An 89485-nucleotide genomic window follows, 5' to 3' on the forward strand; every position below is an offset into this window, starting at 1 on the left:
TTGCAGCGGTACTCAAAGTGACAGGATTAAACATCCTGAGGGCAACTGCGTTCAGAAATCGCCTCAAAAGGGTAAAAAGGGGAGGTGAGGGGGCAAACACCCTTAAATTTGCCCTTCATAAGGTTGTCAAAGAGCGCATTTTACATCTACCAGACTCGATTCATCAATTTGTAAGGATATTTTTGTCCCGGAACAATCTTTTCAACTTTTCCTCACAAAATATGGCTTGAGACTTTTTGCGAGTGCATCACAGTTAGTTCACCTATTATTTCATAACCAAGGGCTTCAAGTGGTTTTTTCATAGCCTCTATAGTAAAGCCCATATCTTCAATGGATTCTTGTTCACATATTGCAGCAACGATGGCTTTTCTATTCTGATTATCCAACTGGCTTGACCAACTTCTCGGACGATCATTTTCAAAATTATAGAAACAATAAAGCCGATCGATAAAGGCTTTCATCCAAGACGTGATATTATAATTATGGGTGGGTGATACCAGCACTAAGCCCTTTGAGGAAAACAGTTTTGGATAAATCTGTGACATATCATCAACTAACCCGGTGCATATCTTGGTTTTTCTACATTTTTCACATCCGATACACCCCTTAAACTCCATATCTGTTAAATTGTAACAATCAGAAGGAGATCCTGCTTGATTAACCCCTGACATTATACTTTTAAGCAATATGTCAGAGTTCCCATTCTTCCTGGGGCTTCCACTAAATCCAACTACTTTATTCTCTGGTATTTTATTTGTCAGAGTAATTAGTGATGATGACATGATTTTATTTTCCTGTAGCTACTAAAAAGCTCATTTCCCGCTCGACGTAGATAAAAACACCTGAACCTTGTTATAAGATCTCAAGCAGCGGATTCTTTCTTGAGTGGTGTTTCGGTTTTATTAGTAACGCTACGCTCTGCGGCAAAATTGGAGCGCAACGGAAAATTTGTCCGACAGCAGCGTCTTGTTAGTATTTATTTATACGCCAAAAAACTTTTCATCTTCGTCAAGCAAAAGCACAATATCTTTCGATATTTTTCTATAAGTATCAATACCTATCTTGTCTGAGAGCATTGACAATATTTGTTGACCAGGAAGCCTTTGGGAGATTTCGAATATTTCGTCGATCTGATTCTTATCAATATCTTCGATGCTGTCATGAAAAACAAAACGAGGCCTACTAAGTGATAGCTCAGAGACGGTATTAATATAAGCAAAATCAAACGCAATAACTTCGGCTTTCTTCTTTCCGCCCTCAGGATTCGTCACGGAATTCTTCATTTCGATAGTGCACATTCCGCTATCTTTATTAAAAGATAGGTCGACTTCATATTCATCGTCGTGAAGCCTCTTAGTGATTATTTTGAAGTGTCTATTGAACGTCTTTTCGAAAAAATAGACATTATCAATCTCTTTTAATATGGAATCTAATATCCGACTTAGATCATTTTCTGCTGACTGAAGATCAGATTTGGCTTTGGACTGTTGCTCCAATAACCCTTCCAACTTTCCAAGTTCAACTTTTAATTCACCTAACCGCTTCAAGTTTCTCGTTACATTCTCCAGGCTTTCTTTCGAACGCATATCTGAGAAAACCTTAACTTTATCTCTTCTTATAGCATTAAGCTCAGCGACAAGTTCTTCCTTTTCTTTAAGGAGGTTAGGTATGTCGACTCCTAGAAATTGCTTCTTTTTTTCCACAAGATTATTGTGAAATTGAACAACATCCTCAAGGTCCCTTAATGCACCATCAATCGCGATTGCAGAAAACTCATAAATTGCTCTTAATTGATTAATTAAATATCCATCTTTATCTTTAGACAGTAGCTCAATTGTACGGTAGATGTTGTCAATCTTTCGCTCTGTTGATAAGAGGGCATTAGCAAATTTGTCTTCTTCCGCCTGTAGTTCGGAGAGCCTCTCAATAGGATTTGAATATTCCGGTGAATACTCAAATTTTAAAAGATTATCTTCCAACTCTTTTGCATCTACTCTGTATTTTTTGATTTCATTTGATGGTTTTTGCTCTTTGACCATCGCATTTATAGACTGAGAATTTCTTTTTCTTCTGTTAACTAAGTTTGTAGCATCTCTCTTTTCTGTCAGGAGACCAGTGTCGTTGAACCCAAATAAATAAAGAAACAACTCACTGTAATCTTTTCCTCCAGAGTTTTTATCCAAAAACTTTGTCGTGCTTAGCATTCTGTGGCTGCTATTTCTTATAAATTTCGGCGTAACAGAACGAACAGAAGGTCTCCTTGTCAGGATGTGGAAAATTTTGTCTTGTATGAAAATTTCATATTCTTTAGGTTCTGCCTTGACCCCGTCAATGAAATATACTTGATTCTCATCGTTGCCGATCGACAAGGACCTAGATATTTGATGAATTGTTCCTTTGCTGTCCAAAAATGAAAGTGACGCTACAACAGCGTTATTTGTGAATAAAGACTCAATTTCGTGATTTGGCTTCTTGAATTCCTCATCAATATAGATGCTTGATATGCTTCCCAGCATCAAAAAATCCACCACTCGGGATAGTGTTGATTTGCCGACGCTATTTCCCGTCCTCCCAGAATTAGGCTTATTGGTAACTAGATTAAGTCCGTCGTGAAACTTTACTAATCTTTTAACTTTGCCATTTATTGTTACTTCAAGGTTGAGTAACTTCATTAATATAGACCTCGTTACCATCAAAATTTATTGCATTAATAGCGAACAGCCAGTCAAGAGACAGGATGATGTGATCAAGTGATATCTCAAATTCAAGAGGGTAGGAAAAGAAAATGTATTCGATGCTCACATTTTCTCTCATTAAGTTTTCGAGGATTTTTGCGCCAATAGTAACGACATTTATCTCTGGGTCACATCCCTTAATCGGAATCATTTTACGGGTTCTCCATTATGATGCATTCTATAAATGCATGTGCTACAACAACGTTGACGCCTAATTCAATATGTTCTTTATACTTTGGAGTATTATTTGATTCGAACGCAGTATTTTTCAGTTTTTGTATAATAAAATCTAAGATGAACTCAGAGTTTTCGCGTACCTTTTCAAGTTCGATATCGCACGATAGGTATTCAATTTTCAGTGAATCCAAGGCAAGATAATAGAGATCGTTTAAATTTTGCAAGATTGTATCTTTTCCAAAAGCAATCAAACTATCAATTTCTTTATAAGCCTCTTCAATTTTGGAAGAGTAATCAAGATACTGCTTTATTATGTGGCTTTTAGAGATCAAATTATTGTATTTAATCTTTACGATAGTCTCTGACGACGGACGTCGCCTTATTAGTTTAAATTCAAAAGGCTTATTTGCTAGACTTTCTAGCAACTGATTAATGACTGAACTAACTTCATATTCTGGTGAACTTCCAATATATATGTTCCCAGCATTTTTTTCAACATTGATAGTCTTATTAGCAGACGAAGAACTTTTACTATTATCAGTGCTCAATACTTTGCCCTCACATGTTAATGTTCATGCCGCCAGAGTTGTGTTTTGTATACAGACTCTTTTCTCCATATTGCGCAACAGTATCTTGGCCATTATCAATACTAACTATATTTTCAAGCTTCTGCATCTTTAGCTTTAGTGACTTGTTTTCTCTTCTTTTTATAATTGAATATGCGGTGCTACCGACAGTGCAAAGCCAAGCAATACCTACACCAATATCTGATTTTAAAAAGTCTAGTAATATATCCATTTGGTTACCTTAAGTTATGAAATATGCATAGTTTTATAAAGCTAACGGGCCGGGGCTGACGTGGGAAATCGTGGTGCTGACCGGCGCCGAGCGCCGATCAAGCAGACGCAGTCTGGTTTATCGGTGTGAGGTGTCCGGTCGAGTACCTTGTTCAGGCGCGTAGCGCCGGGGCAAGGTATTCGACGTAGTCAGCACCACGATTCACGGCGGCGCAGCCGCCGTGAACGCCAGCCATCAGCGGCGCGCACCTTTGGCGCGTCCGCTGGATGGTTTTGTTATGTGCTTATCTTTAGTTTTTCCGCCAAATCTTCTGGCGAGATTAACCGAAAACCATAATTGCTTTTTAGCCAGCCTAGATTTGACTCGCTAAATACCGATGTATCACCTGCCTTATGAGCATTGTCTCTAGAACAAAAGTAGTCGCCATTTACAGCAATATGACAAGCTACTGAATCACCGTCAGCCCATTCGGCAATGGCTTTAGCAATATTTCCATTTTCGTGTTCTGGAGCTTTTTCAATGCCTCTTGTCCATTGGGAATCATATTTCTTTCCTAATGCCTGTATACGCGAGATGCCAGCCCCGTTTGACTCTATTTCCCTGGCAACCTTGAAAACCATATCTTGATATGCTTTCAGGTCATTATGCTGGTAAAAATTTGATTCAATATCTGGATTTACTATGCCCCCAATCCTTGGCAGTTTAATTATTTGGAACCCAATGGCTATAGCATCGTTTAGATGTTTTTCTAAGTAACTATTATTTCCCGGATGAGCAGACTTATCTGGTCCAATGGAAAAAGATACATTTATACCTTCTCCCTGATCTTGCTCTGAGATGTTTACTTTAGGTTTGTATTCAGAAAAAAACTCCTTCCGATCTTTTCTTTTTATGGCCTCAAGGGTAAACACTGTTTCACACAAAAATGGTGTACTTCTATTTTCGTCAATTGCTTTCCTAATTTGCTTAAAGCTCTCTATAGATGATTCATTAGGAAAAGTGTCTGGTGAGGCAATTATTCGCCACACATTTGAATCGAACGTTATTTTCATGGAGTACACCTTTTCCTTTTCACACATAATCGTGGTGCTGACCGGCGCCGAGCGCCGATCAAGCAGACGCAGTCTGGTTTATCGGTGTGAGGTGTCCGGTCGAGTACCTTGTTCAGGCGCGTAGCGCCGGGGCAAGGTATTCGACGTAGTCAGCACCACGATTCACGGCGGCGCAGCCGCCGTGAACAAGTTATTGTGCAGATCTGTATAATCACCACTATTTTTAAAAATAAAGAGAATAAAAAATCACCTAAAAATAATTTTTCTAACCACAGAATCCGCAATTTATCATGATAAGCAGAAAACCTGATATCTTCGATTTTTCAGTCCCCGCCTGAGTCCTTTTAAAAAATACTCACACCCAAGGCAACCAGAAATCATTCAATTTTTTTAAACCAGCTTTTCTTTCATGACAAGTATTTCTTTACCTCAAGGCAGACTGCCAGCCATTTGACTTATTAAATCCTTTTTTCTGTCTGGTTTCTGAACAATCACCTGTGAAACAGTCATGGAGTTGAAAAATATGCATAAAAACAAAGTGCTGATCTGAAGTTTTCAGTTTTTTTCTTCTCAGTAATGCACGGCCAGCCAGATGGTTTCCACATCCGGAGCCGTCCACTCCACCCTGTGTTCGGATCGGGCGGGAATAACCAGATAGTCCCCCGGCTCTAAAATCACCGTGGCTTCGGGATTTCTGAAACGTATCCCGGCCCGGCCCTGCACCACAAGAACAAATTCATTTTTTTCCTGATCATACCAGAAGCCCTCGGGCGAGGCATGACCCTTGGACAGAATACGTTCAATCACAAGTCCCTGATGCCGGACAAGGGGCTCAAAAACTTCTTTTTCCAGCTTATCAGGCAGATTGGCAAAGAGGGATTGTTTCATGGGTTTTTCCTTTTACAGATCATGGTCCAGCCGTATTCTAAGAAAAAAGGCAGCTTTTGGGATGCCGGATTAGGTCACGGTCAAACAGTCTGGGTCTTGCACTGGAACGAGGCCGCTGAAATTACAATGCTGGAATTTAAGGGTAAATAATGCTGAATAATTACAGATCTTATTTTATAATATCTTCCCGGTCCGCACCATGCTTCCCTTATCCATGTGCACAAGAAAGTCCAGCCAGTCAAGCCCTTCCAGATGGTGGGTGGCAAGGATCAGGGTTTTTCCGCTGCTGATCCTGCCAAGTTCCATGCGCACGGCCTTTGCGGTTTCAGGGTCCAGATGGGCTCCCGGCTCATCCAGAATCCAGAGGGGCGCATCCTGAAGAATGGCCCTTGCCAGAGCCAGACGCTGAAGCTGCCCGCCGGAAAATCCCAGACCGCCTTCACCCATGGGACTGTTCAAGCCCATGGGCAGGGCTTTTACAAAATCAAGGGCTCCGGCTTCACCTAAGACCCGCAGAAGTTCGGTATCCGGTGCATCGGGTCGGCCAAGGCGCAGGTTTTCCCCAAGGGTTCCGGAAAACCATTCCGGCTTCTGACCCAGCCAGGCAATCTTTTTTCGGAAGGTATCCGCATCCAGAGTCTCAAGGGGCTTGTCATCCACAAAAATCTGTCCCTGGGAAGGTCTGTCAAAGCCGAGAAGAAGGGTCAGTATGCTGCTTTTTCCTGCTCCGCTGGGCCCCACCAGACCCACCCGCTGGCCTGCCTGAATGTGGAGATCCACATCCTTTATTACGGCATTTCTTCCATCGGGACGCCAGCTCAGTTTTTCCATGCGGATGGAAGGTGCTACTTCTGGCTGCCATTCAAGCTTACCGGAAACAGGGTGAAGGCTTGCGGTCTTCACAAGGGGAAGCAGGGAAGAAGCCGCTGCCATGGCCTGGGCCTTTGCATGGTAATCTGCCCCCAGACGGCGCAGGGCCATATAGTATTCCGGAATAAGCAGCAGAATGAAAAGGCCGGAGAGCAGAGGAACCGGAACCGTCCCCCTGGCCCATGGCACATGGCCTAAGAGTCCCATGCCCAGATACACGGCCACCAGTGCGATGGACAAAGAGGCAAAAAGTTCCAGAACAGCAGAAGAAAGAAAGGCCAGCTTCAGTACGGAAAGGGTTTTCTTTTTGTAGCCTTCTGCAGCCAGACTCAGCTTTTCACGGGCCGGTTCCACGGCATTGAGCTGGCGCAGAACCGGGAGTCCCCGCAGAAGATCCCGTATGCGGCCTGCCAGAAGGGATAGGGCCTGAAACTGTTTTCGTCCGGCCCGGGCTGCCTCATTGCCCACCAGCACCATGAAAAAAGGAATGAGGGGGGCTGTCACCAGAAGGAGCAGGGCCACAAGGCGGCTGTGGGGCCATATTGCAAGAACAATGACAAGGGGAGTGACCACGGCCAGAATTTTCTGGGGCAGATAGCGCACAATATAGTCATCCATGGCATCCACCTGCTCAAGAACCATGGCGGAAAGAACACCGTCTCCCGCAATACGGCTTCTGTGGGGACCTGCATCAGTAATTTTTTCCAGAAGTTCCCTTCGCAGACGGCGGCGAAGGTAAAGGCCTGCACGGAGTCCGAAGCCATCCTTTGCCGCAAGTAAAAGGGGCCTCAGTAGAAGGCAGAGTCCCAATAGCCAGAAGGACGTCTTGTCAAACCGGTTTTCTAAGGCCAGCCCCACCAGAAGATCCGCCAGAAAAAAACACTGGAACACCATGGCAAGGGCGGCCATGCTTCCCGCAAGGGCTGATATGAAAAGCAGGCCCTGTACCCGTTTCACCTGAGCTTTCAGCCAGACCTCTGCATTGGCTTCCGTATCTTTGCTTATTTCCTTCAAAAAAAGAGATCCTTTATTTTTTTATCTGAAAGTGCCTGTTCTTCAGCTTGATAATGCCGCCGGAGAATCCCCTCCCTTTTTTAAGGGCAGGCGGATATTCACGGAAAAACCCTTTTCATGGTTGACGGCACGGATGCTTCCGCCATGACGACGTATGGCCTGTCCTGTGATGGCAAGGCCAAGGCCCACGCCGCCGGTGCGCCTGTCCCTGTCATCGTGAACCCTGTAAAAGGGCTCAAAAATCCGGGGAAGATCCTTTTCCGGCACACCCGGTCCGGGGTCCGAGACCCGGAGTACAGCCTCATTTTCTTCCTCAATGGCCAGAAATACCTCTACTTCACCTTCCTCCGGTGTATATCTCAGGGCATTGCGGATTACATTCTCCACAGCCCTGTGCAGAAGGGTGGGCGATCCTTCCAGCAGGATCTCTTCTGTTCCGGAAAATATGACGGAGCGTCTCTGGCCCTGGGCCTCAAAATCCGCATCCGCCACCACATCCATGACAAGGCGGGAAAAATTTATTTTCTCAAAGGGAAGATCTTCCCCGTTTCCTGAGCTTAGGCGGGCAAGGGTAAGGATTTCTCCTATCATGGTATTGAGGCGTTCCATCTCCATTTCCATGCGTCCCAGAGCCGCCGTATCCCCGCCGCCCTTGCGGGCCAGCTCCAGAGCCACTGCCATGCGGGCCAGAGGGGAGCGCAGTTCATGGGAAATATCCCTCAGCAGTCTGTCCCTTGAGTTCAGCAGATCTGCCATGCGGCCTGTCATGGCATCAAAGTCTCTGGCAAGAAGTCCCAGTTCGTCCTTTCGGTTTCCCATATGCGGAGCCACCCTTACCGCAAGATTACCCGCAGCCACATTGCGGGTGGCGGAGCGCAGTCTTGCTATGGGACCTGTGATATGTCGGGCAATGGCCCAGCAGAGAATGACCGCAAGAAAAATGGAGCTCCAGAAGCGGATGCCCAGATCTTTGGGAAAGCGGAACATGAGACGCTCGGCGTGGGGAGGGAGGGGAACAAGGGCCACCATGATCCAGATTTCTTCCCTGTGGGAAAAGCCGGTAAGTATGAGGAGTTCGCTGCCCAGAACATCCACCCTTGCTGCCTTTTCTCCGGAAAGTTCCTGCAGAATATTCTGCACCTGCTCCGGCAGGGGATCTCCTGACACGGAAAGATGGTCCGGATAAAGAAGCCAGGTTCTGGTACGCATTCTTTCCAGAAAGCGCTGCCTGTAGGAGAGATATCCCTCCATACCTTCATCCTTGAGCACGGCAGCGGCACCGTATCCGTAAAGTTCAACGGACTGCCTGAACATTTCCTGCCTTTCATGGCGCACCCTCTGGCGGTGTTCACTCCATGGTCCCTTGGATGCGGTGAAGGCCAGAATCACGGACAGTGCCATGCTGGCAAGGGTAAAGGCCAGAAATCCGAAGAAAAGTTTAATGAAAAGCCGGTGCATAAAAATTCCTGATCTTTATTCAGTGTAAAGATAACCCACTCCCCGTATGGCCCTGATACGCTCAACTCCGTCCGGTCTGGGGCCCAGCTTGCGCCGAAGGCTGCTGACATGGACATCCACACTGCGGTCGTAGTTGCCAAGGGGTCTTCCCAGTACTTCCTCGGAGAGCTGTTCCCGTTCCATGGTTTTGCCTGCATGGCTGAGAAAAAGGGTTAGAAAGTCAAATTCCACCATGGTCAGGCTGACGGGCTCGTCTCCCCGCAGTACCCGCCTGCTGCCCGGATACAGGCGTACATCTCCCAGTTCCAGAGGGCGGCTTTCTTCCCCGGTACCTGCTCCCTCGGACTCACGGTCGCTCCGGCGCAGCACCGCCCGGATTCTTGCCACAAGCTCTCTGGGGTTGAAGGGTTTTCCCAGATAATCATCCGCACCGATTTCAAGACCTATGATGCGATCCACCTCTTCGCCTCTGGCCGTGAGCATGATGACGGGAATAAGGCTTTTTTCCCTCAGTCTGCGCAGTACCTCCAGACCTCCCATGCCCGGCATCATCACATCCAGTACCACAAGATCCGCCTTGCCGCTCAGGGCTTTTTCCAGTCCTTTGGCCCCATCCTGTATTCCTTCCACGGAAAAACCTTCCGGCTCCATAAATTCGGCCAGAAGTGCCGTCAGCTCCCTGTCATCATCAATTACCAGAACATGCAGCATTATTTCCTCCTTTTTCATCATCATGCCAGAGCTTTGGCAATCTGCCCGTAAAAATTTGTAAAGATCTGATTTGTAGAGGGTCTGGTTCCTGTGTCTCTGTCCGGAAGAGATGGCTGTTGTCAGGCAAAAATGACATTGAAGAGGTACTGTTTTTTTAAAGAAAAAAGGGAAAAACCGGAAATTCCGGTATTTCCCCGAATAAATCAGGCAGCAGCATTTTTTTCAGGGTAAAAGCCCCTTCAGATCTTCCTGGGAGAAGGGATAGATGGAGCCGCAGTTATGGCAGGTGATTTCCAGGGGAAAGGGACCCTTTGCAAGGATATCCTTTTTGTCTTCTTCGGGCAGGCCCTTCAGGTAGAGACCCAGCTGATCCGCATTGCAGCGGCAGAAAAATTCCACCCTCCTATGGTCAATAATTTTGGGATTCAGGGTGGCGAAGGTGTTCATGATCATATCTTCGGCTTTTTCTTTTCCGGAGAATGCCTCGCCGATGCCGGGCATGGAAGCCACAAGGGATTCAAGGGTGACAATTTCTTCTTCCGTGGCTCCGGGCATGGCCTGAAGCAGCAGGCCTCCTGCGCCTGTGACTTCTCCTTTGGCGTCAAAGTGAACACTTAAGGAGAGGGCCGTGGGTGTCTGTTCCGAGGTGGCGTAGTAATGGGCCACGTCCTGGGCAATATTGCCATAGGCAAGGGCCACCTGACCGGTGAAGGGGTGGCGTGCCGTCTGGGTGTGGCGGGTGAGGGTCAGAAAACCTGCCCCGAAAAAAGGGGAAAGGTTAAAACTTTCCGGAGCTTTTTCTACGGGAATGGGATTTTTATGCAGGTAGCCCCGGATTTCGCCCAGGGCATTGGCTTCTGCGGACAGGCCGCCAATGGGTCCGGAGCAGGATATTTTAAGCTGTATGCGGTCTTCACCCTTAAGGGGCATGGCCATGAGGCCTGCGGCTATGTAAGCATGGCCTAAAGTCAGGGTTTCCAGAATACCCAGTTCATGGTTGGCCCGCATTTCATTGACAAGGCGGGTGGCATGGATGAGGCTGCCGCGGATGTGGCCATTGGCAAGTATAAAGATATGGGCCTTGTCCAGGGCGCTGGCACGGAGCTGTTCTTTGATGTCTGAACCAAAGGGCTTTTTTTTGATCATGGTAAAAAACGGCTTTCAGGCTTGTCCCGGATTCTGGGACGCCGTGCTGGCAAGTTCCATCAGTTTCCGGGAGAGGTTTTCAGGTACAGGCCGGGTTCCCACCCGCTTACAGATGCGGACGCTCTGGGAAAGGGTGGTGAGGCAGACCCGGCACTTGGGACAGTTCTGCAGATGGTCTTCCAGCTCCCTGCGTTCATCTCCTTTCAGCTCTCCATCCACATAGGCGGAAAGGCGGTCAAACAGGGCAAGGCAGTGGGCGGGAATATCCGGAATTTCAGGAAGGCTCATGGCTGAAGTATCCTTTCAGGGTTTCCCGGATGGAAAAACGGGCTCTGTGCAGCCGGACCTTGACATTGGCCTGGGAAATATCAAGAATCCGGGCAGTTTCTTCCGTGGAGAAATCCTCCATGTCCCGAAGGACCACCACAAGGCGGTATGTGGGAGGCAGTTCATCAATGGCTGCCTTGATCCTTGCCCCCAGCTCTTCGTTAAGAAGCCTGTCCACGGGTTCTTTGGCCCACTGGGGCAGTTCTTCGGGTGCTTCGGCTGCATCACCGGGAATCACATCTTCCAGGGAAAGTTCCCTTTCCGGCGCATATTTGGAACGCCGCCGCATCTTGATACAGACACTGACGGCGATTCTGTATACCCAGTTACGGAAAAGGCTTTCATGACGGAACCCGGACATATATCTGAAGATGTTTATAAAGGTTTCCTGAACCAGATCCTCTGCGTCCCGGCTGTCTTTGCAGATCCTCAGGCCGAAGTTGTACAGGCGGTCCTGATAGCGTAGCACCAGTTCCTCAAACAGCTCTTCACGGCCCTGATTGATGGCCTGCACCAGATCAAGGTCCGGATCCTGTTTCCGGGGGGTGTTTTTCGTGTTCGTTCCGATGGTTTTCTCCCGTTCTTGTCAACTGACAAGAATCTTTCAGTCAGGTGGAAACGCCCAGTTTCGGCAGTATCCATGCCTGCAGAAGGTACCAGACGCCAATGATGGCCAGCAGAAAAAGAAGCTCTTTCATCTTGTTCTCCTTTTAAAGAATTGTATTTTTAAAGTCCATGTTTTTTCATTATGGACATCCAGTAGAAAGGAGCCCCCATGCACCCTTCAGGTTACACAGCCCCTGTCTCAGGCAGGGGAGAGCAGATGCTGAATTTTCTGAAACTCTATTTTCAGACGCCCCGGGCACTTGGCTCTGAAGTGGAAGCCTTTGCCGCAGACACCCTTGGATACGGGGATGCGGGCGCTGTTTCTTTGATCATGACTTCTGCCGGAGACGGAGATTCTGCCATGCTGAAGGATCTCTGGATCTTCCCGGACAAGACCCTCAGGCAGCAGCTTGCGGATGTATGGAGGGGCAGGGGCTGGCAGGCTTCCGATATCCGCAATCTCCGTACTGTCCTCTGGCAGGAACAGCCTTTTGCCCGGCTGGAGACCAGTGAAGGGCAGGTTCTGGATATCCCTCTGAGTGTTGAAGAAATAGGATATTTTGTGGAAAGATTGTATCTTCACCGGAATATTGATCCGGAACTATGGGGAGAGATCCGTTCCCTGCATCCGGAATCCTTTGCCATGGAGGCTGTGCTGACCCTCTGGACTTCAGGTATGGATATCCTGCAAGGGCGGGCTGAGGCCCTGAAGAGACTGGTGGAAAAGGAAAAGGGCAGCCAGCATTTTTCTGAATTTTTTAATCTCATGGTGAAGGTTATGGCCGAAGCTCCCATGGATGCTTCCTGGCCTCTGCCCCTGCTCCATGCCCGGCGCAGGCTGGAGCAGAGGTTTTCCGGAGCAAAGCGTGTGGCTGCTGCGCTGGAGCGGGGAACCATTGAAACCCTGCTTCTTTCCGGAGACCGGGTGCTGGATGCGGATCCTGAAAAGGCGGCGCAGGAACTGAATCTTGCGGAAATGCTTCTCCACAGGCTCTGGCCCGGTGCCCTTCCATGGGATTCGGGCGTGCAGAGCAGGGAGTTTGATTATGGGAACATTTGAAAAGGAGGCTTCGGTGCTGTTTCCGGACGTCCCCGTTTTCCGCTGCGCTGGACAATGATTTCTTCAAAGGTATCCTTTTTGCCGGAACGTTTGAGGGCTTCCTGAATCATGCGGGAGAGACCGGCACAGCAGGGTACTTCCATAATAGCCGCTGTGATGGAGCCTATGTCCCCATGGGAAAAAATGGCAGCAAGTCTTTCTATGGTTTCCTCGGCATTGTCCAGCTTGGGACAGGTCATGAGAAGGGCTTTTCCCGGCAGCAGATCCCTGTGCAGATTCGGATCTGCAACGGCTGTGCAGTCTGCAAGAATTAGAAGGTCTGCATTCCGCAGGAAAGGCGCTGTGGGCGGAATGAGACGCAGCTGCAAAGGCCACTGGGCAAGGGCTGAAGGAGACGGTTCACAGGAAGCCGTTGGCCGGGGGGGCAGGGCCATTACCTGAGTGGATGGGCAGCCCCGGCTTTTGAGGTGCTGGTGAACGGCCTCTTCGTCAAAGGGCTCGGTTTCTTTTTTAACAATGCGCAGGGCATCCTGGGGGCAGGCACCGATGCATGCGCCCAGTCCGTCACAGAGGGGATCCTGGATTACCTTTGCCTTGCCGTCCACTAGGGCAAGGGCACCTTCGGCGCAGGATGGAATGCAGAGGCCGCAGCCAACGCATTTTTCTTCATCTATTTCTATCATGTCCCGTAAAATTTTCATTTTTGTACTCCTTTACTCCTTAAGGGCTGATGCTTTTCAGGGGTATGCCACTTTGGGCACCCTTTCTATATTTTATGATTAAGGATAAGGCAGAGGATAAAAAAATACATTGATATGAATCAAGGAATAAAAAAATGCAGACAGAAGATGTTTTAAAAAGTTTAAGGGATGCATCTCTTTTTTCAGATCTGGATGCTCCGAGTCTTGCCTCTCTGGCAGATATAGGAAGGTTGCGGGAAAGCCTTCGCGGGGAAATGCTGTTTCAGGAAGGGGATGGGGCTGAAGGTTTTTTTGTGCTGCTTTCCGGCAGGGTCAAGGTGTTTAAATCCACGGCCGAAGGCAAGGAAAAAATTCTGCATATTCTGGGGCAGGGAGAACCCGTGGGAGAGGTGCCCATGTTTGCAGGTATCCCCTATCCAGCCAGTGCCCAGACCCTGGAGCAGAGCCAGCTTATTTTTCTGCCCAAAAAGGCTTTTGTGGAAAAGCTCGCAGACACGCCGGATCTGGCCCTTTCCATGCTGGCCGTGCTTTCCCGGCGGCTCAGGCTGTTTACCACCCAGATAGAACATCTGACCCTAAAGGAGGTTCCTGCCAGATTTGCGGCCTATCTCCAGACCCTTAGGGAGGAATCCGCAGGCAATGAGGCTTCTCTGGTTCTGCCCGTATCCAAGGCCCAGCTGGCCAGCCTGCTGGGAACCAGTCCGGAAACCCTTTCCAGAATTCTCTCCCGAATGGCTGCTGCTGGATATCTTGAGGTAAGGGGCAGCAGCATTGAAATCTGTGATCCCGAAGGGCTTGCCATGGTTGCTGAAGAGGGAAAGATGGAGTGAGGTCTTAAAGATTCTTTTTAAAAAAAAGTAATTGTTCAGCACAGTTTTATTCCAAAATGCCAACACTGTAATTTCTTGGCTCAGCTCTATTGCAAGGCACACTGGCTGTTTGCAGGTGACGTTGCAATCGTTTCGGATCAAAGCTTTGCAGGCCTGTGCGAAAGAAGCGGCAAACTGTCTGAGCCGACACAAAGGCAGCGTGTCCAAGCCTGCTATGGTAATAAAAAAGCTTATCCTGCCTGTGGCGGCGAGTTTTTGCCGGTTCCGCACAGGGCAAAAAGCTTCCGAATAAGATTGCGTCACGGGCAAACAGCTTGGGTGCCTGTGCATCTGTCTGACAGGTATGATACTTATAAAATTGTGCTGAACAATCACAAAAAATAATAAGGTGCAGAGGGATAAACCCGCCTGCACCTTATTTGTTTATACTATCGGGTCAGAACCGGATTACGGTCCTGACCCTTTTAAATCAATAAAGCTTAGGATTAACCCACAAAGGCTTCTTCGGGGATTTCCATGATGGCTCCGGTAAGGTTTTTAACGGAGTCCATTTTACCTATGGCGGTGGGCAGAAGCTGCTCATAGAAGTACTTGGCAGTAGCAAGCTGACCTTCGTAGAAGGGTACGTCTTTTTTCTTGGCACCTTCAACGGCTTTTTTGGCAACGGTTGCACGCTCGGCCCATGCCCATGCCATAACAAGGTCGCCAGCCACTTCAAGGAAGGGAGTAGCGGAAGCAAAGGCATCCAGTGCTTTTTCGCTCATGGCTGCGGCACCGATGGTCATGGTAACTTCACCCAGCTTGTTTATGGCAGCCTGCAGGCTGTCAGCAATTTTTTCAAGACCGGCTTCACGGGCTTTTGCAACGGTTGCATTGACTTCACCCATGAGATCCATGATGGGCTTGCCTTTGCGCATACCGAGTTTACGACCAAGGAGGTCCATGGCCTGGATGCCGTTGGTGCCTTCATAGATGGCGGTGATTTTGGCATCACGGTAGTGCTGAGCCTGGGGATATTCTTCGATGAAGCCGTAACCACCGTAAATCTGAACACCGGTGGAAGCTACTTCAACGGCCTTGTCGGTGCAGTAGGACTTGGCAATGGGGGTCAGGATTTCAATGAGACCTTCCCACTTGGTTTTTTCTGCATCATCTGCCGTGGTGTGGGCTTTGTCAAAGCAGCTGTTCAGGTAGTATACAAGGAAGCGGCAGCCTTCCACATAGGCTTTCATGGACATAAGCATACGGCGTACATCGGGGTGCTGAATGATGGGTACACCGGTAAGGTCGCCTTCAAGAACGGCTTTCATCAGGTTGGGTCCCTGAATACGCTCTTTGGCATACTGGATGGCGTTGCAGTAGGAGGCGGTGGCAAAACCAAGGCCCTGCATGGCCACACCCTGACGGGCTTCGTTCATCATGAGGAACATGTACTTCATGCCCTTGTTGGGCTCACCGATCAGCTCACCGATGCAGTTGTCCTTGGAACCGAAGGCCAGGGTACAGGTGGCGTTGCCATGGATACCCATTTTTTCTTCGATACCAACGGTATCAACGTCGTTGAATTCACCCATGGAGCCGTCATCGTTCACTCTGTACTTGGGAACAAGGAAGAGGGAAATACCCTTGGTGCCTGCGGGAGCGCCTTCGATGCGTGCAAGAACGGGGTGTACCATGTTTTCCACAAGGTCAGAGTCACCGCCTGAGATGAAGATCTTGTTGCCTTTGATCTTGTAGGTGCCGTCTCCCTGGGGAATGGCTACGGTTTCAAGGGCACCAACGTCGGAACCAGCTACGGCTTCTGTGAGGCACATGGTGCCGCCCCATTTACCGGAGAAGATGTTTTTTACATAAAGCTGCTTCTGCTTTTCCGTACCAAAGGTGGCAAGGATGTTGCCGCAGCCGTGGGTCAGGCCGGGGTACATCATGAAAGAGCAGTTGGCTGAGGTGAAGTATTCACCAGCAGCCATGGCCAGAAGGTGGGGCATGCCCTGACCACCGAATTCGGGATCATCGCACATGGCCAGCCACTGACCGTCGCAGAAGAGCTTGTAGGGCTTGTGGAATGAGGGCGGAACCTTTACCTGACCGTCTATCAGTTTTACGGCTTCGGGATGTCCATTTTCCTTGTCCGCCAGTTTGTTGGTGGGCAGGATTTCTTTGATGGCCAGATTTCTGGCTTCGGTAATGATCATGTCGCAGGTTTTTTTGTTGAAATCTGCAAACTTCTCATGCTTGCTGAAATCGCTTACACTGAAAACTTCGTGCAACAGAAAATCCTGATCTCTGCGTTCAATAAGTGGCATTTCCCATCTCTCCTTATTAAATGTTTTGGTGAATCCTGAACCTTAATCCTTAATACAAAGTGGAAAAAAACATAAATGCGGACACAGCTGAAGCTGTGGTGAAAACATGATAAAAAAGTCTTGAGGCATGGAGCCTGAAAATCTTTTCTGTTTAAAGAGCAATCTCTGATCCTTACAGCTACAGGAACCTTTTGCCTTGTTCTTATACCCGGACACTAAAACATTCACAATCCGGATGATTCTCAAATTCTGATCTTTTGCACGCATACTTTTAAATGCACAGGATGTCAATGGCATATGGGGAAAATTTGCATCCTTATCCAGTATGGAATCTTCTTTTTTCATTTTTTTTAAAAAAATTCAATCCTTGATTTTTAAAGCTTTTTCTTTTTTTCCAGGGCAGCAGGAAAAGGGTGTTCTTTCACAGCGCTTGTTTTTTGCTGCGAGTCCTGTTTTCTTTTGTGCTTTATGTTTTTTGCGGTTTTTATTCAGCGTCTTTTTTGTTTTCCTGCTCGAGCTTTGTTTCGGAAAGGTTGTCCTTGCTGGAAGCCTGCTTGAAATTCTGTATGGCTTTGCCAAGTCCGGAGCCGATTTCCGGAAGCTTGGATGCTCCGAAGACTACGAGCACAATTACAAGGATGATAATCAGTTCCGGTATGCCGATGCCAAACATGGCAACTCCTCAAGTCTATGGTTTTAAAACAGGATATTTTATTTTATCAAGGATAGGCAAATACCACCAAGTGCCGCGGTATGTCAATTGACAAATGGTATTGTCAGCACAGGAAGGTCTTGACGGATGGCAGGGCTTTGCCCATTGTGGGGCGTATAAAAATGTTTTCCTCTGATGCGGACAGTGTTTTGTGTTTGCATCTGTCCGGGTACTGTGAAAAAAACGCAGGAGATTTTTTTTGATCAGAAAGTTTTTGAACTTTTCCCTGAAACGGGATGAAAAGCAAGGTAACGCCATAAGGAGATTCGGTATGACGACAAATTCCGGTGTACAGTTTACCGGTGCCAAGCGCTATGTGCTGGATGATGAGCTGGCAAGTATTGTAAATATTTCCATGGCTCTGGAGATGCCTCTTCTGCTGAAGGGAGAGCCGGGAACGGGCAAGACCATGCTGGCCCATGCCATTGCGGAAAGCCTTGGAATGCCCCTTACCATCCTCAATGTGAAGTCCAGCATGAAGCTCATTGAGGCTTTGTACCAGTATGATACCCTGACCCGTCTCAATGACAGCCGTTTTGGTGATTCCAGCCGGAATGTGAGCAATATCAGGGAATATATCCGCATGGGCAAGATTGGTCAGGCCTTTACTGCGGATAAAAGGGTAGTGCTCCTCATTGATGAGATAGACAAGGCAGATACGGATTTTCAGGATGACATGCTGGATGTTCTGGACCAGATGCAGTTTGACATCATTGAAGTGGATGAGACGGTGCAGGCAAAGCACAGGCCTGTTATTATCATTACATCCAATGCTAAAAAGGATCTTTCCGATCCCTTCCTCGGCCGCTGTAATTTTCATCATATTGCCTTTCCCGACCCTAAAATGATGCGCAGAATTATTGATGTGCATTTTCCCGTTATTGATAAAAAACTGGCGGAAAGTGCCATTGATACCTTTTATAAGCTCAGGGAGCTGGATGGTATAGAAAAACGTCCTGCCACCCGTGAGCTGATCAACTGGATGCGTGCTCTGGATGCGGACCCGGATTTCAAGGCTGCGGATCTTGTGAAGGGGCAGGTGCCTTTTCTGGGGGTTCTGTTCAAAAAAAGCCCGGACTATGAGCGGGTCACCCGCCTTGTCACCCGTCGCCGGGGGCTGTGATCATCTGATGGTAACTGTTCAGCATAGTTTATTCTGAACTGCCAATGCTGTAATTGCAACAGCTTTGTACTGTTGCAAGGCTCCGTGGCTATTTGTAAGTGACATTGCAATCGTTTCGGATCAGAGCTTTGCAGGCCTGTGCGAAAGAAGCGGCAAACTGTCTGAGCCGCCACAAAGGCAGCGCACCAAGGCCTGCCATGGTAATCAAAAAGCTTATCCTGCCTGTGGCGGCGAGTTTTTGCCGCTTCCGCACAGGGCAAGAAGCTCCCGAATAAGATTGCGTCACTGGCAAATAGCCTGGGGCCTCTGCGCATCTGTCTTGCAGGTATGGTATTTGGAAAACTGTGCTGAATAATTACCTCTGATGGAAGAATCTCCATAATTCCTGAAGGGAAATTTTCATGTTTGTTGCGTTTTTTTATCTCTTGAAAAATATCGGAATCCCCGTGAGTCCCACGGCTTTTCTGACCCTTCACAGGGCCATGACCATGGGGCTGATCCGTTCTCTGGATGATTTTTACATGGCTTCCCGGAGTATCCTCATAAAAAGTGAACGCTACTTTGATCTTTTTGATCAGGCCTTTGCCCATCATTTTGAAGGTGTGGAACTTTCCGTGGAAGAGGGCTTTGATATGGATGAAATCGCCAGAGCCCTGCTGGATGAATGGCTCAAGGATCCTAAGGAGATAGCTAAAGCCCTTGGAATTGATGAAAAAAAGCTTGCAAATCTTTCGCCGGATGAACTCATCGAATATTTCAAGGAAAGGCTGAAGGATCAGACGGAACGCCATGACGGGGGCAACCGCTGGATTGGTACAGGGGGAACATCGCCGGTGGGACATTCGGGGTATCATCCCGAAGGTATGCGTGTGGGTGGTGTTTCCCGGAACAAGTCTGCGGTGAAGGTGGCGGGTGAGCGCCGTTATAAGGATTATTCCGCCAGTGGTCCCCTGACCCAGTCCCAGGTGGGGGAAGCTTTGAAGCGGCTTCGGAACATGGTGCCCGAAGGGCCGAGGGATCAGGTGAATATCGATGCCACCCTGCGCCAGACCCTGAAGAACGGCGGTGAGATAGAGATTCAGTTTGACCGCAGCCTCAGGGACCGGCTTAAGATCATGCTCTTTATTGATAATGGCGGCTGGTCCATGGATCCTTACGTGGATGTGGTGCAGACCCTTTTTGATTATGCCAGATCCCAGTTCAAGGAGGTCCGCACCTTTTTTTTCCACAATACCATTTATGATACGGTCTGGGAGGATCCTTCCCGGTATAAAAAACCCGTCAACCTTATTGATTTTGCCAGAAAAGATCCGGAAACAAGGCTCATTTTTGTGGGTGATGCCAGCATGGCCCCCTATGAGCTGATGGCCAGAAACGGGGCCATCCACATGCAGTACCGCAGCGGCAGACCCAGCGTGGAAAATCTGCAGTTTCTTGCGGAAACCTTCTCCCGCAGTGTCTGGCTCAATCCTGTGAATCCACGCATGTGGGGGTATACGGCGACCATCAATCTTATCAGTCAGGTCTTTCCCATGTTTCCCCTTTCTCTGGATGGCCTTGAAGAAGCTGTGACGGTTCTGATGCGGAAAAACTAAGGTGACTGTCCGACAGCGCACGCCTTGTTCTGGCGCTTTTCTCCCCCTGGACAAGAATTTTTTTATGGAACCCTCACCCCAGGGCAGGCCCCCGTGCCTGCCCTGGTTTTGGGCAACCATAGGAGGTTGCCCCTACAGAAAACCCATTAATGTTTCACGGTTGACCGCTTGGAGTATAACAGGCTTGATAAAAATTGTGAGTAAAGCCCAGCCCTTCGGGAGAGGGGCTCCGGCACGCAGACTATCAACCGGATTTGATTCAGGCAGAGGGGCATTCTGCCTGTTTCCCACTTCTCACTCTTTAAGATCAGGGATTTCATCGGGTTTTACCCGGAAAAGCTCGCAGGTATTCTGAAAAACCGTTTCCGCCAGTTCTTCTTCGGAGGTTCTCCTTATGGCGGCAAGGGTTTTCAGAACCGTCGGCACAAAGGCGGGTTCGTTGCGTTTGTGCCGGTTGCGTTCCGGAGACGGGGTGAGGTAGGGGGCATCGGTTTCAATGAGGATGCCGTCATCGGGAAGCATGCGTACCATGCTCCTCAGCTCTTCTCCCCTCTGTTTGTGGGTAAGAATACCCGTAATGCCGATGTGAAGCCCCAGGTCCAGATAGCCTTTCATCTCTTCCAGATTTCCAGAAAAGCAGTGAACCACTCCGGAAAGACCGGAGGGAGCCATGTGTCTGAGCATGGAAAGAAGCTTGCCCCTGGAATCCCTTTCATGGAAAATAATGGGCAGTTTCAGGGCCAGTGCCGCATCAATCTGGGCTTCCAGCCATCTTTCCTGAACATCCATGGGGGCATGCATGCGGTTAAAGTCCAGACCGCACTCTCCCCAGGCCCGGACTTTGGGATTGCGGGCCAGGGAAGCCAGAACGCTGATGATACTGCCATTGCAGCTTTCGCTGTCGTGGGGGTGGATACCCACGCTGGCAAAAAGCCCGGGGTTGGCTTCGCTCAGGGCTACGGCGGCTCTGGATCTTTCAAGGCTGATGCCTGCAATCATCATGCACAGCACTCCGGACTCTCTGGCCCTCCGGAGCATGTCATCCCTGTCCTTTCCAAAGGCCCTTTCATCTTCTATATGGCAATGGCTGTCAAAAAAACGCATAGTATCCTCACTCTGTTCATAGGCTGGCACAGCTCAGGCGTGTGCCGTTTGGTCCATGGTTTTGTATCATTGCTTTGAAAGGAGATCAAATGCCTGTTTGCGGATGGTTTGAAAGCCATTTTTTATGGTGAGGGGTCTGCAACAGATGATTGGTTCTTCTTTCCTTAAGCTTGCTTTCCAAGGATTCTACGTTTATGTAGTAATCGGTCAAAAAAATATATAAGGAGGAAGCATGTTCAAGATAGTAAAACGGGAAGAACTTGTGGCATCTTCGGTAACTCTCCATGAGATCCATGCGCCAAGGGTTGCCCGCAAAGCAAAGCCCGGTCAGTTTCTTATTCTAAAAGCTACGGAAACCGGTGAACGTATCCCTCTGACCATGGCGGATACGGATGCCGAAGCAGGTACGGTTACGGTTATTTTCATGGTGGTGGGTAAATCCACAGCCCTTTTTGCTTCTTTGAAGGAAGGGGATGCATACGCAGATCTCATCGGTCCTCTGGGCCGTGCCACGGATATTGAAAAAGTTGGGCATGTGGTCTGTATTGGCGGCGGAACAGGCATTGCCGTTTTGCATCCCATTGCCAGAGCCATGAAGCAGGCGGGTAATCGCCTCACCACCATCCTTGGTGCCAGAAGTGCGGATTTCATGATCCTTAAAGATCGGATGTCAGCCCTTGCGGATACCTTCCTGCCCATGAGTGATGATGGATCTGTGGGGAAAAAAGGCTTTGTTACCGAGGCACTGAAGGAAGTGCTGGAGCAGGATAAGCCGGATATGGTTGTGGCCATTGGCCCTGTGCCCATGATGAAGGCCGTAAGTGAAATGACCCGTCCCTATGGAATCCATACTCTGGTCAGCCTCAATCCCATCATGATAGATGGCACGGGTATGTGCGGTGGGTGCAGGGTGAGTGTTGGAGACAAGGTGAAGTTCGCCTGTGTGGATGGTCCTGAGTTTGACGGCCATGCCGTTGATTTTGATGGCCTTGCCCAGCGTCTAAATGCTTACAGGGAAGAGGAAAATGCCGCCATGGAGGATCATAAATGTCGCATGGAGACGGCCCCATAGCTGATTGAAATACTAACGCTGTAATGTCAGTAGCTTCGTACGCATGCACAAGGTACCTTGGCTGTTTGCAAGTGACATTGCAATCGTTTCGGATCAGAGTTTTGAAGGCCTGTGCGAAAGAAGCGGCAAACTGTCTGAGCCGCCACAAAGGCAGCGTGTCCAAGCCTGCTATGGTAATCAAAAAGCGTATCCTGCCTGTGGTGGTGAGTTTTTGCCGCTTCCGCACAGGGCAAGAAGCTCCCGAAAAAGATTGCGTCACGGGCAAACAGCCTGGGTGCCTGTGCATCAGCCTGAGTGATATGGGCTTTAGCAAGCGAAAATGGAACTTACAGCTACCTTCACTGGAAGAATTTACTTTACGTCATCATACCGCAAGGCGGTTCACAGGCTTTTGGCATCTGCTATGATGATGCAAAAAAAAGCCGGAGGAGAATCATGCAGGAAAAGGATAAGAAAAAAAAGGAAAGACTTCCCATGCCGGAGCAGGCAGCGGATGTCCGCCGTCATAATTTTCTTGAAGTACCTCTGGGATACACGGAAGAGATGGCAAGGGAAGAGGCCTCCCGTTGTATTCAGTGTAAAAATCCTCAGTGTGTTCAGGGATGCCCCGTGGCCGTACCCATTCCCGAATTCATCAAAGCCATAGCAGAGGATCGTTTTGCCGAAGGTATTCGTACCATCTGGGAGAAAAATGCCCTTCCTGCGGTCTGTGGCAGGGTGTGCCCCCAGGAAAGCCAGTGTGAGGGCTTGTGTATCCTTGCCAAAAAAGGCAGCCCTGTGGCCATAGGTAACCTTGAGAGGTTTCTGGCGGATTGGGAGCGGCAGAATGGCGATGGTTCCCTGCCTGAAAAAACGGCATCCACGGGGAAAAAGGTGGCTGTGGTGGGCAGTGGCCCTGCAGGCCTTACCGTGGCAGGCGATCTGGTTCTTAAAGGTCATGATGTTACCCTTTTTGAAGCCTTTCATAAGCCCGGCGGCGTTCTGATTTATGGTATTCCTGAGTTCCGCCTGCCCAAGGCCATTGTGGAGTCTGAAGTGCAGACTCTGGAAAAGCTCGGCGTCAATCTTGTCTGCAATACCGTTGTCGGGCGGGCTGTGGATGTGAAGGAACTCTTTGAAGAGGGCTTTGATGCGGTTTTTGTGGGTGTGGGAGCAGGTCTGCCCAGCTTCATGAACATCCCCGGAGAAAATCTCATCGGAGTTTATTCGGCCAATGAATATCTGACCCGTGCCAATCTCATGAAAGCCTATGATCCTGCCTATGATACCCCCATGGTTGTGGGCCGTAATGTGGTGGTGGTCGGTGGCGGCAATGTGGCCATGGATGCGGCCCGCACTGCCCTGCGCATGGGTGCAGAGTCCGTAAAAATCGTTTATCGCAGATCCAGAGAGGAAATGCCCGCCCGTCTTGAGGAATCCCACCATGCGGAGGAAGAGGGTGTGGAATTCATGCTCCTCACCAACCCCCTTCGTTTTGACGGGGATGAGAAAGGGAAACTTAAAACCGTTACCTGCAAGCGCATGGAGCTTGGTGAACCCGATGCCTCGGGCCGCAGAAGGCCGGTGCCCGTTGAGGGCTCGGATTTCACCATGGACTGTGACCTTGCCATCATTGCCGTAGGCTCAGGGGCCAACCCTCTGCTCACCAGCTCGGAACCGGAGATTCTCCTGAACCGCTGGGGAAACATTGATGCGGATCCTGAAAACGGCAAGACCACTATGCGGGGTGTATGGGCTGGTGGAGATATAGTCACCGGTGCAGCTACAGTGATCCTTGCCATGGGGGCGGGCAGAAAAGCGGCAGACAGCATGCATGATTACCTGATGCGAGGCTGGTGAAGGTGATGGAACAGGCTTTCAGGGAAATTGTTTTTGAAACAGTTCTGGGGCCTGTTGCTCTTTTTTGTGACTCCGAAGAAAAATGGCTGAAAAAACTTGTTTTTGTGGCAGAAGAAGGGGGCAGGATGTTTTCTTTTTCATCAAAAGTCCCTCTGCTGAAGGAGGCAAAAAAACAGCTTCTGGATTATCTTGCAGGCAAATGCACTCATTTTGACCTGCCTCTTCTGCCGGAAGGAAGCCCTTTTCAGCAGAGGGTATGGGAAGCGCTTTTGACCATTCCTTACGGAGAAACACGGTCTTATAAAGATATTGCTCTGGCTCTGGGGCAGCCCGGAGCTTCCCGTGCAGTGGGCAATGCCAATGGCAGAAACCCTTTGCCCCTTTTTATTCCATGTCACAGGGTCATTGCCTCAGATGGCAGCCCCGGGGGTTATAGGAGCGGACTTTTTAGAAAAGGTTTTCTTCTGGATCTGGAAGCCGGATCAAGGAGCCTGAGGACGGTAGGTATTGCCACAGTTGAGAGGAAAACAAGAGCGGGCTATGCGGTTTAATGCATAGCCCGCTCTTTGTTACAGAGCAAAGTTCAGGCCTGTTCTTTAGGGGGAAGAATCTTCTTTCTGCAGGGCATAAATATCCGGATGGGTGGCTATGGATCTTATAAACTGCTGGGTTCGCTGGGCAAGTCGGTCCTGAATAATGGTCACAGTGGCCCGCATCATTTTATAGCCTATGGTATTGTCCTTTTCAAAAAGATTCATGAGGCCTGCGCCATTTATCATAATGAGCTCTGTACTGCCGGCACTTACGGCATCAAGGCTGTAGCCTGTATTTCCCAGTATGGCGGTGAGGCCGAAGGCAGCCCCCGGTTTCAGTGTTCCGACGGTAACGGTCATGGATTTATGAAGATATTCCTCCATAAGAACGAGGCCGGATTGAACCATAAAAAAGGTTTCAGCAGTATCTTCTTTTTTGTAAATGGTTTGGCCTTCTTCAAAGTGTACTTCATGACATAGGGGTATTATTTTTTCCAGTTCTTCGTGGGTCAGCTTTTCCAGTATGGGGTAATTTTTTAGGATTTCACTTGTAATCATTCAAGGCTTCCTTTCGTGGAAGGTAAATTCCGTTGCCAGTTTGCTGCAGCCTTTCTTCAGCTGGAAGGGCGGCTTGCAGCAAGGGTGGATCAGCCTGCGAAAAAGAAAAGGATTATAAGTAAAAAAACCACAGCAGCAGCGCCCAGGCCAAGGGGTGTTGTGCCAGTGCTGTACATTGATTTGACTTTTTTTTCTGTTTTTTTATCCGTAAAGGGCCGCAGCGGGGCCAAGGTCAGTATCAGGGGGATGTTTTTGGCAAAAGCCGCCAGTTTAGGTGTCAGTTTTTCAGCAACCAGCTTTTCAGTGTTTTCATTGAGCCTGTTAAGGCTGTGGTCCATTATTGTATAAAATGCGCTGCTGCCTGCAATGAAGGCGATATCTGTATCTGCTGGTTTGATTGCTGGTTTTTCCGTGGATTTGTCTTTTTTCTTAGCAGCCTTCACCATGAGAACAAAAAGCCATACCCCCACAGCCATTACGAGGAGCTGTTTGCCAAGATGTTTGAGGGTATAGGGGGTGTAGTCCATTGTATGGGGAAGTATGCGGTAAAGGGCATCGGGGAAAAAACCCAGATAAAAGGACATTAGAGCTGTGAGACCCATGGCAATGAGCATACAGGCAGGGGCTTCTTTTGCAGATGGTTCACTGGGCGTGTCTTTGCCTCCAAACCAGATGTAGTAAGGAAGTTTCAGTCCTACGGAAATCCAGGTGCCAAGACTGGACAGAAGAAGCATGATCCAGAGAATGTTTCTTCCTGAATAGTCTGCTGCTGAAAGGATGATATCTTTGGAAATGAATCCTGAGGTCAGGGGCGCTGCGGATATGGAAATGCCTCCCACAATTGTGAATGCAAGAGTCAGCGGCATGAGTTTGCTTAGGCCGCCCAGCTCCTTGATTTTTACACTGCCTGCCATCTGGAGTACAGCTCCTGCCCCCATAAACAGCAGAGTTTTGTATATGACATTGGTATAGGCGTGGGCTACGGCACCGTTGATGGCAAGGGTGGTGCCAATGCCTACGGCGCAAACCATATATCCTATCTGGCAGACAATGTGATAGGCCAGAATCCGTCGTGCATCCGTAGTTATCAGGGCGTATATGACACCATATACGGCCATGAAGGCGCCGATGATGGCAAGAATGTCAAATCCGGGAAAGGCCCGACAGAGAACATATACAGCAGTTTTTGTTGTAAAGGCACTTAAGAATACCGCCCCTGTAACCGTTGCTTCAGGGTATGCATCCGGAAGCCAGGCATGGAGGGGAGGAGCGGCGGCATTGACTAGAAATCCTGCCATTATGAGATATTCGGCAAGTCCTGCCTGATCCGGATGAAAACGGGTAAAGGAAAGATCTCCACCCGTGGCCTGGTAGTGGATAATAATGCCAGCCAGAAGAATAAGCCCACCTGCAACGTGCATGAGTATGTAGTGAAAAGCTGCATCATAGGCTGTTTTGTTTTTTCTGGCAAGGATGAGAAAGGTAGAGGCGACAGCCATTATTTCCCAGAAGATGTAAAGGGAAAGCAGATCACCGGCAAAGGTGACCCCCAGCGCACCACCTGCATAGAAAAGGGCTGATATATGCTGCACATTATCCTGCAGCTTAAGTGCATACATGACGCTTAAAAAGCATATAATGGCAAAGATGATTCCAAAGGGTCTGGCAAGACTGTCCATGCGACCGAAAATAAGGTCAAAATCCATGAACTTAAGTGTCCAGTGTATGCCATCGGGCGTATTGAGAATAACGGCAAGGGCAAGCAGGGGCAGAAGCAGCATCCAGAAAGATCTGACACTTCTGGACATGAGCGGGATGAACAGAGCACCACCGATTAGAATAAGCGCAGGGGGAATGCCGCTGCCGAATAGGGTCTGGTACATGGGAGAACTCCTGTGCTTTATGTCATTGACATGGACTCATGATAGAATAAGTTTCATCCATTGCTAGCCGCCCATTATCTGCGTGACGGCAAGCTGGGTCAGCCTGAAAAAAGGCTGTGGATAAAAGAACAGGACAATGCAGCCTATGGCTGTGATGCTCAGCGGATAAAGACACCAGGGAGGTGACTCCTTGATACCTTCATCTTTGTATAAATCCTCTTCCGGTGGGCAGAAAAAGGCATTGTAGACAATGGGCAGAAAATAGGCTGCATTGAGAATGGAGCTTACCAGCAGCACCACTAAAAATGCGATCTGTCCGGATTCCAGGGTACCGATGACCAGATACCACTTGGAAAGAAAGCCACCTGTGGGTGGCAGGCCTATTACGGAAAGGGCTCCGATGAAAAAGGCTGCCATGGTAATGGGCATGCGCCTGCCTATACCCTTCATCTGGCTTATGTATTTTTTTCCTGAGGCAACAAAAATAGCACCTGCACAGAAAAAGAGGGTTATTTTTCCAAATGCATGCATGGTGATATGCATCATGGCACCTTGAAGGGCTGCAGGGGTTAGCAGGGCTACGCCTAATATAATGTAGGAGAGCTGGCCCACCGTGGAAAAGGCCAGTCGTCTTTTAAGCTCATTCTGGCTCAAGGCCATCAGTGAGGAAACCAGTATGGTTATGCTGGCAAGTATAGCAATTATGGTGCCAATGCCAGCATCGGAAAGGGGGCTGGTGCCAAGGGTCCCGGTGAGAGCCCGGAATACGCAGAAAACCCCCACCTTTACAACAGCAACTGCGTGGAGCAGTGCGCTGACAGGCGTGGGTGCCACCATGGCTACGGGGAGCCAGGAGTGAAGGGGCATGATACCTGCCTTGGCAAAGCCGAAGGTAAGCATCAGGGCCAGTACCAGCAGGGTGCTTTTGCCGGTCTCAGGGGAAAGAACTCCCCCTGCGGTGAAGTCCAGAGTTCCGGCCTGGACATAGACATAAAGCATCGCCGGGAATGCCAGAAGTACAGATGCGCCGAGAAGATAGGCTATATATTTTCTGCCTGATACCCTTCCTTCATGATCCTGGTTATGGGCAACAAGGGGGTAGGTGGCAAAGCTCAGCATCTCATAGAAAAGATACATGGTTAAGAGGTTGGCTGAGAAGGCAACACCTATGGTGGCGGAAAGAGAGATGGCAAAAAAGCTGAAGTAACGGGTCTGGCTGTGTTCGTCAAGGCCCCTCATATAACCAATGGAGTAAGCGGAGGTTACTATCCAGAGGGAAGATGAGACCAGAGCGAAAAGCATACCAAAGGCATCCACCCTGAGGGCTATGGGTACGCCGGGAATTACTTCGGCAATGGTGAAATGTATGGTTCCACCCTGAAGGATGAAGGGAGCCATGGAAATAACGAGGCCAAATTTTATAAAGGCGGCTGCAAAAGTCCAGGCCTCTCTGGCATTTATATTTTTGCTGGATACAATGGCCGGGACGACTGCCAGCGACACCAGAAGTGCAAGGAGAGGCGTTATGCTGTATAAGGTTTCCATATTCAGAGTACCTGTCCGGGAATCGTCGGGTTAATAAAAAGGTTTACAATGCCTCCTGTTAAAAAGCCCAGTGCCAGGAGGGTCAGTGCCACAATAATAAGGGGGATTACCATGGATAAACGAGCTTCAGCCATTGCAAGGACGGGAGGTCCGTGGTGACCATGATCCCTGTTGTCATGTTCTTTGGAGTAGTGGTCGCAGGTGTCGTCCGGTGTTTCAAAGAAAGCAATTTCAAAAACTTTGAAAAATAGAATGGCGTTGATTATGCTGGCGGAAAGCAGGGCGACTACAAAACCCCAGTGCCCGGCTTCGATACCGCCTGATATGAGATACCATTTGCTGAAAAAACCGCAGGTGGGTGGAATGCCTATGATTGCAAGGCCGGCAATGACCAGTGCTCCCATGGAAAAGGGCATGGTCTGGAAGAGCCCCTTGAGATCTGAGAAGGCATCTGCACCTTTTTTTGCACGTATGTTGGCGGCTACCATGAATACGCAGAGGGTCATGGCGGCATCATTGACAATGTGGAGCATGGCTCCTGTCATGCCAGCCCTGTTACCCAGCCAGAAGCCACCCACCATATAAGCGACTTCAACAATAATGATGTAGGTGAGCATTCTTTTGAAGCTTTTCTGGGCAAGGGCCATGAAGGCACCCGCAAAGATACCGATGGTGGCAAGCCAGACCATGGCGTCGGCAATTATTCCCGTTTCAAAGGCCAGAGAAAGCGGGAAAACTGACAGAACAAGCCTGATCATGATGTAGATGCTGACCTTGGTTGTCAGGGCTGCCATAACATTGGTGGTGGCATCCGGAGCGTAGGTGTAGGCATTGGGAAGCCAGCCATGAACCGGGAATGCTGCCATTTTAGCCAAAACACCTGTGATGCAGAGGGCAAAGGCCATGGTGATGGTTGGGTTGGGTCCCATATCCTGAAGGATGATGGCAATATCCGTCATGTTCAGGGAACCTGTGGCAATGTAGATGTAGGCTACACCCATGAGGTAAAAACTTGCCCCTATGGTGCCCATCAGGAGATAGTTCAGTGCAGCAAAGGGTGCCCGGTTGTGTCCCATACCTATAAGTGCATAGGCAGAAAGGGATGCAATTTCCAGAAGAACATAAAGATTGAATAAATCCTCTGTTGCAACCATGCCTGCAAGGCCGGATACAAAGAACACATAAAGTGCATACCAGGCAGGGGTCTTTTCGGCAAAATCCTTTTCAGCCTTTGTCTTTGATGCCACAAGATTGATAAGGGCTACGGCCATTATGGTTACAAGGATAATGGCACTGAAGGTGTCGATGCGGTAGGCGATACCAAAGGGGGGTATCCATCCTGCCATATGATAAACCAGAATTTCGCCCTTTGCCGTTGTGATGAGCATATGCACTGCGGCAGCAAGACCTGAAACAAGGCCAATGAGGGCAAGGGGAAAGGCCCATTTACGGTTGGCCCATCCGGCGGCAGCCGAGGCCATACCCCAGAGAAAGGGGGCCATGACAACAAGGACGGGAGAATGTTGACTGAATTCCATCATAATCGGATCCATATGCGCTGAAAAGCGCTTTTAAGGTGCCGCTTCAGTGGGACTGAATGACACGGTTAATTTCATCTTCCTCGAGGGTACCGTATATTCTATAGACCTTTACAGTCAGAGTCAGGGCTACGCCCAGGGTTGCCACGGCAACTACAATGGCCGTAAGCATGAGAACATGGGGCAGGGGGTTCAGGTACATTACAGGGTCAATGGCTCCCTTGCTTTCCTCCATAAGAATGGGCAGGGTGGCATCATGCTTGAAGGATGCGGATATAAAAAAAAGGATGATGGATGTTTGAAAAATAAACAGTCCGATAATCTTTTTCACAAGGTTTGTTTTGGAAATCATGGCGTACATTCCAAGAAAGAAAAGGAAGATACAGCCCCAGTAGTTGTATTTTCCGACAAAATAGGCAACAGCGTCCATTTTCAGAGTCCCTCGTCCTGCTGTCCTGCGGAAGACAGGTTGTAGTAGATCCAGACCATAACGGCCATGACTGCCATAGTCACTCCGATTTCCACAATAAGAATGCTGTGGGACCGTGCCATGACTGCATCGCTCAGGAGGAAAGGAGCCAGAATCTCATAATTGAGATAATCCATGCCAAGAAGAAGACATATAAGGCCGGTACCTGCGAATATGGCCACTCCGATGATGGACCAGAGGGCGGCTGTGCGTTCGCTCATGCGCTGGATGGATGTTTTCAGGTTGTGGCTGATGGCCAGCAGAATTATTGTGGCTCCAAGAACAACACCTGCCTGAAATCCGCCTCCGGGACTGTAATGACCATGGGCCAGCACATAGAGGGAATATATCTGAAGAAAAGGAATGAGACAGCGGCATGTGGTTCTTATTATCGGGTCATAGGGTGTCCATAGTGCGTCTATGGGCCTGAATGCTTTGGAATCCTCGCGGGGGAGCTTTCCTTTTTCATCAATTCGAATAGTTGCGCCTGTTGGAATATGTCTGTAGTAGTGCGGTCCGCCTTTTCTGCCCTTGCCCCTTGAGCGGAGCAGAAAAAAGCATGCCAGTCCGGCAGCGAGAACAACAGCTGCCTCAAACATGGTGTCATAAGAGCGATAGTCAGCCAGCACTACGGCCACCATGTTGGGAGCATTGGTATGCGCATAGGCATTTTCAATAAAAAAAGGGGACAGGTGCGCACTGGCAGGTGATTCAGGATCTCCCCACATGGGCAGATAGTGTGCGTTTATTAAGAGGATTCCGCCAGCAAAAACACAAAGTATAAGGGCTAGTTTTTTCAATCTTTGGTCCTCCTTGTGGTCTGGAAAACCGTTGCAACAAAAAAGACTGTACTGACACCGGCCCCTACGGTTGCTTCGGTAAAGGCCACATCCACAGCCCCCATGACGGCCAGCAGCAGGCAGATTAGAAAGCTGTATGCACTGGTAACAATGGCGGCTGCCATGAGATCCTTCACTGTAAGGGCTCCAATGGCGCAGAAGATAATAAGGGTGAAGACTATGATATCAAGGGTGATCATGGGCTTTTCCCTCCGTCGTGGCGGGTCCATGGTTTCATCCCCGCCCGTCTGCCGGCATCTGCTATGGCGTGGGTGGCTGTGGGGCTGGTAATAAAGACAAAAACGGCAATGAGAATAATTTTCAGGCTTGTGATGATGCCGTGCATGTCAGGGTGCTGCGACAGTACATAGAGTAGGGCAGCTCCCAGCAGGCATACAAGGGCTGTGGTATCCAGAAGGCTGGCTGCATGAAGCCTTGTATAGAAGTCCGGCATGCGCAGAATGCCCAAAGCACCTCCCAGAACAAAGATGCAGCCCGCTATCAGGAGCAGGGCAATGAGAATGTCAAAAATAATCATGGTCCTTATCCTTTGTCCGGGTTTTGTGAAGGGGGCGCTGGATCCTCGTGCAATCCCCGTCTTTTCTGAAAATAGCGGGAGGCAGCCAGTACGGCAATGAAGTTGAGCATGGCGTAGGCCAGGGCAATGTCCACAAGCATGTCCACCCGCTGATACATGACACCAATGATGATCAGAAGAGGGGTGGTTTTTGATCCGATGGCATTGACGCCGATGATGTGGTCAAGGCTTGTTGGCCCCCGTACGGCACGGTAAAGACCCGCAGCCATTGCCATGGCTATAAAGATGGCTGCAGTATTGAAAAGGGTGTCTATGAACATGTTTATTCTCCAAAGGTCCGGGCGATGCGTTGCTCCATTTCACCGGGCAGGGACTCACTTGATTGTCTGTCCAGGGCGTGGACGGTGAACCTGCCAGAGGATGCAATGGAAAGGGTTATGGTTCCCGGTGTCAGGGTAATGGAATTGCCGAAGGTCACCTTCCCGGTCTCATTTTGTATCCGGGTCTGGAAGCGGATGATATGGGGGTTTATTTTTTCTTTGAGATCAGGATGAAACACCAGTTTAAGAACGTGGATGCCTGACAGGAGAATCTGCCAGAGGAGCCAGCCGATGTATAAGAAGAAGCGGTACCAGAGGGCAGGACTGTGTCCTTTCAGGCCATTGGGGAAAAGCAGATCATGGGAAAACCAAGCCACAAGGGCTGAGGAAATGGCACCCAGTCCCAGATGAAAAAGATCGAACATCCCGGAAAGAAGCATCCATGTCAGCATTAGGACGCACCATGTGAGTAGCAGGGCGGGGCCTTTGCTGGGTTTGGGGGGGCTGTCTGTGGGTATCACCTTGTCCCTCCTTGAAACTAGGGTTGATATTGCATTTTAGTATGGAATGAAACATTTTGAAACTATAGATTTTGACTCTTTTGGTGCCCAAGTGATAAAATCATAAAAAAGCTATCCCAAGGATTTTTGAAATTCAACTTTTTTCGGACTGACCAGAAAAAAAAATCTGTTTTTTGGATGTTAGTCACGAGTATTGTCTTGAAAAGCAAGTGGTTATGTTTTTGTCTTAAAACGTTTCATAATGTTTTTGGTGAAGTTTTGAAGAAATAAGTTTCTGTTATGCACTAAGAAAAATATCTGGACTTGACCCTTCGGGTCTGAAAGGATATATGCAAAAAATATAGGTAGATGAGAAAGGCTTACCCCTTGTTACCCCTAAAATTGTGTATGGAGGCATGATGAAAAAGATTGGTTTAACCATTATATGCACCCTGGCCCTGGTCTGTTTCGGTGCGGGTTCTTTATTTGCAAAGGAAATAAAACTGGCTTTTGACTCGGATCCGGTGTCCCTGGATCCCCACATGCAGCTTTCCGGTGGTATGCTGATGTATTCCCATCAGGTCTTTGATCCTCTGGTTCGCTGGACCCAGGAAATGGAGTATGAGCCCCGTCTTGCGGAAAAATGGGAACGTATTGATGATCTTACCATGCGTTTTCATCTGCGCAAAGGGGTAAAATTTCATTCAGGAAATCCCTTTACTGCCAAAGACGTGGCCTGGACCATGAACCGGCTCAAGGAAAGTCAGGATTTTCGGGGTTTGTTTGAGGCCTTTGTGGAAGCCCGTCCTGTAGATGATCATACGGTGGACCTTATCACGGACCGGCCCTATGGTCTGGTCTTAAGCCTTGCCACCTATATTTTCCCCATGGACAGTGTTTTTTACACAGGCACCGATGCGCAGGGGCAGTCCAAAGGGCTTATTAACAAGACCGGCCCCAGTTTTGCCAATGTCAATGCTTCGGGTACAGGCCCCTTCATGGTAACTGCCCGTCAGCACGGGGTCCGTACGGTTTTTGATCGTTTTGAAGGATACTGGGATAAAAATTCTCCGGGAAATGTTTCCCGGATGATTCTGACCCCCATACGTAATGATGCTACCCGTGTGGCTGCCCTGCTTTCCGGAGATGTGGACTTTATTGTTCCCGTGCCTCCCCAGGATCAGGACCGGATTGAGCGTCATAATGATGTGAAGCTTGTCACCATGTCAGGTACCCGCATTATCATGCTGCAGATGAACCAGAAGCGCAGGCCTGAATTCCAGGATGCAAGGGTCAGGCAGGCCATTGTCTATGCGGTGAACAACAAGGGCATTGTGGACCGCATCATGCGGGGGCGTGCCACGGTGGCTGGGCAGCAGAGCCCCAAAGGTTATTCCGGTTATAATGAAAAACTGGTTCCCCGTTATGATCTGGACAAGGCCCGGAAGCTGATGAAGGAAGCCGGTTATGAAAAGGGCTTTGAAGTTACCATGATAGCCCCCAATGATCGCTATGTTAATGATGCCCGAATTGCAGAAGCCATTGTGCCCATGCTGGCCCGTATCAATATAAGGGTGAATCTCCAGACCATGCCCAAGGCCCAGTACTGGGATGAATTTGATGCCCAGGTGGCGGATATTCAGCTCATCGGATGGCATTCAGATACGGAAGACTCCGGTAACTTTACGGAGTACCTTGCCATGTGTCCCAATGTTGAAACTGGCTATGGTCAGTACAACTCCGGCAATTATTGCAACCCGAAGGTGGATGCGCTGACCCTGGCCTGTCAGACGGAAACGGACATGGAAAAGCGCAATGCCATGCTTAGGGAAATCGAGCAGATTCTTTATGATGATGCGGCCTTTGTTCCTTTGCACTGGCAGGATCTTTCCTGGGCTGCCAGAAAAAATCTTGAAATTGAAAAGATTGTGAATGTACAGGATTTCCCCTATTTCGGGGATCTTGTGGTTAAATAAAAAGTAACTGTTCAGCACAGTTTTCCAAGTACCATGCTTGCAAGACAGATGCACAGGCCTTCAAAGCTCTGATCCGAAACGATTGCAATGTCACTTGCAAATAGCCACGGAGCCTTGCAACAGTACGAAGCTGCTGCAACTACAGCCTTGGTAGTTTGGAATAAACTGTGCTGAATAATTACAATAAAAAGGCTTTCGGCAAGGCACATGGAAGGAGGCCTGTTCTTTTTCCTGTGTCTTTGTTTTTTTCAGCACTCAAACCGGATAAACGGATCTTCACCGGGCGGTCTTATCCATTTTGAGGGCCGTAAAAAACGGACTGAACATCTTTGCATTTTTGTGTTATGTTTTTATGTTTTTCGTCCGGATAGTGTCCGGGCGGTGGTATGAACCCCTAAGCCTTCAGGTTGTTTTCATGTTTGCATTCCTTGTGCGCCGGATCAGTCAGGCGGTGTTTGTCATGCTGGTGATCAGTCTTCTGGGTTTTTCAATCCGGCATCAGATTGGAGATCCTGTTAGGGATCTGGTGGGCGTCAGTGTCTCCGTTGCAGAACGTGAGGCCCTGCGGGATGAACTGGGCCTGAATGATCCATTTCATGTACAGTATCTCCGTTTTTTAAAGGGTATTCTTAAAGGAGATCTGGGCCAGTCCTTTTTCTTTAAAAAACCAGCACTGGATGTGATTCTGGCCAAGATGCCCGCCACGCTGGAGCTTGTATTCTGCGCCGGGGTGATTATCGTGGTTTTTTCCATTCCTCTGGGTATGTATGCCGCCATACGGCCCAGAAGTTTTTTCTCAAGAATCATCATGGGTGGCAGTATTGTGGGGGTTTCCATACCTGTTTTCCTTACTGCTATCCTTCTGATCTATCTTTTCTCCGTGATTCTGGGCTGGCTGCCCTCATACGGGCGGGGGGATCTGGTCATGGTGGGTGGCTGGCAGACGGGTATGCTTACCGTAGATGGCTGGTTGCACCTTATTTTGCCCTCCATTGCCCTTTCTTCCATTATGCTGCCCCTTTTCATCCGTCTGATCCGTTCGGAAATGATGGAAGTACTTGAAACGGAATATATCAAGTTTGCCCATGCCAAGGGGCTTTCGAAGATCAGGGTGTGGCTGGTGCATGGTTTCAGAAATACCCTGCTTCCCGTTATTACCGTGGGGGGGGTGCAGATCGGCACCATGATTGCCTTTACCATTCTCACGGAAACGGTATTTCAGTGGCATGGCATGGGTTTTATGTTTCTGGAGGCGGTGCAGCGTGCGGACACCTCTCTTCTGGTGGCCTACCTTATGGTGGTGGGCTTTCTCTTTGTGGTGGTGAATACCCTGGTGGATATTCTCTACGGTATTGTTAACCCCAAGGTTCGGGTATCAGGCAGGCAATAAATGACACGCTGGCAGGCATTCAAAGATTCCTATTTTCTATACAGTTTCAAAAGAGACAAGGTGGCGGTAACAAGTTTTGTTATCTTTTTGCTGCTTCTGGTGATGGCTTTTTCCGCACCCTGGACAGCCCCCCACAATCCCTATGACACAGCCACCATAGACATCATGGATTCCAACCTTCCTCCGGCCTGGATGGATGAAGGAGAAACCAGATTTGTTCTGGGAACGGATATTCAGGGCAGGGATCTGCTTTCCACCATGATGTACGGCATGCGGGTGTCCATTCTCATCGGGCTGGGTGCTGTGGTGTTGCAGGCAGTGCTGGGGATCTTCATCGGCCTTGTGGCGGGTTATGCGGGAGGAAGGGTGGATGCCTTTCTCATGCGCCTTGCGGATGTGCAGCTCTCCTTTTCCACCCTCATGGTTGCCATTTTCATATCTGCAATATTCCAGACGGCCTTTGGTGCCGGACGCTATGAGCAGATGGCCGTACCAATTCTGATCCTTGTGATCGGTCTTGCGGAGTGGCCCCAGTATGCCAGAACCGTGCGGGCTTCTGTGCTGGGGGAAAAGGGAAAGGAGTATGTGGAGGCGGCCCGTGTGATCGGTCTTCCTTCCATGCGTATCATGTTTCGGCATATTCTTCCCAATACCCTGTCTCCGGTGCTGGTTATTTCCACGGTACAGGTGGCCAATGCCGTAATGAGTGAGGCGGCCCTTTCCTTTCTGGGGCTGGGGATGCCCGTGACCCGTCCTTCCTTAGGCTCCCTCATCAATTCCGGTTTTGAGTACATTTTTTCCGGATCCTGGTGGATTACCCTGTTTCCGGGTTTTTTGCTGGTGCTGCTGGTGCTGGTGATCAATCTTTTGGGGGACTGGTTGCGTGATGTGCTTAACCCCAAGCTTTACAAGGGATAGTCTTTATGAATCATCTGCTTGAAATCAGGGAGCTTGAGGTGCGTTTTGCCCTGCGTTCCGGAGATCTGACCGCCATTAACCGCATTGGCTTTATCCTTGAAAAGGGTGAGCGAATGGGGCTTGTGGGAGAATCCGGGGCGGGAAAGTCCGTGACGGGTTTTTCCATTTTAAATCTCATCAGCAAGCCGGGTTACATTGCCGGAGGAAGTATTCTTTTCCGGGGAAGGGATCTGGCGGCTTTTACGCCTGAGGAGATGCGTTCAGTTCGGGGAAACCGCATCAGCATGATTTTTCAGGATCCCATGATGACCCTGAATCCTGTCATGACCATCGGGGATCAGATGACAGAAGGTCTCATGGCCCACAGAAAGATTTCCCGTGCTTCCGCAGAAGCCCTTGCCGTGGAGAAGCTGCAGGCCGTGCACATACCTTCCCCAGAAGCCCGGCTGCGTCAGTATCCCCATGAGTTTTCAGGGGGCATGCGTCAGCGCATCGTTATTGCCATTGCCCTCCTCACGGACCCGGATCTCATCATTGCTGATGAACCCACCACGGCTCTGGATGTGACCATTCAGGCTGAAATCATGGATCTTCTTCTGGAGCTTTGTACCCTGAAGGATATGGCCATGATTCTCATTACCCATGATCTGGGGGTGGTGAGTCAGGTGACGGAAAAGATTGCCGTAATGTATGCGGGCAGAATCGTGGAAACAGGCTCTACGGAAAATATTGTGGCCAGACCCCAGCATCCCTATACTCAGGGTCTTATCCGGGCTTTACCCGGCAGCAGGGAACCCGGCAGCAGGTTGTATCAGATTCCCGGATCCATGCCCAATCTTTCTGCAATTCCAAAGGGATGTGCCTTTAATCCCCGTTGTGAAAGGGCAGAGGAAATCTGTCGTCAGGAAGTGCCTGAGCTTTTGAAGAGGGGCGCTTTTCAGCGGCTGGTGGCCTGTCATATGGTGGGTGTGTGACCTTGTTTTTTATTGTTATGATGCTGTCTATATGAAGGAAGGAAGAACTCATGCTTGAAAAATCAGCCCTTGTGACCCTGAACAAGGTGGTCAAGCATTTTGATATATCCGGTGGATTTCTGGAACAGCTTCGTTTCAAGGGGTTTCGTCCCCGGCTGGAACAGAAAAAAGTGCATGCCATCAATGATGTGAGCCTTGCCATAGAGCCGGGAGAGATCCTGAGCGTTGTGGGAGAATCAGGCTGCGGAAAGTCCACTCTGGCCCGTACGGTTATGGGGCTTTATGCTCCTGATTCCGGGGAAATCTACTATGAAAATACCCGCATCGATACCCTGGACAGCTCGCAGATGCTGGTACACCGTAAAAAAATGCAGATGATTTTTCAGGACCCTTACGCATCCCTGAACCCCCGCATGACGGTACGGCAGACCCTTGAAGAGCCTTTGCGTTTTCATCAACCCTCCATCTCCGAGGGTGAGGTGAAGGACAGGGTGGCAGAAGTGATGGAGCAGGTGGGGGTGAATCCTGTGTGGGGTGAGCGTTATCCCCATGAGTTTTCCGGGGGACAGCGTCAGCGGGTTTCCATTGCACGGGCCCTGATGGTGGATCCTGAGTTCATTGTGGCGGACGAACCCATATCCGCTCTGGACGTGTCCATTCAGGCGCAGATTCTGAATCTTCTCATGGAGGCCAGAGAGCAGCGGGGTCTGACCTATATGATTATTACCCATGACCTTTCCGTGGTGGCCCATGTGTCCACCCGGGTGGCGGTGATGTATCTGGGAACACTTTGTGAGGTGGCTCCGGCGGCCAATCTTTTTGAAACGGCAAAGCATCCTTATACAAGGGCGCTTCTTTCCGCCATTCCGAAGCTGGGTCAGAAAAAACCCCAGCATATCAAGCTTAAGGGAGAAGTCCCAACCCCCATTCTTTTGCCTTCGGGCTGTGTTTTCCATGGCCGCTGTCTTTATGCCAATGAGCGCTGCCGCAGGGAAGTTCCCCGGCTTCTGGCTTTAAGTTCAGGTGTGCAGGTGGCCTGTCATGGCGTGGAGGAAGGAAGGGTGCTGGACTGATCTTCTTCTTCCGCTGCGGCCATACCGGGAGGCGCATATTTGACCCGCAGCTTCAGAATGCGGTTGCCGTCCATGGTCATGACGCTGATCATGTAGGAAGCCACCACAAAGGTCTGGTCTTCGCTGGGGATACGGCCGATGTGGTGCAGGAGAAAGCCTGAAAGGGTATCGTAGTCCGGGGATTCGGGCAGGGTTTCGGGTATTACCCTGTTCACATCCTCCACAGGGATTTTACCCAGAATCACCCACTCTTTTTCAGCCACTTCCTTTATCAGAACTTCGTCCTTGTCCGATTCATCGGAAATTTCTCCTACAATCTCTTCCAGAACATCTTCCAGGGTTACAAGACCGCAAACTCCGCCGTACTCATCCACCACAATGGCCATGTGCTGTTTTCTGGCCTTGAACTGGGTCAGCAGGGTATCGATTTTTTTGGACTCAGGGATGAAATAGGGTTTGCGCATGATTTCCCTGAAATCCGGCAGCCGGCCATGGGTGGTCTGAAAGCGGAATATGTCGCCCACGTGCATGACTCCTACCACTTCGTCAAGGCTGCCCTCGATGAGGGGGACGCGGGAAAAACCCGATGCCAGAATAGCCGGAAGATCAGGTTTTTCTTCCAGATCCGCCACAAACATATCCCTTCTGGGTGTCATGATGTTGTAGGCAGGTATATCATCGAAATCAAAAATATTGCGTATAAATTCTTTTTCCTCTTCCTTGATTTCACCCTCTTCTTCGCCTACCTCCACAATGGAAATGAGTTCTTCTTCGGTGATGGTGGGCAGGCGCTGCAGCCGTCCTGTGAGCAGGGGTACAAAATCCAGAAGAAAAATCAAAGGGTAACAGATAAAGGAAAACCAGCGAATGGGAAAGATTACCAGGCGGGCAATGAGAAGATTGTTCTGGGTGGCCAGGGATTTGGGTATGATTTCCCCGAAGATCAGCAGCATCAGGGTCATGATACCGGTGACTATACCGATGGCATTGCTTTCAAACTGCTGGATGGCAAGGGCTGTGGCAATGGCCGAACCTCCAACGTTGACAAGGTTGTTGCCGATGAGGATTGTTGCCAGCAGGCGGTGGGGCCTGCTTTTCATTTCAAGGATCAGTTTGTCGGCTCGCCCCCCTTCCTTGGCCATGTGATGGGCTCTGGCCCTGGAAATGGAAAAAAGGGCTGTTTCCGAGCTGGAAAAAAAACCTGAAAGCAAAAGACAGATAAAAAGAAGTATGAGATGGAAAGTCATGGGTCGGATCACCGTCAGTAGCGGAGATCACAGCCTCCTTTCGGATTTGTGTTTGGTCTGTATGCTAAAAAGTTTCTGGTATGGGGAGTTCATTCCAAGGGCAAGAATATCATGATTGAATTTAATTCTCTTATGTTTTGTCAATTCTGCTTTAAAAGGTCTTTTTTTATTAATGTCAATAATAAATCCTTCATCGGGATACTGCAAGTGAGTTCCCGTAAAAAAGAAATCAGATGATAAGTTTGACGCAGTCATTATTTTACGGGCAGCTGCCCTGCCCGTAGATTCTGAGAGGTTTACATGAGACCCTCGTTTCGGAAATAGAGAGTATTGTTTTATTCGCTGGTAACGCAGCCGTGTTAGGGTTTTTGTCATAAAGCAAGGTCTGCAGTTAAACAGAATGGTTCAAGCTGACGAATGAACCTTGTTTTGTGCGCTGCAATGGGTTAGGATCTGCAAATGCCTTTTTGTGGAAAAGGGCATTTACTATAAACCGTTGAATATTATAGGTGGATTATGCTTTCGGTACATGCGGATGCAAAAAATAATCGTTTGTACATTGTCATCGGAGTTCTGGAATCCCATGAAGAGATTCATGGCCTTCTGGATGAGGTGGAAGCCATATTGCCTGCCTTGTCTCCCGGATTTTCCTGCATAACGGATCTCCGGGAGTATCGGCGCATTGGAGATGCCGGAGAAGAACTAATTTTTCAGGTGCAGAAGGTGCTGAAGGATGCAGGCATTGCAAGGGCTGTGAGGGTGGAGAGGCGACAGGCACTTCCCGAGCACGTGCAGTTCGAGGCTGGGAGTCTTGAGGCTGGCTACCCCACCCATCTCGTTAGGACCATGGAGGAGGCGGACAGCCTTCTGGAACGACTGGAAGCGGTTTCGGCCTGAGACCCTCCCTTAAAGCTTGTGGTCTTTGTAATCGTTCAGCACAATTTTCTAACTTCATTACCTGTCAGGCAGATGCACAGGCACCAAAAGCTATTTGCCCGTGACGCACTTATTCTTAGAGCTGCTTTCCCTGTGCGGAAGCGGCAAAAACTCCCCGCCACAGGCAGGATGAACACGCTGTATTTGTTGCGACTCAGACAGTTTGCTGCTTCTATTAGCACTCCGGCACTCAAGCTTGCAAAAGCCCATTGTTTTCATCGCAGGCTTTGGGTTTATGGCTTGAGTGTCGGAATCCGAAACCATTGCAACGTCACTTGCAAATAGCCAGGATGCCTTGCAACAGTACGAAGCTGCTGTAATTACAGCCATGACTGGTATGGAGCTGTGGTTTTGATTTGTTTTTGCAATTAAGGCTTGTGAAGATTTATAAGCTCTGTTTTTCCTGTAAAAAGTTGCATGGGAAGGCCTCCATGCTGGAAATTTGTTCGCTGAAGGCGGGAAAATTCCGGAGGGATTCCCTGTTCTCCGGGTATAAGAATGCCCGTATGCCATCCCTGCCATTTTTTCTGAAGGTGATCTGCCAGCCGCCGGTTTAAAATACCGGCTTCTTTTTTTGTGCCCATGCGCAGCCCGTAGGGAGGGTTTAGCATGATGAGTCCCGGTTCTCCCTGCGGTGGCTCTATGGAGAAAAAGTCCGCTTTCTGTATCTGAATGTTTTGAAAAAATGAATGTTGCAGACAGATTTCTTTGAAGTCCGTCAGAACCTTTTCCTGTACATCACTGGCAAAAATCGGAGCAGATATTTGCTGGACCTGCTCTTCTTCCCATACAGAGGGTGCCACGAGAAAGGCAGGCCAGTTTTCCCAGGCAAAATTTCTGAAGCTGCCCGGTGCAACGGCAGAGGCCATTAGGGCGGCTTCCATGGAAAAGGTGCCTGATCCGCACATGGGATCAACCAATGTAACTTCCGGTGTATATCCGGATGCCATGAGGATGGCTGCCGCAAGGTTTTCCCTGAGGGGGGCTTTGCTTCCTGATGTTTTCAGGCCCCTTAGATATAAAAGGGGGCCGGAGCTGTCTACGGAAAGGGTGAAGCGGTCCTTTTCTCCCCGGACGTAAAGTCCCGGAACGGGTTTTCCCTGGGCACAGGGGGCTCCGGATTCTCCGTATTTTTTTGCTGAAAGCAGATCCCTGATTCTCTGGGCAATGGCATCGCTGTGATAAAGTCGGCATTTGTGGCAGAGAACACGGATTTGGGGAATTGGGCCTTCGGGAAAGTAGAGGTGCCATGGAATTTCTGCCAGATTTTTTTGAAAGCCTTTAAAATCTGTGGCCGTAAATCTGGCCATACGCATGAGAATTCTGGAAGCTGTCCTGAGTCGGCGGTTGGCTTCCGGGGCAAAGGTAAGGGGGGCCTGTAACAGGATGCCCCCTTTTTCTGTTTTCATGGGGCCTGTATCCGGAAAAAGTGTCTGAATTTCCTGTTCACACTCCTTTTCAAATCCGGGAGGGCATATAACGAAAAACTCCTGTTTTTTTTCAAGGAGCTGCCTGCGTATCTGCTTATGAAGACGGGTTCTGCGCATGGTATGAAAGATTCCTTTTGTCCGGAAGCTGCAGAAGAATTACAGCGGTGATTACCAGTATGGCTCCGGAAAGTTGCAGGGTATTGAAGATTTCGGCCAGTAGAAAAAAGCAGAGGATACCTGCGAAAACAGGCTCCAGGGTGCCGGTGATACTGGCCGGGGATGCGCCGATGATGCGGACGCCGTAAAGGTAAAGAAAAAAAGGCAGGGCCGTTCCAAAGCAGCCAATGGCCAGAGCCAGAGCCCAGGTTGGGATGTCGTTGCCAAGGGCAGTAAACCCTGAGAATGGAGGCCGAAGAATATTCCAGAGGATGGCTGCAATGAGCATGGCGTAAAATACAACGGTTTCCGGGCCTTCCTCTTTCATTCTGGCTTCTCCGGCCAGGGAGTAGATGGCAAAGGTCAGGGCTGCGCCTAGACCTGCAAGGATTCCGATACCGCTCATGGCCTTGAAATTCATGGATGCCAGATCCAGCACCAGGGCAGAACCGGCGACGGCGGCGCAGAGGGCCATGATAACACGGGAGGACGGGTGTTTTTGTTGAAACAGCACCTGCCAGATGACAATGAGGACAGGTGCAAGATATTGCAGCAGGATGGCTGCGGCCACCTGAATGCGGCTGATGGCCAGAAGATATGTGGCCTGCATGGCCGCCATACCGAAAACTCCCAGAAAAAGATATTGGGGAAGCTTTTTTATGGGAATTAGCATTTTCTCAGGAGACCTGAAAAGCAGAAAGACGGCGATACAGAAAACAGCCACGGTCAGCCGGATCTGTACCAGGTCAAAGGGGGAGAGGCCTGCATTGAAAAGATATTTGGCAAAGGAGCCTGAAGCTGCCCAGAGAAGAGCTGCAGTGATAACGGCAGTAAAGCCAGAAAAAATTGAAGCTTTTGTCTTGGTCATATCTGATTTTTTTCCGGTACTTTTTATGTGTTGTAAAAAACAGCCTGCGGATGTTTTGTCCGGCTGCCGCATTTTTTGAAAAAACACTCTGTGGCAGAGGCCTTTATCCGGTTGAATCATAAATGCGAACAGAAAGACACAGATTTTTTCTTTTTCAATTTATGCCAATCTGTGTTTATCTTCTTCTCCTGTTCTGATGGCTGATCTTTATGACTTTTTTGACAGGGTACATCATTTTGTCTCTTTTATCTGTTTTCAATAAAAAAATATATGGACACCGACTGCTCTCTGGTTTTGCAGGCCTGTTTATCCTGATGATGCTCCTGGCTGTTCCCGCCCTGGCATTTGACTGGCATCCTGAGTCCGGCAGTGCCATTGACTGGGGACCTGTGCTTCTGGGGCTTTTTGGGGGGATTGCTTTTTTTCTTTACGGCATGGAACTGATGAGTGAGGGCATGAAGCGGGTGGCAGGCTCCCGCATGCGGGAAGGGCTGGCAAGCCTGACCCGAAGCCCTTTTCGGGCACTGGGTGTCGGAGCCTTCGTCACCATGATGGTCCAGTCCTCCAGTGCCACCAGCGTGATGCTTGTCGGACTGGTGCAGTCGGAGCTGATGCGTTTTCCCCAGACCCTTGGGGTGATTCTGGGTTCAGGCATTGGTTCCACTGTCACGGCCCAGCTTATTGCCTTCAAGGTGACGGATTATGCCCTGATCATGGTAGGGCTGGGTTTTCTCCTTAAACTGCTGGGCCGGGGTGAAAAGGCAAGGGATTTCGGCCGTATTCTTCTGGGGTTCGGTGTGCTTTTTTATGGCATGAAGCTGATGAGTGACGCCATGGTTCCTTTGCGCTCCGATCCGGGAACCATTGCCTTTCTTCAAAGCCTTTCCCAGCCCGTTCTGGGAATTCTTGCGGGTATTGCGGTGACGGCCCTGATCCAGAGCAGCGGGGCCATTGTGGGTATCCTCATCGTCCTTGGAGAGCAGGGGCTGGTTGGTCTTGATGCTGCAGTGCCCATTATCCTTGGCTCCAATATTGGGACCTGTGTTACGGCCATCCTTGCGGGGCTTGCCGGGGGCAGGGAGGCCAAGCGTGTGGCTGCAGCCCATGCGGTGTTCAAGATTGCAGGTGTACTGGTCTGCCTGCCTTTTCTGGCTGGTTTTGGCTCTCTGGTGGAGTCTGCCGGGGGAGGAATGGCCCGGCAGGTTGCTAATATTCATACCTTTTTCAATGTGGGGCTGGCCCTGATTTTTCTGCCCTTCACCGCTTTTTTTGCCCGTTTCATAGAATGGATTGTGCCGGAAAAGAAAGAAAAGGATCTTCTGCCTGCCTTCACAAGCCCGCTGGAGAATGCAAAGATTGTTTCTCCGGATGTGGCCGTGGAAATGGCACGCCATGAGATTGCGAGGATGGCTGGTCTTCTGGAGATTATGGTAAGGGATGCGGGTATTCTTTTTGTGGCAAGAAAACCAAGGAAGGACAGTGAATATCCCCGTCTGAGTCTTTTGGAGGGTCTTGTTTTCCGGGAAAAGGAGCTGGACTATCTTGATAAGGTGACAGGGGACTTTCTGTTCCGTATTGGCAGGGAGGCTGTGACCGGAACCCAGACCCAGACAATCTATGCCATGATTTCCATCACACGGGATCTGGAGAGTATCGGAGATCTGATGGAGAGGAATGTGGCACCTCTGCTGGAAAAGAAACAGGCCCTTTTAAAAAATTTTTCCGATGAGGGCAGGGAAGAGCTGGAAATTTATCATACCAAGGTACTTAAGCAACTGCGTCTTCTGAGGGAGGCTTTTACGGAACAGGATCGGGAGAAGGCCGCAAAGATTATGGGCAAGGAGAGGAAATACCTGGATCTGGAGCTGCAGTACCGTATACGACATCTGAACCGCATCATGTGCCAGCGGGTGGAGTCCGTGGAAACCCATGAGCTGCATATGGAGCTTATGAATCTTATGACTCAGGTGATCGTATATACTTCCAATATTGCCAAAACCTATCTTTCTGCAGTTAGTGATCGTGAGGCTTCTTCCTAGCCTGTAGGTTTTTTCCTTCTTTTTTGAAGAAAAAGGGTGTGCTAATGAATGACTGATCAGCAGGCCCTTGTCAGGTTTGAGTATAGGTTTTCAAGGCTCTGATCCGAAAAGACAGTTGTCTTACCTGTAAGCAGGCAGTGAGTTTTACAAAAGAACTGAGAAACTGGAGTTTTGAAGAAAAATGATGAGTCTTGCATATATTGAATGGTTATACAGAATTTTATAAATAAAGGAGGTTTCATGAGTGGAGTGAATAAGGTCATTTTGATTGGCAATCTGGGGGCGGATCCTGCCATACGTTATTTTCAGGATGGAACTGCAGTGTGTAATTTTAACATGGCCACCACGGAAAATTGGACGGACAGGCAGAGCGGTGAGAAAAAGGATAAAACCGAGTGGCACAGAATTGTTGCTTTCCGGCGGCTTGCGGAAATCTGCGGGCAGTATCTCCGTAAAGGCTCCAAGGTGTATGTAGAAGGAAAGCTGCAGACCCGAAGCTATGAAAAGGATGGTCAGACCCGCTATATTACTGAAATTGTAGCATCGGAGATGCGAATGCTGGACTCTTCCCGGAGCGGGCAGGGGCAGAGTCAGGGGGGAGGGGACTATGCTGGCTCATCGTCCCAGGGCGGATATGCAGGTCCTTCACAGGCTGCTCCGGCATTTGCCAGTCCATCCCAGCCGGGGAATGCCTATGAGGGTGGTGGAAACTTCTCGGCCGGACCTCCCGATGATGACATACCGTTTTAGGTATCCGTATGATAAACAAGGTTTTTTTTAAATTGTAGCTTGATTTTTTTGCAAGAGAGGGTATGACAGAAGCACACAAAGTTTTTTAACCTTCTTATTATGCGGGGGGCGTATATAAGAAGGTTCTGGAGTTTATCAAAAGACCGGCAAAAGCCGGGCAGATGTCCAGGGGTGAGAAGTATGTCGAATACAGTCATGGCGGATAAATCAAGGAATCGTCTGTATATCCGTTACGGGGAAATGACCATCGAGCAGTATTTTCAGTTTACCGGGGAAATTATAAAAGAAGCGGGTAAACTGGAACAGGGTTTTACTATTTTGTCTGATCTGCGGAATTTTTCTCTGCCTAAAGGAGAAAATCCCATACAGGCGAATATCCGTGAGATCACTGAGGTACAGCAGAAGCTGAAAAAACTGGGGGCCAGTGAGATTATCCGTGTTGTGGATCCTCAGGTATGGTTGTTCATGGCCATGGGTGAGGCAGAAAAGAGTGCCGGATATGAAGCCTTTATCTTTGATGATTATGAAGAGGCGGATGCAGCCCTGGATGACATGACAGAAGACATTCATTCTGAGAATGGGAGAACCGTAACGTCCTGATACCTTATTTTTAGGTTTCCGGACGTTTTTTATGCCTTGAATTCTGGTTGTTCGGGTGTGGGTGCTTCGTGAATGACGAATCATCTTCCCTGTTATATAGCTTATCATATTTACAGTCTTATCCGGGATGTGGCGCATGCTTGTCTGTAAAGGGCTAAAAGAGCTTGAAATTTTTTGAGATTTTTTTGCCTTTGGCTTTGTTTTAACAGGGGCTAAAATCCCTTGACATACAAACAAAGTTTTTGATATTGCAGTGGGTCATATTTCAGGCAGTCGAATTAGGTTGGGTTTGCTTGCTTGTCAATTATTATATTCAGGAGGTAATCATGAGTAGAAAAATCAGAAAGGCCGCTGTTATCGGTTCCGGTATCATGGGTGGCGGTATCGCCGCTCTGCTGGCCGCCGCAGGAGCCGATGTTTACCTGTACGACATCGTTCCCTTTGACCTGAAGGACGAAGAAAAAAATGATCCTGCGGCCAGAAACCGCATTGTAGAAGCCGGTATGAAAGGTGCCCTCAGCGCCAAGCCTGCCCTTTTCTACACCAAAAAGGATGCTGCACGTATCCAGACCTGTAACCTGACTGACGATTTTGATAAGCTCGGTGAGTGCGACTGGATCTGTGAAGTTGTCGTGGAAAACCTCAAAATCAAGCAGGATCTTTTTGAGCGCATTGATAAGGTAATGAAGCCCGGCGCCATCATTTCCTCCAATACCTCCGGTATTCCCCTTTCAAAAATTTCCGAAGGCCGCTCTGCTGAATTCAAAAAGAACTTCCTTGGTACCCATTTCTTCAACCCTGTACGTTACATGCACCTCCTTGAACTTATTCCCGGTGCTGAAACCAGCCAGGAAGTTCTTGACTTTATTGCCCATTACGGCGAAGTAAGTCTGGGTAAAGGGATTGTATGGGCCAAAGATACTCCTAACTTCATCGGTAACCGTATTGGTATTCAGGGTATCGGCGTTGTTATGCAGAAGGTTGCACAGGATGGTATCACCATCGCTGAAGCCGATGCACTCTTCGGACCTGCCATGGGTCGTCCCAGAAGCGCCATTTTCGGTACCGCCGACCTTGTGGGCATGGATACCATGGTCCATGTTGCGGATAACTCCTACAACCTCTGCCCCGAAGATGAAATGCGTGAAACTGTTGCCGTTCCCCAGTATGTCAAAGACATGGTGGCTTCCGGCAAGCTTGGCGACAAAACCAAGCAGGGTTTCTATAAAAAAGGTAAAACCCCCGAAGGCAAGCGTTTCAAGCAGCAGATTGATCCTGCCACCGGTGAATACATTGATATTGCCAAGCCTGAATTTGACTGCCTTGTAGCGGCAAAGGCTAAAGATACCCTTGCTGAAAAAATTGCCACCGTAGTATGGGGCGAAGACAAGGGTGCCAAATTTGTATGGAGCTGCACCGCTTCTCAGCTGACCTACTGTGCCAACCGCATTCCAGAAATTGCCGACAGCCTTGTTGAAATCGACAATGCCATGAAGTGGGGCTATGGCTGGGAAGTTGGTCCCTTTGAAGCATGGGATGCCATTGGCGTTAAAAAATCCGTAGAGCGTATGAAGGCCGAAGGGCTGCCCGTATCTGTCAAAGTAGAAGAAATGCTCGCTAAGGGTAATGAAACCTTCTACAAGATGGATTCCGGTAAACTCTTCTACTATGACTTTGCTTCTGCCACCTACAAGGAAGTTCCTGCCAATGAAGCTGCCATCAGTCTGGCTGCTGTCAAAGCAGACAACAAGGTTGTAAAAACCTGTCCTTCTGCCAGCCTTGTTGACCTTGGTGATGGTGTTTTCTGTGTGGAATTCCACACCAAGATGAATGCCCTGAACAAGGAAATCATCGAATTCATGGGCGAGTCCATGGATTATGTTGATGCCAATGGCGTTGGTGTTGTTATTGGTAATCAGGCAGGCGGTATGCCCGGTGCATTCTCAGCCGGTGCCGACCTTTCCTTTGTTTCCAAACTGGCCCATGACAAAGCTTACAGCGAAATCGAAAGCTTTTTGGCCATGGCCCATGCCGGTCTTCAGCGTGCCACCTATGCCAAGTTCCCCGTGGTTGCTGCTCCCTATGGCATGGCTCTGGGCGGTGGTTGTGAAACCTGCCTCAGTGCGGACAAGATCGTTGCCCATGCAGATCTTTACATGGGTCTGGTTGAAATCGGCGTTGGTCTTCTTCCCGCCGGTGGTGGCTGTCTCAACCTGTACAAGAAAATGATCGATTCCCTTCCCGGCGGTACTGCCAAAGAAGTTGATCTGACCAAATTCTTCATCAACACCTTCATGGCCATTGCTATGGCCAAAGTTTCCATGAGCGCCGATGGTGCCGTGGCCAACGGTCATATGCATCCATGGAAAGACCGCATTGTTATGAACCGCGATCTTCTCATCGGTGAAGCCAAAAAAGAAGTTCTCTCCATGGTTTCTTCCGGTTACAAAGCTCCCCAGCAGAAGAAACTTCGTGTTGTGGGTGTTGAAGGTCAGGGTATGGTTACTGCTGAGATTTCCAATATGCTTAACGGCGGTTTCCTCAGCGAGCATGATGCTTTCCTTGCCAAGCGCATTGCCTTTGTTATCTCCGGTGGTAATGTCAAAATAGGTACGGAAGTTGCCGAAGAAACCATTCTCAAGCTTGAGCGTGACGCCTTCGTTGATTTCTGCAAGGAAGAAAAAACCGTTGCCCGTATCGATCACATGTTGAAAACCGGCAAGCCCCTGCGTAACTAAAATAGGCTGAGCGGAGATCCTTATCCTTGACAGATCGGGATTTTCGTTCGGTTACCAGAATATTATGGGCTGTTTACTTATAACCGGTGATTATATTTGTTAAGTTTTCTTCTTGAAGGAGGAATACAATGAGAGATGCATATATCGTATCGTCCGTAAGGACTCCTGGCTGCAAGAACCGTCGGGGTGGTTTCCGTGAAACCCGTCCTGAGAATCTGCTTTCCCATGCAATGAAGTCATGTGTGGAAAGAGTGGGTGTTGATCCTAAGGAAATTGATGACTGCATGATCGGCTGCTCCTTCCCCGAAGGTGAGCAGGGTCTTAATGTCGGTCGTGTTGCCGCCCGTATGGCGGGTTTCCCCAACGAAGTTTCAGGAGCCACGGTTAACCGTTTCTGCTCTTCCGGACTGGAAGCTATTGCCCTTGCTTCCCTGCGCGTAGGTGCCGGCTGGTCCGAAATGACCATGGGTGGTGGTATCGAGTCCATGACCTATGTTCCCATGGGTGGCTACTCTCCCCGTCCCCATCCTGAGTTTGCCAAAACCAATTCCGAAGCCTATATCAATATGGGTTTAACTGCTGAGAACGTAGCTGCATGGTACAAGATTTCCCGTCAGGAAATGGACGAGTTTGCAGCCAATACCCATGCCAAGGCTGCTGCTGCCCAGAAGGCTGGCTGGTTCAAGGAAATCGTTCCCACGCCTGCTACCTACTATGTGCCCCAGGCTGACGGAAGCTACGCCATCGAAACCAAGATGATCACCGAAGATGATGGTGTTCGTGAAGGTACCACTGCTGAAGGTATTGGCCGTCTGGGGTCCCCTTTCAAGGCTGGCGGTATTGTAACAGCAGCCAACTCTTCCCAGACCACCGACGGTGCGGCCGCTACCCTGATCGCATCCAAGGAAGCCTGTGACCGTCTCGGCCTGAAGCCCATCGCCAAGATGATCGCCTATGCTGTAGCTGGCTGCAAGTCCGAAGAAATGGGTATTGGTCCCATCTATGCCATTCCCAAGGCCCTTGCTCAGGTTGGTCTGAAGCTTGAAGATATTGATATCTTTGAAATCAACGAAGCCTTTGCTTCCCAGGCTATCTACTGCTGCAAGCACCTCGGTATGTGGGGAACCCCCATGATGGACAAGGTGAATGTGGGCGGTGGTGCCATCGCTCTGGGTCATCCTCTGGGATGCACCGGTGCCAAGCTGACCGCTACCATGATTTCCCACCTGCAGCGTACCGGTGGTAAGTATGGTATCGTTTCCATGTGTATCGGTGGCGGTATGGGTGCTGCTGGTATCTTTGAAATGGTTTAAAAAGTAAAAGGGGCGGCCTGTACCGCCCCGGACACTTTGTTTTTTTAAGGGATACTCCTCTTTTCCGGGGGGTGTCCCTTTTTTTGTATGTGCTAATTATTCAGCATGTTTTATCCTGAAAAAATATTCTTTAATTTCAGAATAAAATATGGTGAATGATCATGTTTGCTGAATAAATATAAAAAAACAGTGTGGAAAACTGTACAAGATAATTCAAAAATGTTAGATTCCGCAGCTGTTAATCAAGGTTGTTTACCATAAGAATGCGGGAAAATTCCCAAGGTTTTTACCGGGATTGTACCTGCCCAAAAAAGGAGAGTTGGATGGGAAGCGCATATATTCAGGATGTGTTGAGTCAGGTCAAGGGCCGTAGCAGTCATGAACCAGAATTTCTTCAGGCTGTGCAGGAAGTACTGGAAAGCCTTGAGCCTGTTGTCTCTCAGATGCCGGAAATTCAGGATTATTCCATTCTTGAACGTATGGTGGAGCCGGAAAGGGTGATACTTTTCAGGGTGCCATGGGTAGATGATTCCGGAAAGATTCATGTGAACCGGGGGTTCCGTGTTCAGTTCAACAGTGCCATTGGTCCTTATAAGGGTGGGATACGCTTTCATTCTTCGGTAAATCTTTCAATTTTGAAATTTCTTGGCTTTGAGCAGGTATTTAAAAACAGCCTGACCACCCTTCCCCTTGGTGGTGGTAAGGGCGGTTCCGATTTCCATCCCCACGGAAGAAGCGAAGGCGAGATCATGCGTTTTTGCCAGAGCTTCATGACAGAGCTTTTCCGCCATATCGGTCCGGACACGGATGTACCTGCCGGGGATATCGGTGTGGGTGGTCGTGAGGTCGGGTATATGTTTGGCCAGTACAAGCGCATGGCCAACCATTTTACCGGTGTTCTTACGGGTAAGGGTATTGATTTTGGCGGTTCCCTTATCCGGCCCGAAGCCACGGGTTATGGCTGTGTTTATTTCGCACAGAATATGCTGGCCCAGCAGGGTAAGGGCTTCAAGGGCAAGTCCTGCGCCATTTCCGGTTCCGGTAATGTGGCCCAGTATACGGCCCAGAAGCTTCTGGAGCTTGGGGCTACACCTGTTACCTTCTCTGATTCCAGCGGTTTCATTTATGATCCTTCAGGCATTGATGAGGAAAAGCTTGCCTTTGTCATGGACCTTAAAAATGTAAAGCGTGGCAGGATCAGTGAGTATGTGGAGAAGTATCCCAAGGCCATCTTTACCGAGGGTAAGCGGCCCTGGGGTGTGCCTGTGGACTGTGCCTTCCCCTCTGCTACCCAGAATGAGGTTTCCGGAGAAGAGGCTCAGGATCTGGTTCAAAATGGCTGTATGCTGGTGGCAGAAGGTGCCAACATGCCTTGTACGCCTGAAGCCATTGAGGTTTTCCAGAAGAACAAGCTCCTTTATGGTCCGGGTAAGGCTGCCAATGCCGGTGGTGTTGCCACTTCCGGTCTGGAAATGACCCAGAACTCCATGCGTCTTTCATGGAGCCGGGAAGAAGTGGATGAAAAGCTCAAGGGAATTATGAAGAGCATCCATGATAATGCCTGGGATGCCGCAAAGGAGTTCGGGGAAGAAGGGAACTATGTGAAGGGTGCCAATATTGCAGGTTTCCTTAAAGTTGCCAGAGCCATGATTCTTCAGGGAGTTGTGTAGTAAGGTGTAAAATCAGAACGATTCTTCCATCGTTTCAGGGACCATGGGGTTTTAGATTTTTTATTTAAAAAGATCCACATCCGCTTTTAAGGCCGGGTGTGGATCTTTTTTTATGGCCTTTTATGTGGGACAGAAAGCTTGCCATAAATCGGAATTCGTGCAAGGTCAGGTCGGTAGCTACAGTTTTTTCTTTGCCTGATCTTTAAAAAGTACAAAAATGTTGTTGCCCCAGGCTGTGTTTATAACATTTTTGAAACAATAAAAATAAATACCAGCCAGGTTTTTATGTGTGTATTCCCATTTATAATAATGCCTTATTGGTATTGTGTTTTTGTGGCATGCAGTTTGCTTTTATAGTTTGACAGAAAGGTGATGCGATGATGACAAATTTACAGACCCATAAAAAATCTTCAGCAATACAGGTTCTGAAGGAGAAGCGCAGTCAGCTGATTCAGGAATATCTGGACGGCAGGGCTGAAGATTTTCTTGTTCGTCATGCAGCCCTTATTGATTCTTATTTTCGGGAGAGTTTTACCCTCAGCGATGTGGGCCCCCTCATGGACATTGCAAGAAATCCTTATGCTATCATTGCTCTGGGTGGTTATGGCCGGATGGAGCAGTGCGTTCATTCAGATGTGGATATTCTTTTTCTCTTTGAAAAGGAAGTTCCGCCATCAGCTGAGGCTCTGATTCAGGAAGTGATTTATCCGCTGTGGGATATCGGTCTGGAAGTGGGGCATGCCACCCGCGCCATTTCCGAGTGTCTGCACCTTGCCAGCCAGGATCTGGAAGTGCTGACCGCCGTGCTGGATGCTCGTTTTGTATGTGGAATGTCCCCCCTTTTTATGACGCTGATGGAAAAACTCAGGGCCCGTTTTGTACAGTCCCATCCCAAAAAAATAATGGGTTGGCTGGTGGAAGGAAATCGGAAACGGCATGAGCAGTTTGGGGATTCAACCCATCTTCTGGAGCCCAACCTGAAACTGGGGCAGGGCGGCTTGAGGGATTACCATACCATGCTCTGGCTGGGACGGGTCCGGTTTGGTCTGAAAGAGCCAAGAGATCTGGAATATAACGGTTATCTTTCATGGGAAGAATTTCATAATCTGAAAAAAGCGCTGGCCTTTATTTGGCAGGTGCGTAACCACCTGCATTATCTGACGGGCAGAAAATGTGATCAGCTTTATTTTGAACATCAGATGCAGTTGGCCGAAACTCTTGGTTTTATTCCGGGTGACGGCATGACTTCTGTGGAGCGTTTTCTCGGAGCCCTGCATCAGGAAATGGATTTTATCAAGCAGCACCTGCTCATGCTTCTGGATGAAGCCGGTCATGAGCAGAAACTTGGATTTAAAAGAAGGTACAGAAAAACGACAAAGGTCCCAGGTCTTATTATTCATAAAGGAATGCTGGGCTTTGATGATATCAAGAGTGTTTTGAAAAACCCGGAGCTTCTGGTGGCGGTTTTTCAGGAAAGCGGTTCTAAAAAGCTGCCCCTTTCCGCAGAAGCCAAACGAATTGTCCGGGAGATGGGTTACCTTGTGGATGATGCCTTCCGCAGTCGCAGGGATGTTTTGAAAATGTTTGAAAAAATTCTTGCAACGCCTTCCTTTGCCTACCACCCCCTAAACGAGATGCAGGCTACAGGTATTCTTATTCGTCTGATTCCTGAATTTGATGCTATAACATGCCGCATTCAATATAATAAATATCACTTATACCCTGTGGCTAAACATTCCCTGAGAACGGTTCAGGCCGTGGCTGATTTTTCTCTGGCCCCGGTAAAAAAGCCCCATGGTCAGGATGCCCTTTACCATGAAACCTTTGGTGAGATTAAAAACAGACGTCTGCTTTTCTGGGGTGCCATGCTCCATGATATTGGCAAAGGTGTTTCCACAAATGATCACAGCAGTGAGGGTGCTGGCCTGACCCGGACCATTCTGGCACGTTTCGGTATGCGTTCGGATTATGCTGATACGGTTATCTTTCTTGTACAGGAGCATCTTTTTCTCATTAAGGCTGCTACCCGCAGGGATGTCAATGACGAAGAGACCATTACCGCCTGTGCAATGAAAATCCGGGATCCTGAGCGCCTGCGCATGCTTTTTCTGCTGACCGTTGCGGACTCGCTTTCCACAGGTCCCAAGGCATGGAGCGAATGGACGGCCACTTTGCTCACAAGTCTCTACTTCAGGGTTTTGAAGATGCTTGAAAAGGGAGAGCTTGCAGAAGAGGAGGCCATTGAACGCATAGAGGAAAAGCAGGGACGGATACTTGAAGAAGTAGACCCTGCAGAGCTGGAAGTGATGGAAAGGCTGATAGCAGGCATGCCGCCCGCCTATCTGCTGGAACTTTCCGTTGTAGATATCCGGACCCATATGCGCCTTGCCCTGCAGAGAAAGGATGTCCCCTTTGCCTGGCATGTGGAGCGTTGCCCGCAGGCTGATCTGCGGCGGGTACTAATCCATGCCGATGACAAGCCCGGCTTTTTTTCAAGAGCAGCAGGTGCTTTTACCCTGAACCGGATTGAGATTCTGGATGCCCGTATTTACGGCTGGAAGGATGGGGCAGCTGCCAATCTTTTCATACTCAAACCGCCACCGGACCAGATTTTTGAAGAAGAAGCCTGGGAAAAAACCCGCAGGGATCTTGAAGATCTTCTCAGTGGTAAAATTGAGATAGGCACCATTATAGCCAAGGCTCCTTTTGCCCCTTCCCGGAAAGGCATGGTTCTGGAGCCGCCCCATATCCGCATTGATAATGAAAGTTCAAGCTTCTACACCATAGTAGAAGTGCATACCTATGATTTTCCCGGACTGCTTTTTCGTCTGACCAGTGCCCTTTTCCGGTGCCGGCTGGATGTGAAGAGTGCCAAAATAGCCACTAAGGTGGATCAGGTGGTGGATGTCTTTTATGTACGGGATTTTGATGGTGAAAAGATGGATTCCCCGGAGCAGGAAGCCCTGATCCGGCAGACGGTGCGCAACGTCCTGCCAGAGGCCTGAATTAAGTCTCCGGAATCCGTTATGTATGACAGAAGGCAGAGCAGTAGAAAAATGCTTTTTTCGGTTTTTTATCCGGCCGGTCAAAAAACCGAAGAAAGCCACTGCAGCTTTGTTGAAACCTTAAAAGGAGAAGGATCAATGGATACCGGAGATACCGCTTTCATGCTTGTGGCAGCCGCCCTTGTGATGTTTATGACCCCCGGACTGGCCCTGTTTTATGGTGGGCTGGTGCGCTCTCGAAACGTTTTATCTACCATTTTGCAGAGTTTCATCTGCCTTGGCATGGTAACGCTCATATGGGTGACCTATGGTTACACCCTGGCCTTTGGAACGGATGTGGGTGGCCTTATCGGTAATTTTGAATATCTTTTTCTGAACGGTGTGGGAACGGAGCCTGGACCTTATTCCGACACGATTCCCCATCTTCTTTTCGTGGCATTTCAGCTGATGTTCGCTGTTATCACAGCGGCACTGATTACAGGTGCCTTTGCTGAGCGTATTAAGTTTTCTGCCTTTCTTGTATTCACCTTTTTCTGGACAAGCTTAATATATCTTCCCGTATGCCACTGGGTATGGGGAGGAGGTTGGATAGAAGCACATGGTGCTCTCGATTTTGCAGGTGGTACGGTGATTCATATCAATTCTGCAGTAGCTGCTCTGGCAGCAGCCATTGTCATTGGTCCCCGTAAGGGATGGGGAAAGGAAGCCATGCCGCCCCATAATGTTTCCATGACAGTACTTGGTGCTGGTATTCTCTGGCTTGGCTGGTTCGGATTCAATGCAGGAAGCGCCCTTGCTGCAGACGGCATTGCTGTGAATGCCCTTATGACCACACAGGTTGCTGCAGGTTCTGCTGCTTTCTCATGGATGCTTTATGAATGGAAAGTCCATGGAAAGCCCACAGCTCTGGGTGCCGCCTCCGGTGCTGTAGCAGGTCTTGTGGCCATTACTCCTGCTGCCGGTTTTGTAAGCCCCATGGCTGCCATTGCCATAGGTCTTGTGGCAGGTGTTATATGTTGCATGGCCATTCGTCTGAAGGCCCGGTTCGGTTATGATGATGCCCTGGACGTTGTAGCCATACATGGTGTGGGTGGTTTATGGGGAGCCCTTGCTACCGGGCTTTTTGCCTCCCTTGCCATCAATCCAGACGGAGCCAATGGTCTTTTTTACGGAAACCCGGGGCAGCTTGGTATACAGCTCATCGATTCCCTTGCAGTGATTGCGTTTTCTCTGATAGGTTCTTTAATTATCCTGAAGCTGATTGATCGCTTTATAGGCCTGCGTGTCAGTGAGGAAGAGGAAATCCAGGGACTGGATCTCTCCCAGCACAGCGAGGTCGGATATACCCTCTGATCCTTATGTCTCCCTGACCCAGTTTTTGGGAAAGGGAGCAATCGGAGAAACCTACTTTTCATAAAAAAATTTGAGAAAGGAATCCGCCCATGAAGAAGATAGAGGCAGTGATTAAACCCTTTAAGCTTGATGATGTAAAAGAAGCCCTGAATGAAATAGGGGTACAGGGGATGACCATTTCAGAGGTTAAAGGATATGGTCGCCAGAAGGGGCACAAGGAAATTTACCGTGGGGCCGAGTATGTGGTGGATTTTATCCCCAAGGTAAAAATAGAGATTGTGCTGCCCGCAGATCGGATTGAGGAAGCTGTGGAAGTGATCCGTAAGGCGGCACTGACCGATAAGATCGGTGACGGTAAGATCTTTGTGATACCCGTGGAATCCGTTGTGCGGGTTCGTACCGGAGAAACCGGGCCGGATGCCATCTGAAAATGCCGGAAACTGGCGGAACTTAAAGGTTCTGCAGTATATGGCAGTATTGAAAAGTAAATAAGGATCAGAAGAAAAAATGCCGGATGATTCCGGTACAGGCCTGAAAAATGGCCTTATCCGACCCCCATGTAACATGAGCCTTGATACAGGTTCAAAAGGAGAATGATGATGACCCCAAAAGACGTTCTGGCCTTTGCCAAGGAAAACAATGCAAGAGTGGTTGATATCAGGTTTATGGATTTTCCAGGAACCTGGCAGCACTGTTCCTTCCCCATAGGTGAGCTGGATGAATCAAGCTTTGAAAATGGATTTGGTTTTGATGGTTCCTCCATCCGCGGATGGCAGTCCATTGATGCCTCGGACATGCTGGTGATTCCCGATGCAAAAACTGCAAAGATGGATCCCTTTTTCAAGCATCCCACACTGGTACTCATCGGCAATATTGCCGATCCCATCACCAAGGAGCCTTACAGCAGAGACCCAAGGCATATTGCCACCAAGGCGGAGGCCTATCTGAAATCCACGGGCATAGGTGATACCTGTTTTATAGGGCCTGAGCCTGAGTTTTTCATCTTTGATGATATCCGCTATGAGTCTTCCCAGCATTCTTCCTTTTATCGCATCGATTCCAAGGAAGCCACCTGGAATACCGGAAAGGATGAAGGGCCCAACCTTGGTTATAAGCCCCGGCCCAAGGAAGGCTATTTCCCCCTGCCTCCCATGGACAAATTCCAGGATCTGCGCTCTGAAATGATGCTGACCTTAGAAGATATTGGCATTGCCATGGAGTGTCAGCACCATGAGGTGGCCACGGCCGGTCAGGCGGAAATTGATATGCGCTTCAAGCCCCTTCTGGAAATGGGGGATCAGCTGGTATGGTTTAAGTATGTGCTGAAAAACGTGGCTTACAGAAACGGGCACACCGTTACCTTTATGCCTAAGCCTCTTTTCGGTGATAATGGTTCTGGTATGCACATTCATGCATCTTTCTGGAAGGATGGTAAGCCCCTTTTTGCGGGTAATCTCTATGCTGGTCTTTCCCAGGAAGCACTCTGGGCCATTGGTGGCATCATGAAGCATGCCCGTGCCCTCTGCGCCTTTACCAATCCCACCACCAACTCTTATAAACGTCTGGTGCCGGGTTTTGAGGCTCCTATTAATATTGCCTATTCAGGCCGTAACCGTTCCGCAGCCATCCGTATTCCCATTGGCGTGGACTCTCCCAAGGCCAAGCGCATTGAGTTCCGCACCCCCGATCCTTCCAGTAACGGATATCTTGCCTTTTCCGCCATCATGATGGCCATGATTGACGGGATTCAGAACAAGATGGATCCGGGCGATCCCATGGATAAAAACATCTATGACCTTCCGCCCGAAGAACTGGCAAACATTCCCAGTGCGCCGGGCAGCCTGGAAGAAGCCCTCAACGCTCTGAAGGAAGATCATGCCTTCCTTTTGAAAGGCGATGTCTTTACAGAGGATGTTATAAGCAAATGGATTGAGTACAAGATGGAAAAAGAGGTGACAGAGGTGCGGCGCAGGCCCCATCCCCATGAGTTTCAGCTTTACTATGATATCTAAGCGCTTGCTGTAGTTACAGGGGGCAGAGGCAGGGAACCTGAATTTATGGGTTCCCTGTTTTTTATATTCTTTTATCTGTATTCTCTGTAATCAATGTCATAGGCCTTGGCCTTGTAGGAAAACTTGCGAACGGTGGTCTGCAGCAGGCTGGCCGCCTGGCAGACATTGCCCCGGGTGTTTTTAAGGGCATCCACCAGCATGTCTTTTTCCAGTTTGGCAACGGCCTCTTCCAGGGAATGGGCCGGCAGACTGCCCGTTTCCAGACCAGTCTGCAGGGTGGGGGGCAGATGGTAGGTATGAATTACCCCTTCCTCGCAGAGCAGAACAGCCCTTTCAATGCAGTTTTCCAGTTCCCGCACGTTTCCCGGCCAGTGGTATCCCATCATCATGTCAATGGAAGGAGTGGAAAAGCGTTTGATGTCCTTTTCATTCTCCCTTGCATATTTTTCAAGGAAAAAGTCCGCCAGTAAAAGGATATCGGTTTTGCGTTCCCGCAGGGGCGGCATGTAAATGGGAAAAACATTGAGGCGGTAATAGAGATCACCGCGGAAGTTTTCCTCTTCAACGGCTTTTTCAAGGTTTCTGTTGGTGGCGGCCACCACCCGCACATCCACCTTGATGGTTTTGTGCCCCCCCACCCGCTCAAACTCCCTCTCCTGAAGTACACGCAGCAGTCTGACCTGTACATCCGGGGATACGGAGCCCATTTCATCGAGGAAGATGGTTCCTTTGTGGGCCAGTTCGAATTTACCTTTTTTCTGGCTGATGGCACCTGTGAAAGCTCCTTTTTCATGGCCGAAAAGCTCGCTTTCAATGAGATTTTCCGGCAGAGCCGCACAATTGATTTTGACAAAGGGCTGGTTGGCCCGGTTTGAATTGTAGTGAATGGAGTTGGCCACAAGCTCCTTGCCTGTGCCGGATTCTCCCCGTATCAATACCGTAGCCGTGCTGCGGGAAACCTGGGAGATCATCTGATAGACTTCCCGCATCTTGTTGGAGTTGCCCACAATATTGGTAAATCTGTATTTTTTTTCCAGCTCTTCCTGCAGTCTGCGGTTTTCTGCCTTCAGCCTTTCCTTTTCCATCTGTATGCGTTCAAGATTGCTTACGTGGCGGGCCAGCATGGTGGCGATAACAGAAAGGAGCTGCATGCCCCGCTGCAGATCAAAGTCTTCCTGATAAGGCCGGTCTGTGCTTAAGGCACCCATGACATGATCGCCCTCTTTGATGGGCACACAGATGAAGGAATAATCTTCATCATTCTTCCGGACGGATGTACGGTTAAGAAAGCTGGCTTCCTGGGATATGCGTTCAATGGCAATGGGCTTACCCTCTTTAATGACAGAGCCTGTAACCCCTTCGCCCAGCTTGTAAATCCCTTTGGCCATGGCTCCCTTGCTCATCCCGTGGGCCACCTCAATGCGGATTTCTCCGGTGACGGGGTTGAGAAGGGTAATGGTACCCCTTTGCATGTTGCCATGGTTGGCAAGAATATCCATGACAGTATAAAGGGATTTTTTTAAATCCATATGTTCGCCAAGGGCTTTGGATATCTCGTAGAGCAGGGTGACATCCGCAATGCTGTCTGTGATGATGGCAGGGCTGTCATGCTGTGTTTTTCTCTGCATGGGAAACTCCTCGGGTGATCATGATTTTCAAGCCTGCTCTATGTAGACAAGTAAAGGTTTAAATGCAACAAATTTGTATCTTAACGAATATAAAAAAGCATTTTGGTTTTGTCTTCATACCTTTTGTGCAGAATCTGGGAACTTGATTCTTTTTAAAGTACCATTTAAGTTAGCTTTTATATGATCGTTTAGCTTGTATTCTGTTTTTTTTATGAACAGGATGTGTGTGGATCGCTTTTTAATTTTTTCAAGGAGGTTTCTATGTCAAAAAAATGTTGCCTTTCTTATTTCTTTGGGATTTTCCTTGTCATGGGGGGGCTTTCCTCTGCCCATGCGGAGACTTTCCAGAAAGAGGTGATCTTCAGCCCCATGCTGGGGGTGCATGAATTCCATAGCGATCAGGATCTGGATACGGGTTTCAGTCTTGGGGCAGGTCTGGGATACCGTTTTGACCCCCGCTGGATGGCGGAAGTCATGGTACATGGTTCAAAAACCGAACATAAGAATACGGATGTGGATACCAAGGCATTGCATGTTTCCGCCAATGCTCTGCATATTTTCCGTCCGGATAAGTCTTTCCGTCCCTATGGTGCTGCAGGTATGGGGATTCTTTCCACAGATCCTGAAGGAGGAAAAGCTGAGAGAGCTTTTGCTCTGAACGCAGGCGGTGGATTTTTTGTGGATATAGTAAAGGATTTGGCGTTCCGCATGGATTTCCGCGGAGTTCTGCCTCCGGATGGTATGGACTGGAATCTGGCTGCCCATGCCGGTCTTGCATGGACCTTTGGACGCACTTCTTCGGTAGTTCCTATTCTTACGCCACCAAAGCCCCTTGATTCCGATGGCGATGGTGTGCCGGATACTCTGGACCGTTGTCCGGATACACCTGCTGGAGTTCCTGTGGATCAATGGGGATGTCCTCTGGACAGTGATGGCGATGGTGTGCCTGATTATCGCGACCGTTGTCCGGATACACCTGCTGGAGTTCCTGTGGATCAGTGGGGATGTCCTCTTGACAGTGATGGCGATGGTGTGCCGGATTACCGGGACCGTTGTCCGGACACACCTGCTGGAGTTCCTGTGGATCAATGGGGATGTCCCATAGACAGTGACGGTGATGGTGTGCCTGACCATTTGGATCATTGTCCCGGAACCCCTGCCGGTGCAAGGGTTAATGAACGGGGATGCTGGGAGATTCAGGGTCTTACCTTTGGTACGGCAAGCAATGTCATTGATTCTCAATACCATGGCATTCTGGATGAAGTCGTGACTGTTCTTCGCCGGAATCCGGATTTAAAAATTGAAGTGTCCGGATATACGGACAGTCGGGGTGCCGATGCCTATAACCGTCGCCTTTCACGGGAGAGAGCCTCTGCGGTTAGGGATTATTTTGTCAGCAAGGGGATTGATATCGGGCGGCTTCAGGTGGTAGGGCACGGGCCTGATAATCCCATTGCAGATAATGATACGCCTGAAGGTCGTGCCATGAACCGTCGGGTGGAGCTGGTGCCTGTTCCCTGATTGTTTGAATAGATTTTCAAGATGAATGTCCCTGTCCGAAAAGGCTTTAAAGCTTTCCGGGCAGGGATTTTTTTAGTTTGTACAGACAGAGGCGGAGCAGGGAGGCGTCAGGTCTTTGGGCTTTACCACTGGCAGGGCTTTAAAAATACGGATCTGCAGGGAGCTGCTTTTTTGACAGGTAAAGACGGGTTTATGGCGTTGGGGGAGGAAAAATCTGCCGGATGCGGCAGAGAAGATCATCCATGGAAAGGCCGTCGCAGGCAATTTCCGCATCTGCCCATTTTTTGTAAAGGGGTATGCGTTCATTAAAAAGTGCTTCAAGGCTTTGGCCCGGCATCCTTGCAACCCCCCTTTCATCGAGATTGCCAAGGCGTTTTTCAAGCTCTGGCAGGGAAAGTGCAAGGTGAAGAATCAGGCCCTGAGAGGCAAGATTTTCCATGGCCTTCTCGCTGTAGATGACGCTGCCTCCTGTGGCAATGACGGTGTGGGAAACCTTAAGGGCTGCCACATGACGGGCTTCGATTTCTTTGAATGCGTTTAAGCCATTTTCTTCTATGATTTCAGAAAGTCTCTTTTTTTCATGGGACTGGATGACAAGGTCTGTGTCCAGAAAATCCATGCCAAGGATTTTGGCGGCAAGAACCCCTAAGGTGCTTTTGCCTGCTCCGGGCATGCCGGTGAGGATGAGGTTGGTTTTGGCTGGTTGTGGTGAGGGTGCTGTTTTCATTTGGAAAGCCCTTTGTCTGCTGTGCTGAAGGGAGGTGTTTTTTTATGAAGGATGCAATATAGATTAAAGGTGCAGAAAGCTCAATCCGATATGAACATTTATTCGGGTGTTGTGTTTGATTGGTATGGAAGATGGATCTGTTTTGTAGCGTTACTAATTATACTCTGCGTAGTTATTTTTGATACACTGGACTTTATTAAAATATCAAGTGAACGCAGCAAGTAAGTATTGCTCCAATTTTCAAATGTTGCACGGATAGCTTCTGAGTAACTTAAATTTAGTTCTTTTAATTCAAAGGCTTAAAAAATGACCAGTGATCCATCACTGATCAAAATGAGTTTGAATTCGGCAACAAGTTACTCTGTGACAAGACGTCCTAACAGGGCGTGAGTTGCTTTTATAACTTGACAATGTCTTAAAGGGGTTTTTCTTTCTTTTTGAAATGGGAGGTTGTTATGAAAAAAATGGTGTTAGGTTGTTTGATGGGATTAATGCTCATTTTTTGGAGTTTTTCTCTTTATGCAAGTAATATTTTGGGGACTCCATTTCAATTAGATATCCAGGCTGAGATAACAGGACCCCATGTGACTATGACAGAGAATGGGAAGTTGAATTTTGGTAAAATACTGCCTCACCATACTACTGAGGGTGGTTATAAAATAGATGTTAGCTCATCAGTAAAAAATTTGCCTAATCCTTCATCTATGATTCATGGAGTCACCAATTTTACGGGAGGTACTGTAGGTTCTAATCCTATAATCGTCGTAGATGCCTCTGCACGTCAACATGGTGGCTTTATTTTAACGAGTACTCAGGGTGATATTAATGTAACAATAGTTTTTTCTCATACAGTAACCATAGATAAAAATGGAGGCCCTGGTTCTATGGATGTTCTTCATATAGGTTTTGCTGATTATGATCCTGATAACCTAACTCACGTACCTACCAATCCAGCTTGGACTGGCTTCTCTAATGTGTCCGGTGTTGTTACGGAAATACACCAATTGCAGAATAATACGCCTTATCATGTTTATATTGGAGGATTGCTTCAGGTTAAAACACAAGCTAACCAGCCAGCTGGTAATTATGGTGGTGCTACAGCTTTAACTGTAACGGTTAACTTGCCTTGAATTTAAAATCATTATATTTTCTATTTAGCTTTTTGTGGCTTTATGGCTCAAATATCTTATTATACGCAGAGTCCCGCTTTATTTTTTTACAGCCATTAAGCTTTGGTAGTCTCCTTGTGTCTCCGGACTTTGGGGGTGCCATAACAATTGGCTTTGGGGAGCAGGAAAGAGGTGAGCACACATGGAGCAGCGGAGAGGGTATACTTCGTCTTTCCGGTGGCCATGTGGCAAGGGTTCGTTATATACCTAAAAAACATGGAGAAATTATCATTCTTCAATATCATCTTCCCTTTTATCTGGACAAAGATAAGAGAGTAAGGATAAAGGCTATGCAGGATAATTGGGAGAGCGTTAAAAATGGACTTCCTCCCTATGAGATTGAAATCGGAGCCACCCTTGAAATTTTACCCGGTTATGATTTCAGAAAACCCTTAAGTCTGAGCGGTTCTGTTCCTGTGACCGTACAGATTGTATATGAATAGGACAGGTATGAAAAAAACTATTGGTTTTTTTATCCCCTTTTATTTTATGTTTTTTTTTATCCCCTCATCGGTTTTTTCCCACGCCCTTGAGTTGATCCCCCAGCGGCTTGTTCTGGAAGGAAGGGAAAGATCCACCACGCTTATGCTCATTAACCGCAGCTCCGAGCCTGTACGCTACAGAATAGAAAATACCCTTGTCCGTCAGACGATTACAGGCGCAAATGAGAGGGTGACAGATCCTTCCGCCGAAGAAGAGGCCATTTTAAATATGGTGCGCTTTTCACCAAGGCAGGTGAGCATAGGGGCCAACGATGTGCAGACCGTACGCATTATGGCAAGGAAACCAGCTGGTCTTCCCGCAGGTGAATACCGCTCTCACCTGCTGATTACAAACATACCTCCCCAGACAAAGGTAGAAGAGACAGAAGATATTGCCGTAAAAATAGATATTGTTGTCAGCACATCCATTCCCATGATTATCCGCCATGGGGAAACCTCCGTAAGCCTGAAGGCGGAAAAACCCCTTGTTCAACCCCGTCCTGATGGGGGTGGTTTGCTGACAACCCGCATCATTGCCGATGGAAACCGCTCCGTTTTTATGGATGCCCTGCTTTATCATGGAAAAGAACTTCTGACCGCTAGCAGGGGTTTTGCCATTTATCAGCCAAACGGCATGAGGGATGTATCTTTTACCTTGACAAATCAGCTTCCTCCAGCCGGCAGCAGCTTGCGCCTTGTGCTCCATGACAGGGAAAAGGAGGGGGAGCCTGTCTTAAAAGAAATTCCCCTTGTTTTGAACTACTGAAAAAGGAGTCCTGCGGATTCAAGCACCCTGCAAAGCATACCCGTCCTTTGCAGGGTGCTTTTTTCTGTCTTGTCTGAGCCTTGATTTACCCGAGAATTCTTGCATAGCCCCCCATCGCTGCCACCTTTCCCCTGAGCTGCTCTGCATCTTCCATGTTCTTAAAATTCTGGACAAGAACTTTGTAACTGCTGCCGTCCTTGACAATGGCCATGGAAAGCTCCTTTCCCATGAGGGAGCGGAACTGTCTTTCAAGGTTGATGATGCCCTTTTCCGCATCTTCAATATTGCCGTAGCTTGCCAGATGCACGGCACTTTCTTCTCTGCTTGCCGAGTTTAAGACCCTTCCGTATCCGTTTTTTTCTGCCATCATGGCAGCCAGTCTGTCCGCGTCCGTCCTGTTTTCAAAATCTCCCAGAATTACCCTGAACCAGAGACCCTTCTCCCCAAGATCCACGGGCTGAATTTTTACTCCCTCAAGGTTTTTCAATTCCGGCATCTGTGTTTTGGCCCATTGTATGCCTTCCAGGGCCTTTTCCCTGCTTTGGTAAGAACCCGCATGGACCCCGTAGGAGGAAGTTCTGCCATGTATGGGTGTTTTGTGGATTGTTTTTTGGCTTGCAGCAGTTTGAGTTTCTTTTTCAAGACCTTTTTCGGCTTCAAGCTTTTTTGCATCATAAAGAACCTTGTCTTCTGTCAGTACAGGCCTTTGTTCAGGTACAGCAGCTCCCAAAGCGCCGGAAACCCACTGGCCATTATTATAAAGCACTGCTTCCGGTCCTTGAAAGATTTGTCTGGTAGAAGAAGGCTTTTTTTCTACAGGCATCTCCGCCCAGCGGCCCTCACTGAAGAGTACCCTTTCATCTTCTTCCGGCACAGGAGATGCTGCTCTTGTTTCTGACCTTTCTTCTTCACCCATCACCATATTAAGGCCGCTTTCTATGCTGCCCGTTTCATCCACGCTGGTGCGGAGGCTTTTTGTTAGAACAGAGCCATCATCCATAGGAATCAATGCTTCGACTGTGTAGTCTCCGGGAGGAACTTTCTCAAAAAGATAAAAGCCGTCAAATTCAGAAAGAACCCTGTCCACGACTTCCCCTTCTTTATTTTTCAGAAGAACTTCCACCTGCCTCAGGGGCAGGGATTCTCCGGCATTGTTTATGCCATAGAGAGTGCCGTCGATTTCTCCCGTCCGTATTACAGGGAAGCTGAGGGGGCGGAGTTCACCCGGTTTTGGGGTAAGGGCCTCTCCGGGATGCAGGGGGTGCCATGCCGGATCATAAAGGCTTGATTCTTCTATCACAATGTCTGTTTTCAGGTGAGGCTGCATGGGTAGAATGGCAATGCCGTGCTTATCCGTTACAGCCGTTGTGCCCGATTGTATGGCCCGTACCCGAACGCCCTCAATCCCTTTTTCACCCTCTGTCATGACGCCATCGGCATTTCTATCTTCAAATACCCGAACAGATGCAAGCCCCCTGTGGCTGGAATAGGGAGGCATGATCTTCGGGTTTCTCCTGTGGGGTTCCATACCGAAGGAGGTGTTGCTGCTGATGTTGATGGAGGCAGCCCAGTTACCTTCGTTGTCACCTGAAACCTTGGGGCTGATGGTGAGATTGTTGTGCTTCCAGTTTAACTGGGCATCCATGTGCGTACTCTGTTGCGGATTAAAGTTTCTCCGCAGGCTGCTTTGGGCACCAAGGCTGGGTGTAAGCCTTCGGGAGGCGCTGATGCCCGCATCGCTGAATCCATTGCTGTCATCGTTAAACCGGTAGTTTCCATAGGCCCTGACATGATTTCCCCGCATACTGGTACTGGCATTGATACGGCCAGTGATGGTTTCACCGTGTTCTCTTTGACTGTTGTAATCCCTCTCGATGTTATGGGTCCAGTGAACAGGGCCGGTGCGGAGGCTGTTCAGCAGTCTGATGCGGGACGAATAGCCTTCTTCTCTGTCCGTGTAGCTGCCTGAAAGGGTGTAGGGAAGATGGATGGCATTCTGACTGCCAAGGCGGCCGGAGAGGGACAGGGTGGTTGTTTTGCTGCGGGAATCCTGGGTAAATCTGTTCTGGAATCTCTGGCTGGCATGAATGCTGGTATTGCCAAGGGAAGTCTGTATCCCTATGCCTATGGTGTTGCCCCCGTCCAGATCCTGCTCTCCGTCCAGTCTGAGGGAAGCTTTGGGCAGGTGTTTTCTTATTGCTGCATTGATAATGTTGCGGCGTTCGTCATTTTCGGTTTCTGTGATCAGCCCGCCGGAAAGGGCTGCCCTTTCTCCAAGGCCATATTCCATAAGGGCGGTGCCCCGAATATTCCCCGTATCTTCATTCTCAGTAAATCTGTCCTGATACAGGATGGTATCCTGACGGGTTATGCTGGCTGCGTAATTGACAGAGCCTTTTGGCAGCATATCTCTGCCTATGTTCATGCTGTGATCTTCTTCCAGTCTCTGTCCTTCAGGACCGTAAAAAACAAGACGGAAATCGTTTCTGCCATAATATACTTCAACATCTTCAAAAAGATACCGGCCGTCATCGCTTACTCTCAGCGCATTAACAAGGGCGCTGCCCCTGTAAAGTTCCACTTCCCAGCCCGGTGCCAGATCTCCTTCAAAGCGTGTTTTGTCAAAATCTCTTTCCTGATAAAGTGGTCGGGAGTCCAGAAGAAAGCCCTGTTCCGTGCGTTGCTGTAAGGGGGTTGTGATGTCACCGAATGCCATTCTTGTAGCACCCAGAGGAAGTTTTCCTTCTGTATCCGTTTTTTCAAATCTGCCGGTAATCCGGGTAAGGGGTGTCTGGTCATTGCCTGTGCCATAGAAATAACCGGTACCACCCCCAAGATTCCCGGCGCTGGACAGAGTGTAGCTGGCATAATTGCTAGGTTTGCGGCCCCTGTTTCGGTGGGTGGATGTCGCCGAAAGGGAAAGATCCACCACGGGCAGGCTGGCAAAGGCGGGCTTTGTTTTTTCTTCCAGCACCGAAGGTCCCACAGCTCCCTGAAAAGAGCCAAGGCGGCTCCAGCGCTGCTGCCTTTCAATGCGTTCTTGGAAAGGGAAGCTTTCTTTGGGTTGAAGCTTTACGGCCATTTCCCTGTAGCTGAAATCAAAATCAAGGGGCAGCCATTGTTTCAGGGTAGCCGTATCTACGAGAATATCATCTTCATCATGGATGATGGCATTTTCAGGTATTGTCCGGGTCTTTCTGCCAAGGGTGATGGTATTGTTTGCAAGGTTCAGGTCAAAGTTTTCCCCCAGAATTTCCCCTGATGCTTTTCCCGTCTTCGGACTGACCCGCAGGGGCACTTCCAGAATAGCAGCCAGAGCGCCCAGAGGCATGAAAAGCTGATCCGGATTTCCATAGGCACCAAGGCCGGAGGCCAGGGTGTAGCGATCCCAGGTGGCATTGAGTACAAGAAATTCAGGCTCCTTTGATGAAGAAATATCATTTGCCGGAGTCGGGCTTAGGGAGGCTCCGTTAAGGTTCAGTCCGTTTAGCGGGGGCAGGGGAGGACTGTCCGGTACTTGCCCGGAAGATGCTCCTCCGCCCTCATGTATTCGTGTTTTTGGAGTTTTATTTTCTTTGTTCCACTCGGAAGCAAAAAGGGCATTCTTATCCCAGAGGTGAATGCCTTCCCTGCCAAGCTGGGTAGTAAGGGCATCAAAGGCATCCCAGCTGATCTTTTCCCCGGCTTCGGCCCTTTTCATGAGGGCATTTCTTTCCATGACCAGAGAAGCCATTTTTCTGGCAAGGGTGTCATTGCTCTGACGGATTTGCTGCCATCTCTGCCATTGGCCAGTGTCTTTAAGGAGCCTGTCCGTGCCCGCCAGAGCGTAGCTGTCCCTGTCCCCATTGCCGGGTTTTCCGGATGGGGCGGGCGCTGTGGCTGCAATGGCACGCATCAGAGATACCATGAAGGCTCCTTTATTTTGGTCCTTTTAATTACAGAGACTTAAAAGGTCCGATGAAACACTGCACACAGGAATAGCAATATGAGTGCCATGTAATGGGCAGCACGGATTGGCGCCTGAAAACGATTTTGTTCTGTCAAAAAAAGTAGAGCACTTCTCTATTTTTGACTTGACCCGTAAGGGGGGTCGGTTGTATAGAGGCCGAAAATAAAGTGTTGACTTATAAAAATTTAGAAAAGACTAAAAAATGATGATTTTAAAGGGTACGCAAAAGCTTATTTTGGCAGGATTTCTGGTGCTGATGCTCCATACGCCAGTTCCTGCCCAGACGGATGTCAGGCCGCAGGCGGTGATGGAAGATCATGAAAAGGGTATGGAAGCAGAGGCCCGGACCCAGAAGGCCCGTGAGGCATGGGCCAGGGAGCGGCGGGATCTTTTAGCCCGTCTGGAAAGCCTTGAGGAGGAAAACCGGCGTCTGGAAAGGGACTGCGACAGGCTTTCCCGGTCCAGAGACCATCTGGAGCGGGATGTGGCTGCCATTGAGCGGGAGCTGATGGAAGCAAAGAGGCTGGAAGAGGAACTGGACGGCAGGCTGGATGAAGTCTTGCTTCGCCTTGGGGAGAGTATGGCATCGGACATCCCTTTTCTTGAGGATGAGCGGAACCAGAGACTTTCCATGCTCCATGATCTTATGGTGGATCCGGATGCGGGGCCTGCGGAACGCCTTCGCCGCATTATGGAAGCCCTCCGCATAGAAGCGGACTATGGGTTTACGGTGGAGCTTCGCAGGATTCCCCTTGCGCTGGATGGGAATGAGGTGCTGGCTCAGGTGCTGCGTCTTGGTCGGCTGGGGCTTTTTTACCGGACGGGGGACGGCAGGGTTGGTTTTTATGACGCAGGACAAAAGAGATGGCAGCCCCTGGATGCATCCTGGGATGCCGCCTTTGTCAGGGCCTTTGACGTGGCTTCCCGGAAACGGGCGCCGGAACTGGTGACATTGCCTGTGGGGAGGATTCTGCCATGAGTAAGAACAACAAAAAGGGGTCAGCCCCCTTTTATGCGGGAAATGTCATCCTGGGGTCGCATCCGGCTCTGTTTTCCCTCACCCCCGGCCCCTCTCCCCGAGGGAGAGGGGAGAAGGGCTTGCTCCCATTCGGGCTGCCTTTTTGTTTGCTGCTTCTGCTGCTTTTTCTCTTTCCTGTGACTGCCATTTCTTCGGACATGCGGGCCATATCCGTACAAGCCAGGGAAGCACGCCTTGCAGCAGAAGCTGAAGCCAGGGAAACCAGAAGGGAGATCCTTGCGGACCGGGAGAGGCTTGCAGCAAAGATTGCAGAGCTGACAGCTGCTAAAAACAGACTGACGGAGGAAAGATCGGCACTGGAAAGTTCCGTGGAAATTCTGATGGAAAAGCGGGAAGCCCTGGCCGGAGAGCGGGATGTCACCGTATCTGCCATGAAAGCCGTTTCCGGTACCCTGCGCTCTGCTGCACGAGAGCTGGATGCCATGCTGAGTGAATCACCCTTTACGGCCCGTGATCCTGCCCGTCTGGAGCCGGTCCGTCGTATTCTGGATGCTGGTCGTTTTGCCGGTATGGAAGATTTTGATGTGATTGTGGAGGGCTTTTTGGGTGAGATGGTAAAAACGGGGGCTGTGCGTCTGGAAAAGGGAGAAATCCTGGGATCAGGCGGGCAGCTTATGGCATCGGAAATTCTGAGCATCGGACCATTTACCGCAGCTTTCCGTGCGGAGGACGGAACCGTAGGATACCTGCAGTACCTGCCGGAAAACCGCAGGTTTCAGATGCTGGGGCGGGAACCTTCCCGCTCTGCCCGTAAAAGCCTTGTCGCCTATATGGATGGCAGGAGCGATTCCCTTGCCATGGATGTTTCCCAGGGAGCAGCCCTGCAGCAGGTACTGCACCGATCCACCCTGAAAAGTCAGGTGGAGAGTGGTGGTTTTCTGGTCTGGCCCATTCTTTTCATTGCCCTTGTGGCACTTCTGGTCACTTTAGAAAGGCTCTGGTTTCTCCATAAGGTCCACACCAATGCGGACAGGGTCATGGGTCGGGTCAACGAGCTGGCTGCGGAAAAAAACTGGGAAGCCTGTGATGCTACGGTTCAGCCCGGAAAGGGCAAGCCGGTTTTCAATATCCTGATTGCCGGTCTGGGGGGAAGAAAGGAAGACAGGCAGACCCTGGAAAGTATTCTGCAGGAAGCCATTTTGCGGGAGCTTCCCCGGCTGGAGCGTTTCCTTCCCATGCTCAATGTCATGGCGGGCATTGCTCCCCTGATCGGTCTTTTGGGCACGGTAACGGGCATGATACGGACCTTCCATACCATAACCCTTTTTGGTACGGGAGATCCGCGCATGATGTCCGGCGGCATATCCGAGGCCCTTGCAACCACCATGTTCGGTCTGGCCGTGGCCATTCCCATCACCCTGATCCATACCTTTCTCACCCGCAGGGTGGAACATATTGTTGGGGATATGGAGGAAAAGGCTGTGGCTCTCTGTAATATTCTTACCCGTGAGCACAGCCTGCCTTCCTGCTGCAAAGGGAGGATACAGGGATGATGGCGGGTTTTCAGGATATCCTGAGCCATCTTTCCGCAGGAGGAGGCATTCTCTGGCCGCTGGCTCTGGTCTGCTTCCTTATGTGGGCGGGTATTTTTGAAAGGCTGTTTTTTTTCCGCCGTCTTCTGGTCAAGGATCTGCCGCCGGATACGGCCGTGGGTATGGCCTTAGACAGCAGCCGTAGCCTTCCTTGCGGTGAGGGGCTTTCTCTGCGGCTGATTGAGGATTTTAGAAAACGGAGAAGCGGCACCTGCATGCTGGACAGGAGTATTCTCCGGGAGTGCGGGCTCCGTATCCGGCGGGATCTGAACCGGGGAATACCCCAGATTCAGGTTCTGGCAGCGGTTTCTCCCCTTTTTGGTCTTCTGGGAACGGTAAAGGGAATGATTGTTACCTTTGATGTCATGGCCTTTGCCGGAACAGGGGATGCCCGTGGCATGGCCGCTGGTATTTCCGAGGCGCTTGTCACCACCCAGTGCGGTCTTATGGTGGCCATCCCCGGTATTATCATGGCCATGTATCTTACAAGACAGGCCAGAAGAGCCACCTATCGTCTGGATCGTCTGTACGCCATGCTGGAAAGGCAGCTTCGATGATTAACGTACGCCAGAGCCTTCGGGCCAGAAATCAGGGAAGTGATATCAATATTGCTCCCCTTATCGACCTGATTTTTCTTCTTCTGATTTTTTTCATTGTCACCACAAGTTTTGTGAAGGAAACGGGCATTGATGTGGACCGTCCCACGGCCAGCACGGGTGATCTCAAGGAGCAGGGCAGTATTCTCATAGGAGTGGATGCCGCAGGCGGGATTTTTATGGATAAGGAAGCCATAGACATGCGGAGTGTGCGGGCCCGTGTGGAAAGGGCATTGGCAGAGATGCCGGAAGCTTCTGTGGTTATTGTGGCCGATAAAAAGACGGACACGGGTATAGTGGTGGAAATTCTTGACCACTGCCGGCTGGCCCGGGCAAAGGATGTGAGCATTGCCACCAAAAGCCCATAAAGAAAAAAAAGGGGTCAGACCCCTTTTATATCCACAAAAGGGGGCAGGCCCCTTTTCCGGCAGAGCCTTTGCCTATGTGGCTGCCATGGGACTGGCTCTTCTGGTTACCCTGGGAATTTTTGCCATGGTTCCATGGATGATCGGGCCGCCGCCCAGTGCTTCGGATCTGGAACGTATGTCATCTGTGCAGTTGAGGGATCTGCGGCCACCGGAGCCTGAACCTGAACCTGAGCCGCCCATGCCTCCGGAAGAAAAACCACCGGAGCCTGATGTGCCCATGGAGCAGATTATGCAGCGGCCTTTGCCTGAGGTCCCGCAGATGGAATCTATCCCTTTTACACCGGATCTTAGTCTTTCCGCCGTGGCAGGACCTGCCATTGCACCGCCTCCTCCCGCCGGACCCATGACCTTTGAAGCAGGGGAGGTGGATGTTGCCCCGAGAACCATGGTTCAGACGCCCCCCGTTTATCCCTTCCGTGCCCGGCGTATGGGTATCGAGGGCTGGGTGAGGGTACGGTTTCTGGTGGGCACGGATGGTGTACCCCGGAACATTTATGTGCTTGAAGCCGACCCTGAGGGTGTTTTTGAGGATGCTGTCATTCAGGCCATATCCAACTGGCGGTTTGAAGCTGCGGTGATGGAAGGTCGCAGGGTGGCTGCCTGGGTGGTAACGCCAGTTCGTTTTCAGCTGGGAGGTAATTCATGATGTTAAAAGCAGAAAAGGGGTCAGACCCCTTTTATACCCAAAGGGGTCTGACCCCTTTTCTCCTGTTTTTTTTGATCCTTGGCCTGCAGGGTCTTGCTAACGCATCTCAAGAAATACCCCTGCCCCGTTCCTTGCAGCAGGTGCTGGCGGATGCGGGTCAGGACATGGGTGAAGGACGCCCTGCCGAAGCCCTTGCAAAGCTGGAAGTTTTTTATGAAAAAAATCCGGATATGGAGCATCCCCTGCTTTTTTTCTGGCTGGGCAATGTGAGGCTGCAGATGGAGGATGGTGCTGCTGCCCTCATCGCTTACAGAAAGGCGGTGAAGCTGGCCCCTGAGGACAGCGCTGTCTGGCAGAATCTTGCCATAGCAGCCCATAATACAAAGGCCTATGCCGAGGCAGCCCATGCCATGGAGAGGGCGTGGGAGACCTGCAAGGAGAAAAAGGGTTCGCTTTTATATCACAGCGGTCTGTTTTACCTGATGGACCAGAATCCAGCTGCGGCCTGGCAGCGTTTGCATCGCCTCATGCAGCTTGATGCCCATCCCAGACAGGAGTGGATTCGTGCCCATGCCCAGGCAGCCATGGAAACGGGCAATGAAAAAAAATCCATTGCTCTTCTGGAGAAGGTACTGGACCGGCAGCCCGAAGACAGGGGAATGTGGGAGTTGGCCACCCATCTGTATCTCCGGGTGAAGGACTATAAAAAAGCAAGCGCAGCTCTGGAAATTCGAATGGCTCTGGAGGCAGATCCAAAGGCATCTGATTTTCGTCTTCTGGGGGATCTCTATGCCAATCTCAACCTTCCGGCAAGGGCAGCAAAAGCCTATGCCAAGGCCAGGGAAAAGGGTGATGGCTGCCCGAGACTTCTTGTACGGGAAGTGCAGATGCTGCAGGCAGCTTTGCAGAATGAAAAAGCACTGCAGCGCATTCAGGAGACCGACAGGGAGGGCAGGGATCCGGCCCTTTTTGAGCTGGCCATGGCCATCCATATGGGAGAAAGCCGTTACAGAGAGGCCATGGAAGCGGGAGAACGTTATCTGAACGGGCATAAGGGCCAAGGCCAGAACAACCGTATGCTTCTGACTCTGGGTTATTGTGCCTATAAAGCAGGGGAACCGGAAAAGGCCAGAAAGTTTTTAGAGCGAATTCCGCAAAGGGATAAAAAAGCCCGTGAGGAGGCGGGACGACTCCTGGCTCACCTGCAACGGGAAATGCAGGGACTTTGAACGCTATAAGCGGTATATCGATGTTTTTCAACTCACTAAGTACTGAGAGCTGAAAGTAAAAAAATCAGGTTTTGGATGTAAAAAGGAGGATGCCGTGCTAAAGTGGCTTCCTCCTTTTTTATTATCGTTTTTTTGAAAGGTGGTAGGGATGCGCAAAAGATGCATGTGGGGTGGTTTCTTTTTTCTTCTGTTCTGGGTCTCTGGCTGGGCCTGGGCCGGGGGGCAGACCATGCACGCCCTTTCTCTGGGAGAAAAGCCGAAGTATGGTCCGGATTTTACCCATTTTGCCTATGCCGATCCCAAAGCTCCGAAGGGAGGAAGCCTGCGCATGGAGGCCCTTGGCAGCTTTGACAGCTTTCATCCCTTTATCATGAGGGGCGTTGCGGCTTCGGGGCTGAATTTGCTCTTTGATACCCTCATGACCTCTTCGGAGGATGAACCCTTTGCCATGTATCCCCTTCTGGCGGAAAGCCTTACCCTGGCAGAGGACGGCAGCTGGATCCGGTTCACCTTGCATAGCGGGGCCCGTTTCCATGACGGAACTCCTGTGCTGGCTTCGGATGTGGCCTTTAGTTTCAGGAAGCTCGTATCCGAAGGTAGGCCCCATTATGCCAAATACTACAGGGATGTGGCTGAGGTGGTGGTGGAGGATGAAAGGCGGGTGCGCTTTGATTTTAAAAACGCAGAGAATCCTGAACTCCCCCTGATTCTGGGGCAGCTCTATGTGCTTTCGGAAAAGGACTGGGATGGAGTTGATTTCGGGCGTTCGGGTTTCCGGGTTCCTCTGGGTAGTGGTCCATATCGTCTTGAAAGTTATGTGCCGGGCAGACGGGTGGTATATGCAAGGGATCCGGAATACTGGGGTAGGGATCTGCCCGTAAACCGGGGGCACTACAACTTTAATCACCTGAGCTATGAATATTTCCGGGATGCCACGGTTTCTCTGGAAGCCTTCAAGGCTGGATATTATGATTTGAGGCGGGAGCATACGGCAAAGATATGGGCAACCCAGTATACGGGACGGGCTTTCAGGGACGGCAGTATTGTAAAAAAGAAAATCCCCCATGACTTGCCCGCTGGTATGCAGGGTTTTGCCATGAATATCCGGCGCAGTATTTTTCAGGATGTACGGGTGCGGGAGGCCTTAAGTCTTGCCTTTGATTTTGAATGGAGTAACAGGGCTTTGTTTTATGATCAGTACACCCGATCCGACAGTTATTTCAGCAATTCGGATCTGGCGGCGGAGGGGCTGCCCTCCGATGGGGAGTTGAAGTATCTGCTTCCATTAAAGGATCTCCTTTCTCCCGAGGTCTTTGGTCCCCTGCCACAGCCTGTGGCAAGTGATGGTACCGGCTTTATGCGGGATGCCCTTTTGAAGGCAGCCGGTCTTCTCAGGGAGGCGGGATATCATATTAGTGGCGGAGAGCTGCAGACTCCTGAGGGGCGGCCCTTCACCTTTGAGATTCTTCTGCACAATCCCGCCTTTGAACGGGTGATGCTGCCCTATGTGCAGAATCTGAGGCGGCTCGGTATCAGGGCCAGAGTTCGCGTGGTGGACCCATCCCAGTATATCCAGAGGCTTCGCTCCTTTGATTTTGACATGACTGTTGCCGTTTTCCCCCAGTCCCTTTCTCCGGGAAACGAGCAGCAGGATTTCTGGAGCTGCAAGGCCGCAGAAACTCCCGGTTCCCGCAATGTCGGGGGCATCTGTGATCCTGCCGTGGATGCCCTGGTGCAGGCCATTGCAACGGCTTCGGACAGAAGAGCCCTTATTGATGCCTGCCGCAGTTTGGACCGGGTGCTGCGCCATGGTCATTATGTGGTGCCCAACTGGCATACCTCGCTTTTCCGCCTTGCCCACCGAAGTCATATCGCCATGCCGGCAAAGCACCCTCCCTATGGTCTGGGGCTGTGGACCTGGTGGGATAAAAATGCAAGGCTGTGATCGGTTTTTTTATTTACCGGAGGCATAAATGACATCCTATATCATACGCAGGCTGCTGCTTATTATTCCCACCCTGCTGGGTATCCTGACCATTAACTTCTTTGTGATTCAGGCGGCTCCCGGTGGTCCTGTGGAGCAGATGCTACATCAGCTGGAAGGGGATGGTCCTGGGCTTACATCCAGAGTCTCCGGTGTTGGCAGTTCGGAGCTTATGGGCAGCCAGACCGCATCTGCAGACAGCAGGGATTCCCGTTACCGGGGAAGTCAGGGACTGGACCCGGAGCTGGTGGAGCGTATTGAAGCCATGTATGGCTTTGATCAGCCTCTTCTTAGCCGTTATTTTAAAATGCTCTGGGATTTTGCCCGCTTTGATTTCGGAGAAAGTTTTTTTCGCAGTACTTCTGTGCTATCGCTGATCGGAGAAAAACTGCCGGTGTCTATTTCTCTGGGTCTCTGGAGCACCCTCATCATTTATCTGATTTCCATCCCTCTTGGCATTGTCAAGGCCCTGCGCCATGGCTCCCGATTTGACGTCTGGACCTCAACCCTCATTGTGCTGGGCAATGCCGTGCCGGTTTTTCTGTTTGCCGTACTTCTGGTGGTTCTTTTTGCTGGGGGGGCATGGCTGCAGATTTTTCCCCTGAGGGGACTCACATCCCCGCATTTTGCTGATCTTTCCCTCTGGGGCAAGATGGCAGATTACGCATGGCATCTGGCCCTGCCCGTTACTTCCCTTGTAATCGGCGGTTTTGCCACCCTGACCCTTCTTACTAAAAATGCCTTTCTGGATGAAATACACAAGCAGTATGTCACAACGGCAAGGGCCAAGGGACTCTGTGAAAGAAAAATTCTTGCGGGGCATGTCTTCCGCAATGCCATGCTCATTGTTATAGCCGGTTTTCCTGCGGCCTTTGTTGCCATGTTCTTTACGGGCTCCCTTTTGGTTGAGGTGATTTTTTCCCTGGACGGACTGGGGCTTCTGGGCTTTGAAGCCACGCTGGGTCGAGATTATCCTGTCATGTTCGGAACCCTTTATATCTTTACCCTTCTGGGGCTTCTTCTGAATCTTCTCAGTGACATTACCTATTCTCTGGTTGATCCGAGAATTGACTTTGAAAGCAGGGGGTAGGGCAGAGCCTGCATCTGTATAAAAATAAGGATGTAATTATTCAGCACAGTGTTCCAGGTACCATAGCTGCAAGATAGATGCACAGGCCCCAGGCTATTTGCCCTTGACGCAATCTTATTCTTAGAGCTTCTTGCCCTGTACGGAAGCGGCAAAAACTCCCCGCCACAGGCAGGAGAAGCTTTTTGATTGCCATAGCAGGCTTAAGCACGCTGCCTTTGTGGCGGGTCAGACAGTTTGCCGCTTCTTTCGCACAGGCCTGCGAAGCTCTGATCCGAAACGATTGCAATGTCACTTGCAAATAGCCTCAGAGCCTTGCAACAGTACGAAGCTGCTGCAATGACAGCATTGGCAGTTCAGAAAAAACCATGCTGAACAGTTACATAAGGAGAATTAAAATATGGGAATAATGGTGCGCCTTGGGCCTGTGGGGCAGCGGCGCTGGCAGAGATTCCGCAGAAATGGTAGGGGGTTTTATTCCCTCTGGATTTTTGCTTTTCTTTTTTTTCTTACCCTGGGCGCTGAATTTGTGGCCAATGACAGGCCCCTTTATGTGCATTATGGTGGGGAACATTTTTTTCCTGTTTTTGCTTCCTACCCGGAAACCCGCTTTGGCGGTGTCTTTGAAACCACAGCCGTTTACAGGGATCCCTTTGTTCAGGAGCTGATAAAAAAAGATGGCTTTATGGTCTGGCCTCTGATTCCCTTTTCCTATGAAACCGTGAGTCTCGGTCGCATGGATGCCTTTCCTGCTCCGCCTTCCCCGGCAAACTGGCTGGGAACCGATGATCAGGGCAGGGATGTGCTTGCAAGGCTGATTTACGGGTTTCGGGTATCTGTCCTTTTCGGACTCTGCCTTGCCGGTCTGGGATCGGCCATAGGTATTTGTGTGGGGGCCGTGCAGGGGTATTTCGGCGGATGGGTTGATCTGGCGGGGCAGCGCATGGTGGAAATATGGTCCGGCCTGCCCATTCTCTATCTTCTGATTCTTCTTTCCAGTGTGGTAACGCCGGATTTCTGGTGGCTTCTGGGAATCATGCTGCTCTTTGGCTGGATGAGCCTTGTGGGTGTGGTGCGGGCGGAGTTTCTGCGGGGGAGAAACCTTGAGTATGTGCGTGCTGCAAGAGCCTTAGGGATGGGCCATGGCCGCATCATGTATCAGCACATTCTTCCCAATGCCATGGTGGCGGCTTTAACCTTTCTTCCCTTTCAGGTGAGTGCTGCCATCGGCTCCCTCACGGCCCTGGATTTTCTTGGTTTCGGTCTTCCGCCTGGTTCCCCTTCTCTGGGAGAGCTTCTGGCACAGGGCAAGGCCAACCTCCATGCTCCCTGGTTGGGTATTGCCGCATTCACTGTACTGGCACTCCTGCTCAGCCTTCTGGTTTTTATCGGTGAAGCAGTTCGGGATGCCTTTGATCCCAGACTGGAGGGGTGAAAGATGGATGAACCGCTTCTTTGTATTCGTAATCTTAAAATATCCTTTCACCGCAGGGATGCGGCACCCCTTGAGGGCGTCTGCGGGGTGGATCTGGATATCTTCGCAGGAGAAACCTTAGGCCTTGTGGGAGCTTCTGGCTCGGGAAAATCCCTGACCGCCCATGCCGTCATGCGACTGCTGCCACCTTCTCCGGGATGCCGTATTACAGGGAACATTCATTTTCAAAAAGAGGATGTGCTGGCCATGGCACCCCCTGCCATTCAGGGTCTTAGGGGAAACCGGATTTCCATGATATTTCAGGAGCCCATGACAGCCCTGAATCCCCTGCACCGGGTGGGCAGGCAGATCGGAGAGGTGATCCGTGTTCATGAAGGGCCGCAGTCAAAGGCCCGGTTGCGGCAGCGGGTGCTGGAGCTGCTGGATCAGGTGGGGATACCGGAACCAGAGCGCCGTATGCATGCCTGGCCCCATGAGCTTTCCGGAGGCCAGAGGCAGAGGGTGATGATTGCCATGGCCATTGCCAATCATCCGGATCTGCTCATTGCCGATGAACCCACCACCGCTCTGGATGTTACGGTTCAGGCCCAGATTCTGGAACTGCTCAGCCGTCTGCAAAAGGAGATGGGGATGGCCATGCTGCTCATTACCCATGATCTGGGGGTGGTGCGCCATGTTACGTCCCGCATGGCCGTGATGGAGGGGGGCCGGATTGTGGAAACGGGGGAAACGGAAAAGATATTTGCAGAAGGGGGGAAAGCCCTCTGTACCCAAAGTCTGTTGCAGGCGGAAAGGCTAACTCCACCGGTTCCTGCCGAAGAAGATGCTCCTTCAGTGCTGGAAGCACGCAGCCTTGGGGTCCGGTTTCCCCTTAAGACAGGCCTTTTCAGAAAAAAAAGATGGTTTAATGCCGTTGCAGAGGCTTCTTTTTGCTTAAAGCGGGGACAGACCCTTGGTGTTGTGGGGGAGTCAGGATCGGGAAAAACCAGCCTTGGCCTTGCGGTGATGCGTCTTCTGCAGTCCGAAGGGGATATTTATCTTAATGGAAAGCCCCTGCACGGACTTTCCCAGCGGGAGCTAAGGCCTTTGCGTCGCCGATTTCAGGTTGTGTTTCAGGATCCCTTTGCCAGCCTCAGCCCCCGTATGGCCGTTGGTGATATTGTGGCTGAAGGCCTTGTGGTGCACGGGATGGGGGATGTCCGTCAGCGGGAAGAGAGGGTGGTGAGGGCTCTGGAGGAAGTGGGCCTGAACCCTGAGGTCCGGTTCCGTTATCCCCATGAATTTTCAGGCGGGCAGCGCCAGCGCATTGCCATTGCAAGGGCCCTTGTGCTGGACCCTGAAGTGCTGGTGCTGGATGAACCCACCTCTTCTCTGGACAGGGCCGTGCAGTTTCAGGTACTGGCATTGCTGCGCAGTCTGCAGGAAAGCCGGGGTCTTGCTTATCTTTTTATCTCCCATGACCTCAAGGTGATACGGGCCATCAGTCATCATATTCTGGTGATGAAGGACGGGCATATCGTGGAAAGCGGTGAGGCTGCGGTCATTTTTGATCAGCCACAGGAGTCCTATACCCGGCGGCTTCTGTCTGCGGCTCTGGCTTAGGCCGCTTGAAGTTTGTTTTGATTTTTAAATTCTTACAAAAATATTCGGGTCGGTCTCTGTATTCATAATGCGATTTTTACAGGAACGGTGTTCTTTTTCAAGGTGCGTGGTTACAAAAAGCTTGACAGTTTTTATGACGGATTGTTAAGTGAGGATATCTTCATTTTTTGTTGCAATGGGTATGGGTGCTCAGAGTTCGTACTGGATAAGGAATTCAATACTCAGGATCTGTTTTCAAACCCTGTTTTCTGAATGAGGGAGGTTTCTATTTCTCGGATCGACAGACAGGACAAATATCAGCGTATTTTGAGGGCTGGCATTAGCGTTTTTGCAAGGCGGGGAGTTTTTCGCGCCACCATATCTGAAATTGCCAGGGAAGCTGGTGTGGCTGATGGTACCATTTATCTCTATTTTAAGAACAAAGACGATATTCTGGCCCGTTTTTTTGAAGGCAGGACCGAAGAGATCTTTGCACGTTTCCGCAAGGCCATTGATGAGGCGGATACGGCAAGGGACAAGCTCTTCCGTCTGATTTCTTCCCATATGGAAGCTTTTCAGGAAGACCGGGAGATGGCGGTGGTTTTTCAGGCGGAAACCCGGAAGATTCATGCCATGGCCTGCCATGTGAATGATATTTCAGCAAGGTACAGGGATCTGATCGCAGAGATCATTGAGGATGGGCAGGCCGAGGGAATTATCCGTAAAGATCTTTATATTGCCCTGGTTAAACGCTTTATTCTGGGGGCCGTGGATGAGGTTGTAAATACCTGGGTTCTGGCCGAAGGAAAGTATGATCTGGTCAGCATGGCAGAACCCCTTGTGGATTTATTTCTGCGGGGGATAGGCAGCGCTTCTGAAGAGTGAAAAATATTTTTTTGTTTTTTGCATATAGGGGAAAAACAACACACAAAACAAGCAAGGAGACCCAGCATGGCACAGTTGATTTCTGAAAGACGGGATGTGGATTTTGTTCTGCATGAGCAGCTTGAAGTGGGTAAGTTTTCCGAGCAGGAAAAATTTGCGGATTTCAATAAAAAAACCGTGGATATGATCGTGAATGAGGCCAGAAACCTTGCCATCAAGGAGCTTTTGCCCACGTGGAAGGATGGCGATACCATCGGTTGCACCTTTGAAAACGGTAAGGTCCGTATCCCCGAATCCTTTGAGCGGGCCTATGAGCTTTTGAAAAAGGGCGAGTGGACGGCCATGAGCGAAGACCCCGAGTGGGGTGGGCAGGGTATGCCGAAAACCGTAGCCCTTGCGGCCAGTGAGTTCTTCAATGGTGCCAATTATCCCTTCATGATGTATCCGGGTCTTACCCATGGTGCCGGTAAACTGGTGGAATCCTTTGGTACGGATAAGCAGAAGCAGCTTTTTCTGAAAAAAATCTATACGGGTGAGTGGTGCGGCACCATGCTTCTTACTGAGGCCTGCGCTGGTTCCGACGTGGGTGCCCTTGAAACCATGGCCTATCCCCAGCCCGACGGTACTTATAAAATTGTAGGCAGCAAGATTTTCATCTCCGGAGGTGAGCAGGATCAGCTCTCCGATAATATCGTTCATCCCGTTCTGGCACGTATTGAGGGTGCTCCCGCAGGTACCAGGGGTATTTCCCTCTTCCTTGTTCCCAAATACAGGGTGAACGATGACGGCAGCCTCGGCGCATTTAATGATGTTGTATGTACGGGCATTGAGCACAAGATGGGCATCCATGGCAATTGTACCTGCTCTCTGGCACTCGGTGGAAAAGACGATTGCATCGGTGAGCTTCTGGGCGAACCCAACAAGGGTATGGCCCATATGTTCCTCATGATGAATGAGGCCCGTCTGCTGGTGGGTATGCAGGGTTTTGCCTGTGCTTCCGCAGCTTATATGTATTCGCTTAACTATGCCAAGGAACGAGTGCAGGGTGCCCTTATAACCAATCCCAAGGGTGGCGGTGTGCCCATTATCCAGCATCCTGATGTACGGCGTCAGCTTATGATGATGAAGACCTACACCGAAGCCATGCGCTCCATTCTGTATTACATTGCCTACTGCGACGATATGGCCCATCTGGCAACGGACCCTGAGGAAAAGGAGCTGTATGAAGGTCTGGTGGAGGTTCTGACTCCCATCGGCAAGGGCTATGTAACGGACCGCAGTTTTGATGTGGTCTCCCAGGGCATGCAGGTATATGGCGGCTATGGATTCATCGAGGAATATCCCCTGTCACAGCTTCTCAGGGACGTGCGCATTACCCTGATTTATGAAGGCACCAACGGTATTCAGGCAATGGACCTTCTGGGCCGCAAGCTGGGCATGAAAAAAGGCAAGATCTTTATGTCTCTCATGCAGAAAATCGGTGCTACCATTGCAGAGGCCAAGGCGGTTCCTGAGCTTGCTCCCATGGCTGCCCAGGCTGAAGCCAGCCTGAACAAGATGGGTGAAGTGGCCATGCACATGGGCAAAACCGCCATGAGCGATAAGGTGATGAATGCCTTCAGCTTTGCCCATCCTTTCCTCGATGTGGTGGGTGATCTTACCTCTGCCTGGATGCTGTTGTGGCGGGCCACCATTGCCCAGGGCAGTCTGGGTAAAAAGAAAAAAGAAGATGCCTTTTATAATGGTGTCATTAAATCCGCAGAGTTTTTCATCTACAATCAGCTTCCCGTAACCGACGGTAAGATGAATGCCATTCTCCGCGGGGCTGATGCGGCCATGAGCATAGATGAAAGCTCTTTCCTCTCCTGATAAAAGTGAAAATTATGAATGGACAGATCCTTACAGGGTCTGTCCGGGTAAAAGAGCCGGGGGCTTCCCCGGCTTTTTTGTATTCGGCAGACTGAAGGTAGTCTCATGAAGGCAGACTTCTGTGCTTTTAACCCTGCAGGGGTTGAAACTCCTGAAGAACAAGGGGGGCTGAGCAGTTGGATTTTGGTTTTTTTACTTGACGTAACCGCTTTTTCTTTATTAAAAGTGTTCCGATCCATATATCCAGCGATACAGCGGGATGTTATAATCCGCTTTTTACTTTTTGGTATTTAATATTATTAACCGTTTTCAGGACTTTGTTAAGGGAAGGATGAATCCATGGAACCATTGATTGCGCCTGCGCAGTACACGTTTCTGGGTATCCCCACGGTTTTATTTTCCGTGTTGATTCCGATCGTGGGCATTGCTCTTTTCACCTACATCATGGCCAAGCGTATTGCTCCGCTGACCAGGGCCCGCAAGGATGACCGTTTTGACGCCATCCCTCAGCGTATCTGGAATGTGGCCCTGATCTGGCTGGGCCAGATCCGCCAGCCCCGTTACATGATGGGTGGTGTTCTTCACATCCTCATTTTCTTCGGTTTTCTTGTGCTGGCCCTGCGCTCCATGAGCCTTGTGGTCATTGGTGTGATACCCGATTTTGCTCTTCCCGGGTTCGGCCATGACCAGATGATCGGTATGATTTACAATGTTGCCAAGGATTATGCGGCTACCATCGTTTTTGCAGCCTGTTTTGTGGCTGCCATCCGCCGCGGCATCTTCCGGCCCGAGCGTTATGAGGTACCTGCCCGCTTTGGCAAGGATCATACCGCAGAAGCCGTATTCGTTCTCTGCATCATTATGACCCTCATGGTTTCCGAATCCCTGTTCGAGGCTGCCATTGTTGCCGCCCAGATCCAGACCGGTGCCCATGCCCACTTCCTGCCGCCCGGAAGTCTGCCCTGGTTTTTGAAAAACAGCCTGCTGAACACCCCCATGGAAACCCTGCAGACACTGCATGTGGCTGCATATTTCATCCATGATTTTACCTTCTTCTTTTTCCTTTGCTTTTTACCCTTGGGCAAGCATTTCCATGTTATCACCTCCCTTTTCAACGTGTACTTCATGCGTACCCGTACTGGTAATATCAAGCCCATCGAGTATGGCCTGAGTGCAGAAGAGATGGAAAATCTCAAGTCCATCGGTGTAAAGAAGCTGGAAGATTTTACCTGGAAGCACATCCTTGATTTCTACACCTGCGCCGATTGTGGTCGCTGCTCAGACCAGTGTCCGGCCAATACCGTAGGTCGTGCTCTGTCTCCCCGTTTCATCTCCATTAAAGGTCGTGAGGCCGTCTTCAATACCTATCCCCTGACGGGTCCCATTCTTAAAAGCGATAACCTGATGGGTAATGTGTACGAAGAAGAAGAAATCTGGAGCTGTACCACTTGCGGTGCCTGTGAGCAGGAATGTCCCATCGGGATTGAATATATTGATAAAATTGTGGACCTGCGCCGTGGCCTTGTGGATGATGGCGAAGTACCCCAGACCCTTCAGAAGCCTATGCAGGCCCTTGCCAAGCGCGGCAATGCCTGGGGTAAGATGGAGAAAAAGCGTGCGGACTGGACCAAGGACATCGAAGAGGATTGTCCTGTCAAGGTTGTGGATGGTGAAGAAGCCGTCAATACCCTTTACTTTGTGGATTCCATCTCTTCCTTTGATGACCGTATGGTGGGTATTGCCAAGAGCACGGCCAAGCTGCTTCAGGCTGCCGGAGAAAACTTTGGTATTCTTGGCAAGGCGGAAAAGGATTCCGGTAATGAGGTCATCCGTTTTGGTGAGGAGTTCCTTTATCAGGATCTGAAAAACCATAACATGGAGCAGATCAAGGAATCCGGTGCCAAGCGCATTGTCACCGCAGACCCCCATGCCTTCAATGCCCTTAAAAATGATTATCAGCTTTCCATTCCTGTGGAGCATATCAGTTCCGTTGTTACCCGTGCCGTAAAGGCGGGTAAAATCAAGCTGAAAACCATTACCGATGCCACAAGGGTTTACACCTATCATGATCCCTGCTATCTGGGACGTCATAATGGGGTATATGAAGATCCCCGTGCGGCTCTGAATGCTATCCCCGGTATCCGTACCGTGGAAATGCTGAAAAGCGGTGACCGTTCTTTCTGCTGCTCCGGTGGTGGTCTGATGCTCTTCTATGAGCCCCACGAAGAAGAGCGCATGGCGGTTCTCCGTGTTAAGATGGCAGCCAAGGCTGGTGCCAATGTAATCGTAACGGCATGTCCCTTCTGCCTTGTGAATATGGAAGATGCCATCAAGGTTGCCGGTTATGAAGGCAAGATTGAAGCGCTGGATCTTGTGGAGCTTCTTGAGCAGCATATGGTAAAATAAAACCCATGTCCGGTGCCGGAAGTCCGGTGCCGGATTAGGTCAAAGGGTACTGGATCTTATCCGGCATCCTGGCAACAAAATGGCCAAACAAAATTTTAACTGGGAGGAATTCATGGAAATCTTGGTATGCGTCAAGAGAGTTCCCGATACTGCGGAGAACGAAATTGAGCTCAACAGTGCGGGGAATGACATCGAGCGGGATGATCTGGTGTATTCGGTCAACGAGTGGGACAACTATGCCGTTGAGGAAGCCATTCAGATTGTGGACAAGGTAGGCGGTACGGTTACGGTTGTTACCGTAGGCGACGAAGAGGCAGATGAGGTTCTGCGTCGTGAAATGGCCATGGGTGCCCAGAATGGTATTCTGCTCAATGACGAAGCCTTTGAGGATTCCGACTCCATGGGTATTGCTACCCTGCTGAAGGCGGCTGCTGAAAAGGGCAAGTATGACCTCATCATGACCGGTGCTCAGGCCGATGCCGGTTATGCTGCCGTTGGTGGTATGCTGGCCGCCATGATGGATCTGCCCTATGCTTCCCTTGTAAATATGGTTGAAGTGGGTGATGGTAAGCTGACCGTTGGTCGTGAAATTGAAGGTGGAAATCAGGAAGTTAACGAAATTGAGCTTCCCTGTGTTCTTTCCATCCAGACCGGTATCAATGAGCCCCGCTATGTGGGTATCAAGGGTATCCGTCAGGTTTCCGGTATTGAAATTCCTGAGTTTGATGCAGCTGGTCTGGGTGTTGACCCTGCTACGGTGGGTGCAGCTGGTGCCAAGACCAAGCGGGTTGATTACTTCATCCCCGAAACCGGTGAAGGTGCGGAAATGCTTACTGGCAGCACCGAAGAAATTATTGCTAAACTCATTGACATCATGAAGGCGAATGGAGGGCTGAAGTAATGGCAACTGTATATGCTTTCGTAGCGCATAGTGATGGCGTTCTGGATGATTCCGCAGCAGAGCTTGCCGCTGCCGCCAAGAAATTTACCGATGCCCCTGTAACGGCTATTGTAACGGGTTCCGGTGTGGATGCTGCTGCTGCCAAGGCTGCTGAACTCTTCCCTGCAGTATGGAAGATTGATGCCGCCGAGCTTGCTTATCCCAATGCGGAAGTGGTTCGTAAGGCCCTTCTGAACAACCTTGATGCCGGTGCTGTGGTTCTGATGGCCCACAATACTTTCGGTATGGACCTTGCTCCCGGTCTTGCCGTTAAAATCGGCGGTGCCTTTGTTGCCGATGTTGTGGATATCGAAGGTGCCGATGGTGACACCCTGAAGGTTATCCGTCAGGAATACGGCGGTGTGGTTTCTACCCACGTTACCGTGGATATGTCTGCAGGTGCTGTGGTTACCATCCGTCCTGGTGCCGTTGCTGCTGAAGAAGGTGCTGCTGCTGCTGGTGGTGCCATTGAGGCAAAGGCCGCAGGAGATGTTTCTGCCAAGCGCAAGTTTATTGAAATTCGTGAGCCTGAGGCTGGTGATGTTGACATTACCAAGGCTGAAGTTCTGGTTTCCATCGGTCGCGGTATTGAAGATCAGGACAATATTGAACTGGCCCATGAGCTTGCCAAGGCCATCGGTTCCCAGGCAGAGGTTGCCTGCTCGCGCCCCATCGTGGATGCCAAGTGGATGGATGCTTCCCGTCAGGTGGGAACTTCCGGTAAAACCGTTAAGCCCAAGGTTTACCTTGCCATGGGTATTTCCGGTTCCTTCCAGCATATGGGTGGTATCAAGGGTGGTGTGATCATTGCTGTCAACAAAAACCCCAATGCTCCCATCTTCCAGGTGGCCAATGTGGGTATTGAGGCAGACATCCTCGAGTTCATTCCTGAGCTGACCGAAGCCCTCGGAGATCTGTAAAAAACAGTTTTCTGATAAGCTTGTAAAAAGATAAAAAACCGGGACCTTTCCCCACTGCGGGATGGGTTCCGGTTTTTATATTTTTAAGGAGAGGGTATGGAAAAAGAAGCGGATCTGCTTTTGCACTATGGCAATAAGATGCATGCAGCCGGGCTTGTAACGGGTTCCGGCGGTAACCTCAGTGTACGGGTAAAAGACTCCGTGCTGATTACGCCCAGTGCCATGGCCTATGGGGATATGGAGCCAGAAGATATGGTGCTGGTGGATTTCTCAGGAAAAATTCTCAGGGGCAGGCGGGCTGCATCCAGTGAGCTGGGTTTTCATCTGGCACTTTATGAAGCCAGAAAGGATATCTCTGCCGTTGTGCATACCCACTCACCCTGGGCTACCACCCTTGCCTGTCTGGGCTGGTCCCTACCTGCGGTTCACTATCTGGTAGGCTATGGGGAAAGAAATGAGGTTCCTGTGGCTCCCTATGCCATTTTTGGCAGTCAGGAGCTGGCAGACCATGTGGTGAAGGGGATGGGGGATGGCAAGGCTCTGCTGCTGGCCAACCATGGTTTGGTAAGTATGGGGGCTGATCTGAGGGAAGCCTATGAAGTTGCTGAGGAAATAGAGTTTGTGGCAGGGGTGTATCTGCGGGCTAAGGCTGTGGGAGAGCCTGTGATTCTGGATGAAAAAGCCATGGCACCGGTTCTGGAGAAGTTTAGAAAATACAGAGGTCTTAAGTAAAAAACGCCGGGAGTAGGGAGATCGGCCCGGCGTTTTTTTTCTTATTTTGTAACTGTTCTGCACAGTTTTTCAGGTACCATATCTGCAAGGCAGATGCACAGGCCCCAGGCTATTTGCCCGTGACGCAATCTTATTCTTAGAGCTTCTTGCCCTGTGCGGAAGCGGCAAAAACTCCCCGCCACAGGCAGGATAAGCTTTTTGATTACCATAGCAGGCCTTGGTACGCTGCCTTTGTGGCGGCTCAGACAGTTTGCCGCTTCTTTMGCACAGGCCTGYAAAGCTCTGATCCGAAACGATTGCAATGTCACTTGCAAATAGCCACAGAGTCTTGCAGCATTACGAAGCTGATGCAACTACAGCATTGGCAGTTCGGAATAAACTGTTCTGAATAAGTAATTATTCAGAACAATTTTTTAACCCTGTACCCTTGCTACAAGCTGCGGAAGAAGCTCTCCTGCCCGGCCCCTGAGAAGCCCGTCGGATATCGGGGTCAGTGATGTGGGTTCCGGGTTTATTTCCAGAATCAGTGCGCTTCTGTTTTTTGCCATCCTTGGCAGATCCGCCGCAGGCCAGACCTCTGCGGATGTGCCGATTACCAGCATGAGATCACAGCTTATGCTGTATTCCTGTGCTGTATAC

The 89485-nt window shown here is 49.8% G+C and carries 78 protein-coding genes and 1 pseudogene; 45 read left to right on the forward strand and 34 right to left on the reverse strand.

Annotated features, from left to right (window positions below):
- A partial coding sequence (locus FIM25_RS17330) for a hypothetical protein (protein ID WP_218961406.1) occupies positions 1–230 on the forward strand: 230 nt, incomplete at its 5' end.
- Here the strand turns inward: FIM25_RS17330 and FIM25_RS11580 are convergent.
- From FIM25_RS11580 to FIM25_RS11635, 13 genes are all read right to left on the reverse strand, one after another.
- A complete protein-coding gene (locus FIM25_RS11580; protein ID WP_139449470.1) occupies positions 213–782 on the reverse strand; it encodes a flavodoxin family protein in 570 nt (189 codons plus the stop codon). The two genes, FIM25_RS17330 and FIM25_RS11580, sit on opposite strands and share 18 nt — an antisense overlap.
- Positions 783–980: 198 nt before the next feature.
- The gene (locus FIM25_RS11585; RefSeq protein WP_179953323.1) at positions 981–2672 is read right to left on the reverse strand and encodes a DUF2326 domain-containing protein; all 1692 of its coding nucleotides are present in this window, start codon (positions 2670–2672) and stop codon (positions 981–983) included.
- Complete coding sequence (locus FIM25_RS17110; RefSeq protein ID WP_179953324.1) at positions 2653–2886, reverse strand: ABC-three component system middle component 6; 234 nt, start codon at positions 2884–2886, stop codon at positions 2653–2655. The genes FIM25_RS11585 and FIM25_RS17110 overlap by 20 nt, the downstream gene beginning before the upstream one ends.
- A gap of 1 nt (position 2887) precedes the next feature.
- Positions 2888–3460, reverse strand: a complete 573-nt coding sequence (locus FIM25_RS11590; protein ID WP_139449474.1) for a hypothetical protein — start codon at positions 3458–3460, stop codon at positions 2888–2890.
- A gap of 10 nt (positions 3461–3470) precedes the next feature.
- Positions 3471–3710 carry a hypothetical protein gene (locus FIM25_RS11595; protein ID WP_139449477.1) on the reverse strand — a complete coding sequence of 80 codons (240 nt, stop codon included), beginning with the start codon at positions 3708–3710 and terminating at the stop codon, positions 3471–3473.
- Positions 3711–3985: 275 nt separating this feature from the next.
- A complete protein-coding gene (locus FIM25_RS11600) occupies positions 3986–4762 on the reverse strand; it encodes a hypothetical protein (RefSeq protein WP_139449479.1) in 777 nt (258 codons plus the stop codon).
- A gap of 570 nt (positions 4763–5332) precedes the next feature.
- Entirely contained in the window at positions 5333–5650 is a 318-nt protein-coding gene (locus tag FIM25_RS11605; RefSeq protein WP_139449481.1) for a cupin domain-containing protein, read from the reverse strand.
- Positions 5651–5824: 174 nt separating this feature from the next.
- Positions 5825–7534 (reverse strand): thiol reductant ABC exporter subunit CydD, encoded by a 1710-nt coding sequence (cydD, locus tag FIM25_RS11610; protein ID WP_139449483.1) that lies wholly within the window; start codon positions 7532–7534, stop codon positions 5825–5827.
- A 42-nt stretch (positions 7535–7576) separates the two neighbouring features.
- Positions 7577–8992: an ATP-binding protein gene (locus FIM25_RS11615; protein WP_139449485.1), complete on the reverse strand. Its 1416-nt coding sequence runs from the start codon at positions 8990–8992 to the stop codon at positions 7577–7579.
- 15 nt (positions 8993–9007) lie between these two features.
- Complete coding sequence (locus tag FIM25_RS11620; protein ID WP_139449487.1) at positions 9008–9703, reverse strand: response regulator transcription factor; 696 nt, start codon at positions 9701–9703, stop codon at positions 9008–9010.
- Positions 9704–9925: 222 nt separating this feature from the next.
- Complete coding sequence (locus FIM25_RS11625; protein WP_139449489.1) at positions 9926–10849, reverse strand: Hsp33 family molecular chaperone HslO; 924 nt, start codon at positions 10847–10849, stop codon at positions 9926–9928.
- A gap of 15 nt (positions 10850–10864) precedes the next feature.
- A complete protein-coding gene (locus FIM25_RS11630) occupies positions 10865–11137 on the reverse strand; it encodes an anti-sigma factor family protein (protein WP_139449491.1) in 273 nt (90 codons plus the stop codon).
- Positions 11124–11690 carry an RNA polymerase sigma factor gene (locus FIM25_RS11635; protein ID WP_179953325.1) on the reverse strand — a complete coding sequence of 189 codons (567 nt, stop codon included), beginning with the start codon at positions 11688–11690 and terminating at the stop codon, positions 11124–11126. The genes FIM25_RS11630 and FIM25_RS11635 overlap by 14 nt, the downstream gene beginning before the upstream one ends.
- Before the next feature lie 261 nt (positions 11691–11951).
- On the opposite strand from FIM25_RS11635, the gene FIM25_RS11640 reads away from it, so the two are divergent.
- The gene (locus FIM25_RS11640; protein ID WP_139449496.1) at positions 11952–12842 is read left to right on the forward strand and encodes a hypothetical protein; all 891 of its coding nucleotides are present in this window, start codon (positions 11952–11954) and stop codon (positions 12840–12842) included.
- On the opposite strand, the gene FIM25_RS11645 is transcribed toward FIM25_RS11640, so the two are convergent.
- Complete coding sequence (locus FIM25_RS11645) at positions 12827–13543, reverse strand: ATP-binding protein (RefSeq protein WP_139449498.1); 717 nt, start codon at positions 13541–13543, stop codon at positions 12827–12829. The two genes, FIM25_RS11640 and FIM25_RS11645, sit on opposite strands and share 16 nt — an antisense overlap.
- A gap of 134 nt (positions 13544–13677) precedes the next feature.
- Between FIM25_RS11645 and FIM25_RS11650 the strand changes: the two genes are divergently transcribed.
- Positions 13678–14373 (forward strand): Crp/Fnr family transcriptional regulator, encoded by a 696-nt coding sequence (locus tag FIM25_RS11650; RefSeq protein ID WP_139449501.1) that lies wholly within the window; start codon positions 13678–13680, stop codon positions 14371–14373.
- 485 nt (positions 14374–14858) lie between these two features.
- Here the strand turns inward: FIM25_RS11650 and FIM25_RS11660 are convergent, their stop codons facing one another.
- Together FIM25_RS11660 and tatA are read right to left on the reverse strand one after the other, a co-directional pair.
- Complete coding sequence (locus FIM25_RS11660) at positions 14859–16679, reverse strand: acyl-CoA dehydrogenase (protein WP_139449505.1); 1821 nt, start codon at positions 16677–16679, stop codon at positions 14859–14861.
- 484 nt (positions 16680–17163) lie between these two features.
- A complete protein-coding gene (gene tatA, locus FIM25_RS11665) occupies positions 17164–17352 on the reverse strand; it encodes a twin-arginine translocase TatA/TatE family subunit (protein ID WP_139449507.1) in 189 nt (62 codons plus the stop codon).
- A 310-nt stretch (positions 17353–17662) separates the two neighbouring features.
- On the opposite strand from tatA, the gene FIM25_RS11670 reads away from it, so the two are divergent.
- Both FIM25_RS11670 and FIM25_RS11675 read left to right on the forward strand, forming a co-directional pair.
- Positions 17663–18514, forward strand: a complete 852-nt coding sequence (locus tag FIM25_RS11670) for an AAA family ATPase (protein ID WP_139449509.1) — start codon at positions 17663–17665, stop codon at positions 18512–18514.
- Positions 18515–18915: 401 nt separating this feature from the next.
- Positions 18916–20109: a vWA domain-containing protein gene (locus tag FIM25_RS11675; protein ID WP_139449511.1), complete on the forward strand. Its 1194-nt coding sequence runs from the start codon at positions 18916–18918 to the stop codon at positions 20107–20109.
- A gap of 294 nt (positions 20110–20403) precedes the next feature.
- On the opposite strand, the gene FIM25_RS11680 is transcribed toward FIM25_RS11675, so the two are convergent.
- Complete coding sequence (locus FIM25_RS11680; RefSeq protein WP_139449625.1) at positions 20404–21213, reverse strand: TatD family hydrolase; 810 nt, start codon at positions 21211–21213, stop codon at positions 20404–20406.
- A gap of 232 nt (positions 21214–21445) precedes the next feature.
- Here FIM25_RS11680 and FIM25_RS11685 point away from each other — a divergent pair, with 232 nt between their 5' ends.
- The 3 genes from FIM25_RS11685 to FIM25_RS11695 all read left to right on the forward strand — a co-directional run bounded on the left by FIM25_RS11685 (position 21446) and on the right by FIM25_RS11695 (position 24675).
- Positions 21446–22285 carry a sulfide/dihydroorotate dehydrogenase-like FAD/NAD-binding protein gene (locus FIM25_RS11685; RefSeq protein WP_139449513.1) on the forward strand — a complete coding sequence of 280 codons (840 nt, stop codon included), beginning with the start codon at positions 21446–21448 and terminating at the stop codon, positions 22283–22285.
- Positions 22286–22720: 435 nt separating this feature from the next.
- Complete coding sequence (gltA, locus tag FIM25_RS11690; protein ID WP_139449515.1) at positions 22721–24124, forward strand: NADPH-dependent glutamate synthase; 1404 nt, start codon at positions 22721–22723, stop codon at positions 24122–24124.
- Between the two features lie 5 nt (positions 24125–24129).
- A complete protein-coding gene (locus tag FIM25_RS11695; protein ID WP_139449627.1) occupies positions 24130–24675 on the forward strand; it encodes a methylated-DNA--[protein]-cysteine S-methyltransferase in 546 nt (181 codons plus the stop codon).
- A 45-nt stretch (positions 24676–24720) separates the two neighbouring features.
- On the opposite strand, the gene FIM25_RS11700 is transcribed toward FIM25_RS11695, so the two are convergent.
- The 10 genes from FIM25_RS11700 to FIM25_RS11745 form a co-directional block, all read right to left on the reverse strand.
- On the reverse strand, positions 24721–25215 hold the full coding sequence (locus FIM25_RS11700; protein ID WP_139449517.1) for a Crp/Fnr family transcriptional regulator: 495 nt from the start codon (positions 25213–25215) through the stop codon (positions 24721–24723).
- An 89-nt stretch (positions 25216–25304) separates the two neighbouring features.
- Positions 25305–27098 (reverse strand): Na(+)/H(+) antiporter subunit D, encoded by a 1794-nt coding sequence (locus tag FIM25_RS11705; RefSeq protein WP_139449519.1) that lies wholly within the window; start codon positions 27096–27098, stop codon positions 25305–25307.
- A gap of 63 nt (positions 27099–27161) precedes the next feature.
- Complete coding sequence (locus tag FIM25_RS11710; protein WP_139449521.1) at positions 27162–28643, reverse strand: monovalent cation/H+ antiporter subunit D family protein; 1482 nt, start codon at positions 28641–28643, stop codon at positions 27162–27164.
- 2 nt (positions 28644–28645) lie between these two features.
- On the reverse strand, positions 28646–30184 hold the full coding sequence (locus tag FIM25_RS11715) for a complex I subunit 5 family protein (protein WP_139449630.1): 1539 nt from the start codon (positions 30182–30184) through the stop codon (positions 28646–28648).
- 43 nt (positions 30185–30227) lie between these two features.
- A complete protein-coding gene (locus FIM25_RS11720) occupies positions 30228–30611 on the reverse strand; it encodes a cation:proton antiporter subunit C (protein ID WP_139449523.1) in 384 nt (127 codons plus the stop codon).
- 2 nt (positions 30612–30613) lie between these two features.
- Positions 30614–31450: a Na(+)/H(+) antiporter subunit B gene (locus tag FIM25_RS11725; RefSeq protein ID WP_179953326.1), complete on the reverse strand. Its 837-nt coding sequence runs from the start codon at positions 31448–31450 to the stop codon at positions 30614–30616.
- Positions 31447–31689: a Na(+)/H(+) antiporter subunit B gene (locus FIM25_RS11730; protein WP_179953327.1), complete on the reverse strand. Its 243-nt coding sequence runs from the start codon at positions 31687–31689 to the stop codon at positions 31447–31449. The genes FIM25_RS11725 and FIM25_RS11730 overlap by 4 nt, the downstream gene beginning before the upstream one ends.
- A complete protein-coding gene (mnhG, locus tag FIM25_RS11735; RefSeq protein WP_139449527.1) occupies positions 31686–32027 on the reverse strand; it encodes a monovalent cation/H(+) antiporter subunit G in 342 nt (113 codons plus the stop codon). The genes FIM25_RS11730 and mnhG overlap by 4 nt, the downstream gene beginning before the upstream one ends.
- A 5-nt stretch (positions 32028–32032) precedes the next feature.
- On the reverse strand, positions 32033–32347 hold the full coding sequence (locus FIM25_RS11740; protein WP_139449529.1) for an MrpF/PhaF family protein: 315 nt from the start codon (positions 32345–32347) through the stop codon (positions 32033–32035).
- Between the two features lie 2 nt (positions 32348–32349).
- On the reverse strand, positions 32350–32868 hold the full coding sequence (locus FIM25_RS11745; protein WP_139449531.1) for a Na+/H+ antiporter subunit E: 519 nt from the start codon (positions 32866–32868) through the stop codon (positions 32350–32352).
- Between the two features lie 398 nt (positions 32869–33266).
- On the opposite strand from FIM25_RS11745, the gene FIM25_RS11750 reads away from it, so the two are divergent.
- The 5 genes from FIM25_RS11750 (at position 33267) to FIM25_RS11770 (ending at position 39178) form a co-directional block, all read left to right on the forward strand.
- Positions 33267–34823 carry an ABC transporter substrate-binding protein gene (locus FIM25_RS11750; RefSeq protein WP_139449533.1) on the forward strand — a complete coding sequence of 519 codons (1557 nt, stop codon included), beginning with the start codon at positions 33267–33269 and terminating at the stop codon, positions 34821–34823.
- A 415-nt stretch (positions 34824–35238) separates the two neighbouring features.
- Positions 35239–36213 carry an ABC transporter permease gene (locus tag FIM25_RS11755; RefSeq protein WP_139449535.1) on the forward strand — a complete coding sequence of 325 codons (975 nt, stop codon included), beginning with the start codon at positions 35239–35241 and terminating at the stop codon, positions 36211–36213.
- Complete coding sequence (locus tag FIM25_RS11760; protein ID WP_139449537.1) at positions 36214–37131, forward strand: ABC transporter permease; 918 nt, start codon at positions 36214–36216, stop codon at positions 37129–37131.
- A gap of 5 nt (positions 37132–37136) precedes the next feature.
- Positions 37137–38105 carry an ABC transporter ATP-binding protein gene (locus tag FIM25_RS11765; protein ID WP_139449539.1) on the forward strand — a complete coding sequence of 323 codons (969 nt, stop codon included), beginning with the start codon at positions 37137–37139 and terminating at the stop codon, positions 38103–38105.
- 50 nt (positions 38106–38155) lie between these two features.
- Positions 38156–39178 carry an ABC transporter ATP-binding protein gene (locus tag FIM25_RS11770; protein ID WP_139449540.1) on the forward strand — a complete coding sequence of 341 codons (1023 nt, stop codon included), beginning with the start codon at positions 38156–38158 and terminating at the stop codon, positions 39176–39178.
- Here the strand turns inward: FIM25_RS11770 and FIM25_RS11775 are convergent.
- The gene (locus FIM25_RS11775; protein WP_139449542.1) at positions 39145–40425 is read right to left on the reverse strand and encodes a hemolysin family protein; all 1281 of its coding nucleotides are present in this window, start codon (positions 40423–40425) and stop codon (positions 39145–39147) included. The genes FIM25_RS11770 and FIM25_RS11775 overlap by 34 nt on opposite strands.
- Positions 40426–40941: 516 nt before the next feature.
- Between FIM25_RS11775 and FIM25_RS11780 the strand changes: the two genes are divergently transcribed.
- A complete protein-coding gene (locus tag FIM25_RS11780) occupies positions 40942–41322 on the forward strand; it encodes a hypothetical protein (RefSeq protein ID WP_139449544.1) in 381 nt (126 codons plus the stop codon).
- Between the two features lie 407 nt (positions 41323–41729).
- Here FIM25_RS11780 and FIM25_RS11785 read toward each other — a convergent pair whose 3' ends face one another.
- Complete coding sequence (locus FIM25_RS11785; RefSeq protein ID WP_139449546.1) at positions 41730–42908, reverse strand: THUMP domain-containing class I SAM-dependent RNA methyltransferase; 1179 nt, start codon at positions 42906–42908, stop codon at positions 41730–41732.
- Positions 42886–43815, reverse strand: a complete 930-nt coding sequence (locus tag FIM25_RS11790; RefSeq protein ID WP_179953328.1) for an EamA family transporter — start codon at positions 43813–43815, stop codon at positions 42886–42888. Before FIM25_RS11790 ends, FIM25_RS11785 begins: the two co-directional genes overlap by 23 nt.
- Before the next feature lie 314 nt (positions 43816–44129).
- On the opposite strand from FIM25_RS11790, the gene FIM25_RS11795 reads away from it, so the two are divergent.
- From FIM25_RS11795 to glnA, 10 genes are all read left to right on the forward strand, one after another.
- Entirely contained in the window at positions 44130–45854 is a 1725-nt protein-coding gene (locus FIM25_RS11795; protein ID WP_179953329.1) for a Na/Pi cotransporter family protein, read from the forward strand.
- 240 nt (positions 45855–46094) lie between these two features.
- The gene (locus FIM25_RS11800; RefSeq protein ID WP_139449553.1) at positions 46095–46604 is read left to right on the forward strand and encodes a single-stranded DNA-binding protein; all 510 of its coding nucleotides are present in this window, start codon (positions 46095–46097) and stop codon (positions 46602–46604) included.
- A 180-nt stretch (positions 46605–46784) separates the two neighbouring features.
- Positions 46785–47204: a hypothetical protein gene (locus FIM25_RS11805; protein ID WP_139449555.1), complete on the forward strand. Its 420-nt coding sequence runs from the start codon at positions 46785–46787 to the stop codon at positions 47202–47204.
- 326 nt (positions 47205–47530) lie between these two features.
- The gene (locus tag FIM25_RS11810) at positions 47531–49942 is read left to right on the forward strand and encodes a 3-hydroxyacyl-CoA dehydrogenase/enoyl-CoA hydratase family protein (protein ID WP_139449557.1); all 2412 of its coding nucleotides are present in this window, start codon (positions 47531–47533) and stop codon (positions 49940–49942) included.
- 128 nt (positions 49943–50070) lie between these two features.
- Positions 50071–51255: a thiolase family protein gene (locus tag FIM25_RS11815; RefSeq protein WP_139449559.1), complete on the forward strand. Its 1185-nt coding sequence runs from the start codon at positions 50071–50073 to the stop codon at positions 51253–51255.
- A gap of 338 nt (positions 51256–51593) precedes the next feature.
- Positions 51594–52925 carry an NADP-specific glutamate dehydrogenase gene (gene gdhA / locus FIM25_RS11820; protein ID WP_218961412.1) on the forward strand — a complete coding sequence of 444 codons (1332 nt, stop codon included), beginning with the start codon at positions 51594–51596 and terminating at the stop codon, positions 52923–52925.
- A gap of 377 nt (positions 52926–53302) precedes the next feature.
- Entirely contained in the window at positions 53303–55930 is a 2628-nt protein-coding gene (gene glnD, locus FIM25_RS11825) for a [protein-PII] uridylyltransferase (RefSeq protein WP_139449562.1), read from the forward strand.
- A 138-nt stretch (positions 55931–56068) separates the two neighbouring features.
- A complete protein-coding gene (locus tag FIM25_RS11830; RefSeq protein WP_139449565.1) occupies positions 56069–57283 on the forward strand; it encodes an ammonium transporter in 1215 nt (404 codons plus the stop codon).
- Positions 57284–57372: 89 nt separating this feature from the next.
- Positions 57373–57711: a P-II family nitrogen regulator gene (locus tag FIM25_RS11835; RefSeq protein ID WP_139449567.1), complete on the forward strand. Its 339-nt coding sequence runs from the start codon at positions 57373–57375 to the stop codon at positions 57709–57711.
- 171 nt (positions 57712–57882) lie between these two features.
- Positions 57883–59295 (forward strand): type I glutamate--ammonia ligase, encoded by a 1413-nt coding sequence (gene glnA / locus FIM25_RS11840; protein WP_139449569.1) that lies wholly within the window; start codon positions 57883–57885, stop codon positions 59293–59295.
- Between the two features lie 71 nt (positions 59296–59366).
- Here the strand turns inward: glnA and FIM25_RS11845 are convergent, their stop codons facing one another.
- Positions 59367–60923, reverse strand: coding sequence for a sigma 54-interacting transcriptional regulator (locus FIM25_RS11845; protein ID WP_139449571.1), 1557 nt, complete (start codon positions 60921–60923; stop codon positions 59367–59369).
- A gap of 261 nt (positions 60924–61184) precedes the next feature.
- Between FIM25_RS11845 and FIM25_RS17710 the strand changes: the two genes are divergently transcribed.
- A complete protein-coding gene (locus FIM25_RS17710; RefSeq protein ID WP_139449573.1) occupies positions 61185–62444 on the forward strand; it encodes an OmpA family protein in 1260 nt (419 codons plus the stop codon).
- A gap of 190 nt (positions 62445–62634) precedes the next feature.
- Here the strand turns inward: FIM25_RS17710 and FIM25_RS11855 are convergent, their stop codons facing one another.
- Complete coding sequence (locus FIM25_RS11855; RefSeq protein WP_139449575.1) at positions 62635–63171, reverse strand: shikimate kinase; 537 nt, start codon at positions 63169–63171, stop codon at positions 62635–62637.
- A gap of 455 nt (positions 63172–63626) precedes the next feature.
- Here FIM25_RS11855 and FIM25_RS11860 point away from each other — a divergent pair, with 455 nt between their 5' ends.
- The 3 genes from FIM25_RS11860 to FIM25_RS11870 all read left to right on the forward strand — a co-directional run bounded on the left by FIM25_RS11860 (position 63627) and on the right by FIM25_RS11870 (position 65588).
- Entirely contained in the window at positions 63627–64301 is a 675-nt protein-coding gene (locus FIM25_RS11860; protein ID WP_139449577.1) for a DUF4402 domain-containing protein, read from the forward strand.
- Between the two features lie 116 nt (positions 64302–64417).
- A complete protein-coding gene (locus FIM25_RS11865; protein WP_139449579.1) occupies positions 64418–64783 on the forward strand; it encodes a hypothetical protein in 366 nt (121 codons plus the stop codon).
- A gap of 7 nt (positions 64784–64790) precedes the next feature.
- Positions 64791–65588 (forward strand): fimbria/pilus periplasmic chaperone, encoded by a 798-nt coding sequence (locus FIM25_RS11870; protein WP_179953330.1) that lies wholly within the window; start codon positions 64791–64793, stop codon positions 65586–65588.
- Positions 65589–65673: 85 nt separating this feature from the next.
- Here FIM25_RS11870 and FIM25_RS11875 read toward each other — a convergent pair whose 3' ends face one another.
- Positions 65674–69495, reverse strand: a complete 3822-nt coding sequence (locus tag FIM25_RS11875) for a hypothetical protein (protein ID WP_139449583.1) — start codon at positions 69493–69495, stop codon at positions 65674–65676.
- 244 nt (positions 69496–69739) lie between these two features.
- Between FIM25_RS11875 and FIM25_RS11880 the strand changes: the two genes are divergently transcribed.
- The 17 genes from FIM25_RS11880 to FIM25_RS11960 all read left to right on the forward strand — a co-directional run bounded on the left by FIM25_RS11880 (position 69740) and on the right by FIM25_RS11960 (position 88846).
- Complete coding sequence (locus tag FIM25_RS11880; RefSeq protein WP_139449585.1) at positions 69740–70516, forward strand: DUF3450 domain-containing protein; 777 nt, start codon at positions 69740–69742, stop codon at positions 70514–70516.
- Positions 70517–70635: 119 nt separating this feature from the next.
- The gene (locus tag FIM25_RS11885; RefSeq protein ID WP_179953331.1) at positions 70636–72069 is read left to right on the forward strand and encodes a MotA/TolQ/ExbB proton channel family protein; all 1434 of its coding nucleotides are present in this window, start codon (positions 70636–70638) and stop codon (positions 72067–72069) included.
- Positions 72066–72665 (forward strand): MotA/TolQ/ExbB proton channel family protein, encoded by a 600-nt coding sequence (locus FIM25_RS11890; protein WP_139449590.1) that lies wholly within the window; start codon positions 72066–72068, stop codon positions 72663–72665. Before FIM25_RS11885 ends, FIM25_RS11890 begins: the two co-directional genes overlap by 4 nt.
- Positions 72662–73072 carry an ExbD/TolR family protein gene (locus tag FIM25_RS11895; RefSeq protein ID WP_139449592.1) on the forward strand — a complete coding sequence of 137 codons (411 nt, stop codon included), beginning with the start codon at positions 72662–72664 and terminating at the stop codon, positions 73070–73072. The genes FIM25_RS11890 and FIM25_RS11895 overlap by 4 nt, the downstream gene beginning before the upstream one ends.
- Positions 73053–73778, forward strand: coding sequence for an energy transducer TonB (locus tag FIM25_RS11900; RefSeq protein ID WP_139449594.1), 726 nt, complete (start codon positions 73053–73055; stop codon positions 73776–73778). Before FIM25_RS11895 ends, FIM25_RS11900 begins: the two co-directional genes overlap by 20 nt.
- Positions 73775–75007: a tetratricopeptide repeat protein gene (locus FIM25_RS11905; protein ID WP_139449596.1), complete on the forward strand. Its 1233-nt coding sequence runs from the start codon at positions 73775–73777 to the stop codon at positions 75005–75007. Before FIM25_RS11900 ends, FIM25_RS11905 begins: the two co-directional genes overlap by 4 nt.
- 148 nt (positions 75008–75155) lie before the next feature.
- Positions 75156–76952, forward strand: coding sequence for an extracellular solute-binding protein (locus FIM25_RS11910; RefSeq protein WP_139449599.1), 1797 nt, complete (start codon positions 75156–75158; stop codon positions 76950–76952).
- A 28-nt stretch (positions 76953–76980) separates the two neighbouring features.
- Complete coding sequence (locus tag FIM25_RS11915; RefSeq protein WP_139449601.1) at positions 76981–78081, forward strand: microcin C ABC transporter permease YejB; 1101 nt, start codon at positions 76981–76983, stop codon at positions 78079–78081.
- Positions 78082–78478: 397 nt separating this feature from the next.
- The gene (locus FIM25_RS11920) at positions 78479–79513 is read left to right on the forward strand and encodes an ABC transporter permease (protein ID WP_218961410.1); all 1035 of its coding nucleotides are present in this window, start codon (positions 78479–78481) and stop codon (positions 79511–79513) included.
- Positions 79514–79516: 3 nt separating this feature from the next.
- Positions 79517–81115 carry an ABC transporter ATP-binding protein gene (locus FIM25_RS11925; RefSeq protein ID WP_139449604.1) on the forward strand — a complete coding sequence of 533 codons (1599 nt, stop codon included), beginning with the start codon at positions 79517–79519 and terminating at the stop codon, positions 81113–81115.
- Between the two features lie 252 nt (positions 81116–81367).
- Positions 81368–81979, forward strand: coding sequence for a TetR/AcrR family transcriptional regulator (locus FIM25_RS11930; protein WP_139449608.1), 612 nt, complete (start codon positions 81368–81370; stop codon positions 81977–81979).
- 66 nt (positions 81980–82045) lie between these two features.
- Entirely contained in the window at positions 82046–83848 is a 1803-nt protein-coding gene (locus FIM25_RS11935) for an acyl-CoA dehydrogenase (RefSeq protein ID WP_139449611.1), read from the forward strand.
- Positions 83849–83953: 105 nt separating this feature from the next.
- The gene (locus tag FIM25_RS11940; RefSeq protein ID WP_139449613.1) at positions 83954–84142 is read left to right on the forward strand and encodes a hypothetical protein; all 189 of its coding nucleotides are present in this window, start codon (positions 83954–83956) and stop codon (positions 84140–84142) included.
- Between the two features lie 45 nt (positions 84143–84187).
- The gene (locus FIM25_RS11945; protein WP_139449616.1) at positions 84188–86254 is read left to right on the forward strand and encodes a (Fe-S)-binding protein; all 2067 of its coding nucleotides are present in this window, start codon (positions 84188–84190) and stop codon (positions 86252–86254) included.
- 112 nt (positions 86255–86366) lie between these two features.
- Complete coding sequence (locus FIM25_RS11950; protein WP_139449618.1) at positions 86367–87155, forward strand: electron transfer flavoprotein subunit beta/FixA family protein; 789 nt, start codon at positions 86367–86369, stop codon at positions 87153–87155.
- Positions 87155–88114 carry an electron transfer flavoprotein subunit alpha/FixB family protein gene (locus FIM25_RS11955; RefSeq protein WP_139449620.1) on the forward strand — a complete coding sequence of 320 codons (960 nt, stop codon included), beginning with the start codon at positions 87155–87157 and terminating at the stop codon, positions 88112–88114. The genes FIM25_RS11950 and FIM25_RS11955 overlap by 1 nt, the downstream gene beginning before the upstream one ends.
- Before the next feature lie 96 nt (positions 88115–88210).
- Positions 88211–88846 carry a class II aldolase/adducin family protein gene (locus FIM25_RS11960; RefSeq protein WP_139449622.1) on the forward strand — a complete coding sequence of 212 codons (636 nt, stop codon included), beginning with the start codon at positions 88211–88213 and terminating at the stop codon, positions 88844–88846.
- A 413-nt stretch (positions 88847–89259) separates the two neighbouring features.
- On the opposite strand, the pseudogene FIM25_RS17120 reads toward FIM25_RS11960, so the two are convergent.
- Positions 89260–89485 (reverse strand): annotated as a pseudogene (locus tag FIM25_RS17120) (RNA polymerase subunit sigma); the annotation flags it as partial.

This window comes from Desulfobotulus mexicanus (assembly GCF_006175995.1).
Taxonomy (GTDB): Bacteria; Desulfobacterota; Desulfobacteria; order Desulfobacterales; family ASO4-4; genus Desulfobotulus; species Desulfobotulus mexicanus.

Coding starts and splice junctions, on each gene's coding strand:
- FIM25_RS11580 (WP_139449470.1), bottom strand. CDS start 782: ATGTCATCATCACTAATTACTCTGACAAATAAAATACCAGAGAATAAA.
- FIM25_RS11585 (WP_179953323.1), bottom strand. CDS start 2,672: ATGAAGTTACTCAACCTTGAAGTAACAATAAATGGCAAAGTTAAAAGA.
- FIM25_RS17110 (WP_179953324.1), bottom strand. CDS start 2,886: ATGATTCCGATTAAGGGATGTGACCCAGAGATAAATGTCGTTACTATT.
- FIM25_RS11595 (WP_139449477.1), bottom strand. CDS start 3,710: ATGGATATATTACTAGACTTTTTAAAATCAGATATTGGTGTAGGTATT.
- FIM25_RS11600 (WP_139449479.1), bottom strand. CDS start 4,762: ATGAAAATAACGTTCGATTCAAATGTGTGGCGAATAATTGCCTCACCA.
- FIM25_RS11605 (WP_139449481.1), bottom strand. CDS start 5,650: ATGAAACAATCCCTCTTTGCCAATCTGCCTGATAAGCTGGAAAAAGAA.
- FIM25_RS11615 (WP_139449485.1), bottom strand. CDS start 8,992: ATGCACCGGCTTTTCATTAAACTTTTCTTCGGATTTCTGGCCTTTACC.
- FIM25_RS11620 (WP_139449487.1), bottom strand. CDS start 9,703: ATGCTGCATGTTCTGGTAATTGATGATGACAGGGAGCTGACGGCACTT.
- FIM25_RS11625 (WP_139449489.1), bottom strand. CDS start 10,849: ATGATCAAAAAAAAGCCCTTTGGTTCAGACATCAAAGAACAGCTCCGT.
- FIM25_RS11630 (WP_139449491.1), bottom strand. CDS start 11,137: ATGAGCCTTCCTGAAATTCCGGATATTCCCGCCCACTGCCTTGCCCTG.
- FIM25_RS11640 (WP_139449496.1), top strand. CDS start 11,952: ATGCACCCTTCAGGTTACACAGCCCCTGTCTCAGGCAGGGGAGAGCAG.
- FIM25_RS11645 (WP_139449498.1), bottom strand. CDS start 13,543: ATGAAAATTTTACGGGACATGATAGAAATAGATGAAGAAAAATGCGTT.
- FIM25_RS11650 (WP_139449501.1), top strand. CDS start 13,678: ATGCAGACAGAAGATGTTTTAAAAAGTTTAAGGGATGCATCTCTTTTT.
- FIM25_RS11660 (WP_139449505.1), bottom strand. CDS start 16,679: ATGCCACTTATTGAACGCAGAGATCAGGATTTTCTGTTGCACGAAGTT.
- tatA (WP_139449507.1), bottom strand. CDS start 17,352: ATGTTTGGCATCGGCATACCGGAACTGATTATCATCCTTGTAATTGTG.
- FIM25_RS11670 (WP_139449509.1), top strand. CDS start 17,663: ATGACGACAAATTCCGGTGTACAGTTTACCGGTGCCAAGCGCTATGTG.
- FIM25_RS11675 (WP_139449511.1), top strand. CDS start 18,916: ATGTTTGTTGCGTTTTTTTATCTCTTGAAAAATATCGGAATCCCCGTG.
- FIM25_RS11680 (WP_139449625.1), bottom strand. CDS start 21,213: ATGCGTTTTTTTGACAGCCATTGCCATATAGAAGATGAAAGGGCCTTT.
- FIM25_RS11685 (WP_139449513.1), top strand. CDS start 21,446: ATGTTCAAGATAGTAAAACGGGAAGAACTTGTGGCATCTTCGGTAACT.
- gltA (WP_139449515.1), top strand. CDS start 22,721: ATGCAGGAAAAGGATAAGAAAAAAAAGGAAAGACTTCCCATGCCGGAG.
- FIM25_RS11695 (WP_139449627.1), top strand. CDS start 24,130: ATGGAACAGGCTTTCAGGGAAATTGTTTTTGAAACAGTTCTGGGGCCT.
- FIM25_RS11700 (WP_139449517.1), bottom strand. CDS start 25,215: ATGATTACAAGTGAAATCCTAAAAAATTACCCCATACTGGAAAAGCTG.
- FIM25_RS11705 (WP_139449519.1), bottom strand. CDS start 27,098: ATGTACCAGACCCTATTCGGCAGCGGCATTCCCCCTGCGCTTATTCTA.
- FIM25_RS11710 (WP_139449521.1), bottom strand. CDS start 28,643: ATGGAAACCTTATACAGCATAACGCCTCTCCTTGCACTTCTGGTGTCG.
- FIM25_RS11715 (WP_139449630.1), bottom strand. CDS start 30,184: ATGATGGAATTCAGTCAACATTCTCCCGTCCTTGTTGTCATGGCCCCC.
- FIM25_RS11720 (WP_139449523.1), bottom strand. CDS start 30,611: ATGGACGCTGTTGCCTATTTTGTCGGAAAATACAACTACTGGGGCTGT.
- FIM25_RS11730 (WP_179953327.1), bottom strand. CDS start 31,689: ATGATCACCCTTGATATCATAGTCTTCACCCTTATTATCTTCTGCGCC.
- mnhG (WP_139449527.1), bottom strand. CDS start 32,027: ATGATTATTTTTGACATTCTCATTGCCCTGCTCCTGATAGCGGGCTGC.
- FIM25_RS11740 (WP_139449529.1), bottom strand. CDS start 32,347: ATGTTCATAGACACCCTTTTCAATACTGCAGCCATCTTTATAGCCATG.
- FIM25_RS11750 (WP_139449533.1), top strand. CDS start 33,267: ATGAAAAAGATTGGTTTAACCATTATATGCACCCTGGCCCTGGTCTGT.
- FIM25_RS11755 (WP_139449535.1), top strand. CDS start 35,239: ATGTTTGCATTCCTTGTGCGCCGGATCAGTCAGGCGGTGTTTGTCATG.
- FIM25_RS11760 (WP_139449537.1), top strand. CDS start 36,214: ATGACACGCTGGCAGGCATTCAAAGATTCCTATTTTCTATACAGTTTC.
- FIM25_RS11765 (WP_139449539.1), top strand. CDS start 37,137: ATGAATCATCTGCTTGAAATCAGGGAGCTTGAGGTGCGTTTTGCCCTG.
- FIM25_RS11770 (WP_139449540.1), top strand. CDS start 38,156: ATGCTTGAAAAATCAGCCCTTGTGACCCTGAACAAGGTGGTCAAGCAT.
- FIM25_RS11775 (WP_139449542.1), bottom strand. CDS start 40,425: ATGACTTTCCATCTCATACTTCTTTTTATCTGTCTTTTGCTTTCAGGT.
- FIM25_RS11780 (WP_139449544.1), top strand. CDS start 40,942: ATGCTTTCGGTACATGCGGATGCAAAAAATAATCGTTTGTACATTGTC.
- FIM25_RS11785 (WP_139449546.1), bottom strand. CDS start 42,908: ATGCGCAGAACCCGTCTTCATAAGCAGATACGCAGGCAGCTCCTTGAA.
- FIM25_RS11790 (WP_179953328.1), bottom strand. CDS start 43,815: ATGACCAAGACAAAAGCTTCAATTTTTTCTGGCTTTACTGCCGTTATC.
- FIM25_RS11795 (WP_179953329.1), top strand. CDS start 44,130: ATGATGCTCCTGGCTGTTCCCGCCCTGGCATTTGACTGGCATCCTGAG.
- FIM25_RS11800 (WP_139449553.1), top strand. CDS start 46,095: ATGAGTGGAGTGAATAAGGTCATTTTGATTGGCAATCTGGGGGCGGAT.
- FIM25_RS11805 (WP_139449555.1), top strand. CDS start 46,785: ATGTCGAATACAGTCATGGCGGATAAATCAAGGAATCGTCTGTATATC.
- FIM25_RS11810 (WP_139449557.1), top strand. CDS start 47,531: ATGAGTAGAAAAATCAGAAAGGCCGCTGTTATCGGTTCCGGTATCATG.
- FIM25_RS11815 (WP_139449559.1), top strand. CDS start 50,071: ATGAGAGATGCATATATCGTATCGTCCGTAAGGACTCCTGGCTGCAAG.
- glnD (WP_139449562.1), top strand. CDS start 53,303: ATGATGACAAATTTACAGACCCATAAAAAATCTTCAGCAATACAGGTT.
- FIM25_RS11830 (WP_139449565.1), top strand. CDS start 56,069: ATGGATACCGGAGATACCGCTTTCATGCTTGTGGCAGCCGCCCTTGTG.
- FIM25_RS11835 (WP_139449567.1), top strand. CDS start 57,373: ATGAAGAAGATAGAGGCAGTGATTAAACCCTTTAAGCTTGATGATGTA.
- glnA (WP_139449569.1), top strand. CDS start 57,883: ATGACCCCAAAAGACGTTCTGGCCTTTGCCAAGGAAAACAATGCAAGA.
- FIM25_RS11845 (WP_139449571.1), bottom strand. CDS start 60,923: ATGCAGAGAAAAACACAGCATGACAGCCCTGCCATCATCACAGACAGC.
- FIM25_RS17710 (WP_139449573.1), top strand. CDS start 61,185: ATGTCAAAAAAATGTTGCCTTTCTTATTTCTTTGGGATTTTCCTTGTC.
- FIM25_RS11855 (WP_139449575.1), bottom strand. CDS start 63,171: ATGAAAACAGCACCCTCACCACAACCAGCCAAAACCAACCTCATCCTC.
- FIM25_RS11860 (WP_139449577.1), top strand. CDS start 63,627: ATGAAAAAAATGGTGTTAGGTTGTTTGATGGGATTAATGCTCATTTTT.
- FIM25_RS11870 (WP_179953330.1), top strand. CDS start 64,791: ATGAAAAAAACTATTGGTTTTTTTATCCCCTTTTATTTTATGTTTTTT.
- FIM25_RS11875 (WP_139449583.1), bottom strand. CDS start 69,495: ATGGTATCTCTGATGCGTGCCATTGCAGCCACAGCGCCCGCCCCATCC.
- FIM25_RS11880 (WP_139449585.1), top strand. CDS start 69,740: ATGATGATTTTAAAGGGTACGCAAAAGCTTATTTTGGCAGGATTTCTG.
- FIM25_RS11890 (WP_139449590.1), top strand. CDS start 72,066: ATGATGGCGGGTTTTCAGGATATCCTGAGCCATCTTTCCGCAGGAGGA.
- FIM25_RS11895 (WP_139449592.1), top strand. CDS start 72,662: ATGATTAACGTACGCCAGAGCCTTCGGGCCAGAAATCAGGGAAGTGAT.
- FIM25_RS11905 (WP_139449596.1), top strand. CDS start 73,775: ATGATGTTAAAAGCAGAAAAGGGGTCAGACCCCTTTTATACCCAAAGG.
- FIM25_RS11910 (WP_139449599.1), top strand. CDS start 75,156: ATGCGCAAAAGATGCATGTGGGGTGGTTTCTTTTTTCTTCTGTTCTGG.
- FIM25_RS11915 (WP_139449601.1), top strand. CDS start 76,981: ATGACATCCTATATCATACGCAGGCTGCTGCTTATTATTCCCACCCTG.
- FIM25_RS11920 (WP_218961410.1), top strand. CDS start 78,479: ATGGGAATAATGGTGCGCCTTGGGCCTGTGGGGCAGCGGCGCTGGCAG.
- FIM25_RS11925 (WP_139449604.1), top strand. CDS start 79,517: ATGGATGAACCGCTTCTTTGTATTCGTAATCTTAAAATATCCTTTCAC.
- FIM25_RS11930 (WP_139449608.1), top strand. CDS start 81,368: ATGAGGGAGGTTTCTATTTCTCGGATCGACAGACAGGACAAATATCAG.
- FIM25_RS11935 (WP_139449611.1), top strand. CDS start 82,046: ATGGCACAGTTGATTTCTGAAAGACGGGATGTGGATTTTGTTCTGCAT.
- FIM25_RS11940 (WP_139449613.1), top strand. CDS start 83,954: ATGAAGGCAGACTTCTGTGCTTTTAACCCTGCAGGGGTTGAAACTCCT.
- FIM25_RS11945 (WP_139449616.1), top strand. CDS start 84,188: ATGGAACCATTGATTGCGCCTGCGCAGTACACGTTTCTGGGTATCCCC.
- FIM25_RS11950 (WP_139449618.1), top strand. CDS start 86,367: ATGGAAATCTTGGTATGCGTCAAGAGAGTTCCCGATACTGCGGAGAAC.
- FIM25_RS11955 (WP_139449620.1), top strand. CDS start 87,155: ATGGCAACTGTATATGCTTTCGTAGCGCATAGTGATGGCGTTCTGGAT.
- FIM25_RS11960 (WP_139449622.1), top strand. CDS start 88,211: ATGGAAAAAGAAGCGGATCTGCTTTTGCACTATGGCAATAAGATGCAT.